Below are 112,466 nucleotides of genomic sequence, written 5' to 3' on the forward strand. Positions count from 1 at the left end.
CGCGTCGGCTTCGCCCTCGTGACGACTTCACCGACTGCCGCTGACCAGCTCGCCTCGAATACCTCCGGTCCTGTCCGCGTCCACCCCTCGCCGGCTCAGGCATGGTCCGAGGCGCACGTCCGGCCGGTCGCGCCCGGGCACGGGCGACGCCCGTGAGTGGCGGTGACGCTCCCGGGGGCCGCCCCCTGGACCGCGTGGTGGGAAGGGATGGTGTCGGACGCACGGCGCTCATCGTGATCGACATGCTCAACACCTACGAGCACGAGGACGCCGAGGTACTCGTGAAGTCCGTTCGCGAAGCCCTTCCGGGCGTCGGGGTACTGATCGAACGGGCGCGGGAAGCCAGTGCGCCGGTCGTGTACGTGAACGACAACTTCGGCCGCTGGCGTTCCCACCACGGCGAGATCCTCGAAGCCGCCCTGGCCGGCCGTTATGCCGACCTGGTGGAGCCGATCGCCCCGGACGAGGAATCCCTGTTCGTCGTCAAAGCGCGCCACTCGGTCTTCTTCGAAACGCCCCTGGCCTACCTGCTGGGCCAGCTGGATGTCCACAGGGTAGTGCTGTGCGGGCAGGTGACCGAGCAGTGCGTGCTGTATTCGGCCCTGGACGCCCACATCCGGCACCTCGACGTCGTCGTGGCCCTCGACGCGGTCGCCCACATCGATGCCGGTCTCGCCGACGCGGCCCTGCGCATGATGGAACGCAACATGTCGGCCGAGCTTCACCCGAGCGGCGAGATCACCTTCGAGGACGCACCATCAAACTGACGGCGGCGCGTTCCGCGCTGGCCGCGCCGAGCCGTCGGCTCGTTCGACGAGGGTGAGGGCGGCCGCGGCGGTTTTGAACTGTGGCTGTTTGGAGACGGGGTCCCAGGCGGTGGCGATCAGCTCGTTCGCGGCACGCCCCGCAGCACCCGGGGCTGGGGCGTTGCCGGCAGGGGTGTCCCAGTACCCGTAGTGGAAGGGGACGAACAGGACGCCGGGGCGGATGGCGCCGATGCGTAGGCGCCCGCGCAGTGCACCGCACCGCGTGGTGAGCTCCACGAGGTCGCCTTCTGCCAGTGCGAGGCGGGTCGCGTCGGCGGCCGCGATCTGAACCCACACGTCCGGGGCCGCGGCCGCGAGTTGGGGCACCCGGCCGGTCTTGGTGCGGGTGTGGAAGTGGTAGAGGGTGCGTCCGGTGGTCAGCTGGAAGGGGTGGCTCTCGTCCGGCCACTCCTTCGGCGGGACGTAGGGGGCGGGCCTGATGAGCGCCTTCCCGTCCGGGTTCGTCGACCGGTACCAGTCCTCGCCCAGCGGCTCGCCGGTCACCAGGTCCTTCCCGTACGTCTCGCACCGGTCCGGGTGCGCCCAGTCCACGCCGCCCCCATAGAGTCGGTCCGTGCCGTCGGGGGCGTGCTCGGTGCACGGCCACTGGATGCCGCTGGGGCCGCGGAGTTTCTCGTAGCTCAGGCCGGTGTAGTCGCAGGGCCGTCCGGCACTGCACCGCTTCCACGCCTCGAACGCCTCCTCCGGGTCGCTCCAGTGGACCAGGCGGCCGCCGTCCTTGTCCTCGAACCCCATGCGGGCCGCGTAGTCGAGGAAGATGTCCAGGTCCGGGCGGGCGTCGCCGGGTGGGTCCACGGCCCTTTCGGACAGGTGGACGGTGCGGTCGGCGTTGGTGAAGGTGCCCGTCTTCTCACCCCACGTCGCTGCGGGCAGCACCACGTCGGCGAACTGCGCCGTCTCGGTCAGGAACAGGTCCTGGACGACCGTGAACAGGCGCTCCTGGGCGAGGACGGAGCGGATCCGCGCCAGCTCGGGCAGGGACACGGCCGGGTTGGTGGCGCTGATCCACAGCATCCGTACCGAGCCCTCCTCCGCCAGCCGGAAGATCTCCATGGCGTGGGTGGGCGGTCCGTCATGGGGGATTTCTGACGGCTCCACGTTCCACACACGTGCGAGGTCGGCCACGTGTGCCTCGTTCTGCCAGTTCCGGAAGCCCGGCAGATCCCCGTCGGCGCCGCATTCGCGGGTGTTCTCGGCGGTGGGCTGGCCGTTCATCTGGAGCACGCCCGCCCCGGGACGGCCGAGCATGCCGCGGATCAGGTGGAGGTTGTTGACCTGGACGGCCGCGGCAGTCGCCTGGTTGGCCTGGTAGAACCCCTGCAGCACGGTCGACAGCAGGCGGTCGGCGGTGCCGAGCAGCTCGGCTGCCTCCTCGATCGCCGCCGCCGGCACATCGCACATGCCCGAGGCCCATCGCGCCGTGCACGGTTCGACCTGCTCGCGCAGGTTCTCGAAGCCGACCGTGTGCCCATCGATGAATCCGGGGTCGGTCCAGCCGTGCCGGATGACCTCGTGCAGCAGGGCGTTGAGCAGCGCCACGTTGGTGCCGAGTCGGGGCGCGAGGTGCACGGCTGACTGGCGCGCCACGGGGGTGAGTCGCGGGTCCACGCACAGCAGACGGGGCGGGTCGGGACCGCCCAGCCGGTCCAGGATCCGCATCCACTGCACGACTTGTGTCTCGGCGATGTTGTGCCCGAACAGGGCGATCGCATCCGCGTGGTCGATGTCCTCGTACGACCCGGGCTGGCCGTCGCTGCCGAAGGACTCCTTCAGCGCTTCCGCCGCCGTCGCCGTGCACAGGCGGGTGTTGCCGTCCAGATGCGGAGTGCCGATCCCGGCACGGGCGAGGACCGCGAGGGTGTAGTACTCCTCCAGGAAGAGCTGCCCGGACGTGTAGAACGCGACCGAGTCCGGCCCATGGGAACCGAGGAGCTCCCGCGTCCTGGCGACGATGCGCCCCATCGCCGTCGGCCAGTCGCTCTCCACGAGGCGTCCGCCCTCGCGGACCAGCGGCCGGGTCAAGCGGTCCGGGGAGCCGTTGGCCTGCCACGCGTAGAGGTCCTTCGGCTCAAGCCGGCCCCGGTTGACGCGGTCGCCGGCCCGGCCTCGAACCCCCACGATCCTGCCATCCCGGACGGCGATGTCCATGGCGTCACCATCGGAATGCAGGAGCGATGCCGACCGCACCCACACGTCGACCTCACCCTCGGCCACCCCCGTCGCCAGGCAGGAGTCGGTACGTACGGGCCACTGCCCGCCCCGGCCGTAGGGGGTGCGGGCCCCCCACGGATCGCCGATCCGATCGGCGGACGCGTCCACCGGATTCCGCCTCATGGCCGCTCCCCTGCACCGGGCGGCGCCTGCAGAGGGCGGCGGCGCCGCCGAACCCTCGATGAGCGGCGCCTACCCGGTGCGCGCCGCCTGACACGGCTCGCGCCGCAGGCGTGACACACGGCGGAGCGGGGCAGGTGCCGAAGGCGGGCAGGCTTGCCCGCACGAGTTGCCGGCCGGAAGGAGAACGGATCATGGCCGCGCCAACTTTGCCGCGCCACGTCACCACGACCGTCGTGCGGCCCCTCGGCACTCCCGTACCGCTGGGCTTTCTGGCTCTGGCGGGAGCTGCGTTCGTCACCGCGGGCCTCCAGCTCGGATGGGCGCTGCCACCTGAACAGCACGCCGCCGCCGTAATCATGATCGCGTTCGCCTTCCCGCTGCAGATCCTGGCGTCCATACTGGGCTTTCGTGCCAGGGACACCGCCTTCGGCACGGCCATGGCCGTCCTGGCCGGGAGCTGGCTCGTCCAGGGTGGCCTTCTGAGCGTCGGCCCCGTACCCGGTGCACGGCACGTCCTCGGCATGTTTCTGCTGGTCACCGCCGCGAGCCTACTCGTACCGATCGCCGCTGCAGGCACCGGCAAGCTCGCGGCCACGGCCGTCATCGGCTGCGCCGCGCTGCGGCTGTGCGCGGCCGGGATCCACGAGCTGACCGGGGCACGGGGATGGGAGAACACCGCCGGCGTCATCGGGCTCATCGTGACGGTGGCCGCCCTGTACGCGGCGGCGGCTTTCGCGTTGGAGGACGCCCGGCACCGGCCTGTCCTCCCCGTGGGACGCCGCGGCCCCCGCTACGACGCTGTCGGCGAAGGCATCGAGCCAGGAGAACGCCGAGAACTGTGAGCGGCACTGAACCCCATTGGGCGTACTGGTACGGCGCCAGCCGTTCGGCGGCGCGTGTGCGGAAGGCGATCGGCATGACCCCCGCCGGGGTTGCGGTGCTCGGCTCGCACGACGTGTCCGACGGGCTGACCGACAGGCGATGCGGAAAGGCGGCCACGGGCCGCCGGCCCGGCGGGGGCTTCGCCCCTGCCTCCAGGTGAGTGACCATTTCCCTCCCGGCGGCGTGTGCGGAGTCGGGGCGATGAGCACTGTGCGAGGGTGCTCGAGCTTCGGCCAGCACTCGCGGTCTCCAAGGGGTAGAGGCGTACGGGCGGCAGGCGATGGTGCGTATAACGGGCGGCACCCTGTTCCTGTCGCTGTTCACCGGAGGCTGGAAGGTCGTGGCCGCCGGCTGCACACCGCGGCCCGACCAGCCCTACGACTGCCTGATCAAGGGGGTATGAGGCATGCGGATCCTGTTCGTCGCCACCCTGGTGGTCATCCTGGGCGGGCTCGGCTACTTCATTACCATCGGGGTGCTCCAGCGATGACCGACAGCCGGCGAAACGCGCAGAGGGTTCTGGCGGGAGAACAGCCTGACCCTCGCCTTCGGCATCGCCTTCCTGGTGGTCCTCGTCTGCCAGGCCATCGCCGGGCACGCCGAGTTCAACGAACAGATGGCGGTCGACGGCCTCCAGCCGCTCAGCTTCGGCGAATACCTGACGTCATCCGACTTCGCCGTGGACGTCACCGAGAACTGGGAATCAGAGTTCCTGCAGTTCTTCCTCTACATCTTCGGCACCGTCTACCTCGTCCAGCGAGGCTCCCCGGAGTCCAAGAAGGTCCACAAAGCCGGTAACGAAAGCGAGCAGGAGCAGCGCATGGGCGACCACGCGCGCCCCGACTCGCCGCGCTGGGCGGGCACCAAGGACTGGCGCCAAACCCTCTACGCCCGCTCGGTGACGAACTCCATCGGGCGCTGCCCGGTCACCTCGACTCCGTTCATCGACATGATCACGGGCACGGGTGTGGTGATGAAGGCCTCCAGGCCGTCTTTGCGACACCGGTTGATCAACGCTGAGGCGATGAAACTGTCAAGCTCGTTGAACCCGTCGAAGGTGACCACGGCCACCTGCATCGCAACTCCCTGAGTATGACGTCCGGGCATCAAGCCTCTCGTATGCGCCAAGCCCGGGTCACGGGCCAATCGGCGGCTGGTGGCATACCTGCCACAGCTCTCACAGTCCAAGACCGCCAGCTGAACGCCCCGAGCTCAATCGTGCGCGTCCTCGTAAGTCCCGGACCACCCCAGCGGAACCCCCGGTTCATCCGTAGCCGCGGCGATCAAGTTTCTGCCTTCGGCACCAGGGTCCGCGCAGCGAGTTGTCCGGTATCCCTGACACGCCTGATGCATCGTCAGGTAGGTCAGCATCTGGTCAGCATCGTTCCCCGAATATTTTGAAGTGGCTGTCCGTTCGACGCCTGGGCGGCGGCGCCACAACTGCCTGGCCCGCACGGATGCCCAGGCAGGGAGCCTTCTCGGCAGCGGGAATCGATGTTCCTTTTAATCTTCGATCTAACGCGTGTCAGTGTAGGGTGAGACCGCCCCTGACCTGCAGAAAGCCGGCAGGGAGCCGTCTTCTAGGAGTTCAAAATGCTGCGCACCATGATCAAGTCCAAGATTCACCGGGCCACCGTCACCCAGGCCGACCTGCACTACGTCGGCTCCGTGACCATCGACGCCGATCTGCTGGACGCGGCCGATCTGCTGCCCGGGGAGCTGGTCCACATCGTGGACATCACCAACGGGGCCCGGCTGGAGACCTACGTCATCGAGGGCGAGCGCGGGTCCGGGGTCATCGGGATCAACGGGGCCGCGGCCCATCTGGTGCACCCCGGGGACCTGGTCATCCTCATCAGCTACGCACAGGTCGAGGACGCGCAGGCGCGGGCGCTGAAGCCCCGTGTCGTGCACGTGGACGGCGACAACCGGATCGTCGAGCTGGGCGCGGATCCCTCCGCCCCGGTGCCGGGTACGGATCAGGAGCGCAGCCCCCACGCGGTGGCTGTCTGACGGGAGTCGGGGACCATGCCGCAGAGCCAGAGCACACCGATCGAGTTCCAGGACGAGCGCAAGGCCGGACGGCTGCTCGCCGTGGAGGGCGAGGCGGTGGTCGGATACATCGCCTACTTCGTGCTCGCCGAGGCACCCCACGCCCTGGTGGCGGTGCACACCGTCGTCGAGCCGGCCCACGAGGGCCGGGGCATCGCCGGGGGGCTCGTGCGGACCTTCTACGGGATCGCCGCAGCCGAGGGCGTGCCCGTGGTGCCGCTCTGCCCCTACGCGGCCAGCTGGGCCGCCAAGCACCCCGACGAGGCGCCCGAGCCGGCCGCCGAGGTCGTGGCGGCGGCCAAGGCCCAGCTCGACGCGGACCGCGACCTCTGGTGACCCGGCCGGGCCTGGTCCTGCTGCACACCTCGCCCGTGCACGTCCCGGTCTTCGACGCGCTGCGCGACCGGCACCACCCGGGAGCCGTACTGCGGCACCTGGTGGCGCCGGAGCTGCTGGAACGGGCCCGCGCCGAAGGCCCCCGGGCGGTGGCTCCCGCCCTCCTGGCCCAGCTGACCGCGGCGGGGCCCGCGCCCGTGCTCGTCACCTGTTCGACCATCGGCACGACCGCGGAGTCGCTGGCTCCGCGGCTCGGCGCCCCCGTGCTGCGGGTGGACCGGCCGATGGCGGCCGCGGCGGTGCGCACGGGCCCGCGGATCGCCGTACTGGCCGCCCTGGAGTCCACGCTCGCCCCGACCGCCGAGCTGCTGGCCGAGGAGGCGGGCGAGCGGCGCGTGTCCGTCCGTACGCACCTGGTCGCCGGGGCCTGGGAACGCTTCGAGGCGGGGGACACGGCCGGGTACCTGACCCGCGTGGCCGCGGCCGCCGATGTCGTCACCGGCGCCGACGTCATCGTGCTCGCCCAGGCCTCCATGGCCGGGGCCGCCGCCCTGACCACGAGCCCGGTCCCGGTGCTGTCCAGCCCGGCCCCGGGCCTGGCCGCCGGACTGGCACTGCGTCGGGCGCCGCTGTAGGGGGCGTACCCGCCGCCATCGCGGGAAACTGAACACCATGGGACGAAACGTAGAGCAGACGCAGCCGCCGGTCCCGGGACCCGGCCCCTTCCCCGATCCGGAGCCCATGCCGCGGCCCGTGCCGCCCGTGCCCGGACCGGTGCCCGAGCCCGACCCGATCCCCCCGCCTCCGGGACCCGCGCCGATCCCCCAGCCCGGGCCCCTCAGCTAGGCCCTGTCCGTCTCGGGCGTCAGTCCGTGCGGACCTCCGTGCGGTCGCCGCTCCAGAGGGTGTGGAACGAGCCCTCGCGGTCGGTCCGCCGGTAGGTGTGCGCCCCGAAGAAGTCCCGCTGCCCCTGGGTGAGGGCCGCCGGCAGCCGTTCGGCGCGCAGGGCGTCGTAGTACGCGAGCGAGGCCGCGAACGCCGGGACCGGGATGCCCTGGCCGACGGCGGCCACGATCACCGCGCGCCAGTCGTCCTGCGCCGCGCCGATCTCGTCCGCGAAGCCCGGGTCCGCCAGCAGGCTCGGGAGCTCCGGCCGGGCGTCGTACGCCGCCCGGATCCGGTCGAGGAACGCGGCCCGGATGATGCAGCCGCCGCGCCACAGCGAGGCCATAGCGCCCAGGTCCACGCCCCAGCCGTACTCCTCGCTGCCCGCGCGGATCTGGTGGAAGCCCTGGGTGTACGAGACGATCTTCGACGCGTACAGCGCCTGCTCCACCTGCGCGGCGAAGGCCTCCGCCGCCTCCGGCGCGAGCGCGGCGGCGGTCGGGCCCGCGAGCCCGCGGGCGGCCGTCCGCAGGTCCGCGTGGCCGGAGACGGCGCGGGCGAAGACCGCCTCGGCGATCCCCGACACAGGCACCCCCAGGTCCAGGGCGATCTGCACGGTCCAGCGGCCGGTGCCCTTCTGCTCGGCGGCGTCGGCCACCACGTCGACGAACGGGCGGCCGGTCGCGGCGTCCGTGTGCGCGAGCACCTCCGCCGTGATCTCGATCAGGTACGAGTCCAGGCGTCCCCGGTTCCAGCCCCGGAAGGTCTCCGCGATCCGCGCGGGGGAGTAGCCCGCGACCTCGCGCAGCAGGTGGTAGGCCTCGGCGATGAGCTGCATGTCGGCGTACTCGATGCCGTTGTGCACCATCTTGACGAAGTGTCCGGCGCCGTCGGGGCCGACGTGCGACACGCACGGCGTACCGTCCTTGGCCTTCGCCGAGATCTTCTCCAGCATCGGACCGAGCGAGGCGTACGACTCGGCGGAGCCGCCCGGCATGATGCTCGGGCCGAGCAGCGCGCCCTCCTCGCCGCCCGAGATGCCCGCGCCCACGAAGTGGATGCCCTGCTCGCGCAGCTCCCTCTCGCGGCGCCGGGTGTCCTCGAAGTGGGCGTTGCCGCCGTCGATGATGACGTCGCCCTCCTCCAGGAGCGGGGCGAACTCGTGGATCACGGCGTCGGTCGGCTCCCCGGCCTTCACCATGATGACGATGCGGCGGGGGCGCTCCAGCGCGTCGACGAACTCCTTCGCCGACCCGGCGGCGACGAAGGTGCCCTCGTGCCCGAATTCCTCCACCAGGGCCGTGGTCTTGGCGGCGGTCCGGTTGTGTACGGCCACCGTGTATCCGTTGCGGGCGAAGTTCCTGGCGAGGTTGCTGCCCATGACGGCGAGCCCGGTGACGCCGATCTGGGCTGTGCTGGTGCTCATCGTTGCGCTCCTGCGTGCTTCGGTGTGCTTCCGTGTGCGGGACTGCCGACGCTACCGCCACCCGGCCGCCCGTGGATCTCCTGACGGACAACACACCGTCAAGTACGGCTGGCGAGCGCCCCGTTGCGCCCCTTGTCATGCCCTGTTCGCAACGTTAGGTTGTGCGGTTCCTGATGTCTTCGATGGGGGCTCCCATGGGTGTACGGGGCCGGCACCGCCGGTATCAGCCGAGCAGCATCAACCGGGCCTCGCTGGCCGTCACCGCCGGCGGCGCGGGGATGGCGCTCCCGCTCATCGGCGCCGGGGTCGCCCACGGCGCGACCGTGGACACCTGGGACAAGGTCGCCGCCTGCGAGTCCACCAACAACTGGCGCATCAACACCGGGAACGGCTACTACGGCGGCCTCCAGTTCAGCCAGAGCACCTGGCGGGCCTTCGGCGGCGCCGCCTACGCGCCGCGCGCCGACCTGGCCACCAAGGACCAGCAGATCGCGGTCGCGGAGAAGGTCCTGAAGGGCCAGGGACCGGGGGCATGGCCGCAGTGCGGCAAGAAGGCCGGCCTCACCCGCAGCGGCCCGGCGCCGGCCGTCGCCCCGCAGGCACCGTCGCAGCCCAGGGCGCAGTCCGCGGCGCAGCCCAAGGCCGTGGCGCCGTCCCAGGCGGTGAAGACGGCGGCCCCGGCCCAGGGCGCCACGCCCAGTCCGACGGGGACCTCCGTCCTGCCGAACCCGTACGTCGTCGCGCCCGGCGACTCGCTCTCCGCGATCGCCACCGAGCAGCACGTCGACGGCGGCTGGCAGGCGCTGTACGAGACCAACCGGGCCACCGTGGGCGCCAACCCGAACCTGATCTTCCCCGGCCAGCGGCTGACCCTGCGGATCACCGCCGGACCGGCCAAGCCGCCCGCGGAACCGTCGACGCCGCCGCCCGCCAGGCAGGACCCCGAGAAGCCGCCGCGGACCGCCGAGCCGGTGAAGCCCGTGGAACCGGCGGCCGAAAAGCCCGCCGAGAAGCCCGCGCCGCCGAAACCAGCCGAAAAACCAGCCGAAAAGCCGGCGGAGAAGCCCGCGCCGCAGCCCGCCTCAGCGCAGCAGAAGCCGGATGCGGGCGGTTTCTCCGCCCCCGTCGACGCCGGCCTCGGCACGGCGTACCGCGTCTCGGGCTCCCACTGGTCCAGCGGCTACCACACGGGCGTCGACTTCCCCGTGGCGACCGGCACCACCGTCAAGTCGGTCGGGCCCGGCCAGGTCGTCTCCGCCGGCTGGGCGGGTGCCTACGGCTACCAGGTCGTCATCAAGCACACCGACGGCCGGTACTCCCAGTACGCCCACCTCTCGGCCCTCGGCGTCAAGGCCGGCCAGCAGGTCTCCGGAGGCCAGCGGATCGGCCGCTCCGGCTCGACCGGCAACACCACCGGCCCGCACCTGCACTTCGAGATGCGCACGGGCCCCGGCTACGGCTCCGACATCGACCCGCTGAAGTACCTCCGGGGCCACGGGGTCCGCATCTGACCCCCGCACCTGCGGGGGCACGGCCGTGAGCAGGACCAGACCGGCCGCCGCCACGAGGGCGCTGGCCACCGCCGCGGCGGTGCCGGCGGCCCCGTAGCGGAAGCCCTCGTCGAACAGCGTGATGCCGACCGTCGCCGCGACCACCGGGTTGATCACCGTCACGGTGGCCAGCGGCGCGGTCAGCCCCGCGCCCCGGTAGGCCGCCTGCGAGAGCAGCAGCCCGGCGGCCGCCAGCACCGCGATCGCCACGAGGTCGGGCCACAGGCCGCCCAGCGCCCCGGGGGCGAAGTTCTCGGCCACCGACTTGGTGAACACGGAAGCCATGCCGAAGGCCGTACCGGCCGCCGCGGCCAGCAGCACGCTGTGCAGCACCGCCCGGTGCATCCGGTGCGCCGCCACGAACAGCACGGCCACCGCCGCCCCGGTCACGGTGATCAGCACGTTCCGCTCGCCGCCCGCCAGTGCCTGCTCCGCCCGCCCCTCCCCGCCGGTCAGCGCCAGCAGCCCGGCGAGGCCCACCGTGGCCAGCACCGCCCCGCGCCAGGCCGCCGCGCCCGCCCGGCGCCGTACGAACACGGCCGCCAGCGGCAGGGCGAAGACGATGGTGAGCGCGCCGAGCGGCTGCACCAGGCTCAGCGGTCCGTACGCGAGCGCGACCACGTGCAGCAGTGCACCGAGGCCGTTCAGCCCCACTGCCACCCACCACATGCCCCGCCGCAGCGGGGCGTACGGGCGGTCCGGCGTGCTCGCCGCGACCCGTTCCTGGACGATCGCACCGCCCGCGTACGCCAAGGCGGACACGAGACAGAGCAGGACCGCCAGCGCCAGTGCACTCATAAGGTCCACAATGCCCGACCCATCTGCGCTATTCCTCCGCCCACAGGTGGTCACCGGTCATACTCCCGGCGTAGTACGGGAGTACGCCAGCGTGGCCCTCGCAGCGGCGGGAACACGACCCCTACCGTGCCCGCGAGTCACCACGGCGGGCCCCTACGGTGACCGCCCGCTCGCGGTCCGTGAGGGTTGCGGGAGCGGGTTTGTCTCCGGGCGCGTGGGATCCGTACAGTTCCCCTTTTGAGGACTTCCGCAGCAGGCGGATGCGGACGAGTGATCAAGGAACGCAGCGGCCATGACGGTGACCGAAGAAAGCCGGCAGCAGGGGCAGGACTACGGGCCCGGCATCGACCCCGAGCGGCTGGCGCTCTGCCTCAGCGTGCTCGAAGAGCTGGACGAGATCGACGTCGACCACCCCGACGCCATCGCCGTCCGCCGCGCCACCGCCGGTGTCTACCGCACGGTCAAGCAGCGCCGCCGCCAGGAGCGCCGCGCCGCCAAGACGGCCAACGACAAGGCCGTCACCGAGGCCACCGCCACCGGATCCGCCGAGCGCATCGACGACGAGACCGAGGGCATCCTGCCCTCCTCGGTCACGGAGGCCGGCCGGATCGCCGGGATACTCCAGCGCCCGCGCTCCTGCTACGTCTGCAAGACGCGCTACGTCGAGGTCGACTACTTCTACCACCAGCTCTGCCCGGAGTGCGCCGCCGAGAACCGGGCCAGGCGGGAGGCCCGCGCCGACCTCGCCGGCAAGCGCGCGCTGCTCACCGGCGGCCGGGCCAAGATCGGCATGTACATCGCGCTGCGGCTGCTGCGCGACGGCGCCCACACCACGATCACCACCCGCTTCCCCAAGGACGCCATCCGCCGCTTCAAGGCGATGGAGGACTCGGCGGAGTGGATGCACCGCCTGGAGGTCGTCGGCCTCGACCTGCGCGACCCCGCCCAGGCCGTGGCCCTCGCCGACCAGGTGGCCGCGGCCGGTCCGCTCGACATCCTGATCAACAACGCGACGCAGACCGTGCGCCGCCTGCCCAGCGCCTACGCGGCACTGGTCGAGGGGGAGGCCGCCCCGCTGCCCGCCGGTGAGCTCCCCGCCCACCAGGTCATCGGCGCCTTCAACTCCGGCGCGGTCGACGGCCTGGCGGCCCTGCCCGTCGGGGTGAGCGGGCTCGAAGCGCAGAAGGTCGCCGACCTCGCCCTGGTCGCGGGCAACGCCAGCCTGGAGCGGCACCTCGCCGGCACCGCCATCGACGCGGGCGGCCTGCTGCCCGACGTCGTCGAGAGCAACACCTGGGTGCAGACCATCGACCAGATCTCCCCGGTCGAGCTGCTCGAGACCCAGCTGTGCAACTACACGTCGCCGTTCATCCTGATCAGCGCACTGCGGCCGGCCATGGCGGAGGCCGCCCGGAAGGCGTCCAGCGGGCGTGCGTACGTCGTCAACGTCTCGGCGATGGAGGGCGTCTTCAGCCGCGGCTACAAGGGCGCGGGGCACCCGAACACCAATGCCGCCAAGGCCGCGATGAACATGGTGACGCGGACCAGCGGCCAGGAGATGTTCCAGACCGACCGCATCCTGATGACCTCGGTCGACACCGGCTGGATCACCGACGAGCGCCCGCACTTCGACAAGCTGCGCCTCGCCGAGGAGGGCTTCCACGCCCCGCTCGACCTGGTCGACGGCGCGGCCCGGGTCTACGACCCGATCGTCCGCGGCGAGCTCGGCGAGGACCTGTTCGGCGTCTTCCTGAAGGACTACGCCCCCGCCAACTGGTGACCGCGGAGCCTCCCGCTCCTAAGGGAGGCCCCTGACGGACCTTCTCGACCCCCTCGGTGCACCGAGGGGGTCGAGTGCGTTCCGGGCGGGTCCGACCCGGCAGGCTCCGGCGGCGACCAGGTCCAGCAGCGGCCGCCAGTCCTCCAGCACGCCCGCGTCCAGGTCCGCCGCGGCGGCCGAGTCCCGGGCATGGCGCAGGGTGGCCACCGCCTCGGCATCCGGCCCGGGGCCGGGCCCGGGGCCGGGGCCGGGGCCGGGGCCGGGGCCGGAGCCGGATTCCAAAGCCGTGTCGTGGGGCGAGCCCGCCGCGCCGTCCCCGCCGAGGGCGCCCGAGAGCCGGACCAGCCGGGCCACCCGCCCGCCCAGCAGGGGGCGGATCGCCTCCGCCGCCACCCCGACGGTAACCGCTCCGTCACTCAGACGGAGCAGCCGCCCGATGTCGTGGAGCAGGCCCGCGAGCTGCAGTTCCTTGTCGAAGGGGTGCGAGCGGCGCAGCAGGGCCGCGGCCCGCAGACCCCGGTCGTCGGGGCTGCCGCGCAGGAGCTCCATCAGCTCCAGCACGCTTGTGACGTACGGCACTTGAGCTTCGGGCACCCCGGATTCCGCCACCGCCGACCCCCTCCGTCACACCCTGCTCGTCCGGGGTCGAGCAGATCACCCGCCACGTACCCGCAGTCCGACGACTTGCTGAACTAGGAGCGAAAGTAAGAGGGCGCAGCGGATTTTGCCTTCCGATCGAGCGGAGGTCCGCTCATATGTGTACTCTGGGGCATCAAGACGGCCCCCATCCGGGCCGCGCTCCACTAAGGCGCCACCGCGTCCGGAAACCCTTTATCCCTTGCCCGGCTCGCGGTCCGCTTGCCGGGTTGCGCGACACAAAGGAGTGCGCGGTGACTGAGAAGACCAAGCCCGAACCGACGGTCATGGAGCGGACGGTGACGCGGGCGAAGCCCCGTACCGACGAACTCGGCAGCCTCGAGGTCTGGGCCCGATCCGCCCCGATCCGGCTGGCCGGCTACGAGGACGACCTGGCGGAAGCACACATCCTGCCCGGTATCGACTAGCTCGTAGAGCGGTGCCAAGCGCCCCCTCGTGCCCACGCGCACCGGGGGCGCTGCCCTTTGCGGAAGGTTCCCGTCCCGCGTACGCCCTGAGCGTCATCGCCGAGGGCGATCATCACTTCCCCCGCCCCACCCTCCCCGGGCAGGCTGGCCGGCATGAAGCTGCTGATGCTGGGTGGTACCGAATTCGTCGGACGCGCGGTCACCGAGGACGCCCTCGACCGGGGCTGGCAGGTGACCGTCTTCCACCGCGGCCACCACGCGCCCCCGCCGGGCGCGGAGGCCCTGCACGGGGACCGCACCGCCCCCGGCGGCCTGGCCGCCCTCGCTTCCGGCGAGTGGGACCTGGTCGTCGACACCTGGGGCGGCGCCCCCACTGCGGTACGCGACAGCACCCGACTGCTGCGCGACCGGGCCGGACATTACGCGTACATCTCCAGCCGCTCGGTGTACGCCTACCCCGCCCCGGCCGGCCTCGCCGAGGACAGCCGCCTGGTCGGGGGTTCTCCGGACGCCGGGCCGACCGCCTACGCCGAGGACAAGCGGGGCGGCGAACTCGCCGTCCTGGACGCCTTCGCGGACCGCGCCCTGCTGGCGCGCGCCGGGCTGATCCTCGGCCCGTACGAGAACGTCGGCCGGCTGCCGTGGTGGCTGAACCGCACCGCCCGCGGCGGCCCGGTGCTCGCCCCGGGACCGCGGGAGCTCCCGATCCAGTACATCGACGTGCGCGACCTCGCGCACTGGACCCTGGACGCCGCCTCGGCGGGGCGCTCGGGCGCCTACAACCTGGTCTCCCCGTCCGGGCACGCCACGATGGGCGGACTCCTCGACGCCTGCGCCGCCACCACCGGGGGCGGCGCCGAACTGCGCTGGACCGACCCGGACCGGCTCCTGGAGGCGGGCGTGCAGCCCTGGACCGAGCTCCCGGTCTGGGTCCCCGAGGGCGAGGCCTACGACCACATGCACCGCGGGGACGTCTCCAAGGCGCTGGCCGCCGGCCTGAAGTGCCGACCGGTCGAGGAGACCGTGGCCGACACCTGGGCCTGGCTCCGCTCCCTCGGCGGGGTCGCCCCCCAGCGCCCCGACCGCCCCGCGCCGGGCATGTCCGCGGAGCGGGAGGGCGCGCTACTCGGGCTCTGACAGCCAGGCGTCCGCGAGGCGGGTCGGCGGGAGGTACTCGCGCACCAGCGTGCGGTGCCACCAGGCCCCCGTCTCGCGCCGCTCGCGCCAGGTGGTGAACCGGTAGCGGTAGAGCAGGGCCCGGACGTAGACGGGAGGCGCGTCCGGGAACGGGTTGTGGCGCAGTAGCCGCAGCGTGTCCCGGTCGCCCGCCAGCAGCCGCTCCACGAACGGCCCGAACCAGTCCCGCGCGTAGCCCGGGGAGATCGCCGCGAACCACATCAGCCAGTCCAGCCGCAGGTGGTACGGGGCGAACTGGCGCGGGATCCTGCGCAGTTCGGTGGGCTTTCCGCGGAAGCCGTACTCCCGCCAGGCGCCGCCGTCCTCGTGCGGCATCCGGTCCGCGGTGCCCTCGACGACCACCTCCATGCGGACCCGGCCGACCGAGCCGAAGGCCCCGTAGGTGTTGACCAGGTGCAGTGCGTCGAAGGAGCGGTTCATCACCTGCCGCCGCGAGATCATGTTGAGCACCGGGAGGCGGCTGAGGAACAGCACGAGGGCGGTCACCGCGCAGACCAGGACCACGAACCACACGGGAGCCCCCCGCGAGGCGGCGGCCGGCGGAGCGCCCGCGAGCCCCGTGAAGTCCACGGCCGACAGGGCCAGCGTGATCGTCAGCCAGTTCAGCCAGGCGAAGTTGCCGGACAGCACCAGCCACAGCTGCGTCGCGACGATGATCCCGGCGGCGTACGAGGCCACCGGCTGCGGGGTGAACAGCAGCACCGGGACGACCAGTTGGGTCACGTGGTTGGCCGCGCACTCCACCCGGTGCAGCGGCTTCGGCAGATGGTGGAAGAACCAGCTCAGCGGCCCGGCCATCGGCTGCGTCTCGTGGTGGTAGTAGAGGCAGGTCAGCTTGCGCCAGCAGGAGTCCCCGCGCATCTTGATCAGCCCGGCCCCGAACTCCACGCGGAAGAGCACCCAGCGCAGCAGCCACAGCACCAGCACGGGCGGCCCGGCCCGGGCGTTGCCGAGGAACACGGCGAGGAAGCCCACCTCCAGCAGCAGCGACTCCCAGCCGAAGGAATACCAGGTCTGCCCCACGTTCACGATGGAGAGGTAGAGCAGCCACAGCAGGGCCCACATCGCCATGGCGGCGCCCAGCGGAACCTCGTCCCCGGCCCCGGCGGCCAGTGCCGCGGCCAGTGCCGCGCCGGTCCAGGCGCAGCCGGCGAAGAAGCGGTCCGAGTAGTGCAGTTGGAACAGGCTCGGGGCGCGCCGGAAGGGCACGTACCGCACGTAGTGCGGCACGGGCAGCATGCCGTGCGCCCCTATCAGGGCCCGGAACTGCAGGGCGGCCCCGACGAAGGCGACGAGGTAGATCCCGGCCAGGGCCCGCTGGAAGACCAGCCGGGCGAGCCAGTATCCGGGCGCCGTGAACCAGTCCATCGCCTCCAGTATCGGACGGGTCAGGCGGCGGTGGCCAGCGTGCGCAGGCGGTGGCCCAGCCAGCGGGCGTAGCGCAGCTGGAGGAAGGGGACCACCGGGCCGGCGAGGCGGGTGTACCAGCTGTTCGGGCGGCTGAAGGCGGTCACGGTGAACCACACGGTGCCGTCGGGGTCCATGTCCACGATGAAGGATTCCTCCCCGCACTCGGGGTGGCCGGGCCGGGTCCCGTAGGCGAAGCCGATGCGGGTGGGTTCGTACGCCGTCCAGATCACCTCGCAGGGGGCGTCGATGCGCAGCGGCCCGAGGCCGATCCCGACGATGACGCGGCTGCCGGGCCGGACCGCTCCGGCATCGGCCCGTACCCGCATTCCGGAGGTCCGGTGCGCGTGGAAGGTGGTCACGGCGGTGCCGGCGGCCTCGAAGACGGCCCGGCCGTGCCCGAGGCGGGTGCGGTGGTCGAGGTGGTGGTATCCGACGGGCAGTGGCCGGTGGGCCGTCGCGCCCTTGTCGGGGTAGTTGACGGTGTCCCGGCCGGCGCTGATGAGGCGGGTCATGGCGAGGTCTCCAGTCGGTGGGTGGTCAGCGGGGGGCGGTCAGCGGTGGGGCGGCCACCGCTGGGTGGTCGGCGGGGGGAGAGTGGTCGACGGCGAGCCGGCGCCACGCCAGCACCGAGCAGAGGGCGAATCCGAGGGCGTTCCCGAGGCCGTGGGTCGCGGCCATCCAGGTCAGCGTGGGGTGCACGATCCCGGTGGCCTCGCCGGCCGCCCACCACAGGGCGAGCAGCATGGTGGCCACCAGCACGGCCGCCGAGGTCGCGAGCAGGGCCCGCGTGCCCCGGTCCCGGGCCGCGGGGCGGATCTCCCGCCAGGTCAGCAGGGCCACGGCCCACATCCCGCCGGTCAGCACCACCGCGCCCACCAGCTCCGCCCAGTCGTCGACGAAGTAGCCGAGGAGTACGAGCAGGGTGCCGGCCGGGACGCTGTACGCCGCCCAGCGCGAGAGCCCCGTCGCGGGCCGGTCCCGGACGGCCCGGCACACGAGCCCCGCGACCAGCGCGGCCGCGAACCCGGCGAAGTGGAAGTGCGGCACGGTGAGCGCCAGGATGTCGAGGTCGAAGCCGAAGAGCCGGTATCCGGCGCGCTCGGCGACCAGCGCGGTCCCGGCGATCGAGGGCGAGACCAGAGCGGTGGCCACGGCGATCCCGGACGGGTCCGGGAAGCGGCCCGGGGGGCGGCCCCGCAGCAGCCGGACCGGGGCCCGGGCCGCGAGCGCCAGGCAGGCCGCCGCGTAGAGTGCGGCGAGCGCCGTGGCGGGCAGCCCGCGCGGCAGCCACAGGCAGAGTGCGCCCGGGGCGGCGAGCAGCGGCCAGAGGCGGGCGGTCCGGCGGAGCCCGGCCGGGTCGATCAGGCGCAGGCCCGCGGGGACGACGTAGAGCATGCCCAGGGTGACGATCACGTTCACCAGTACCGACACCCTGGACTCCCCCCAACGCTGCGGCCGAACGCCTTGAACGCGTTCAACTCACGGTGATGACCTTACGACCTTCCTTGAACATGTTCAAGACGCCCTCCGGTTGCGGGTCTCGCGCTCATGCGGCAGACAGGAGGGAGCAATCGGGGCGAAAAGGGAGATAACGTGCACGCACCGTCAGTTCCGACACCTCGTCAGACGTCGGGCCGTCACCTACCGGCCGGCGCCGCCCTCTTGGCCCTCCTCGGGCTGTTCGCCGCGGGCTGCGGCGGCGAACAGCCGCCCAAGAGCGCCGCCGGACCCGAGAGCCAGGAGATCTACCTCCAGCCCGTGGCCTCGGCCGGCCCCGACCCCTTCACCGCCTCCTCGGCCACCGCCGAGTCCGCCCCCGTACAGCCCCCGCTGCCCAACCCGACCGGACAGGGCATCCGCACGATCAACGCGGCCACCCCCGGCCTGTACGGCGGCACCCAGCGGCTCGGGAGCTGCGACGTGGAACAGCAGGTCCGCTTCCTGACCACGGACAACGCCAAGGCCCGCGCCTTCGCCCAGGCCGCGGACATCGAACAGGCGAGCATCCCCGAGTTCCTGCGCGGCCTGACGCCCGTCGTGCTGCGCGCCGACACCCGGGTCACCAACCACGCCTTCCGCGACGGCCGGGCCGACGGCTTCCAGTCCGTCCTGCAGGCCGGCACCGCGGTCCTCGTCGACGAGCACGGCATGCCCCGGGTGCGCTGCGGCTGCGGAAACCCGCTGGCCTCCCCGCTCGCCGCCAAGGGTTCCCCGGTGCACAAGGGCGATCCGTGGAGCGGCTACCAGCCCAACCAGGTCGTCGTGGTCGAGCCCACCACCCAGGTGATCAACAACCTGGTGATCGTCAACATCGCCGACAACACCTGGATCGAACGCAAGCGGGGCGACGACGGGGCCCAGGACCGGCCGCCGCGCCTGCTGCCCCAGTACGACCCCGCCGACGGGATCCCGACGGGCCCCGTCACCCCGTCCGGGCCCGCCTCGACCCAGCCGTGCCGGAGCGAGCCGGCCGGAGCCGCGCCGGACTGCCAGCCGACCGGATCGGCCCCGCAGAGCCCGCAGAACCCGCAGGGCCGGAACCCGCAGGGCGAGAACCCGCCGCAGAGCCCCGGCGTCCCGCAGAACCCGGGTTCGCCGTCGGACGCCGTCCCCCGGCCGCAGCAGCCCCGCTCGGACGTTCCCTCGGACGTCCCCCCTTCCGACCTGCCGGGCGGCGACGTGCCCTCGGACCTGCCCTCGGACATTCCGTTCGACCTGACGCAGCCGGACCCGAACAATCCGGGTCTCGTGCCCGAGCCCGACGGCTCGATGCCGCAGCCGTTGGATCCGTACACCGACCCGTACACCGATCCGTACGCGGACCCGTACACCGATCCGTACGCGGACCCCTACACGAACCCGGACCTGCAGCCGCAGCCCTCGGACGGCAGCTCGGACGGGACCTCGGACGGGAGCCACTCGCTGGAGAGCGCCTGACCGGCCGGTGTGTCATGGTGGATCGGTGCCGACCACCGTATCGCTGCCGGACGACTGGCCCGCACACCCGGACCGGTCGCTCTGGCTGAACCGCATGGGCAGTTTCGACTGGGACCTCGTGACCGGTCTCATGCACATGGACGAAGCGGCCCTGGACGTCTTCGACACGACCCCCGACGAGTACGACGGCCGGCCCGAGTCGCTCTCCCCGCGCGTCCCGGCCACCGAGTCGACGCGCCTGGACGCCCTCGTCTCCTCCGCCCTCAAGAGCGAGGTGGACAGCTACGGCGCCTACTTCCGCATCCGCTGCCACGACGGGCGGCTGCGCTGGACGCACACCCAGGGCCGCGTCATGCGCGGCCCGGACGGGCGCCCGTACCGGATCATCGGCATCGTCCGCGACGCGACGGACGAGCTCAGCCACTCGGCGGAGCGCCTGGGCCTGGACGAGGAACGCCGTCGCCAGACGTCGGTGGTCGAGTCCACGACCGCCGCCCTCGCGCACGCCCGGACCGTCCGGGACGTCATCGACGTCATCGGCGACGCCCACGGCCTGGAGCGGCTCGGCTCCATGGGCATGGTGATGGGCCTCGTCGAGGCCGGGCGCATCCACCTCGTGGCCGAGGGCCCCCAGGACAGTTTCGTCCCCGGCACCCGCTACACCCGCGTCGACGAGCAGTACCCGATGAGCGAGGTCGTCCGCTCGCTCCAGCCGCGCTTCCTCGACTCCGCGGAGGAGTTCGCCGAGGGCTATCCCGACCTCTGGGCGAAGATCTCGTACATGCGGATCTCGGCGGCCGCCTACCTGCCGCTCATCGCCCAGGCCCGCCCCATCGGCGCGATCGGACTGCTCTACCAGGACAAGGACGGCTTCACCCAGGAGGAACGCAACCTGCTCGTCGCACTCGGCAGCAGCATCGCGCAGAGCCTCCAGCGGGCCATGCTGCTGGAGCAGGAGCACGACCTCGCCGAGGGCCTGCAGCAGGCCATGCTGCCGAGGCGGATCCCGTCGGTGCCCGGCGGGGAGATCGCCGTACGGTACCGCTCCGCCCGGATGGGCCGGGACATCGGCGGCGACTGGTACGACATCATCCCGCTGCCGGGCGGCCGGGTCGGCGCCGTCATCGGCGACGTGCAGGGCCACGACACGCACGCGGCCGCGGTCATGGGCCAGCTGCGGATCGTCCTGCGCGCCTACGCGGCCGAGGGGCACTCGCCCGGCACGGTCATGGCCCGGGCCTCCGTCTTCCTGCACGAGCTGGACACGGACCGCTTCGCCACCTGCACCTACGTGGAGGCAGACCTCTCCACCGGCGTCCTCCAGCTGGTACGGGCGGGCCACATCGACCCCCTGCTGCGCACCCGCGACGGGGACTGCCGCCGGCTCCCGGTGGAGGGCGGGATGCCGCTCGGCCTCTCGGCCGAATTCGGCCGGCTCGAGTACCCGGTGACCACGGTGGAACTGGACCCCGGCGAAACGCTCCTGCTGTGCACCGACGGCCTCGTGGAACAGCCCGGCGCCGACCTCGACGACGGCATCCGGCTGCTGGCCTCCCAGATCCGCAGCGGCCCGTCGGACCTGCAGTTCCTGGCGGACCGGCTCTGCGAGGTCGCCGACGACCGGGGCGGGAACGACGACATGGCGCTGCTCCTGCTGCGCCGCGAGGTGGCGGCCGCCCCCCAGGCCGGCAGCCGCCTGCAGCAGCACGTGGCACCCGGCGACCCCGAGGCCCTGGTGGCGGCCCGCCACATGATCGGGGCGGCCGTGCGGGCGTGGGGCGCGCGGGAGCGGTCCGACGAGATCGAGCTGGTCGCGGACGAGCTGATCGTGAACGCCCTCATGCACACCGACGGCCCGGCGATCGTCACCCTGCGGGTCCTGGCGGGCCACGAGCGCAGGCTGCGGGTGGAGGTCGAGGACCGCTCCAGCGCGCTGCCACGGCGGCGCGAGGCGGGGGAGGCGGGAGTCTCGGGACGCGGCCTGATGCTGGTGGACCGGCTGGCGGACGTCTGGGGCGTGGAACCGCGCGGCGGCGGCAAGTGCGTGTGGTGCGAGTTCGTGATGGGCTAGGTCCTGTCCGGGCGATCCTCGTGGATCGGGCCGGGGGGTCTGGTGCGGTGCATCGCAAGGCGGAGGAGCGCAGCTCGTACTTGGCCGTACTCGCGCGCTCCGACAACGCGGCGAGGTGCCTGCCTGGGGGCACCTCCCAGCGGTAGCTGGGGGAGGGTCGCGGGCCCGCGAAGTTTGCCCGGACAGGGCCTGGGCCGTCTCTTTAGACCTGGCGGGCGCCTCGGCGGTCCGGGCGGCGCCGGTGGGCGGGCGCGGCGGCAACGTGCGCCCGGGCGGGGAAAGTCCGTTGCGGGGCGCCGCCCGGTCCGTGAGGATCGACGGCGATGACTATCGCCATGGATGACGTCCGCCGGCTGCTCAAGGCAGGGGACCTGCCCGGAGCCGTCCGTTCGCTTCGCCCCCGCGCGGAGACCCTCCCCGTTGCCGAACTCGCCCAGGCCACCAGGGCCTTGGCCGAGAGCGCCGGCTTCGAGGACCTCGCCGAGGCCGCCCGGGCCGCCGCCGGGCGGGCCGACGAACCGCAGGCCCTCTACGACTTCGGCTACGCCTGCGTGGAGCGCGGCGTCGCCTTCCTCGCCCTCGCGCCCCTGCGCGAGGCGCTCCGGCTGCTCCCCGACTCGCGGCCGCTCCTCGCCGAGCTGGTCTCCGCCCTGGAGGACGAGCACCGGCACACCGAGGCCGCCGCGCTGCTCGCAGGTCGCGGCGACCGGCTGCCAGCCTGGCCCGAGACGTACCTGCTGGTCCACCACACCCTGCTCGCCGGGGACCTGGACGCCGCGGAGGGGCTGCTGCTCGGTCTCCCCGCCCCCGAGGACCCCCAGTGGTCGGGCGCGCGCAAGCGCCAGGCGCGCCAGGTGCTGCGCAGCGGCCAGTCCCGCAGGGCCCAGGAGACAGCGGGGCACCCGGACCCGCTCGGCCCGGCCGACCTGCGCGGCTGGCACTTCGGCCTCACCGGCGGGCTGCTCGGCACCCTCTCCCCGTACGGCTGGGACGCCGGGATGACGGGCCGGTACGCCTACCTCGGCGACAGCCCCGAACAGTGCCGCCGCGGCCTGGCCCGGCTCGCGCTCGCACTGGAGGCCGCCGAGCGCGCCCCCGCGAGCGTCTCGCTGCTGCCCGGCCGGTCCGACCGGATCCTCGGGCTCGCCGCCGCCCGGGTGCTCGGGCTGCCCGTCGTCCCGTACGAACCCGGCCGTGCCGACACCCTCGTCGTCGCCTACGACCTGAACGCGGCCGACCAGGAACTCGTCCGCACCCTGCGCGAGCGCGCCGACGGCCAGATCCTCCACGAGCACGCCACCTGCTGGACCGATCCGCCCGCGGTGAGCGCCGACTCCAGCGCGCTGCTCTGCCAGTACGTCGCCCCGCCGTGGCAGGACGACGACCGGCCCGAGGAGGAGATCGCCGACGAGATCGCGACGGCCGACCCGGCCCCGGACGGGGGCGACGGCGCGACCCCGGCCGACCCGGACGAGGCCTTCCGGGCGTTCGTGACGGCGGTCCGCACCGGCTGGCTCGCGGCGCCCCGCGACCGGGTCGCGTCACCGGGCCCCGTGCCCAGCTCGCGCTTCGCCTGAGGCGGCGGCAGGCTGGACCCATGCCGGAGCTGCCCGAGGTCGAGGCCCTGCGCGAGTACCTCGACGAGCACCTCACCGGGCGGGTGGTCGAGCGCGTCCTCCCGCTCGCCGTCAGCGTGCTCAAGACGTACGATCCGCCGCTGTCCGCCCTCGAGGGGCAGTCGGCCGGCGCCACCGCCCGCCACGGCAAGTTCCTGGCCCTGCGGATCGGCGGGCTCCACCTCGTCACCCACCTGGCCCGGGCCGGCTGGCTGCGCTGGCAGGACGCCCTGCCCGCGCAGCCGCCGCGCCCCGGCAAGGGGCCGCTCGCGCTGCGGGTCGTACTGGAGGGCGGCGGCGGCTTCGACCTCACCGAGGCCGGGACCCAGAAACGCCTCGCCGTGTACGTGGTCCACGACCCCCTGGAGGTCCCCGGCATCGCCCGGCTCGGCCCCGACCCGCTGGCCGAGGACTTCGACCGGGACGCCTTCGCCGCGCTGCTCGCCGGGGAACGCCGCCAGGTCAAGGGCGTGCTGCGCGACCAGGGCGTCATCGCCGGCATCGGCAACGCGTACAGCGACGAGATCCTGCACGCGGCGAAGGTCTCCCCCTTCAAACTGGCCGCCTCGTTCGACGACGATCAGGTGACCCACCTCTACGAGGCCGTGCGCACCACCCTGGGCGAGGCCGTCGCCCGTGCGCACGGAGTGGCCGCCGGTGCGCTCAAGGCCGAGAAGAAGAGCGGGCTGCGCGTGCACGGCCGGGACGGGGAGCCCTGCCCGGTGTGCGGGGACACCGTCCGCTCGGTGTCCTTCGCGGACTCCTCGCTGCAGTACTGCCCGACCTGCCAGACGGGCGGCAAGCCGCTGGCCGACCGGCGGCTGTCGCGGCTCCTCAAATAGCCGGGCGCTGCGTAGACTCCCGCGCCATGGCCGAGGAGCAACCGCAGCCGCCGCAGTCGCCGCCCCGGCGCGAGATCGTGACCGGGGTGCCCCGGGGCGCCCGCCGCCGGCCGCCCGCGCACGCCCCGGCCCGTTCGGAGATCTCCGAGCACACCACCCTCGGGGCCACCTACGTACGCGCGCTGATGCGCAGTCAGCTGCGTGCCGGCCTGGGGGCGGTGGCCGCGCTCGCGGCGCTGGTCGGGACGCTGCCGCTGGTGTTCGCGCTGCCGCGGGCGGCGTCGGGGCCGCTGGTGTGGGTGGTGCTCGGGCTGCTGGTGTATCCGGTGATGTGGCTCATCGCCCGGTGGTACGTCACCCGGGCGGAGCGCAACGAGGCCGATTTCACCGGCCTGGTGACCGATCCGGCCGAACGGTCCTCGTAGGGGCGTCAGAACAGGTGCATCGCCAAGTGGCCCAGCGGCAGTCCCAGCTGCCAGGCGGGGGTCCACACCCGCGCGTTCTCGTCCAGTCCCGGCGGGGTGTCGGCGTGGCCGTGCCGCCCGGGGTCGAGGTTGGTGGCGAAGAGCTCGGTGCGGTCCAGCCAGCGCCACGCCGCCCGGGCCAGCTCCAGGTCGGGATCCTCGCCGCGGCCGCGCTCCCTGGCCTCCTCGCCCAGCGCGAGGAACCGCGTGTGCACCCAGTCGCGCCAGGGGTGTCCGTACGCCGTCAGTGACATCCACTCGTCGAGCTGCGAGACCACGCGGATCCCGGAGAGCTCGCCGGCGGCGTCCGAGAGGTAGATCGTCAGGGCGAGCGTGTCGCGTCCGGCCCGGAACTCCAGGGTGCTGACCGGGATCAGCCGGCCCGTACGCAGCAGTTCGTCCGCGATGTACTCGGCGTAGAGCCAGGCCATGGGCACCGCGAGCCCGCCGTCACTGGTGCCGTTCGTACCCTCGGGCTGCACCGTTCCACCTTCTCCCACGCTTCGAGCATCCCGTCGTCGTCAGCACGAGCCTTCACCGAGCGGCTCGCCGGGCGGGGGATGTTTACGCAACTTGGACGCTCTGATGCCCAATTCCGTGCGTTTTTTGTCCGGTCCGCGCCCCTTCACGGCGCTCCCGGACCCATTGCCCGGATGTTCCCGCGTGCCGGAAGCTCAGGCTCCGAGGCCGTAGCCGTACCCCTGGAGACCCTTGCGCAGGGCGCGGAGGGCGTAGTGGGTACGGGACTTGACGGTACCCGCCGGGATGCCGAGCTCGACGGCGGCCTCCGCCACCGACCGGTCCCGGAAGTAGACCTGCATCAGCACCTCGCGGTGCTCCTGCCCCAGGGACCCCACGGCCCGCCGGACGTCGATCGCGGTGACCGAGCCGGCCACCGCGTCCTCGGGCGCCGGCGCCTGCTCCAGGCCCTCCGCGTCCACCTCCAGCGGGCGGGACAGCCGTGCCCGGCGGGCGTCGATGGCGAGCCGCCGGGCCACCGTGAACAGCCACGGCCGCATCGATTCGTGCCCGCTCGCCAGGGCCTCCGGGTGCTGCCAGACCCGTACGAGGGTCTCCTGTACGAGGTCCTCCGCGCGCTGGGCGTCGCCGGCGGTGAGGCCCAGCAGGAATCCGAACAGGGCCCGCCCGTGGTCGCGCTGGAGTTCGGCCAGCGCCTCGGGGTCCGTGTGCGGGAGGGCGGGGGAGAGCGGCACGAGGGGCTCCTTCCGAGGTGCGTGGGGGTCCGACAGGGGTCCGTACGGGGTCCGTGGCGGAGGCGTTGCGTTCACCCTGACCTGCGGGGAGCCGCCCGGGAACCGTCCCGCCCGGGCGATGCGCCCAAGCACCCGGGTCGTCCGCCGGGCGGGCGTGCGGGTCGGTGAACGGTCGAACGGCACGGCGAACGGCAGGAGGCGCCGCCGGTGTCCGCCGTTGGGGTGGGCCCGGTGCCCGCGTGCGGATCCGTTCCTTGACTTGCGGCGTCTACTTCTATGGATTGCAGGTGATCAGATATCAGATAGTCGTACTAATGAGAGCTGGGCAGATGACCAAGCGAACCCGGCCCCAGGCGGTCGCCCTCCTGTCGGCCCTCCTCCTGTCCGCGGCCGCCGCCGGCTGCTCGGGCACCGGCGACCCCGCACCCGCCCGCCTCGGCGAGAGCGCCGGACGGGCCCCCTCCAGCGCCGCCGGCGCCCCGGCCGGCAAGGGCTTCACCCTCGTCGCGAGCGGCGACGTGCTCCCGCACACCTCCGTCATCCAGCGCGCGGCGAACGACGCGGACGGCGACGGCTACGACTTCAGGCCGATGTTCTCCGGCGTCAAGTCCGTGGTCTCCGCGGCCGACCTGGCCCTCTGCCACATGGAGACCATCTACGGGGAGGAGGGCGGGCCGTTCTCCGGCTACCCCGCCTTCAAATCCCCGCCGGAGGTCGCCGACGGGCTCAAGGACGCCGGGTACGACGGCTGCTCGACCGCCTCGAACCACACCCTCGACGACGGGGCCGCGGGACTGCGCCGCACCCTGGACCGCTTCGACAAGGTCGGGCTGAAGCACGCCGGCTCGGCCCGTACGGCGGCCGAGGCAGCCACGGTGACCACGTACACGGCGGGCTCCGCCAAGGTCGCGCACCTCGCGTACACCTACGACACCAACGGCTACCCGCTGCCCGAGGGCCAGCCGTGGGCGGTCAACCTGATGAAGCAGGACAAGATCATCGCGGATGCGCGGGCCGCCCGGAAGGCGGGCGCCGACGTGGTGCTGGTGAGCGTGCACTGGGGCACGGAATGGCAGACCGAACCGGACGAGACCCAGCTCTCGCTCGGCAAGGCGCTGACCGCCTCGCAGACCGGCGGCCGGCCGGACATCGATCTTGTGCTCGGAACGCACGCCCATATCCCGCAGCCCTACGAGAAGGTCAACGGGACCTGGATCATCTACGGCATGGGCGACCAGGTCGCGGGCGAGATGTTCAACTACACGGGCGCCCGGGACATGCGGGGCAACTACGGCTCGATCGGCCGCTTCACCTTCGCCCCGCCGGCCGCCGAGGGGCAGCGCTGGCAGGTCACCAAGGCCGAGTTCGTGCCGCAGATGATGGACCTGTCCGCCGGCCGGGTCGTCAACCTCGCACGGCCCTCCGACCGCGAGGACCACGAGAGCGCCCGGGCGGACATCATCGAGGCCGTCCTCAGCCGCGGCGCCGCCAAGGACGGCCTCACCCTCGCCCAGTAGGGCCCGGGGCCCGGTCCTACGGGACGACGGTCACCGGCCAGCGGCCCGCCCTGACCAGCCGGATCGCCACCGAGCCCACGATGCGGTGGCCCGCCTGCTCGGAGGCCCCGACCACCACCGCGTCCGCCATCAGCTCCTCCGCCGCGCTCACCAGCCCGGCGTACGGGTCGCCGCGGAAGGTGTGGAACTGCCAGCGCACCTCGTAGATGCCCTTGAGCCGCTCCGCGGACTCGCGGATCTCGGCCACCAGCCCCTCCGCGATCTCCCCGGTGGTGTCGGCCACCGGCGCCCCCAGTGCGGCCCCGGCCGGCATCACCGGCTGGACGTACACCAGCGCCAGCAGCGCGTTCTGCCGCCGGGCCAGCCCCGCCGCGTAGGCCGCCGCCCGCAGCGAGGAGTCGGACCCGTCGACCCCGGCCAGGATCACCTTCGGTCCGTCGGTACCGCGTTCGAATCCCGTGTTCACGTGCTCCGTCACCCTGCCGAGGTTAGGCGATGCCCCGTTCCGCTCGGCGCGCGCACCCGCTCGGCCCTCCCTACAGTGCGAACCATGAGTGCCACCGTGGAGGAGACGCGCGGGACCCGGAACCGCTTCCTGAACCGGGTGCCCGACGGGTTCGGCGCGTTCTTCGGAGCGCTCGGCCTGCTGTGCGCGCTGCTCTCGCTCTCCCCGACGCTGCGGCGGCTCCTGCGGCACGTCGTGCGCTTCCTCGACCTGATCGTCGTCCCGGTCAGCGCGAACCTCGCCTATGCCGTGTTCCTCTTCCTCCTCGCCGCGGCCCTCGGCACCCGCAAGAAGGTCGCCTGGTGGATCGTCATCACCTATCTGGCCCTGCTGATGCTCGACGACGTACTGGACATGGCCGTCGGCGACTACTGGATCGGCGTCCCCTCCATGGCCATCGCCGTCGCCGCGACCGCCGTGCTGATCGCCGCCCGCGACGAGTTCTACGCCGCCTCCCGGCCCGGAGCCCTGTGGCACGCCCTGCTCGTGCTGGGCCTCGGCCTGCTCGCCGCCGTCCTCGTGGGCTGGGGGCTCGTCGCCCTCTTCCCCGGTACGCTGCCCCGCGGCCAGTGGCTGGACTGGGCCGCCAAGCAGGTCTTCGGCGGCCTCTTCTCGGCCCGCCAGTTCGACGGCAGCCCGCCCCGCCCGCTGTACTTCCTGCTCGGCCTCTTCGGCGCCCTCGCCCTGCTGAACGCGGCCGCCACCCTCTTCCGCTCCCAGCGCCTGACCGCCGCCCTGCACGGGGACGAGGAGCCCCGCATCCGCGCCCTCCTCGGCGCCTACGGGCGCAACGACTCGCTCGGCTACTTCGCCACCCGGCGCGACAAGGCCGTGGTCTTCGCCCCCAACGGCAAGGCCGCCGTCACCTACCGCGTCGAGGCCGGCGTCTGCCTCGCCAGCGGGGACCCGGTGGGCGACCCCGCCGCCTGGACCCCGGCCGTCGACGCCTGGCTGGCCGTGGCCCGCCGCCACGGCTGGCAGCCCGCCGTCATGGGCGCCTCCGAGGACGGCGCCACCGCCTACGCCCGCTCCGGACTCGGCGCCCTCCAGCTCGGCGACGAGGCCATCCTGCACGTCGCCCACTTCGACCTCGACGGCCGGGACATGCGCGTCACCCGCCAGGCCGTCAACCGGGTCAAGCGCACCGGCGCCACCACCCTCATCCGCCGTCACTCGGCCCTCTCCGAGGACGAGATGCAGATCATCGTCGACCGGGCCGACCACTGGCGGGACACCGAGACCGAACGCGGCTTCTCCATGGCCCTGGACCGGCTCGGCGACCGCGCCGACGGCGACTGCCTGCTGGTCGAGGCCTTCGACGCGCAGGGCGAACTGATCGCCCTGCTCTCCTTCGTCCCCTGGGGCAAGGACGGCATCTCCCTCGACCTCATGCGCCGCGACCGCGCCGCCCCGAACGGGGTCATGGAGTTCATGGTCGCCCAGCTGTGCGCCGCGGCCCCCGGCCTGGGCGTCCGGCGGATCTCCCTGAACTTCGCCGTCTTCCGCTCCGCCTTCGAGGAAGGCGGCCGGATCGGCGCCGGCCCCGTCCTCAAGCTGTGGCGCAAGCTGCTGCTCTTCTTCTCCCGCTGGTGGCAGCTGGAGGCGCTCTACCGCTCGAACGTCAAGTACGGCCCCGAGTGGTACCCGCGGTTCCTCTGCTACCAGGACGCCGGCTCGCTCGCCCGGGTCAGCCTCGCCTCCGGCATCGCCGAGGGCTTCGTCTCCGTACCCAGCCTGCGCACCCTGTGGGGCAACGGCCACCCCAAGGGACTCACCAACCCCGCCACCACCGAGGGGCTGCCCTCCATCGACTCCCTGGGCCTGGACGCCGTGGGGGAGGAGGGCGAGGGGCTCGCCCCCGCCGAGCGGCTGCCCGAGCAGGTCCGCGTCCGCCACGCCAAACTGGAACGCCTCCGGGCCGCCGGCATCGACCCCTACCCGGTGGGAATCCGCCCGCGCACCCACACCGTCGCCCAGCTGAAGGCCGCCCTCCCCGGCCTCGCGCCCGGCGCCCGGTCCGGCGAGCAGGCCACCCTCGCCGGGCGCGTGATGGTCGTACGCGACCTCGGCGGCGTGGTCTTCGCCGTCCTGCGCGACTGGTCCGGCGACGTGCAGCTGATGCTCACCCGCGACGAGTCGGGGAGCGAGGTGCTCGACTCCTTCACCTCCCAGGTCGATTTCGGCGACCAGGTCCTGGTCAGCGGCGAGGCCGGCGCCAGCAAGGCCGGCGAGCCCTCCCTCGTGGTCCGCTCCTGGCAGCTCACCGGCAAGTGCCTGCGCCCCCTGCCCGACAAGCGCAAGGGACTCGCCGACCCCGAGGCCCGGGTCCGGCGCCGCTACCTCGACCTCGTCGCCAGCCCGGAGGCGCGCGACGTCGTACGGGCCCGCTCCAGCGCCGTCCAGGCCCTGCGCCAGGGGCTGCTGGAGCGCGGCTACCTGGAGGTCGAGACCCCGATGCTCCAGCAGATCCACGGCGGCGCCAACGCCCGTCCCTTCCGCACCCACATCAACGCCTACGACCTCGACCTTTACCTGCGCATCGCGCCCGAGCTCTACCTCAAGCGGCTGTGCGTCGGCGGCATGGAGAAGGTCTTCGAGATGGGCCGCACCTTCCGCAACGAAGGCGTCTCCTACAAGCACAACCCCGAGTTCACGATGCTGGAGGCCTACCAGGCCTTCGCCGACTACGACGTGATGCTCGACCTCACGCGCGAACTGATCCAGGGCGCCGCCACCGCGGCCTTCGGCTCCCCGATCGCCCACAAGGCGGGACCGGACGGAAAGCTCGTCGTCCACGACATCTCCGGGCCCTGGCCGGTCAAGACCATGTACGGCGCCATCAGCGAGGCCCTCGGCGAGGAGGTCGACGCCGACACCGGGGAACCCGTACTGCGCAGGCTGTGCGACCGGGCCGGCGTGCCGCACGCCCCCGAGGACACCCGCGGCGACGTGGTCCTGGAGATGTACGAGCGGCTGGTGGAGGAGAAGACCGAACTGCCCACCTTCTACAAGGACTTCCCCACCGACGTCTCCCCGCTCACCCGCCAGCACCGCAAGGACCCGCGGCTCGCCGAGCGCTGGGACCTGGTCGCCTTCGGAACCGAACTGGGCACCGCGTACTCGGAGCTGACCGACCCCGTCGAGCAGCGGCGCCGGCTCACCGCCCAGTCCCTGCTCGCTGCGGGCGGCGACCCGGAGGCCATGGAGCTCGACAACGACTTCCTGGACGCACTGGAGTACGCGATGCCGCCGACCGGCGGCCTGGGCATCGGCGTGGACCGCCTGGTCATGTTCCTCACGGGCCTGACGATCCGCGAGACGCTCCCGTTCCCCCTGGTGCGGCGCGGCTGACCGGCCGCCCGGCTGGTCCGGGCGGGTGACCGGGACGGGGCGCGTCCGCGCCTCTCGACATCTGCGGCGATGTCGTTGATACGTAGTAAGAATGAAAAATGACGAGCCGACAGTAGGGCGGCGCGCGCTCCTGCGTACCGCCGTCTTCCTCGGAGTCGCGGCCGCCGCCGGACTGGTCTCCTCGGGCGGGGAGGGCGGAACGCCCGGTACGCCCGGTGCCGGCGGTGCGCCGGGCGCCGCCGGGCCGGGGCCGCATCCCGCGGCGGGAGCACCCGGGGCCGCCTTCCCCCAGGGACTGCCCGAGAAGGCCTACCGGCTGCGCCCCATGACCTCCGACGCGCCGGCCCGGGCCGCCGCCGTGAAGCCGGCCGTCCGGACCCGGCCCATCCTGGAGCTCCCGGCCGACGCGAGCACCGCGAGCTCCATGGTGCTCACCTTCGACGACGGCCCCGATCCCCGCTACACCCCGGGCATCCTCGACACCCTCGCCCGGTACGGCGTACGCGCCATGTTCTTCGTCTGCGGGGAGATGGCCGCGGAGAACCCGAACCTGCTGCGCCGGATGGTCGCCGAAGGGCACGTCATCGGCAACCACACCTGGACCCACCCGCTCATCCCGCAGCTCAGCCGGCCCGCCCTCGCCTCCGAGATCGGCCGCACGAGCGAGGTCGTACAGCAGACCGCCGGCGAGGCGCCGGTGTGGTTCCGGGCACCGTACGGGGCGTGGAACCGGGCCGCCTTCGAGATCGGGGCCGAGCTGGGCATGGAGCCGCTCGCCTGGACCGTGGACACCCTGGACTGGAAGGAGCCCGGGACGGGCACGATCATCTCCCGGGTCCTCGGCGGCGCGGGCCCCGGCGTGATCGTCCTGTCGCACGACGCGGGCGGCAACCGCTCGCAGAGCGTCCAGGCGATCTCCTCCTACCTGCCCCAACTGCTGGCGCGGGGCTACCGGATGACCCTTCCGACGCTGCCGCCGCGCTGAGCGGCCCGCTCCCCGGCGGGCGACCGCTCAGCGGGCCTCCACCATGCGGGCGAAGACGACCACGTTGCCGTCGTAGCCGCGGGCCTTCGAGTACCCGCCGCCGCACGTGATCACCCGGAGTTCCGCGTGCCCGGTGTCCCCGTACACCCGGGCTCCGGGGAAGGCCTCCTTGGAGAACACCTCCACGCCGTAGACCTCGAACACGGCCGTGCGCCCGTCGTACCGTTGTACCTCGATGCGGTTGCCGGGCTTGACCGAACCCAGGCCGTAGAAGACCGCCGGGCCCTGCGCGTTGTCCACGTGCCCCACGATCACCGCCGAGCCGCGCTGGCCCGGCGAGATGCCGTTGAGGTACCAGCCGGCGAGATTGCGGTCCTGCGGCGGCGGGGCGTCGATCCAGCCCTCCGCGTCCAGCCCGACCGTCATCACCGGCGCGTCCACGTTGATCGTGGGGATCCGGATGCGCTGCACCGACGAGTGCTCCAGCACCTCCATGCCCGCGGGCGCCACCGGCGGGTTCGCCGGCAGCTGGTCGGCCGTCACCGCCACGGCCGAGGCCGCGGTGGGCTGGGGCGGTCCGCCGTCGATGTCCACCCCGTTCCGCACCATGGCGAGGCCGGTGAGCATGACCAGGGCGAGCACGCCCCACGGTGAGCGTTTGCGTGACTGCCCGGTCTCGTCCTCGCCCATCGTTCTCCCTTCCCGACGCGGGGGTCCCGACCCGCGTTCCTGTCCCGCCCCTGTACGCCCTACCTCACGCACGCTAAGGGCGACCGGGCGGGACGGCGAGGGGGGAGGTGCGAACGGGTGGCCGCGGCCCCGGAGGGGGCCGGAAGGGGTGCGTCCATCCAGGTAATCGTCACATAAATGCCTGACGGGTCGTGACCTGCGGATCCGTCAGCTGCGCCGTCCGCGCTTCGGCGTGTCGCTCAACCGGGCGGCCCAAAGCCGGAAATGCGGAGCTTGCGGGGCGATCGGAGGGTTCGACGTGGGAGGCGTTCTCGTCGATCATCCGGGGCCGACGCTCCGGGGCGCTTCCCGCTGGAGGTTCCACCATGCGTGTCTTGCGCGCTCTTACCGTGACGGCGGCAGCCTGCGCCGCGATCGGACTCAGTGTCCCGTTCGCCTCCGCGAACCAGAACCCCGGTGGTGGTCAGGGCGGGAACGGCGGTCCCAGCAACATCTCGGTCAACCCGTACTCCGTGCACCAGGGATCCACGATGCAGGTGAGCGCGTCGGGCTGCGGACACGGCGGTACCGTCTCCTCGCACGGGAACTTTCCGCCGGCCAACCTGTCCGCCGGGTCGATCGGCTTCGCGAACGTCCGGATCTTCAACCACGCCTCGCCCGGCCACCACACGCTGTCGGTCCGGTGCAACGACAGCAGCCTGGTCGCCACGCACCGCTTCACGATCCTCGAAGGCAACCCCTCGCAGGGCGGCATCGGCGGGTCCTTCGGCCCGTCCGCCGCCGAGACCGCCATCGGCGCGGGCCTCGTCGGCGCCGCGGCGCTCGGCGCGGGGGCGCACGTGGTGCGCCGCCGCCGTCCGCTCCGCAGCGGGGCCTGACCGGACGCCCTTCCGGTCGGGTGTGTGCCCCGCCCGTGTTCCCCGCTGCCGCCGGTCACCCCAGCCCTCGCCCGGGCCAGGGGTGACCGGCGGCAGCGGGGAACACGGGCGGGTTCTTCAGTGGCCGCGGCCGGAGCCCCTGCGGCGCAGCGCGTACGCGGCACCGCCCACGGCGGTGAGGAAGAGGCCGGCGCCCGCGCCGAACTCCACCGGATCCATGCCGGCCACACTGCCGCCGAGGCCGCCGCGCACTCCGCGGGCGGAACCGGCGGCCGTGGCGTTCGTGGGGGTGGGGGTCCTCGGGGCGATGGCGGTGGCGGTCCGCGTGGAACTGGTGGTCGGCCGGGTCGTGCCGCCGGCGATGGTCAGGTCGGCCGAGCCGGTCTCCCCGTTGCAGGTGAAGGAGACGGAGTAGACGGCCCCGCGCCGGGCGTCCCGGTCCACGGTGACCCGCGCGGTCTGCCCGCGCGCGATGCTCACGGTGTCGAAGACACCGGAGGAGGCGGTGGAGTAGGCGGAGTTGCAGCCACTGACCGCGAGCACCGTCTGGCCGCCGGGGGCCACGGTGGAGGGGGTGATCGTGAAGCCGAAAGAGGTGACCTGGCGGGCCCCTGCCCCGGCCGGGGTCGCGGCGGACGCGCCGAGGGCGCCGAGCGCGAGTACGGCGCCCGTGGCGCCGGCGCTGAGCAGGACGATGGCGGAGCTGCGTATCGCACCCATGCTTGAGTCTCCGGATCCCCGAGGAGCAGCCGCGGAACGGTTTCCGCACGTGGGGGGTCGTGCGCCTCGATGTCCGCCACGCTAGGTCCGGGTGCGGTGGCCCGCGATCAGGAACGGGCGAATGGGGCATGGCCGTAGGCCGAACCGGGGACGGGAGGCCCGTCCCCGGTTTGCCGGGCCGGTTCGCCGGGCGGCCGTCAGCCGCCGAGGTCCAGGTGCGGGAACTGCGCGAGGAAGGGCTCTGCGGTGGCCGCGATGCCCCGCCCGAACGGCGCGTCGAAGTCCCAGATCAGGAACAGCAGGAAGGCGATGAGCGCACTGAACAGGCCGGCCAGCAGCAGCTCCCGGAACGACCGCCTGATCTGCAGCGTGAAGATCAGACCCACGGTCACCAGGGCGCCCGCGATCAGCCCGAACCACACCACCCCCGGCATGGTGGCCCCGGCGCTCTGGCCGCGCGCACTGCGGGCGTCGTCCGCCACCGCGACCTGGTCGACCAGCGGCTGGTACGCCTGCCCCTCGTGGTCGGTCCGCGGCTCGTAGTCGGTGACGTCCCGGCGGATACGTTCCAGCAGCTCCCCGCCGTGGTCCGTGAGGTCGCCGTGGTCGGCCATCTCCTTCCACTCGGTGTCCACCACGTACGTCACGTACGCGTCGACGTCGGACCGGATCTTCTTGCGCACCTCGGCCGGGTAGACCTCGGAGCGGACGCTGATCTCGTGCAGGGCCTGCGCCTCCTGGCGCACGTACTCCTGGGCGGCGCCGCGGCCCTCCCAGACACCGGCGATCGCCAGGCCCAGCACGATCGCGTAGATCACGCCGATCATCATCGTCATGTATTCGATGACGTCCGGGGTTTCGTTCGGATCGTCGTCCTCGCCGATCCTGCGGTGGTTGAAGAAGGCGATGGACAGCACCACGGCACAGGCCGCGGCCATCGCGAGGGACAGGACGAGCCATTCCGACAAGATGACTCCCGATCGGTTTCAGGTGGGGCGGGTCAACGCGGGCGCAGCGCGACGATCGCGAGCACCGCGGGAGCCGCGGTCAGCAGGGTGAAGGTCACCGGCGAGATGTGGTGTTCGGCCGGTTTGCGGGCCGGTGCGTGGTACGCCGGGCGGGCCACCGCCTTCGGCGGCGGCGGTGTCACCACGGGGGCGGGTGGGGGCGGTGCGGGCACCGTGACCGCGCGGGGCGGTGGGGGTGCCGGTTTCGGCGGGGGCGGCGGGGGCAGGACGGGCTTGGGTACGGGTTTGGGCGCCGGCTTGGGCGGCGGAGGCGGTGGCGTGGGCTTCGGGGGCGGGGCGGGCGTGGGCTTGGGGGGTGGTGGTGGAGGGGGCGGTGGTGGTGGTGGAGGCGGTGGGGGCGGCGGCGGAGGTGGCGGCGGCGGTGGCTTCGGCGGGCACGGTGGAGGAGGCGGTGGCGGCGGGCAAGGGGGACCGCCGTGATGGCCCCCGCCGTGGTCCCCGCCACGGCCCCTTCCGTGGCCGGAGCCGCGGTCGTCGCCGTGATGTCCGCCACCCGGGCCGCCTCCGCGGCCGCTGCCGCCGGCCACCGCGACCACCGCGGTGGCGGTCGCGCCGTCCCCGGAGCAGGTGGTCGCGTAGGCGCAGCTATCAGCCACGGCCGGCGTGGCGGACAAGGCCGCCCACAGCAGGACCGGGACCGCCAGCAGGCGCTGGGCACAGGCTCTGTTCACCCGGGGAGCATGGGCCCGCGCGCGCCCGCGCACGCGAGGCTCGGCCCCCGGTTCGCCTGAACGGGTGGAGCCTCGACCCGAGAGGTTTGAGCCAGTTCTGGGCCGGTCCTGCGGCGATCCCGATCACGCACCGGTCAATTCCCAAAAGGGATTTGTCGGTACCGGTCATTCGCCCCGCGGGGCGTGGCGGGCGCCTTTGGTGTGTGACGAAGAACGGATCGCCAATTTCCGCTTTTGCTCGCCCTGTTGGGCAATGATCAGTACATTCGGCTCGGACAGGAGTCCGACCTCGGACGGACCGCCGTAGGAACAACGCTTGGAGACCCCGATGGAGCGCCCGGCCTGGGCCCCGCCAGGCATCGACATATCGGTGCCGAGCGTGTCCCGCATCTACGATTACTACCTGGGCGGGTCCCACAATTTCGAGGTCGACCGCCAGGCGGCCCGCCGCGCCATGGAATTCATGCCGGGACTGCCCAAGATCATGCAGGCCAACCGGGCATTCATGCGCCGCGCCGTCCGGCACGCCCTCGCCGAGGGCGTCACGCAGTTCCTCGACATCGGCTCCGGCATCCCCACCTTCGGCAATGTCCACGAGGTGGCCCAGGCCGCCAGCCCCGAGGCGCGCGTGGTCTACGTCGACCACGACCCGGTGGCCGTCGCGCACAGCCGCGCCGTCCTCGGCGACGACGACCGCACCGACATCGTCGCCGCCGACCTGCGCAAGCCGAAGGAGATCCTGGCCGCCCCCGAGGTCGGCCGGCTGATCGACCTCGACCGCCCGGTCGCCCTGCTGCTCGTCGCCGTCCTGCACTTCCTGGAGGACGCGGACGACCCGTACGCCGCCGTGGCCGGACTGCGCGACGCGCTGGCCCCCGGCAGCCTGCTGATCCTCACCCACGCCTCGTACGAGGGGATCCCGCTCACGGAGGAGGTCGCGGGCGGCGTCGTCGACGTCTACCGGGACATCCGCAACCCGCTCGTCATGCGCACCGGCGAGCAGATCGGCCGGTTCTTCGACGGCTTCGAGCTGTTGGAGCCCGGACTGGTCTCCATGCCCGACTGGCGGCCGGACGGACCCGGCGGCGAGGCGGAGGACGAGACACCGGAAGACCCCTATGCCTTTTCGGGCTTCGGCGGAGTGGGACGCAAGGCGTGAGACTTCCGGCACAGACCGCGGGCGCACCGGACGCTGCCCTGGCGCCCGCCGTCACACCGGCCGCCGTGGCGGCCGCGGCACCGGCCGCCGGTTCCTCCGCGACGCCGCACGGCGGCATCGAGGACCGGATCGCCCGCTTCGCGACGATCTGGGGCCGGGCGATCTTCCCGGTCACGGCGACCTCGCTGACCCGCCCCGAGTTCGAGCGGCACCTGGTGCCGCTCACCCGGACGCTCACCGAGGCCCTGCACGCCCGGCCCTTCGACGCCGCCGTCGCCCACCGCGTGGGAGCCGAACTCGTCGCCGTGCACTGCACCGACCCCGAGGCCCTGGCCGGCACCCTCGGCGTGATCGAGTCGTACCTGGTGCTCTACTGCGGACCGGACGGACTCGAAGGCTCCGGCGTGGAGGCCACCGCGGAGTACCACGCGCGCTGCGCCCGGCTCCAGCACGCCATGGCCGCGGGATACGCCCGCGCCCTGCGCGAGCGCACCCTCCGGGAGCAGGAGGCCATCGCCCGCTCCGCGCTGACCGCCCGCACCGATGCCCAGCAGGCCCTGCACGCGAGCGAGGAGCGCTTCCGGGCCGTCTTCGAGGGCGCGGCCGTCGGCATCGGCATCGCCGACCTCGACGGGAACGTCCTGGAGGTCAACGACACGCTCCTGCAGATGTTCGGCGGGCTGGAGGGCCACGTCCGCAGCCGCAACGTCAGCGAGTGGGGCCACCCCGACGACACCCCCCACGTCTGGCGGATGTACGGGGAACTGGTGCGCGGCGAGCGCGAGAGCTACCGCGTGGAGAAGCCGTACTACCGGCACGACGGCACCGTCCTGTGGACCAACCTCACGGTGTCGCTGCTGCGCGACGCCGACGGGAAGCCGCAGTACCAGCTGGCGCTGATGGAGGACACCACCGAACGCCGGCTGCTGAACCTGCGCCTGCGCTACGAGGCCACCCACGACGCCCTCACCGGACTGCCCAACCGGACGCTGTTCTTCGAGCGGCTCGAAAAGGCCCTCAGCGGGGCCGGCGGCAGCCGCTACGGCCTGTGCTACCTGGACCTCGACGGCTTCAAGACGGTCAACGACAGCCTCGGGCACTCGGCGGGGGACCGGCTGCTGGTGGAGGTCGCCGACCGGCTCCAGAGCTGCGCGACCGGCCCCGGCGAGGTCGTCGCCCGGCTCGGCGGCGACGAGTTCGTCGCCCTGACCACCGGCCCGGACACCGAACAGAAGGTGACCGACCTCGCCGTCCGCATCCTCTCCGCCCTGTCCACGCCGATCCGGCTGGAGGGCCGGGAACTGACGGTCCGGGGCAGCATCGGGATCGTCGAGGGCCCGGCCAAGGAACGCACCCCGGCGGAGGTGCTGCGCAGCGCCGACATCACGATGTACCGGGCCAAGGCGGCCGGCGGCAACCGCTTCGAATTCGCCGACGCCGAGGCCGACGCCCGCGCGATCACCCGCCACGGCCTGACCAACGCCTTGCCGGCGGCGCTGGAACGCGGCGAGTTCTTCATCGAGTACCAGCCGCTGGTCCACATGCGCGACGGCAGCGTGCGCGGGGCCGAGGCCCTGGTGCGCTGGTCGCACCCGCAGTACGGGGTGCTCGGCCCGGACCGCTTCATCCCGCTCGCCGAACGCACCGGCCTGATCGTGCCGCTCGGCCGCTGGGTGCTGGAGGAGTCCGTCCGCCAGGCCCGGATCTGGCAGTGCCAGAACGGCGGCTCGGCCCTGCGGGTCAACGTCAACCTCTCGCCGACCCAGCTGCACCACCCGGGCCTCGTCGCCGACACCGTCGCGGTGCTGGAGAAGTCCGGGCTCCCCCCGGGCGCCCTGTGCCTGGAGGTCACCGAATCGGCCCTGATAGGAGCCGACGACGAACTCCTGGAGCCGCTGCGCCGGCTCGCCGCCCTGGGCGTGGACATCGCCCTCGACGACTTCGGCACCGGCTACTCGAACCTCGCCAATCTGCGGCGCCTGCCGGTCAGCGTCCTCAAGCTCGACCGCTCCTTCACCCAGGGGATGCAGCAGCAGCCCGCCAACCCGGTCGACGTAAAGATCGTGGAGGGGATCGTCGCCCTCGCCCACAGCCTCGACCTCGCCGTCACGGTCGAGGGCGTCGAGACCGGAGCCCAGGCCGCCCAGCTGCGCGCGCTCGGCTGCGACACCGCCCAGGGCTGGTACTACGCCCGCCCCGGAGCCCCCGACCGCATCCATGCCCTCTCCCTCTCGGACGCGGTGCCCACGCCTTCCTGACATCTCCTCCAAGGACCGCGGGGAGGGCCGGAAGCCCGGCCTCGGATTCCCGGCGCCGGGAGCCCGGGCCAAGGGCCGAGTGCCCAGGCCAAGGGCCGGGAGTCCGTGCCAAGGGGCAGAGTGCCCGCGCCAAGGGCCGGGAGTCCGGCCAGGGTTCGGGCGTCCGTGCCAAGGGCTGAGTGCCCGGGCCAAGCTTCGGGCGTCCGGCCAGGATTCGGGCATCCGGGCCAGGGGCCGGCCCGGGCCGCCTCAGGCTCCGGCGGGCGGCTCGCTCCGGTCCAGGCCGACCTCCGTCCCGCGGCCGGGGGTCCGGACGGCTTCCAGGACCCGCTCGTACCGCTCCGCCGTGTCGGCCAGGACGTCGGCGGCCACCGGCAGCCGCTCCGCCTCGTACGCGTCGAGCGCCTCCTCACCGCCGGACGTGGTGAGCGCGGCGGCCAGCGTCCGGCCGAGGGCGGCCGCGTCCTGGATACCGGTGTTCATGCCCAGGCCGCCGGCTATGGGCTGCACGTGCGCGGCATCCCCGGCGAGGAAGGCCCGGCCCTCCCGCATCCGCGTGGCCATCCGGAGGTTGACCCGCCAGGAGGAGAGCCAGGTGGGATCCGCGAGCCGGATCCCCGGCATGGCGGCGTGCCGGTCGAAGATCCGCTGGAAGCTCTCCAGCGAGGGGGGCAACAGTTCGCCGTGCTCGTCCTGCTCGGGCGAGGCCTGCAGCTGGAAGCTGTCCGTCCCCGGCATGGGGCAGAGCAGTATTCCGGTGCCGCCCGAGCTGAACCACTGGTGCCAGACGTCCCGGCTGAGCCCGGGTGCCCGGACGTCCCCGATGACCATCGCGGGCTCCTCCTGACCGCTCCCCTCGAAGGGGATGCCGAGCAGTTTGCGGGTGGTGCTGCGCCCGCCGTCGCACCCGGCGAGATAGCGGGCTCCGATCACGGTGCCGTCGGCCAGCTCCGCGCGCACCCCGGACTCGTCCTGGGTGATTCCGGCGAGCTCCGATCCGTACTCGACCCGCACCCCCAGCCCGGCCAGCCGCTCGCGCAGGGCCGCTTCGATCTGCCACTGCCCGATCAGCAGGCCGGCGGCGGTGGGGGTGTCGTTGATGTGTTCGCCGTCGAAGTACTTGCGCAGGACCACGCTCCTGCTGCCGGTGGCGGCGAGGGTGTCGAGCACGCCGAGCTCTCGGAAGACGTCGAGGCTGCCCGGCAGCAGTCCCTTGCCCCGGGACTCGTGGTGCGGTGCGGTGCGCCGGTCGATGACGCGGACGGCGAATCCGCGCAGTGCGAGGTCGCAGGCGAGCGTCAGTCCGGTGGGTCCGGATCCGGCGATCAGTACGTCGGTCATGGGATGTCCCTCTCCTCGTCGATGTCTCAAGGAAAGCGGCTTTCGCCAGAAAAAGCAACCCGGTTACAAAATTAACTCGGTCACGAATCCGTGCTACGCTGTGCGCATGGAGAACACGACGGGTCTGCGCGAGAACAAGAAGCTCCGTACGCGTCACCGACTGGCGGCGACGGCGCTTGAGCTCTTCCTGGAGCGGGGCTTCGACGCCGTGTCGGTGGCGGACGTCGCCGCCGCGGCCGAGGTCTCCAAGCCCACGCTCTTCCGGTACTTCCCGAGCAAGGAGGACCTGCTGCTCGACCGGTTCGCCGACCATCAGGACGAGGCGGCGCGCATCGTGCGCGAGCGGCCCCCGGGCCGGACACCGGTGGGCGCGGTGCACGCGCACTTCCTGTCGGCTTTGGCCGAGCGGGATCCGATCACCGGGCTGTGCGACCACCCGAATGTGATGGCCTTCCAGCAGTTGATCTACAGCACCGCCAGCCTCCAGAGCCGGCTGAGCCGCTACACCGACCGCGAGGTGGAGCTGCTGGCGGCCGCACTGGGGGCGGAGGAGGTCCCCCCGCTCGCCGCCCGCCTGGCGGCGATCCATCTGGTGGCGGTCCGTCACGAGCTGGGCCGGGTGAACTGGCGGCGGATCGAAGCCGGGCAGAGCGCCGACGAGGCCCACCCGGCTGCCGTGGCCGATGCCGACCAGGCCTTCGGGATGCTCGCCGAGGGCCTCGACAAGGCCCTGCCCATACCCCGGCCATAGCTGGAGCCGCGGTCCAGCCGCGGTCCAGCCGTCGTCCGGCCGCGGTCCAGCCGCGATCCAGCCGTGGACCGGGCGTCGTCCGGCCGCGGTCCAGCCGTGGCCTCGCCCCCCGCGCGGTCAGCCCACCAGCATCCGCTTCAGCTCGCGGGCCGCACGCGGGGGAGCGACGTCGGTGCGGTGGGCCAGGGCCACCGTGCGGCGCAGCGGGGACCCGGCCAGCGGGGTCGCCCGCAGACCGGGGGCGGCGCGGTCCACCACCATCGCCGGGACCACCGCGATGCCGAGCCCCGCCCGGACGAAGCCCAGGACCGCGTCCATCTCGCCGCCCTCCACGGTGAAGACCGGCTCGAAGCCCTCCGCGCGGCAGGCCGCCACCGTCAGCTCCCGCAGGTCGTAGCCGTGCCGGAACATCACCATCGGCTCGTCGCGCAGGCCCCGTACGGTCAGCTCGCCGCCCCCGCCCGGAGCCGGCCGCTCCGTCGACGAGACCACCACCAGGTCCTCCGTCAGCAGTTCCACCGTGGTCAGGGCCGGAGCCGAGGGCGGCAGCGGCAGCGCGATCAGGGCGAGGTCCAGGGCCCCGCGCGCGAGTTCCCGTACGAGGTCCAGCGAACCGCTCTCCTCGATCAGCAGCTCGATCCCCGGATGCGCGGCGTGGAAGGCGCGCAGCACGTCCGGCAGCAGGCCCGTGCACACGCTCGGGGTGGCGCCCAGCCGGACCCGCCCGCGCCGCAGCTGTGCCAGTTCCTGCACCTCCAGCCGCGCGGTGTCCGCGTCCGCCAGGATTCGCCGGGCCAGCGGCAGCAGCGTCTCGCCCGCGTCCGTGAGCGCGATGTTGCCCCGCGCCCGGCTGAAGAGCTCGGCCCCCAGTTCCCGTTCGAGCGCCTTGATCTGCTGGGAGAGCGAGGGCTGGGCCACGTGCACCCGCTCCGCGGCCCGGGTGAAGTGCCGGGTCTCGGCGACGGCCACGAAGTAGAGGAGCTGCTGGAACTGCATCGGCCCAGCGTAACGCGCCCAATAGGCAATCCCTATCGATTTGAGCTCCTTCATGTCTTGGACCTTTCGGGACCTCGGTCCCTACCGTCGAAGACATGGCTCTGGCAACGCGGACGGGTCGACGGCCGTCCACCACGCGCACACTCTGGGACTCCTCCGTCGGCAAGAAGTCCGTGATGGCCGTCTCCGGCCTGATCATGCTCGGCTACCTCGTCGTGCACATGCTCGGCAACCTCAAGATCTTCTTCGGGGCGGACGAGTTCAACGGCTACGCCCACTGGCTGCGCACCCTCGGCTCACCCTTCCTCCACCACGAGTGGGCCCTGTGGATCGTCCGCGTCGCGCTCCTCGCCGCGGTCGTCGCGCACGCCGTGTCCGCCTACCAGCTCAGCCGCCGCGACATCAAGGCCCGCCCGGTGAAGTACGCCCACAAGCGCCGCCGCGCGAGCTACGCGACCCGCACCATGCGCTGGGGCGGCATCATCCTCGGCCTCTTCATCGTCTGGCACCTGCTCGACCTCACCACGCTCACCGTGAATGAGCGCGCCTGGGCGGGCCACCCGTACGAGAACGTCCTCGCGACCTTCTCCACCTGGTACGGGAACACCATCTACATCGTGGCCATGGCCGCCCTCGGCCTGCACATCCGGCACGGATTCTGGAGCGCCGCCCAGACCCTCGGAGCCGGCAACGCCCGGCGCGACCGGACGCTGAAGTCCCTGGCCAACGCCCTGGCCCTCGTCCTCTTCGCGGGCTTCGTCTCCGTGCCCGTCGCCGTCATGACCGGAGTGGTGAGCTGACCATGAGCAACGACTACGCCCACTACACCGAAGGCGAGCCCGTCGCCGACACGAAGGCCCCCGAAGGCCCGATCGCCGACCGCTGGGACCGCCGCCGCTTCGAGGCCAAACTGGTCAACCCGGCCAACCGCCGCAAGCACACCGTCATCGTCGTCGGCACGGGCCTCGCAGGCGGCGCGGCCGGCGCCACCCTCGCCGAACAGGGCTACCACGTCGTCCAGTTCTGCTTCTCCGACTCCCCGCGCCGGGCCCACTCCATCGCCGCCCAGGGCGGCATCAACGCCGCCAAGAACTACCGCAACGACGGCGACTCGGTGCACCGCCTCTTCTACGACACCGTCAAGGGCGGCGACTTCCGCGCCCGCGAGTCCAACGTGCACCGCCTCGCCCAGATCTCCGTCGAGATCATCGACCAGTGCGTGGCGCAGGGCGTCCCCTTCGCCCGCGAGTACGGAGGCCTCCTCGACACCCGCTCCTTCGGCGGCGTCCAGGTGTCCCGCACCTTCTACGCCCGCGGCCAGACCGGCCAGCAGCTCCTCCTCGGCGCGTACCAGGCGCTCTCCCGGCAGATCGCCGCGGGCAACGTCGAGATGCACGCCCGCACCGAGATGCTCGACCTGATCGTCGTCGACGGCGTGGCCCGCGGCATCGTGGCCCGCGACCTGATCACCGGCGAGATCTCCACCCACTACGCGGACGCGGTGGTCCTGGCGAGCGGCGGCTACGGCAACGTCTTCTACCTCTCCACCAACGCCATGAACTCCAACGCGACCGCCGTCTGGCGGGCGCACCGCCGCGGCGCGTACTTCGCCAACCCCTGCTTCACCCAGATCCACCCCACCTGCATCCCGCGCACCGGCGACCACCAGTCCAAGCTCACCCTGATGAGCGAGTCCCTGCGCAACGACGGCCGCATCTGGGTCCCCAAGGCCCAGGGTGACACCCGCCCCGCCGCCCAGATCCCGGAGGCGGAGCGCGACTACTACCTGGAGCGGATCTACCCCTCCTTCGGCAACCTCGTGCCCCGCGACATCGCCTCCCGCGCCGCCAAGAACGTCTGCGACGAGGGCCGCGGCGTCGGCCCCGGCGGCCAGGGCGTCTACCTCGACTTCGCCGACGCCATCCGCCGCATGGGCCGCGACAAGGTGGCCGAGAAATACGGCAACCTCTTCGAGATGTACGAGCGGATCACCGCGGAGAACCCGTACGAGGTCCCCATGCGGATCTACCCCGCCGTGCACTACACGATGGGCGGTCTGTGGGTCGACTACGACCTCCAGACCACCGTCCCCGGCCTGTTCGCGATCGGCGAGGCCAACTTCTCCGACCACGGTGCCAACCGCCTCGGCGCCTCCGCCCTGATGCAGGGCCTCGGCGACGGCTACTTCGTACTCCCCTCCACCATCAGCGACTACCTGGCCCGCCACCCGCACCGGGAAGCCGTCGACGACGCCCACCCCGAGGCCGCGGCCGCCGTACGGGAGGTCCGCGACTGCCTCGCCAAGCTGCTCGCCGTGGACGGCGACCGCACCCCGGACTCCTTCCACCGCGAGATCGGCGAGCTCATGTGGGAGTACTGCGGCATGTCCCGCACCGAGGAAGGGCTGCGCAAGGCCCTCGCCCGGATCCCGGAGATCCGCGAGGAGTTCTGGCAGCGCATCAAGGTCCCCGGCAGCGGCGACGAGTTCAACCAGTCGCTGGAGAAGGCCAACCGCATCGTCGACTACCTCGAACTCGCCGAGCTGATGTGCCTCGACGCCCTCCACCGCGCCGAATCCTGCGGAGGCCACTTCCGCGAGGAGTCCCAGACCCCGGACGGCGAAGCGGCCCGCCGCGACGAGGAGTTCGGCTACGCCGCCGCCTGGGAGTACCAGGGCACCGGCGCCGCCCCCGTCCTGCACAAGGAAGACCTCGTCTTCGAGTACGTCCACCCCACCCAGCGGAGCTACGCATGAAGCTCACCCTGCGCGTCTGGCGCCAGCGCGGCGCCGACGCCCCCGGCCACATGGCCTCGTACGAGGTCGACGGCATCTCCGAGGACATGTCCTTCCTGGAGATGCTCGACACCCTCAACGAGGACCTCATCCTGCGCGGTGAGGACCCGGTCGCCTTCGACCACGACTGCCGCGAGGGCATCTGCGGCGCGTGCAGCCTCGTCATCAACGGCGACGCCCACGGCCCCGAGCGCACCACCACCTGCCAGCTGCACATGCGGTCCTTCACCGACGGCGACACCATCGACGTCGAGCCCTGGCGGGCCGCGGCCTTCCCGGTGGTCAAGGACCTCGTCGTCGACCGCGGCGCCTTCGACCGCATCATCCAGGCCGGCGGCTACATCACCGCCCCCACCGGCGCCGCCCCCGAGGCGCACGCCACCGCCGTGCCCAAGCCCGATGCAGACTTCGCCTTCGAGCACGCCGAGTGCATCGGCTGCGGCGCCTGCGTGGCGGCCTGCCCCAACGGCTCCGCGATGCTCTTCACCTCCGCCAAGGTCAACCACCTGAACGTGCTCCCGCAGGGCGCCCCGGAGCGGGAGACCCGGGTGCTGGACATGGTGGCCCGGATGGACGAGGAGGGCTTCGGCGGCTGCACCCTGACCGGGGAATGCGCCACGGCCTGCCCGAAGGGCATCCCGCTGCCGTCGATCGCCGCGATGAACAAGGAGTGGCTGCGGGCGGTGCGCAAGGGCCCCCGCTGACCTCTGACCGCTCAGGCGGGCGGTGCGGCGCAGGGGCCCCGTCCTCCGACGCACCGCCCGCCCACGCGGTCCAGGGCCCGCCCCGCGACCGCGTCACCAGCCCCCGTACGGGCACCCCCGCCCGGGCGCCGCCGTCGGACCGGGTCCCCGTCCCGGCCCGATCGGACGCCCGGTCCGCCGGCCGGGTGCCCGTACGGGCCGTACGCCGCCCCCGGCCCTGCGGGGCGGCGGGAGAAGCCCGGCCCGCGACGTCCGGCCCTGCGCCGATCGGCTGACCGGCGCGGCCCACCCCGCGCCGCGCCCCGGCGGCGCCCGGGCCATGGGGGACAGTGGCCCCATGCCAGAAGCCCCCGCCGGGTCCGGACCGCGCCGCCGAGCCGTACTGGCCGCCGCCCTCGCCCCGCTGACCGCGGCCGGCTGCTCCGGCGGGGAAGACCCCCGCACCCCCGCCCCCGGCCCGCAGGCCGGAGCCAAGGACGCCCTGATCATGGTGATCCGGCACGCGGAGAAGCCGTACGCCGGCGACTCCGGCTGGGACGAGGAGGGCGAGGACGATCCCGGCTCGCTGGCCGGCCGTGGCTGGCGCCGGGCCGAACAGCTCCCGCATCTGTTCCCGCCGGCCAAGGGCTCCTCACTGCCCCGCCCCGCCGCGGTCTTCGCGGCCGGTGGCAAGGACCGCGCCCCCGCACGGTGCAGGCAGACCGTGGCGGCGCTGGCCACCGCGCTGCGCACCCCCGTCCGCGGCGAGTTCGCCGTCGGCGCCGAACCGGCCCTCGTCCAGGCCGTGTTGGCCGCGCCCATGCCCGTACTCGTCTGCTGGGAACACACCGGCGTCCCCCGCCTGATCCGGGCCCTCGGCGCCCACCAGGTCCCCGGCACCCCCGCGACCTGGCCCGACCGGTACGACCTCGTCTGGATGTTCACCCGCCGCCGGGGCCAGTGGAGCTTCCGCGAACTGCCGCAGCACCTGCTGCCGGGGGACGCGTAGTCCCTGGGCCCCCGTTGGTCCGCGCGCGGTCTCCGTGGGGAGCATCTGCACCACGCTCAGCCGGTGTTGGGGTAGCGGCGGCGCCCACGGGAAGCATCACGGGTGTGCGCCGAACCCCTGCCGCCCTGGCCGTCCTCGCCGTCACCCTCACCGCCGCCGCCTTCTGCCCGCTCGTCGCGCCCGGACCGACCGCGGCCGCGGCCCCTGCCCCTGCCTCGGCTCCGGCCACCGAGACCCGCACCGCCGCCGCTGCCGCCGGCACGGTCCGGCTGACCAGCTACAACATCTGCGGAAACATGTGCTCCGGACCCCCGTACGACGCGGAGCGCCGGATCGCGGAAGTGACCGCCGAGGCCGACCCCGGAGGCTGGGGCGCCGACCAGCTCTTCCTCCAGGAGGTGTGCGAGCACCAGTACCGCGCGCTCCTCGACCGCCTCGGCCCGCTCGGCTACGGCGGGTTCTACTCCGCCACCCTGCCGGCCGGCAACGCGGCCATCTGTGCGGGCCACGCGTACGGGAACGCCGTCCTCGTCCGCGGCCCGGTCTCGGACACGGCCGACCTCGACCTGACGGTCGGCGGTGAACGCGAACCGATCACCGTGCCCTGCGCCCTGGCCTCCCTCGCGGACCGCCCCACCTGGTCCTGCTCGGTCCACCTCTACTGGGACGACGGCACCCTCGCCGTGCCCGAGGCCGACCGGCTGGCGGAACAGGCCCGCCGGTGGTTGGACGACGGATTCGCCGTCGTCCTCGGCGGGGACTTCAACCACTCCCCGCGCACCGCCACGCTGTCCCGCTTCTACCTGCCGGAACGAGGGGACGGCGCCCACGGGGACTTCACCGAGGCCGACGAGAGCGACGCGGAATTCTTCGACCCCGCCGTCTGCCCGCCCGCCACCACCTCCGCGTGCCGTTCGGGCGAGACGACCTTCGGCGCGAAGAAGCTCGACTACCTCTTCTTCAGCGCCCCGCACTTCGGGGCCGCGAGCGCCGATGCCCTGCCCCTCGACACGGCGGTATCGGACCACAACCGGCTGCGCGTCTCGGCCACCGCCAACTGACCGGTGCTCCTACCCGCCGAGCGCCCGCGCCAGGTACGCCGCCGTGCGGCCCCCGCCCGCCGCCGCCACCTGCGCCGGGGTGCCCTCCGCGACGACCCGGCCGCCCGCCGTGCCGCCGCCCGGACCCATGTCGATCACCCAGTCCGCGCCCGCCACCACCTCCATGTCGTGCTCCACGACCACCACCGAGTGCCCGGCGTCCACCAGCCCGTGCAACTGCCGCAGCAGCACCCGTACATCGGCCGGATGCAGCCCCGTCGTCGGCTCGTCCAACAGGTACAGCGTGTGGTCCCGGCGCAGCCGCTGCAGCTCCGTGGCCAGCTTGATCCGCTGTGCCTCGCCGCCCGACAGCTCGGTGGCCGGCTGCCCCAGCCGCAGGTAGCCCAGCCCGATGTCCTCGAGCGCGCGCAGGCTCCGCGCCGCCGCCGGGACCTCCGCGAAGAACCCGGCCGCGGACTCCACCGTCAGCGCGAGCACCTCCGCGATGTTCAGGCCCGCGTAGCGGACCTCCAGCGTCTCGGCGTTGTACCGCGCGCCGGCGCACTCGGGGCACGGGGCGTACGTACTCGGCAGGAACAGCAGCTCCACCGAGACGAAGCCCTCGCCCTGGCAGGTCTCGCACCGGCCGCCCGCCACGTTGAAGGAGAAGCGGCCCGCCTTCCAGCCGCGGGCCTTCGCTTCCGGCGCCGCCGTGAAGAGCCGCCGCACCACGTCGAACAGGCCCGTGTACGTGGCCAGGTTGGACCGGGGGGTCCGGCCGATCGGCTTCTGGTCCACCTCCACGAGCCGCCGTACGGGAAAGTCCGGCTCCGCGAGCCGCTCGCCGACCTCCCGGGCCAGCGCCTGCCCCACCAGCGTGGACTTCCCCGAACCCGACACCCCCGTCACGGCCGTGAACACCCCCAATGGGAAGCGCGCGTCCAGGTTCCGCAGGTTGTGCCGGTCCACCCCGGTCAGGCGCACCGCGCCGGTCTCGGTGCGCACCGGCCGGGGCGCACCCGCGGGCTCCCGCGCCGCGAACAGGTGCCGGGCCGTCGCCGACCCCGCCACACCCGCCAGGGCCGCCGGCGGCCCGCTGTGGAGGACCTGCCCGCCGTGCTCCCCGGCCAGCGGGCCCACGTCCACCAGCCAGTCCGCGTGCCGCACCACGTCCAGCTGGTGCTCCACGACGAAGACGGTGTTCCCGGCCTCCTTCAGCCGGTCCAGTACGCCGAGCAGTGCCTCGGTGTCGGCCGGGTGCAGCCCCGCCGACGGCTCGTCCAGCACGTACACCACCCCGAACAGCCCCGACCGCAGCTGCGTCGCCAGCCGCAGCCGCTGCAGCTCGCCCGCGGAGAGGCTCGGCGCGGTCCGGTCCAGGCTCAGATACCCCAGCCCCAGCTCGGTGACCGGCCCGATCCGGGAACGCAGGTCCTCGGCGAGCACGCGGGCGGGCTCCCCGTCCAGGGTGGCGGCGGCGAGTACGCCGTCCAGGTCGCTCAGCGGCATCCCGGCCAGGTCCGCGATGCCGTACCCCGCGAAGGTCACGGCCAGCGCCTCCGGGCGCAGCCGCCGCCCCTCGCACACCGGACACGGAGAATCGGCGAGGAACCTCTCGGCGCGCGCCCGCAGCGTGGCGCTCTTGCTGTCGGCGAAGGTCCGCATGACGTAGCGGTGGGCGCTCATGTACGTGCCCTGGTACGGCCGTTGGATCCGATCGGCCTCCCGCACCGGGTGCACGGTCACCACCGGCTGCTCCTCGGTGAACAGGATCCACTCGCGGTCCTTCGCGGGCAGCTCCCGCCACGGCCGGTCCACGTCGTGGCCGAGCGTCTCCAGGATGTCCCGCAGGTTCTTGCCCTGCCAGGCGCCGGGCCAGGCGGCGATGGCACCCTGACGGATCGACAGGTCCGGCTCGGGGACGAGGAGTTCCTCGCTGGTGCGGTGGATCCGGCCGAGCCCGTGGCACGAAGGGCAGGCCCCGGCGGCGGTGTTGGGCGAGAAGGCGTCCGAGTCGAGCCGCCCGGCACCCGGCGGATAGGTCCCGGCGCGCGAGTACAGCATGCGCAGGGAGTTGGAGAGCATGGTCACCGTGCCGACCGAGGAGCGCGACCCGGGGGAGGAGCGGCGCTGCTCCAGCGAGACGGCCGGCGGCAGCCCGGTGACGGAGTCCACCTTCGGGGCGCCGATCTGGTGGATGAGCCGGCGGGCGTACGGGGCCACCGACTCGAAATACCGGCGCTGGGCCTCGGCGTAGAGCGTGCCGAAGGCGAGCGAGCTCTTGCCGGACCCGGACACCCCGGTGAACACGGTCAGCGCGTCGCGCGGGATGTCCACGTCGACGCCGCGCAGATTGTGCTCCCGGGCGCCCCGGACCCGTACGAAGGGGTCGCGGGCGGCCTGGGGATCGGTGAACTGGTGCATTCACCCCAGTTTAGAGCCTCGCCGACCAGGCGCCGGCGTCAGCGCCGGCCGCCCGCGATGGCCCCGGCCACCACCGGATGCCTCAGGTAGTCGAGCACACTGTGCGGCCACAGGGGAGCAATGCTGATCTCCGGCCGTTCCTCCACCCCGTCGAAGACCCGGGCCAGCTCACCCCTCGGGACGGCCACGAAATCCCCGACGTCGGCGATGTCGACCCACTGCCGCACCCCCGGAGGCCTGGCACCCCGGCCCTCCAACGGACTGGGATCGAGACGGTGGAAGACCGCGTTCGGCAGCGCCAGCGGGGAGCCCAGGGTCAGCAGGAGCCGTACGTCGAGTTCGCCCGCCAGGTCGTGCAGGGCCTCGTAGGCGACCACGCTGCCCAGCGAATGCGCGACGACGACGTCCGGCCGGTGCCGGATCAGCGCGGCCCGCACCCGTTCGCGCACGGGCTCGCGCCCGCCGGCGAAGTACCGCGCCACCTCGGGGAAGAACAGCCTGACGCTCTTCTCCACCACCGCGGGGTTCTGCCGGGTCCGCTCGGCGACCTGCCCGCAGATCCACCGGAGCCAGCCCGTGGCCCGCCCCTGCGCCCCGCTGGGGTCGACACCCCAGACCCTCGCCCACTGCTCGACCAGCGCCAGCTCGGCGTCGGCCGGATCGCCACCCTGCTGCTCGCTGCGCAGCAGGTCGGCGTAGTAGGCCGTCTCCAGATCGAGCCCGGGGGCGGCGGGACCGATTGCGGTGAGCCAGTCAGCGCGCAGCCGGGCACTGCCGAGGTGGGGGGCGGTGTCGGCGGCCTTGTAGTTGCGGACGCCGTGGATGCCGAGGACGCGGGTCATGCGGGGGTCTCCTGTGCGTGCGTGCCGTCGCAGCCGTAGACGGCGACGGCTCCGTCGATGGTGACGAACAGCTTCTCGGGCCCGGCGAACCCGAAGTGGCCGGGCCGCCCGGGAAGCGGGATCCGCTGGACGAGACGCAGGTCGTGTGCGGCCCAGACCTTGATGACAGACGTATTCGAAGCGTGTTCCTCGACCATGAGCGCGAGCAGCTTGCTGTCCGCGGAGAAGGTGAGGGTGGATCCGGACACCACGGTCCCGCCGATCCGCACGGTCTCCGCAGGTGGGAGGGTCCCCGCACCCATGCGTAAGAGCCGGAGGAGGCCGGTGTAGGGGACGGCGGCCAATGTCTGACCGTCCGGGGAGAAGGTCAACTGGGCGATGCCCCTCATCGGCCCCGACGACGCGAGTTTGTGGCCGGTCGCCGGATCGCGCAGTTCCAGACAGGACGTGGTCCGATTGAGTATCGCGATCAGGTGACCGTCGGGCGAGCCGACGGCGCCGACGGAGTGGAATTGGGTCAGCCGGGGAACGGCCGAGCTCCGTGCGGGCGTCTGCCACAGACGTACCTGCCCAGTGGCGTTACCGCTGGCCAGCAACGAGGAATCTGAAGGGTGGAAGACCAGGGAGGTGGTGTATGCGCCTCCCGCGGTCCGATGGGTCACGGTCCGTCCCGACACCAAGTCGATCACTTCGAGGGAGTTCAGGGAGCCGACGGCCAGGACGGATCCGTCCGCCGAGAACGCCAGGCTGGCGCGGAACCCACTTCCGCCGCCTGCTGGGCCGATGAATTCGAGTGTATCGCCGGACCACAATTCGACGCCGACGTCGCTGAGCACGGCGAGCCGGCGGCCGTCAGCCGAGAAGGCGACTCCCCGTGAGCTGCCCGTGCTCAGGGAGGTCCGATGCCAGTCGGTGGTCCGCCAGACGGTCACGCCGCTCGTTCCGCTCGCGGCGAGCAGGAGCCCGTCAGGGCTGAAACACATCTTGGTGACGGACCCGGTGAACTCCAGGCGAGCCGTCTCGACCTGATGTTCGCCCGTTACGTCCCAGATGGAGACATCGAGGTCCGCGCTGCCGACCGCGAGGTGACGGCTGTCAGGAGAGAAGGCCAGGGCTCGGACCGCTCCGGTGAGACACGCCCACGGCTGCCCGACGAGCGCTCGCCGCTGGACGTCCCAAAGCTGAACATTCCTTGTCCAGCGCCTTGTTCCGAAGGCCAGCAGACGGCCATCGGGCGAGAAGGCGACATCGCTGGTGGAATCATGGCCGAGCAGAGGTCCGACGGACTGCCAGGTTGCCGTGTCCGTCACCTTGACGCCGCTGGCCGTGGCGGCCGCGAGGAGGCTCCCGTCCGGGGAGAAGGCCACACTGTGCACCATCGAGTTCCGATACTCGATGCAGCGGGCGCTGGAATCCACCTGGCCGCCCTCTGCCCAGAGCACAGTGTGGGCTTCCTCCGGCTGAAACGAGACCTCGCGAGCGATCTGAGTGAACTGCTTCTGGTATTCGGGCAGGTTCAGCCGGTGAGCGTCGAAGGCGAACACCGAAGCCCGGTCCGACGCGCCCCTCAGCTGCGAGTGCGAGGACCAGGAGGCGCTCAACAGCCGGACGTACTCCGTGGCCCGCTCCGACTGTGCCAGGTCCATCGCCCCGGGATCGTGTCGTGGATCGCAGCGGATGAGGAAATACGGATCGGTGAGGAGCGTCTCGGCGTACGCAGGGGAGTCGGCCCGGGTTACATGCCCGAGTGCATGCCGCAGCACGTACGGCTCCGCCAAATCCCAACGGTCGCCCGGTCGGCCCGCATCCGCGGTGAAGGGGCCGACGACCTCTGCCAGGAGCCTTCGCTCCAAATCGAGACTCTGGGCGGCGTCCACTGGGTCCGAGCTCACAGGATGATCGCGCAGGTAGTCCGCCAGCCCCTGATGGAAGATCCGGTAGAGAGCCACATCGCTCTCGGGGTCGACACCGGTACGCACGAACGGCGTGGCTTCCCGCAGCGTGGCGAGGAAGACCTTGTCGCTGGTGTCGTCGGCCCCCAAGGCCCTTAGGCACCGGCGCAGAGTCGTCCGCGGCATTCCGTCACCCTGCGACCTCGCGAGGACGGCGAGGACCGAGCGGAGCGAGCCGAATTCGTCCTTGCGGGCAGCGAGCACCGCCTCCATCAGGTGCGGCAGTTCCGCCGACGCCGCGAGAGTGTGCGCCCGGGCGGTGGCCTCGTCCTGTGGGGGGTTCTTCAGGGTCACCAGATAGTGGACGTACAGACCCGCGATGAGGAACGGCCCCCAGAGACCGTCCGATCGGAGCCGGCGGACGATGTTCTGCGCCCCCTGCTTCGCCAGGTAGTCGACGAAATCCGAGGGAGGACCGTAGGAATAAGGCTTGCTTGCCCTCAGCAGCCGCACGACGTAGTGGTGTACGTCGTCCTGGATCGCGGCTGGATCCGCTGTGTCCAGGTCGATCCGGTCCACGGCGATCCCCGAGGCCTCCGCAGTGTTTGACAGTTCGTCCGCCACCTCCCGTCGACCGCCCAGGAGGATCCTGCACAGCGCGTTCGGGTGCGTCTCGTCCAACTCATCGGGTGAAACGAGCCCGGACACGAGGCGCAGGACCGCCCGTGGGTCGGTGCTCTCATCCACGGCGTCGATCACGATGAGCCTATTCCTGCACTCCCGCTTGAGGGCCTCACGCAGCAGACCAGGGGTCCACTTGACGGATTCGGAGCCACTGCTGGCCTGCCTCGGGGCTTGGCCGACCGGGTCGTCCTGCTGGGCCAGGCCGAGCCCCGCCTGGTCCGCGATGGCCGTCATCACCTGCTGCGCCGAGCGCTGCCGTGCGTGGACGGCGACGACGTCCGGGACCTCCGGAAGGTCGGGCCCGGCGGGCTCCCACAGGGCCCGGACCGTGCGACGGAGGTGTGGATGGGCGGCGCACACGATGAGGCCCAACAGCCCCGACTTGCCCGCCCCGGCCGCGCCCGTGACGGTCAGCAGCGGACTGTCGCCAGCCAACCAGGCTCGGTAGTGATCCAGTTCGGCGGCCCGGCCCGAGAAGAAGCCCGTGCTGTGGTCCGTGGAGAAGAGGCCGCGGCCGGAGGCGCGGTCGATGAAGTAGAGGCCGTCGGTGATCTTCTCGCCTGCCGCGATCCGGTCGCCCAGATCCTCTCCGGGGACATAGCCCAGGGAGCGTCGCAGCAACTGGATCTGTTCCGGCGTGTTCTGCAGTGTCAGTGGGTTCGGAAGGAACGGCCACTCGCCGTCGCCCTGCTCCACGCTGAAGCCGAGGGACAGGCGCCGGGTGCTGGTGTCCGCCTTGATCTGGGCGATCAACTCCTTGACGAACCGTGTGAATCCGACCGTCTCGACGTCCGGAGCGAAGTCCCGGTACCGCAGCACGTCCAGCGCCGCGGTGATCCATCCGCTGAAGCGGCCCTGTTCCGTCGGTGAGCTGCTCACGGAAGCCCCGAGCGACCACACGCCCCGCCGGCCGTCGAGTTCGGAGACCGTCTGCCGGCCCGTCGCGGTGCCGGCCGAGCAGGTGTCGATGAGGAACACCACGCGGCGCTTCCCGCCCCCAGGCCGTTCGGCCTCCTGCTGTGCTTTCTCGATCCACCGGTCGACGTCGACGTCGCGGTCGTCGTGCGCGACGAAGGAAAGACGGCCGCTGCGGTCCGCCCGGCCGTGGCCGATCAGGTGGACGACCAGGATGTCGGCGGCGCCCGGTTCGTCGACGATCCATTTCCGCAGCAGGGCCTCGATCTCACCCTCAGGCCGGTCCAGCGAGGTTTCCCCCTCGGCGCCGAACTGCGCAAAGGCCGCCTGCACTTCCTTGACCCGCGAGCATACGAATCCGAGATCCTCCAGCTCGGAGCCTTCGTCGAAGCTTCCGACCCCGATCGACAGCACCATGAGGCCGGGTGCGCCGCGGCCATCCGTCGTCCTGCTCAACACGCCCCTCGCACAGATTGGTTGACCCCGCGCCACCACCGCGAACGGCACGGCTCACCGACGCTACCCGATCCCCGGGCCTCCCACCGCAGGGTCTCGGAGGCCCGTGATGCGGGCCAGGCGGGTGTACGAGTCCAGGAGTGCCGTGCGGTCGTACGTGGAGGTCGTGACCAGGAGTTCGTCCGCGGCGGTCAGGGCGGTGACCTCGGCGAGCTGCGCCGCGACCTGGTCCTCGGTGCCGTGGATGTGGCCGGCGAGGGCGCCCTCGTACAGTTCCCGTTCCTTCGGGGTCATCTCCAGGGCCTCGATCTCCTCCGCCGGGCGCAGCGGCGGGAAGCTGCCCCGGGTGCGGGAGTGCGCGAGGGACCAGGCCTCCGGGACCAGGATGCGGCGGGCCTCCTCCGCCGTGGCGGCGACCGCCACCGTTCCGGAGACGACCACGTACGGCTCCGCGGTGTGGGCGGAGGGGCGGAACCCCTCGCGGTACGCCGTCACGATCTCGGACACCCGGGCGCGGGACCGTAGATCGCCCACCACCAGCGGCAGCCCGGCCCGGGCGGCGATGCCGGCCCCCTCGCCGGTGGCCAGGACGTACGCCGGTATGCGCAGCCCTTCGGCGGGGCGGGCGTGCACCTCGGGGTGCGCCCGCTGGGTGCCGTCGAGCCAGCCCAGCAGCTCGGCCAGCTGCTCCTCGAAGCGGTCCGCGTCCCCGGTGTCCCGGCCCAGGGCGCGCCGGATCCCGTTGGTGAAGCCGACCGAGCGGCCGAGCCCCATGTCGATCCGGCCGGGGAAGAGCGACTCCAGCACCCCGAACTGCTCCGCGACCACCAGCGGCTGGTGGTTGGGCAGCATCACCCCGCCCGTGCCGACGCGGATCCGGTGCGTCGCGCCGGCGACGGCCGCGGCCAGCACGGCCGGCGCCGATCCGGCGACCCCGGGCACGCTGTGGTGCTCGGACACCCAGAAGCGGTGGTAGCCGAGCTCCTCGGCCGCTCGGGCCAGCTCCACGGTGTCGCGCAGGGCCTGCGGGGCCGGGTGGCCCTCGCGGGTGCGGGACCGGTCGAGTATCGAGAGTTTTCGGATCACACAGGTGTCAACGTCCGGGGGCCGACAGGATTCCCCCGGACGCGCAGTGTCCGCCGGCGTCCACCTACGCTGACCGGATGAGCGAGAAGAGCACCTCTCGGCCGCTGGCCGTCTTCGACATCGACAACACCCTGGCGGACACCGGCCATCGCCAGCACTTCCTGGAGCGGCGCCCCCGCGACTGGACCGGTTTCTTCGGCGCGGCCCCGGCCGATCCGCCGCTCGCGCGCGGGGTGGCGCTCGCGGTGGAGAGCGCGGCCGACTGCGAGGTGGTGTACCTGACCGGGCGCCCCGAGCGGTGCCGGGCCGACACGCTCGACTGGCTCGCCCGCCACGGGCTGCCCGAGGGGCGGCTGTGGATGCGCGGGAACCAGGACCGGCGGCCGGCCCGCACCACCAAGCTCGAGGTGCTGGGCCGGATCGCGCGCGGCCGGGAGGTGCGCATGCTCGTGGACGACGACGAACTCGTCTGCCAGGCGGCACGGGCCGCCGGTTTCCGGGTGGTGCGGGCCGACTGGGCGGCGGACGCGCCGGAGCTCGAATCCGCGCAGGAGGTCGAGGGCCGGACCTGATCCGACCGGGCCGCCGGCTCACGTACGGGAGGGGCGGGGCTCAGTCCTCGCCGTCGAGGCGGAAGCCGACCTTGAGGCCCACCTGGTAATGGGCGATCTCCCCGTTCTCGATGTGGCCGCGTACCTGGACCACCTCGAACCAGTCCAGGTTCCGCACGGTCTGGCCCGCCCTGGCGATCCCGTTGCGGATGGCCTGATCGATGCCCTCGTGGGAGGTGCCGACGATCTCGGTCACCCGGTACGTGTGATTGGACATGGGGTCTCCCGACAGTGGGTGGCTTTTGCCTGGTTCTACGGTGCCCCAGTAAGTCCGGCTCCGCGAACTTTGCGCGAACAATCCAGAGCGAAAGGCCCTTGACCGGCCTATTGGTCTATGCCAATTTCGAGCCATCTGAGATCGAGCCCCCAGAAGGTGACCCTCTTGAAGATGCGCTTCCCAGCCCTGTGCACCGCCCTCGCGGCCGCGATCGCCCTCACGGGCTGCAGCCAGTTGGCCGATTCGGCCTCAGGACCGCAGAAGGTGACGCTCTGGCTGATGAAGGGCAGCGCCTCGCAGGACTTCATCGACACGTTCACCTCGTCGTTCGAGCACGAACACCCCGGCGTCGACCTGGACGTCAGGATCCAGGAGTGGACGGGCATCGGCGACAAGGTGAACGCCGTGCTCGACGGCACGAGCAAGGAGCCCGCCGACGTCATCGAGGTCGGCAACACCCAGGTGGCCCAGTACATCGAGAAGGGCGGCCTCTCCGAGCTCACCCTCGAAGGCCTGCGCGAGTGGGGCAGCAAGGACTGGCTCAAGGGCCTCGCCGACCCGGGCAGCGTCAACGGCGCCCAGTACGGCGTCCCGTGGTACGCCGCCAACCGGGTGGTCATCTACCAGAAGGACCTCTTCGCGAACGCCGGGATCAAGACCCCGCCCAAGAACCGCCAGGAGTGGATCCAGGCCACCCAGAAGCTCGACAAGGGCGACCAGCAGGGCATCTACCTCGCGGGCCAGAACTGGTACGTCCTCGCCGGCTTCATCTGGGACGAGGGCGGCGAACTCGCCGTCGAGACCGGCGGCAAGTGGGTCGGCACCCTCGACGACGAGAAGGCCCTGGCCGGCATGGACTTCTACCGCCAGCTCCAGGCCCTCGGCGACGGCCCCAAGGACGCCGACGAGGAGACGCCCCCGCAGTCGCAGGTCTTCGCGCGCGGCCGGACAGCGCAGATCATCGCCCCGCCCGGCCAGGCGGCCGAGATCGAGGCGGCCAACCCCGCCCTGAAGGGCAAGCTGGGCTTCTTCCCGATCCCCGGCAAGACCTCCGACAAGGCGGGAGCAGTCTTCACCGGCGGCTCCGACCTGATCATCCCGGAGCGGACCGGGCAGCGGAAGCACGCCGTCGACGTGATCACGGCCCTGGTCAGCGAGAAGTGGCAGACCGAACTCGCCCGCACGATGAGCTACGTACCGAACAAGACCACCCTCGCGCACGTGGTCGAGGGCAACGAGGGCGCCGCCAACATGGCCCCCGGCGCCGCCCAGGGCCGGGCCACCCCCACCTCCGCCCGCTGGGCCGAGGTCGAGGCGAAGAACCCGATCAAGCCCTTCATGACGGCCGTCCTCACCGGCCGGGACCCCAAGCAGGCGGCCCGGGCGGCCTCCGAGGAGATCGGCAAGGTGCTCAGCTCCGACCGCTGAGCCGGGCCACCGGCGAGCCCACCCCGAGCCCACCCCGTGCCCACGCCGAATGCACCGCCACGTTCACGGCAGGGTCCACCGCCGCGTTCACCGCCAAGTTCAGCGTCCGCACATCCAAGGGCCGCTGAGCGGTCATGTCGAATCCAGCCGGTCACGGAAGAAGTAAAGGAGCCAGGCCACGCACCTGCCGGCCTGGCCCTCCGCGCCCGGATCAGGAGCCGCCATGACCATCGCACCCCTGTCCCCGTCCCCCCTGACGCCCCCCTCCCCCCTCACCGTCCCCACCGGTCCCGCCCCCCTCACGCCCACCGTGCCCCGGGGCGCCGCGCCGGCGGCCGGCCCCCACTACGCCGTACGCCTCGCCCGCGACGAGTCCGAGGTGCGCGCCGCCCAGCGCCTGCGCCACCAGGTCTTCGCCGGCGAGCTCGGCGCCCGCCTGGACGGGCCCGAGCCCGGCCTCGACTCCGACGCCTTCGACGCGTACTGCGACCACCTCCTCGTCATCGAGGAGGAGACCGAGCAGGTCGTCGGCACCTACCGGCTGCTGCCCCCGGAGCGCGCCGCCGTCGCCGGCCGCCTCTACTCCGAGGGCGAATTCGACCTCTCCGCCCTCGCCCCCATCCGCCCCGACCTGGTCGAGGTCGGCCGCTCCTGCGTCCACCCCGACCACCGCAACGGCGCCGTCATCGCCCTCATCTGGGCCGGCCTCGCCCACTACATGGACCGCACCGGGCACAACTGGCTCGCCGGGTGCTGCTCGATACCGCTCGCCGACGGCGGGGTCCTGGCCGCCGCCACCCGCGAGGCCGCCCTGACCCGCAGCCTCGCTCCCGAGGAGTACCGGGTCACCCCGCACCTCCCCTGGAACCCCGAGGGCATCACCTTCCCCGACCGCATGGAGCTGCCCCCGCTGCTGCGCGGCTACCTGCGCCTGGGCGCCTGGGTCTGCGGCGAACCCGCCCTCGACGCCGAGTTCGGCTGCGCCGACCTGTACGTGCTGCTCTCGCTGCGCCGCACCAACCCGCGCTACCTGAAGCACTTCCGCTCGCTCGTCCCGGGCGCATGAGCGTCTGGCTTCCCACCTCGCCCTGCACCCCCGAGGCCTGTGCGGGCCACGAGGGGAGCACGGCGAGCATCCCGCGGGCGGTGCTCCGGCTCACCGCCGCCGTCGCCCTGATCCTGCTGGGGATCCTGGGCGCCCCGCCGGTCCGGCTGCTGCCGGCCGGCCCCCGGCACACGGTCGTACGAGCCTGGTCGGCCGCCCTGGTACGGGCCTTCGGCATACGGATCACCGTGCACGGCAGCCCCGGCCCGGGAGGCGGCCGCCTCCTCGTCCCCAACCACATCTCCTGGCTCGACATCCCGCTCGTCGCCGCCGCCGTGCCCTGCCGGATGCTGGCCAAGAGCGACATCCTCGACTGGCCGGTCCTCGGCCGCCTCGCCGGGGGCGCCGGGACCCTGTTCATCGAGCGCGACAAGATCCGCGCCCTGCCCGCCACCGTCGAGACCGTCACCGGCGCGCTGCTGGCCGGCGACCGGGTCACCGTCTTCCCCGAGGGCTCCACGTGGTGCGGCCGCGCCCAGGGGACCTTCCGCCGGGCCGCCTTCCAGTCGGCACTGGACGCGCGGGTCCCCGTACAGCCCGTGCGGCTCGCCTACCTGCACTGCGACGGGACCCCGGCCGGGGCGCCCGCCTTCGTCGGGGACGACCCGCTGACCGCCTCGCTGTGGCGGATCGCCCGGGCCCGGGGCGTACGGGCCGAGGTCAGGCTGCTGCCGCGGATCCCGCCGGGCCGGTACGCGCACCGGCGGGACCTCGCGGCAGCAGCTCAGCAGGCCGTGCTCGGAGCCTCAGCCCCGACCCTGCTCCCCGGCATACCGGCTCAGCCGGTCGCGCCGTCGGCGACCGACAAGGACAGCGCGAACCGGCCCGCCGCGTCCGTCCACCACTGGGTCAGCTCCAGTCCCGCCGCCGCCAACTCCTTCCGTACGCCCTCCTGACGGAACTTCGCCGAGACCTCCGTCAGGATCTCCTCGCCCGCCGCGAACGGCACCACGAGATCCAGCGCCCGGATCTTCACCACCAGTTCCGCCCGGGCCCGCAGCCGCATCTCGATCCACTCCTGCTCCCTGTTCCACACCGCCACGTGCGCGAAGTCGGCGGTGTGGAAGTCCGCGTCCAGCTCCCGGTTGATGACCGCCAGCACGTTCTTGTTGAACTCGGCCGTCACCCCCCGCGCGTCGTCGTACGCCGACACCAGCACGGCCTCGTCCTTCACCAGGTCCGTGCCCATGAGCAGCGCGTCCCCGGGCGACAGCATCGCCCGTACGGACGCCAGGAACACCGCACGCTCCGGCGGCAGCAGGTTCCCGATCGTGCCGCCCAGGAACACCACCAGCCGGGGCCCGGGGGAGTCCGGCAGCTGCAGCGCACGCGTGAAGTCGGCCAGCAGCGCGTGCACCCGCAGCCCCGGATGCTCCGCGAGCAGCGTCTCGGCAGCCCCCCGCAAGGCGCTCTCGCTCACGTCCACCGGTACGTAGGTGTCCAGCGCGGGCATCGCCTCGATCAGGTGCCGGGTCTTCTCCGAGGAGCCCGAACCCAGCTCCACCAGGGTGCGGGCGCCGCTCTCGGAGGCGATCTCCCGGGCCCGCTCCAGCAGGATCTCCCGCTCCGCGCGGGTCGGGTAGTACTCGGGCAGCCGGGTGATCTCCTCGAAGAGCTCACTGCCCCGCGCGTCGTAGAACCACTTGGGCGGCAGCACCTTGGGGAGGTGGGTGAGCCCGTGCAGCACGTCCGTGCGCAGCGCGGTCTCCGCCGCGTGCTCGTCGAGGGTCCGGGTCAACTGGAAGTTGGTCACGGGGAGTTCTCCTTGAGCGGGGTCAGTTCGACCCGCGTGCGGGTGGCGGTCAGCAGGGTCCGGTCGGGCACTTCGCACCACCGGGGGTCGTCGTCGTACGGCTCGGAGGCCACCACGGTGCGCCCGGCGCCCGCGTCGGCCAGGTACCAGAGCGAATCCCCCCGTGCCGTGGCGGCGATCGCGGCACCGTCCGTCACCAGCAGGTTCAGCCGCGAGCCGGGGGCCGCCGTGGCCAGCTCCCGGACCGGCTCGGCGAGGGCCGTGCCCAGGTCGTCCCCGGCCCGCAGCCGGTGCAGGACGAGCGCCCAGACCAGCGCCGAATCCGTGCGCGCGGCCAGCCGGAGCAGGTACTCGGGCGGCAGCCCGGCCGCGAGCGGGGCCGCCGCGTCCGGCCAGCCCCGTATCGCGCCGTTGTGGCTGAACAGCCACGGCCCGTCCGAGAACGGCGCGGCCGCCGCCTCCCCGTCGGCCCCGGGCAGCGTGGCGTCCCGTACGGCGGCCAGCACGGCCCCGCTGCGCACCACCCGGGTGAGATCGGTGAAGGTCAGGTCGGACCAGATGGGCCCGGACCGCCGGTAGCGGGCGGGCACCGGGTCGCCCTCCGCGTACCAGCCGATGCCGAAGCCGTCGGCGTTGACCGTGCCGGAGCGTTGCCGGCGCGGCTCCCAGGACTGGCGGACCAGCGAGTGCTCCGGCTCGCTCAGCAGCCGTCGGAGCTCCACCTCCGGGCCCAGATAGGCGAGATGACGGCACATCAGACGTCCCTCGCGGTTCGGAAGCCGGAGAAGATCTGCCGTCGCACCGGAAGGTCCCAGTTGCGGAAGGTGCCCCGGCAGGCCACCGGGTCCACCGCGAAGGAACCGCCCCGCAGCACCTTGTGCTCCGGGCCGAAGAACACCTCCGAGTACTCCCGGTACGGGAAGGCCCGGAACCCGGGGTAGGGCAGGAAGTCGGAGGCGGTCCACTCCCACACGTCGCCGATCAGCTGGCGCACCCCGAGCGGGGAGGCCCCGGCCGGGTAGCTGCCCGCACGGGCCGGGCGCAGGTGGCGCTGGCCCAGATTGGCCAGGGCCGGGGTCGGGTCCGCGTCGCCCCACGGATAGCGGGCCGAGCGGCCGGTCCCCGGATCGAAGCGGGCCGCCTTCTCCCACTCCGTCTCCGTCGGCAGCCGCCGCCCCGCCCAGCGGGCGTAGGCGTCCGCCTCGTACCAGCTGACGTGCAGCACCGGCTCGTCCTCGGGCACCGGCTCGGTCACCCCGAACCGGCGGCGCAGCCACTGGCCCGCCTCCCGGTGCCAGAACAGCGGGGCCCCTATGGAGTGTTCGCGGATCTGCTGCCAGCCCGGCGCCGCCCACCAGCGGGGCTCGCGGTAACCGCCGTCCGCGATGAAGGCCAGGTAGGCGGCGTTGGTCACCGGCACCGTGTCGATCCAGAAGGGCGCGACGTCCCGGACGTGCGCGGGCCGCTCGTTGTCCAGCGACCACGGCTCGGCGGAAGTGCCCATGGTGAACGGGCCCCCGGGGACGAGGACTTCGGCGGCGAGCGGCGGATCGTACGGGGCGTCCGGATCCGGCGCGGTCAGCACGGGTGCGCCCGTCCGCAACTGGTGGGTGATCAGCATCGTTTCGTCGTGCTGCTGTTCGTGCTGGGCGATCATCCCGAAGGCGAAGCCGTCGTCGAGGAGCGCACTGCCCTCCAGCGGGGTGCGCTCCAGCAGGTCGAAGACCCGGCCGCGCACTTCGGACGCGTACCGGCGGGCCTCCTCGGGCCCGAGCAGCGGCAGTTTGGGCCGCTCGGCCCGGGGATGCTCGAAGGCGTCGTAGAGCGGGTTGATCTCGGGGCGCATGGACTCGCGGCCGGCGACGTTGCGCAGCAGCCAGAGTTCCTCCTGGTTCCCGATGTGCGCGAGGTCCCAGACGAGCGGGGACATCAGCGGCGAGTGCTGGGCGGTCAGGTCCGCGTCGCTCACGGCGTCGGTGAGCCCGGCCGTCCGCACGCGCGCGGCGGTCAGGGCGGCTGCCGCCCGCTCCCGCAGGTCTTCCCGGGACGGGTGGAACGTGGTCATCGTCGGGCCTCCTTCCCGGTGAGCAGGGGGGACGGGTCGTCGGACGGGCAGCGGCCGCGCAGCACGAAGCGCTCGTTGAACGCGCCGACCGTCTCCTGTACGTGCTCGCTCGCGCCGAGCCGGGGCAGCGCCTCGGCCGCGGCCAGGAAACAGGCCGTCGCGGCCGTCCGCAGCTCCGGATCGGCCAGGCCGTGCCGGGCGGCGGACCGCCACAGCGGATTGCGCGGCGAGGGCCGCGGGCCGTGCGCGTCGGACAGCGCCTTCGTCGCCCGGTACGCGGTCTCGGCCGCCTCCGGATCGTCGAACAGCGCGTGCACGACCGCCAGCGGGACGAGCCAGCCGTCGTCGCCGGGCTGCGCGTCGATCATCCGCAGCTCCATGTGGCCGCGCGGCCGCACCGGTGGGAACAGCGTGGTGAGGTGGTACTCCAGGTCCTCGGCGGTGGGCGCCCGCAGCGCGGGCCGGCCCGCGGGACCGGAGCGCTCCGGCCGCTCGGGGGCGCCGCCCGCGCGCAGCCAGTCGCGGAAGGTCGTGCCGCGCGGGATCTCCCACGCCTCGCCCTCGTACGAGCGGACGCACATCACCTCGGTGTCCAGCGCCTGCCGCGTCCACGCGGCCCGCGGCTCCGCGTCCAGCGGTGGCGCGAGGGCGCGCCGGCTGTCGATGTCGCCCCAGACGCCCTGACGGGCGCAGCGCCAGCCGGCGTACGGGCCGTCGTCCGCGGGGGAGTTGGCGAAGGCGGCCACGAGGACCGCGCCCAGCAGGTGGGCGAGGCGCCAGCGCCGGCCGTGACCGAGCACGCCCGGCTCCTCGTACCCGGCGTCCACGCAGACCTGCACGGAGGCGGAGGCGCACATCATCACGCGCCCGGCCGGGCCGGTGCGGTCGAAGTAGGCCTCCATCGCGTCGTAGCGCGGGCTGTTCAGCAGCCGGCGGTACGGGCGCCGCGGATCGCGGCCGAGGCCGCGCAGCACCAGCCCGCGGGCCAGGAGGGCGGCGCGCACGGCGGTGAGGTCGGCCTGCAGGCTGTCCACGCATCCGCTGAGGGAGGCGGCGGGGGCCGAGCTGAGTTCGAGCTGGCCGCCGGGTTCGACGGTCAGCCGCGAGTTCAGGGGCAGCGCGCGGGCGGCGGCGTGCGCGGCCCGCAGCCGCTCGGGGGGCAGGGGTAGTTCGGGCCGTTCGGCATCCAGGACCAGCCATTCGAGCTCGGCGCCGATGAGGCGGGGCGGGCCGGTCTTGAAACAGATGCCGTGGATCAGCTCCTCCGCCTGGGTCTCGCTGAGGGAGGCGTTGGGGGGTGTGGCGGGCGCGTGTGGGGGAGTGGGTGAGTCCTGGGTCATACCGGGTCCTCGTCTCCTGTCGTCGGCCGTGACATCACCCGTGCCTACCCCTCCCTGGGGCACAAATTCCTTTGCCGCCGGTGGCCGGGGTGCAGAGGATGGCGGCGTGAGCAGCAGATTGCGCGAGATCGCGCGGGAGAACGCGGAGATCCTGGCGGCCGGTGGCTACCGGACGCGGTCGGGACGGCAGGTCTCCCTGGCCGCCGCCCTGGCGGAGACCAAGGCAGGAACCAGGATATATGGACCAAACCGGGTCGTTCCAGGCGGAGGGGTCGTCCGAGGGAGCGAACCGACGGCCGTCGAGGTCACGGGTGAGAGCACCACGGTCGCGGCCCGCAGGCTCGCGACGGGCGGCCCGGCCGCCGCGGAGCGCCCGGACGCGGCCCCGGTGGCGGCCCTGAACTTCGCCTCGGCCCGCAATCCCGGGGGCGGATACGTCCGCGGGGCGAAGGCCCAGGAGGAGGCGCTGTGCCGCGCCTCGGCCCTGTACGAGACCTTGCTGGAGGCCCCGGAGTACTACGAGGTCCACCGCGCGGAGCGCAGCACCTTCTACACCGACCGGGTGATTCACTCGCCCGGGGTGCCCGTTTTCCGCGATGACCGGGGCGATCTCCTGGAGACCCCGTTCCGGGTCGGTTTCCTGACCTCTCCCGCCCCGAACGCGGGCACGATCCGGCGGCAGGAGCCGCAGCGGGTGGCCGAGATCCCGCGGGCGCTGGTCCGGCGGGCGGAGCTCGTACTGGAAGTGGCCGCGCTGCACGGCTACCGGCGGCTGGTGCTGGGGGCGTGGGGCTGCGGGGTGTTCCAGAACGACCCGGCGGAGGTGGCCGAGGCCTTCCGGGGGCTGCTGGCGGGCCGCTTCGCGGGAGTGTTCGAACGGGTGGTGTTCGGGGTGCTGGACCGCAAGCCCGAGACGCGGGAGGCGTTCGAGCGGGCCTTCGCGGGCTTCGGGGCCTGAGGGCGGGGGCGGGGCGGGACGGGGCCGGCGCGGGCTCGGCCGGGCCGGCGGCGGGGGCCCGTACGACGGCGGCCGTCCGGCCCGGCCGCCCCCGATGCGGAGCCCGCCCCCGATGTGGAGGCCGCCCCCGATGCGGAGGCCGCCCTATGCGGATCCCGTCTCTGCGCGGAGCCCGTGCCCATGCGGATCCCGTCTCTGCGCGGAGCCCGCGCCTACGCGGAGCCCGCGCCTACGCGGAGCCCGCGCCTACGCGGAGCCCGCGCCTACGCGGAGCCCGCGCCTACGCGGAGCCCGCGCCTACGCTGCGCCCGGCCCTGCGCTGCGCCCGGCCCTGTCCTACGTCCAGCCGTAGCGCTCGCGCAGCCGGTCGACGACCAGCCCGAAGCGTCCCCGGTCCAGCGCGCAGACCTCGCGCCGCATGCCCGACTCGTGCACCCGCAGGACCCGGTCGACGTCCACCCAGGACTCGCGGCCGGCGCCGTCCCACGGTCCGGTCCCGATCGGCACCCACTCCCGGTCGTGGTCGTGCCGCTTGCTGGAGAGCTGTACGGCGAGCAACGTCCGCCCGCCCGCCTCCCGCGCGACGACCAGCACCGGGCGGTCCTTCCCGCGGCCGTCGTTCTCCTCGTACGGGACCCAGGTCCACACGATCTCACCGGGATCGGGGTCCCCGTCGGGGTCGGGCGCGTACTCGGTGCGTACGGGGCCGATGGCGCGGGGGTCGGCCTCGGAGGTCGCGGTGTCCCCGTCGCGGCCGGGCTGGTCGGTGTAGCCGTTGCCGTGATGCGAAAGTGCCGTCATCCCGCCGAGGTTACCGGGCCCGGACCCGTGACCCGGGTGTGGCGGGTCGGGCGGTCAGGTCATGTCCGATTCCCGGTGCGAGCCCGTGCACAGCGCCCAGACGATGAAGAGGTTGACGACGACCAGGATCAGCGCCCACCAGGGGTAGTACGGGATCCAGAGGAAGTTGGCGATCGCGCCCAGTCCGGCGACCACGATGCCGAAGTAGCGCCCCCACAGGGCTCCGCCGAGGACGGCGCATCCGGCGACGACGAGGGCGATGCCCAGGATGAGGTGGATCCAGCCCCAGCCGGTCAGGCTGAACTCGAACACGTAGTGGCGCGTCACGACGAACAGGTCGTCGCTGGCGACGGCAGCGATCCCTTCGAGGAACGCCATCGCGCCTCCGAAGATCATCAACACGCCCGCCACGAGGGTGGTACCGGACGTGGGAGCGTGCCAGGGGCGCGGTTGCCCTTGGCCTGCCTGGGGCCTGCTGGCGTCACTGGCCATTTCGTTCTCCTAGGGTGCAGGGCCGGCGCAGTGGCCGGACCGGCGAGATCCCCCCATTCAGCCTGTCACGGAGGCTCACTGTCGGCACTCCGGCCCCCCGCGGCCCTCAGACGCCGGCCCGCACCGCATCCGGCCGCAGCGCCGCCCAGTCCTGCGCCGCCTCCACCTGCGCGGCCAGCGCCAGCAGCAGCGGCTCCGAGTCCGCCGGACCCAGCAACTGGGCGCCCATCGGCAGTCCGTCGCCCGTGAACCCCGCCGGGATGTTCACCCCCGGCCAGCCCAGGACGTTCCACGTCCAGGCGTACGGGCAGGCGGCTATCATCGCCCGGTCCGTGGCCATGGCACCGAGACCGGCCAGCGCTCCGATCCGCAGCGGCGGAGTGGCCGTCGTCGGGGTCAGCACCACGTCGAAACGGCCGAAGATCTCGCCGACCCGCCGCCCCAGCGCCGCCTCTGCCCGGCGGGAGACCCGCAGGGCCACCCCGCCCAGGATCCGGCCGGTCCGTACCGCCTCGTGCGTACGCGGGTCCAGCAGCGCCGGATCCGGCACGCGCGCCGCCCAGTCCCGTACGCCGCTGGTCGCGCGGGGTACGAAGGTCAGGCCGATCGGGCCGTACCGCGGGTCCTCCGGGACCACCTCGTGCCCCAGCGCCTCCAGCCGCCCGGCCAGCCGCTCCACCGCGGAACGCACCTGCGGGTCCAGGGACTTGGGCGTGGCGGTGAAGGGCATCCCGAAGGAGAGCGCGATCCGCAGCCGGCGCGGGGTGCGCCGGGCCGCCTCGACCGCCGAGATGCGGGCCGGATGGTGCAGGTCCTCGGGGTGCGGGCCGCTCGCGGCGTCCAGCAGGAGCGCCGCGTCGGCGACGGTACGGGCCAGTACGCCGTTGACCGTGAGCCCGTGGAAGGACTCCGGCTCGGGCCAGGTGGAGATGCGCCCGCGCTGCGGTTTCACGCCGACCAGGTGGGTCCAGGCGGCGGGGATCCGGACCGAACCGGCGCCGTCCGAGCCCAGCGCCGCCGGGACCAGGCCCGCGGCGACGGCCGCCGCCGAGCCGCCCGAGGAACCGCCTGGTGAGTAGGCCGGGTTCCACGGATTGCGGGTCGCGCCGAAGGCCTCGCCCTCGGTGAAGGGCCACTGCCCGAGCTCCGGCGTCTGGGTCTTGCCGACGATGACCGCACCGGCGGCGCGCAGCCTCCGTACCGCCTCGCTGTCGGCCGTCTTCGGGGCGAAGGGCCCGGCACAGCCGAAGGCGGTCGGCTCCCCGGTCAGGTCCATGTCGTCCTTGACCGCGAGCGGTACGCCCAGCAGGGGCAGCCGCTCGCCCGCGGCCAGCCGCCGGTCCGCCGCGTCCGCCTCGGCGAGCGCGGCGTCGGCGCGTACGGTCCGGAAGGCGTTCAGCTCCGGCTGCGCCGCCGCGATCCGGCGCAGCGCCTGCTCGGTCAACTGCCGCGCGGACACGCTGCCTTCGGCGAGCGCTGTGGCCATCTCGACCAGTCCGGCGGGCGCCGCGGCCCCGGCCGTCCGCGGGCCGCCCGCCACCGCGGCCGTGGCTGCCGCCCCGGCCGCCGCCGAAGCACCTGAAGAATCCGACATCGCGAACCACTCCCCCCGTTACCGTCCGGTAGGAAGACGGTAACGGGGACCCGCCGCGCGGGGCCAGGCGTAAAGCCGCGGCAGCCCTGCGGGCAGTACGACGTACGAGTCCTGCGGGTGGATCAGTTCATCTGGTAGCCGCCGAAGATGTCCACCACGAGGTCGATGTCGTCCCAGCCGCGGTTCCAGAAGTCGACGATGCCGTTGTTGCCCATGCCGGCCTGGACCAGGTTCGGGACGGTCTCCGCCCGCTTCCAGTTCAGGTTGGAGGAGTTGGGCGGGGTGGGCCAGGTGTCCAAGCCGGCCTTGTAGGCGTTCAGCGTGTTCGGGTCCGGGGCGACCGTGAGGTACCCCTCGCCCCGGGTGTTGGTGACCGTGGTGTTCAGCACGTAGGCCGTGTTCGAGGGCTGCTGGGTGGACAGCGGCATGTAGATGTAGCCCTGACCTTCCAGCGGACCCGACGACCACTTCGAGCTGTCGCGGGTGTCGAGCAGCCGCTCCGGGACGAAGGGCATGTAGGCGCCCCGGCTGCCGACGCGGTAGTAGCCGACGACGTCGACGATGACGTCGGTGCCGTTCCAGGCGCCGTTGCGGAAGTTGACCGAGCCGTCGGGGCCGATCGGCACGATCACCGAGTTGGCGACCGTCTGGCCGGCGCGGAAGTTCACGTTGGACGTGATCGGAACGGTGCCCCCGCTGGGGAACACGGTCAGGTGGCCGTCCTCGCGAGGGTTCGTGACGGTCACGTTCAGCGCGACCGCCGTGGCGTCGTCCGGGATGCCGTCCCTGCCGGCGAACTTGGTGCCGAAAGTGGTCTGTCCACGGACCTGGCCCTGGACGGTGCCGGTGCCGTTGCGGGTGTCGACGAAGCGTGACGGGTTCAGCGGGGTGTAGCCGCTGGACGTGGTCCGGGTGAAGTAGCCGGTGATGTCGGCGATCAGGTCGACCGACTCCCAGCCGCCGTTGTACAGGTCGACGTAGCCGTTCTTGGCGACCGGGACGATCACGAGGTTCGGGACGGTCTGTCCCTTGGCGAAGTTGACGTTCGACGTGATCGGACGCTCGCTGCCCTCGGGCCAGACCGTCACGTGGCCGCCGCTGGTGGTGTTGGTGGCGGTGACGTTGAGCACCACGGCCGTGACACCCGCGGGGATGTCGCCGTTGCCGGAGATCTTCACCCGGGTGGTGCCGTACGCGGGGACCTTGGCCTTCGGCCCGCCCGTGCCGTTACGGGTGTCCAGGAGCCGGGTGGGCGTGTACGGCGTGAAGTCGGAACCCGGAGTGACGACGGCGAGCGTGTTGGTGCCCCGCACACCCGAAGCGTCCTTCAGAGTGACCTTGATCGTGTAGGAGCCGATCTCCGAGTAGGAGTGGGCCACGGTCTGGTGGGTGGGACCGTCGGAGTCGAACACGTCGGTGCTGCCCTCGCCCCACTCGATGTAGGCCGAGATCTGGGCGTCCGGGTCGACGCTGACGGCGAGGTCCAGGCTGATGCCGCGGGCGCTGGTGCCCTTGGCGGTCAGGCCGACCGTGGGCTCCGTGGCGAGGGTCCCCTGCGCCTGGGCCTGGGCCTGGGCCTGTGCCTTGCCCTTGCCTGCGGGCCGGACCGTGCGCTCGGCGGGGCTCGTGAAGGTGCTGAAGTTCGACGCCGCGGCCTTGCCGAGGTCCACGTCCGGAGCGCTCACCCCGTGCGCGTCGGACTTGGCGGGGTCGTCGGCCTGGGCTATGCCGGGTACGAGACCTACACCCGCCGCGATGACGGCAGCGGAAACTACGAGTCGGCGATTGCGCACCGGCCCCCCATTTTCTGTTAATGCTTGAACAGGTTCGAAAGCTCGCCCAGAGTACACAGGCAGCGGCCGGTTGCTCACCGGATATCGGCGCCGGGCAGCACTCGACCGAGCGCCTTCCGGCGCGGCAGCGCGCCAGGTGCCGAATCCGGGCGACGCCCGGACGTCACCGGCTCGGACACCCGGCCATGACCGGGCTACTCACCCACAACCGAGTAGCTGCGCCCATACCGCGGCCACGGCGCCGGGCCTAGCGTGGACGCCATGAGCACCGACCAGCAGACCCTCACCGGCCACCTCGACCTTGCGGAGAGCGGCCGGCACACCGGCATGGCATCCCTCGTCCTGGGTGTCAGTGCGTTCCTGGCGCTCGGCACCCTGTCGGCCCTGCCGTACCTCGTCCTCCTTGCTCTGCCTCTCGGTATCGCGGCCGTCGCATCGGGCGTCCGCGCGCTCCGCCGCGGAGTGACCGCAACGTCCGGGCGGATCGCCTCGGTCACGGGGATCACGCTCGGCTCGCTGGGAGTCCTGGGCTGGGCGGCCCTGATGGTCCTCTGGTACTTGGTGGACCAGGCTGTGAGCGGATGACCGAACAGGCCGCGATGGCGGGTCACAGTGCATCGCGGGCGACTCGGGCAGTGGACTCCGACAGCTGATGGGTTTGGAGGGCAGCGCCGTCTCCTTCGTGCGCGACTTCGGCCCCGATGCAGGCCTGCCCGGTCTGCGAGCGGCGGGCGCCCCCCAGGAGTTCGTCTTCACCTTCCGCGGCTCCGCCAGGGTGCTGGGACGTGCTCCTGCGGGACGGCCCGCATGGGCTGGATCCCCGCCCTACGGGCAGAGCCGGCCGGGCGTCGGGTTGCAGTCGTCGCCCGGATCCACGGGGCCGCCCGGCCTGAAGTTGGACCACCAAAGGGGTGTGGAGCCGTAGTACACCACCAGGTTGCCGCCGTTCTGGACGGCCAGGTGCGCGCCCGCGTGATGGTCGGTGGCGCTGTTCCACAGCGGCCGCATCGCCGCGTCGTAGGAGACGAGGTTGCCGTCGGCCTGCATGTAGAAGGTGTTCCCGTAACCGTAGCTGCCGACGGCCGTCCAGATGGCGACGTTGTCGCGGTAGAGCACCACATGGCCGTCGTACTGCTGGATCAGCATGGTCCGGCGGTCGGGCGAATACCAGGCCTCGCCACGGTTGAGGCCGGCCGTGCCCCTGATGATGGTCTCGGTGTCGGCGTTCGGGGCGGCCGGGGCGGCCGGGGCGACAGCCGACGTGGCGGGCGCGGCCTGCGCCGCCGCGGCGCCGAGCCCGGCCGGGACCAGGGCGAGCACCGTGGCGGCGGCCAGTAAGACGGGGCGGATGCGTACTCGGTTCATGCGGACTCCGTGCGGTGTGATCCGGATGGACGCTCGCAGCCTTGCAGGGGAATCCTGCCCTCAGCAGGAGGAATCCGGCCGTAGGGCCGCCGCCCCTGCTGGGCCGTGGCGCCGACGATCACCGGCGTCTCCGGCGCCACGTCCGGGTCCGGGTCCGGGTGGCAGTGGCCCCCCCCGTTTCAGTCCCTGCGCAGTGGCAAGGTCCCCGGGTCCACCCGGCCGGGGTGCGCGGCGTCCTCGCTCATCGCGCAAGTCTCGCAGCTGCCTCTGACACCGGGCCACGGGGAGAAACCCGCTAGATCCACCCCTCCAGGGAGGTCATGAAACCGTCGAAGTCGTCGCGGTGGATGGTGTGTCCGGCCCCGGTGACCGAACGCACCTGGAAACCGCGGCTCTTGAGCAGCTCGGCCCGCTCCGGCGAGATCAACTGACTGGGATCGGCGAGCTGGACCAGCGACGGGACCGCCGGCGCCGCCGGCATCAGGTCGGCGCCGAGCAGCGGGGTGAGGCTCAGGGCCGTCTGCTCGTCCCACAGCGCCAGGGTCGCCAGCTCGATGTCGACGTCCACGTCCTCCCAGCGCGGACTCATCGCCCGGATCTCTTCCCTGGACGCCGACTTGAACCCGGCCAACAGCTCCGGGCCGAAGCCTTCGGCGGGGGCGGGCAGGTGCCAGCCGGGGTCGGAGTACACCGCCCGGCGCGGCTTCAGCCGGTCCACCGCGAGCGAGAGGGTCAGGCCGCCGAGGGAGTGGCCGATGGCGAGTTCGGCGCCGGCCGGGAGCGTCTCGACCAGGTCGTCCGCGTAGAGCTCCGGGCTGTACGGGCCGCGGCCGCTGGCCCCGTGGCCCCGCAGGTCCACGGCGATGACGCGGTAGCCGTGGTCGGCGAGGGCGGGGCCGACCCGGCGCCAGGTCCGGTGGTCGGCCATGATGCCGTGGATCAGGAGGGCGATGCGGTCGCCCTCGCCCCAGGTCTGGGTGTGCAGCTGCACGGTGGTGCCTTTCTCGAGGGTGTGAACTGCGCTCCGGGAGCGGCGAGTTCCGGTGGAAGGTGCGGACCGGTGGTGCGGACCTGTGGTGCGGGGTCGCGGTCAGCGCACGCTGCGGATCGGCTTCACCGCCAGCGCCCCCGCCACCGCCAGCACGGCCGCGACGACGAACAGCGCGGTGTACCCGCCGCTGAGCGAGACGATCACCGAGGCGATGAACGGCGCGACGATCTGCGGGCCGGCGTTGGCGATGTTGAGCACGCCCATGTCGCGGGCCGCGTCCTCGGCCTTGGGGAGCACCATCGTCACGAGCGCGGTGTCCACCGCCATGTAGCAGCCGAACGCCAGCCCGTTGACCAGGGAGAACGCCAGCATCGCGGTCCAGCTGGTCGACACGGCCGGGATGACGAGCGCGACGGCCGACAGCAGGGCGGAGGCGCCGACGAAGAGCTTGCGGCGGTCGAACCGGTCGGAGAGGTATCCGCCGAGGACCGTGGAGACGACCATCGCCACACTGGTCAGCGGCATCATCACCGCCACCGCGGCCTCCGGCTCCATGCCGTCGGGCAGCACGGTGTGGTCCTGGAGGATGTAGAGCTGGTAGCCGGTGACCGCGAAGTACCCGAGGACGAGCAGCGCCCGTCCGATGAACGCCCACCGGAAGTCGTGGTGGCGCAGCGCGCTCGCGAAGGCGGCGAGCTGGGCCTTGACGGGCAGCGGGGTGCGGGCCGGGAGGCGTTCCTCGCGGCTGCAGGCGGTGAAGAGGACCGCGGCCCCGGCCACGAGCGCGCCGAACACGAGGTATCCGGTGCGGTAGTCATCGGAGAAGGCGGCGCCGAGCAGCGCACCGACGGTGGAGCCGAAGGGCAGACCGAGGCCGACGGCCGCGGAGGCCTTGCCGCGGGCGCTCAGGGGCACCCGGTCGGGGACCACGGAGGTGATGGCAGCCTGGTAGACGTTCATGACGGCCTGGCCGAGGCACCAGGCGATCGTGATCAGCAGGATCGTGTCGGCGAAGCCGAGCAGGAACATCGCCGGGACGGCGGCGAGTCCGCCGCCGAGGATCCAGGGGTTGCGCCGTCCGCTGCGGTCGGACAGGGCGCCGGCGACGGGGTTGAAGACCGTGGCGAAGATCGCCGAGACCCCTGCGATCAGGCCGAAGTTCGCGACCTTGTTCGCCGGGTCGATGTCCTCGACCTGGAGCGCGAGCAGGACGCCGGCCACGCCGACGTAGAGCGCGTACATGGCGCTGTTGCCGACGAGCAGCAGGGGCAGCAGGCCGCGGCGTGCGGGGCCGGGCCCGGTGGACGCGTCGGTGGTGGCGGCGGTGGAACCGGTGCCGGGGGAGGAAAGGGCCACGGTGCCCTCCTGGGCGGTTGCGGGCGGTTGCGGGCGGTTGCGGGCGTCGGAAGGGAGGAGGAGGGAGGGGGAGGGGGGAGGGTGCGGGGTGGGGCCGCGTGCGGTGAGGGGTGGGCTGACGGGTGCGGTGAGGGGTGCGCGCCGCCCTGTCGCGACGGCGGGGGTGCGACGGAGCGCGACAGGGCGGCGGCACGGCGGGTCACGTGCCTGGGCACGTGCGGTGACACATCCGTCGTCACGTCCGTCGACGGGGATGTGTCGCCGTGGTTACACGTGTCAATGACTCGTGTAACCACTGTGTAGCATTCGTTTCAGGCCATTCGCTAGCCCCTGGGCGCAATCGGTCTGGAAAGATGCCACGGCAATGTCTCAGTCATCGAAATCGCCGAAGCCGCCGACCGCGGCCTCCGGATCGTCCACGCCGCCACCCCCCGTTCCGACCAGCGCCGACGTGGCCCGCCTCGCCGGGGTGTCGCGCGCGACGGTCTCGTACGTGCTGAACAACGCGGAAGCCGTACGCATCAGCGAGCCGACCCGCCGCAAGGTCCGCGAGGCCGCCGAGGAACTCGGATACGTCCCGCACGCGGCCGCCCGCAGCCTGCGCGCCGGGCACACCCGGATCGTGCTGCTGCCCACCCCGAACGTGCCGATCGGCCCGCTCTACAGCGCCTTCCTCAACGAACTCCAGTGGGCGCTGCGCCGGCTCGACTACACCGTGGTCCAGTACGGCAGCCTCGGCCTCAGCGGGGACGAGGCCGTGCGGGCGTGGGCGGAACTGCGTCCGGTGGCGGTGATATCCCTCGGCGAGATCACCCTCTCCGCGCACAACGTCGCCACCCTCAAGCGGGCCGGGGCTCGCGCGGTGATCACCCTGGGCCCGGTCGGCGTACCCGGGGCGCACGCCCTGGTGATGGACCAGCAGGAGGTGGGCGCCCGGGCCGCGGCCCATCTCGTCGAGCGGGGCCGGCGGCGGATCGGTGTGGTCGTCCCGGAGGAGGAGGGGCTGGAGCTGTTCTCCGCGCCCCGGCTGGCGGGCGCCCGCTCCGTGGCGGGTGCGGCGGGCGGGGAGGGTGCGGCGGGCGCCACGGCGGGTGCGGAGGGTGCGGCGGGCGCCACGGCGGGTGCGGAGGGCGTACGGGTCGAGCCCGTACCGATGGCGTACTCCGAGGAGTCGGCGGCGGCGCTCGCGGCCCGCTGGCGCGGGCTCGGGCTGGACGCGGTCTTCGCGTACAACGACGAGTACGCGATGCTGCTGATGCGGGCCTTCCAGGACGAGGGGCTGCGCATCCCCGAGGACGTCGCCGTCATCGGCGCGGACGACCTGCTCATCGGGCGGCTGCTGCGGCCCCGGCTGAGCACGGTGCGCCTCGAGATGCCGACGGGTGACCACCTGGCGTCGCTGGTGGACCAGGCGGTGCGTGAGCCGTCGGAGGCCACGGAGCGGCACGACCTGATGGCGGCCGAGGCCGTGCACCGCGAGTCGACCTGACGTCGCCCCGCGCGGGCGCCTGGGCCGCCGCCCCGGTCCGCCGCCCCGGTCCGCCGCCCCGATTGGGCACCTGGTCGGCTGCCCCGGCCCGGGGCCCTGATCGGGCGCCTCGTTCCGGCGCCCGGTTCCCGGGCCTCGTTCCGGCGCCCGGTTCCCGGGCCCCGTTCCCGCGCCCGGTTTCCGTGGCCCGTTCCACCGGCCCGTTCCGTCCGGCCGGGCCGACGGGTCGCCGGGGGCCGTTGACAGGCGGTGACGTGCGGACGGAGACTGCGGGCGCGCCCCACCGGGCGTGCCCGGCGGCGTGTCGCGATGCCCACACCGGCGTCGTGCCCACACCGGCATCGGTGCCCACACGGCGCCGGTGCGCCACCGCCCGTACGGATCCGCCCAGGAGAGACCCCATGAGCATCCGCACCGTCCGCGACGTCTACGTCGTCGACGCCGTCCGCACCCCGATCGGCAAGTTCGGCGGGGCCCTCGCCGGGGTCCGCCCGGACGACCTGGCCGCGCACGTGGTGCGCGCGCTGGTGGACCGTACGCCCGACCTCGATCCGGCCCGTATCGACGACGTCGTCTTCGGCGATGCCAACGGCGCGGGCGAGGACAACCGGGACGTGGCCCGGATGGCCGTCCTGCTGGCCGGCCTCCCGGTGAGCGTCCCCGGGGTCACCGTCAACCGGCTGTGCGGGTCCGGCCTCGAAGCCGTGATCCAGGCCGCCCGCGCCATCGCGCTGGGCGACGCCTCCGTGGCCATCGCGGGCGGCGTCGAGTCGATGAGCCGAGCCCCCTGGGTGCTCCAGAAGCCCGAACGGGCCTTCCCCGCCGGGCACCAGCAGATGTGGTCCACCACGCTCGGCTGGCGGATGACCAACCCGCGGATGCCCGCGGAGTGGACCGGTTCGCTCGGCGAGGGCGCCGAGCTCGTCGCCGACAAGTACGCCGTCACCCGCGAGGCGCAGGACGCCTTCGCCCTGGAGAGCCACCGCAAGGCCGCGGCCGCCTGGGCCGCCGGGCTGTACGACGGCGAGGTCGTGCCGTACGAGGGCGTGGACCTCGTACGGGACGAGTGCATCCGCGAGGGTTCCACCCCCGAGGCGCTGGCCCGGCTGAAGCCGGCCTTCCGGACGGACGGCCGGGGCACGGTCACGGCCGGCAACGCCTCCCCGCTCAACGACGGCGCCGCCGCCCTGCTGTTGACCGACGAGGCGGGCCTGGCCGCCACCGGCCGGGAGCCGCTCGCCCGGATCAGCGCCTCCGCCGTGACGGGGATCGAGCCCCAGCTCTTCGGGCTGGGCCCGGTGGACGCGGTGCAGCGGGCCCTCGGCAAGGCCGGCCGCGGGCTGTCCGACCTCACCGTCCTCGAACTCAACGAGGCTTTCGCGGCACAGGCGTTGGGCTGCCTGGCGGCCTGGCCGGAGCTGGACCCGGCCGTGGTCAATCCGCGCGGCGGCGCCATCGCGATCGGCCACCCGCTCGGTGCCTCGGGTGCCCGGCTGGCCGGTTCGGTCGCCCACCAGCTGGCGGCGGCGGGCTCCGGCACCGGCATCGCGGCGCTGTGCATCGGCGTCGGGCAGGGCATCGCGCTCGTCCTGGAGCGCTGAGCCCGCAGGGCACCGCCCTGGTGGTGCACCCGCCCCACCAGGGCGTCGACCATTTCCGGTCAGCGCCCGCCGCCAACTGCCCAATAACTGAACAGAAGTGGAGCCTCCCGTCTGGCACGATGACGCGTGCTGCCGCCCCCCCTCGCCCGGCACCCCGCCCATCCCCACCCGGAGGCCCCGCGCCATGCCGCTCCTCGACCCGACGCTCTGGCAGGACGGACCCACCCTCACCGGCGGCGCCGCCCCGGTCATCGAACCCGCCACCGGCCGCACCCTCGCCACCTTCGACCTCGCCGCGCCCGCCGACGTGGCGGAGGCCGCCGTACGGGCCCGGGCCGCGCAGCGCGACTGGGCGCGCACCACCCACCTGGAGCGGGCGGCCGTGCTCCGCCGCGCCGGGGACCTGTTCGCCGCCCATGCCGACGAGCTGCGGGAGTGGCTGGTCCGCGAATCGGGCTCGGTACCCGGCAAGGCCGGCTTCGAGCTGCACGTCGCCGCGCAGGAGTGCTACGAGGCCGCCGCGCTGGCCTCGCGTCCGGTCGGGCAGGTGCTGCCGAGCGAGGCGCCGCGGCTGTCCTTCACCCGGCGGGTCCCGGCCGGGGTGGTCGGGGTCGTGGCCCCGTTCAACGCACCGCTGATCCTGGCGATCCGCTCGGTCGCGCCGGCCCTGGCGCTCGGCAACGCGGTGCTGCTCAAGCCGGACCGGCGGACCGCCGTCTGCGGCGGCCTCGCCCTCGCCGCCGTGTTCGCCGCCGCCGGGCTGCCGGCCGGGCTGCTGCACGTCCTGCCCGGGGGCGCCGAGACCGGCGCCGCGGTGGTCGCCGACCCGCGGGTCCGGGTGGTGTCCTTCACCGGATCGACCGCGGCCGGCCGCGCCGTCGGAGAGCTGGCGGGCCGTCACCTCAAGCGCGCGCACCTGGAGTTGGGCGGCAACTCGGCCCTGCTCGTGCTCCGCGACGCCGATGTCGAGGCCGCCGTCGCCCAGGCCAGCTGGGGCACCTTCTTCCACCAGGGCCAGATCTGCATGACCGCCGGGCGTCACCTCGTACACGCCTCGCTCTACGACGAGTACGTCGAGCGGCTCGCCGCGCGCGCCGAGGAACTGGCCGTGGGGGACCCGTACCGCGAGCAGGTCCACCTGGGGCCGCTGATCGACCGCGCCCAGGTGGATCGCGTACACGCCCTCGTGGAGGCCAGCACCGAGGCCGGGGCCAAGCTCGTCGCCGGCGGCACCCACCGGGACCTCTTCTACCGGCCGACCGTACTGGCCGGCGCCGGCGAGGACACCCCCGCCTACACGGAGGAGGTCTTCGGCCCGGTGGCGCCCGTACGCTCCTTCGCGACGGAGGACGAGGCGGTGGCCCTCGCCTCGGCGGGCCCCTACGGCCTCTCCCTCGGGATCGTGACGCGGGACGCGGCGCGCGGGCTCGACCTGGCCGAGCGGATCCCCACCGGGATCGCGCACGTCAACGACCAGACGGTCAACGACGAGGCCGTCGCCCCGTTCGGCGGAGTCGGCGCTTCGGGCACCGGCGCCCGCTTCGGCGGCGAGGCCAACCTGGACGCCTTCACGGAACTGCGCTGGACCACGGCCCGCAGCACCCCGGCCGCCCACCCCTTCTAGGCAGTGTCTGACAAATGATCACGGGCTGGTTCGCGGAGCCAGAGGATCAGCGAGGCCAGGACGACGCCGGCGATGCCCCGACGCCGCAGCAGATGCCGGATCGCTCGGCTGGAGTAGGCCTTGTCGCCCAGGACTCGGGTCGGTTTCGTGCGTGGGCGGCCGGTGTCGGCTCGCGGAACGCGGATCCCGTCGAGGAGCTGACCGAATGCGGTGGCGTCGTTGACGTTGCCGGGCGTGAGCACGATGGACAGCGGCAGTCCCCGGCCGTCGACGGCGAGGTGGACCTTGGTGGTCAGCCCGCCTCGGGACCGGCCGAGGGCCTGGCGCGTCTGCGAGCCGACCGGATCTTCCAGTTCGTCCTCGTCCGCAGCCCTTTTTACGTGTGCCGGCGGCGTGCTGGTGAGCACGGTTGATCGTGGAGTCGACGGCGACGGTCCACTCCACCCGGCCCTCCGTGTCGTCGCGGACCTGCACATGCTCCAACAGCCTTGCCCACGTGCCGTCCGCCTCCCAGCGGGCTAACCGCTCATGGACGGTCTGCCACGGCCCATACCGCCCGGGCAGGTCACACCACGGAGCCCCGGTCCGCAACCGCCACGGCACACCATTGACCACCTGCCGGTGATCACGCCACGGCCGACCACGCCCATCCACCTGCGGCAACAAGGGCTCCATCCACTCCCACGCCGCCTCCGTCAACTCACCTCGACCTGCCACAAGATCAATTTTCAGACAGGCCTTAGTAGCATGGGCATGCCATCCCCCCGTGCCGTGTCCAGTCGACGGAAGACACCCATGCGCCTCCAGCGGATATCCGCCGCGACCGCGGCCCTCGCCGCGCTCACCACCCTCGCCACCGCCTGCGAGGACTCCCCCAAGCCGGGCCCGCCCGCCGCGAGCCCCTCCGCGAGCGCTCGGGGCGCCGCCCCCGACTCCCCCACGGCCGCCGGCGCCGGCGCCGCGCCCGCCACGCTGGCCGGGGCGCAGGCCCACGTACAGCAGTACACGTCCTGCGAGAACCTCAGCACCGACCCGAACGACAGCCGGGTGCCGCTGAGCGGGTTCATCGGCGCCGGGGACTGGGGCATCACGGAGCGCGGCGTCTGCACGGACAAGAAGGCGCGGGGCGAGATCGTCCTCTTCCTGACCCCGGACATGAAGGCCTTCCAGCAGGCCGCCAAGGACAACGCCGCGAAGCTGCTCGCCGAGGGCCGGGACGACACCGACCTCGCCAGCCGCACGGTCGTGGGCAAGACCTTCGCCCTGACCGCGTTCAAGACCGCCACCGCCGTGTCCCTGGTCGACCCGCCCAACTCCGACCTGCGCATCCTGAGCTGCAACCCCGACGTCTTCGTCCCGGAGGGGTTCAAGAAGGAGAAGGCCCTGGTCGAGGGCTGCTTCCTCACCGACTACGTCAACAGCCCCGACGGCCAGGGCAGCCCCCACCGCGGGGCGGTCCGTGACCCCTCCACCGAGGGAGCCGCGAAGCCGGGCCAGCCGTCCACCGGCAGCCTGGGCCTGCCGAGCGCCGGCAGCATCGCCGAGCTGAAGAAGCTCGTCAGCCCGCACACGGTCGACTGCACGAGCATGAAGGTCACCGACGAGCAGGTGCAGTCGATCGACTACATGCCGGTCGTCGACGGCCCCGCGAGCGCTTGGGGCGTCCAGCAGCGAGCGGTCTGCGGCCAGCTCGGCGGGGAGCAGCGCGCGCACAACCTGAACTGGCTGGACACCGTCTCCGACATGAAGACCCTCCAGACCAAGGCCAAGGCGGCGCAGCTGGCCGACCTGAAGGACGACGGGCGCCTCAAGGCCACTGCGAGCAAGCTGCTGGTCGGCACGAACATCGCAGTGGAGACCAACAACGCGAACGTCCGCCGCGGGCTGTACCAGCTCCAGTTCCTGTACCTGAACTGCGAGACCGGCTTCACCGCGCCGGCCGGTTACCGGTTGGAGAAGGCCCAGGTCGAGGGCTGCGTCCTGACCAACTACGAGCGCCCGAGCTGACACACGGCCGTCCGGGGCGTGCGCGGCGCGCCCTGGGGCAGGTCACGCCACGGAGCCCCGGTCCGCAACCGCCACGGCACACCATTGACCACCTGCCGGTGAATCACGTCACGGCCGACCACGCCCATCCACCTGCGGCAACAAGGGCTCTATCCACTCCCACGCCGCCTCCGTCAACTCACCTCGACCTGCCACAAGATCAATTATCAGACAGGCCTTTGGGGGGTGCCCCGGGGTGGGGCGGAATGCTCGGGGCCGGTCGTTCGTTCAAGGAGCAGTCGGCTCAATCAGGAGGTCTGGACACCGTGGCTACAGTCGAGCTCACCAAGGAAAACTTCGACCAGACGGTCAGCGAGAACCCGTTCGTGCTGATCGACTTCTGGGCGGGCTGGTGCCGGCCGTGCCTGCAGTTCGCGCCGGTCTACGAGCGGGCCTCGGAGGCCCATCCCGACCTGCTCTTCGCCAAGGTGGACACCGAGGCGCAGCAGGAGCTGGCGGGTGCCTTCCAGATCACCTCGATCCCGACCCTGATGATCGTCAGGGACCAGGTGGCCATCTTCGCCCAGCCCGGCGCCCTGCCGGAGGCGGCACTGACCGACCTCATCGGGCAGGCCCGCGCGCTGGACATGGAGGAGGTGCGCGCCAAGATCGCCGCGCAGCAGGGCGGCGCGCAGGCTCCCGGCGCCGAGGGCCCCGGCACGTCGGAGGCCTGAGGGAGCGGGGGACCGTCCGCGGCCCCGCCGGACGGTGGACGGCGGACGGCCCGCACATCCCACACATCCCGCACCGGGGGTCGGAAGCATCGCTTCCGGCCCCCGGTGGTGCGTGTGAGGCTCCTGTGGTGGCGCGCCCGGGCGGGTGTCCTCAAGGGCGGACCGTGAGGCCGTCCAGGGTCAGGTCGAGCAGGCGCTCGGCCTGCTGCCGGTGCTCGGCGCCCGCCGAGGTGAGGGCGATGCCCTCGAGCGCGGCGGCTACGTCGGTGGGCTTGATGTCGGTACGGATCGTCCCGGCGGCCACGCACGCGTCCATGAGCGAGGCGATGGCGGCCAGGATCATCTCCCGGCTCTGGCCGTAGGGGTTGGCTCCCGTCGAGGCGATGGCGCGCAGCGCGTCGATCATGCCGTATTTGGCGGTGACGTAGTCCAGGAAGAGGCGGGTCCACGCGCGCAGGGCCTCGACGGGCGGATGCTCCGCGAGCAGAGCGGGCACCGCGTCGCACAGGTGGGCCAGCTCGTTGCGGTAGACCGCCTCGACCAGGGCCTCCCGGGTGGGGAAGTTGCGGTACAGGGTCGCGCTGCCCACGCCCGCCTCCTTGGCGATGCGCTCCATCTGCGTGTCCAGCCCCTGCGCCTTGAACACGCGCACGGCGGCGGTGAGGATCTTCTCCCGGTTGCGCCGTGCGTCAGCCCGCAACGGTCGGCTCGGTCCGTCGGCCATCAGTGCTCGCCATCCCCTCTCGGGTGCCCTTCGGCTGCCCGGAAACTTGCCAAACGGGGACGTCCCCACTTAGCTTGAAATAAGTGGGGACAACCCCGTTTTCACTGTAGGTCACCGCAGTGACCGGCGCACACCCACGAAAGGGAGCTGATCATGTCGGGCATCGAGGGCAAGGTCATCGCGATCACGGGAGCCAGCAGCGGCATCGGCGAAGCCACCGCCACCCACCTCGCCGAAAGGGGCGCCCGGCTCGTGCTCGGCGCCCGCCGGGAAGACCGGCTGAACGCAGTTGTGGACGGCATCACGGACAAGGGCGGCACCGCCATCGGCGTCGTCGTCGACGTCACGCGCCGCGAGGACCTCCGGCGCCTGACGGACGCGGCCGTCGACCAGTTCGGCCGGCTCGACGTCCTCGTCTCCAACGCGGGGACGATGGCCGTCTCGCCCTTCGACGACCTGCGCCAGGACGACTGGGACGCCATGGTCTCCACCCACGTCACCGGCCTCCTCAACGGCATCGGGGCGGCGCTGCCCGTCTTCCGCCGGCAGCGCTCCGGCCACTTCGTCAACGTCGGCTCCACCGCCGCCTACGTCGTCAAGTCGCCCCAGGCCGTCTACGCGGCCACCAAGACGGCCGTCAAGGTGCTCACCGAGGGCCTGCGTCAGGAATCGGGCCCGGACCTGCGCGTGACCCTCGTCTCGCCCGGCTTCACCCACACCGAGGGCGTGGGCAAGGGGGCCGGCCCCGAGATCGCGGCCGCGATGATCCGGCAGCGCGACGAGATCGCCATGCCGCCCTCCGCCATCGCCTCCGCCATCGGCTACGCGATCGAGCAGCCCGAAGGCGTCGACGTCAGCGAGATCGTCGTCCGCCCCACAGCGCAGGCCTGACGCCTCCCCGCGAGCCGCCTCGCGGTCCTGGAGCCGCACCTCGGTGGGCCGTTGCCGCACCACGCCGAGGCCGCCCGGCATCTCGGGCATGTCCCGCGTACCACACGTACAGTGGCGGACCATGAGCCCCTGACCGGGATTCCTGTGGGTCCTGGCGGACCCTCTGGAACCCTTGGAAGGTGTCTATGTCGGAAGCCGTGGAGTACGACGTCGTGGTGCTCGGCGGGGGACCGGCCGGCGAGAACGTCGTCGACCGGACCCGCGCCGCCGGGCTGAGCACCGCTCTCGTGGAGAGCGAACTGGTGGGCGGCGAGTGCTCGTACTGGGCCTGCGTGCCCAGCAAGGCGCTGCTGCGCCCGGTGCTGGCCCGGGCCGACGCGCGCCGGGTGCCGGGGCTGGCGGACGCCGCCGAAGGCCCCCTGGACGCACCGGCGGTGCTCGCGCACCGCGACTACTGGACCGGTGACTGGAAGGACCAGGGCCAGATCGACTGGCTCGACTCCATCGGCGTCGAGCTCTACCGGGGCCACGGCCGCCTCTACGGGGTCCGCAAGGTCGCCGTCACCAGCCCCGAGGGCGAGCACCACGTGCTGTCGGCCCGGCACGCCGTGGTCGTCGCCACCGGCACCCGGGCCGTCGTCCCGGACCTGCCCGGCATCGCCGGCGCCCGCCCGTGGACCAGCCGCGAGGCGACCTCGGCGCAGGGCGTCCCCGGCCGGCTGCTGATCGTGGGCGGCTCGGTGGTGGCCGCCGAGATGGCCACGGCCTGGCAGGGCCTCGGATCGCAGGTCACCATGCTGGTGCGCGGCTCCGGGCTGCTGCCGCGCATGGAGGACTTCGCGGGGGAGCTGGTCGCCGACGCCCTGCGCGAGGCCGGGGCGGTGATCCGTACGGACGTGGCCGTCGAGGCGGTCGTACGGGACGGCTCGACCGGGCCCGTCCAGGTGGTGCTGGAGGGCGGCGAGACCCTGGAGGGCGACGAACTGCTGATGGCGACGGGCCGGGCGCCGCGGACGGACGACATCGGGCTGGAGACCGTGGGCCTGCCCGCCGGGAAGTGGATCGACGTCGACGACAGCTGCCGGGTGCCCGGCCACGACTGGCTGTACGCCGTCGGGGACGTCAACCACCGGGCGCTCCTCACCCATCAGGGCAAGTACCAGGGCCGGATCGCGGGCGCCGCGATCGCCGCCCGCGCGGCCGGCGCCCCGCTGGACACCGGCCCCTGGGGCGCGCACACGGCCGCCGCCGACACCCGCGCCCTCCCGCAGGCCGTCTTCACCGACCCGGAGGCCGCCGCGGTCGGCCTGACCCTGGCCGAGGCCGAACGGGCCGGCCACCGGGTGCGCGCCGTCGACTACGACCTGTCCAAGGTCTCCGGCGCCGGCCTGTACGCCGACGGCTACCGCGGCCGCGCCCGGATGGTCGTCGACCTCGACCGCGAGGTCCTCCTCGGAGCCACCTTCGTCGGCCCGGGCGCGGCCGAACTGGTGCACGCGGCCACCATCGCCGTCGCGGGGGAGGTTCCGATCGAGCGGCTGTGGCACGCGGTTCCGGCCTTCCCGACCATCAGCGAGATCTGGCTGCGGCTGCTGGAGACCTACCGGGGGTGAGGGGCCGGGGCGGCGCCCGAGAGTCGTGGCCCGTCCCTGGACCGGTCGCCGAAGCGGAAGTTGACGGGCCCTCAGGGAGGTGGGGGTGCGGGTGTGAGGGGGTTCAACCTTGATCGATATTAGGTTAGCCTTACCTCACTTCCTGCGCTTCGGCGCCGGAACCCTCTCCCGTACCCGAAAGGTGTCCCAGTGATGCGTGCTGCCTCCCTGCCCCGTACCGCCGCCCGCGCGGCCGTCGCCGCCTCCGCCGCCGTCGCGCTCGCCGTCGGCGCGGCCGGCTCCGCCTCGGCCGCCACCTCGACGCGTACGGTCGCCGACGGCGCGGCCACCTTCAACCTCAGCGTCACGGCGCCCTCCTCCGCCGCCGCGGCCGGTCAGAACGTCACGGTCACCGGCAGCGGCTTCAACACCGCCAAGGGCGTATACGTCGGCCTGTGCGCCGTCAACGGCGCACAGGGCGCGAACAAGCCCACCCCCTGTCTGGGCGGCTCCGACCAGTCCGGCACCACCGGCGCCTCGCACTGGATCAACAACACCTTCGGCGGGACCCTCGCCAACACCTCCAAGTACGGTCCGGGCGGTACCTTCAGCGTCACCATCCACGTCAAGGCCGACCTGGGCGGCGGCCAGATCTGCGGCGAAACGGTCCAGTGCGCCGTCGTCACGCGCGCCGACCACTTCAACTCCGCCAACCGCAAGTACGACGTCCACGTCCCGGTGACCTTCAACTAGCCGACCTCCGGGGCCGGTTCGAGCCCGAACCGGCCCCGGTTCGACCCGGCCCGAGTCCTGGTCCCCGGTCCGACCCGCCCCGGTCCGACCCGCCCCGACCCGACCCGACCCGTCGACGAGGAAGTCATGACACCCCGGCACCCCCTCACCCCCGGCCGCCGCACGGGCACCGCCTCCACCGTGCTCGCGCTCGTGCTCGCCTCGGCCGCCACCGGCGCCGGCCCCGCCTCGGCCGCCGGGGGTGAGGGGGCCGACGTACCGCAGGGCACCGTCGCGTACCGGCCGGTGGCGCAGTTCACCACGGCCGGCAAACCGCGCGACCTGCTGCTGCACCCCGACTCGAAGAAGCTGTACGTCGGTTCGGACGACCTGCCCGAAACCGCCGAGGCCAACGAGGCCGGCCTGCACGTCCTGGACCCCGCCGACGGCCGGCTGCGCAGCAGCGTCGGCCAGGCCCCGGGCCCCACCGGCACGCTCGGCCGACGGGCCGTGCGCCGGCTCGTCGCCCCGCTGCCCGGCGACGGCGCGGTCTTCGTCTATCCGCTGCGCGGCATCGGGACCGCCAAGGACGGCGACGCCGCGGCGGCGGGCGCGTGGGTGCCGGGTGCGGCCGTCACCGACGCGGCCCCCGGGCTCACCCCCTCGACGGTGCTGGTCGCGCAGGGCTCCGTACTGTCGGAGGTCGACATCGCCACCGCGGCCGTGAAGCGCTCGGTGACCCTGGAGGGCGGCGAGGAGTTCGCGGTCGACGCGGCGCGCGGCGCGGTCTGGTTCACCGACATCGGCAACCGCCGCATGTACCTCATCGACACCGCGACCTTCCAGGTCACCAAGACCGTCGACCTCCCGGCCGGAGAGGGGTTCGGCGGGTTCACGGAGGTGGACCCCGAGACCGGCGCGGTGTGGGTCGGGCTGGACACCTCCGTCGTCGTCCACGATGCGACGGGCAAGCGGCTGCGCACCATCGAGGGCGCCGACATGCCCCGCGCGGCGAGGTTCGACACCGCCACGCACGAGGCGTTCGTGGTGTGGCAGGACACGGGGGACACCGCCCAGCCCGGCAGCGACAACGACGGAACGCTCACCGTCCACCGCGCCGGTGACCTCCAGGAGGTCGCGAAACCCGTCGTACTCCCCGGAAACCACGGCCAGTTGGGCAGCGCGGCGTTGGCCGTCGAGCCCGGCGGCGCGGTCGTCTTCGTATCGGACCCGGCGGGGGCGAGGATCACCCGGCTGGAGCGGTCCACCTCCCCGAAGGTCACCCGGAGTCCGGCGGACCGGTCCGTCACCGCGGGCACGGAGGTCTCGCTGACCGCGCAGGCCGAGGGGACCCCGCGGCCCACTGTCGCCTGGCAGGTCAGTACGGACGCGGGCCGGACGTGGAGGGCCGTGCCCGGCGCGACCTCGCCGACCCACACCTTCACGGCGGCGGCTTCCGACAACGGCAGCCGCTACCGCGCGGAGTTCACCAACGACGTCGGCACCGCCCGCACCGAGGCGGCCACGCTCACCGTCACGGCCGCGGACACCACGACAGGTGGCGGCCCGTCCACCGGAGGGACGGGCGACGGCTCCGGCACGTCCGGGAGTACGGCGGCGGGCACGACCGGGGGCTCGGGCGGAGGGTCGGACAGCAGCACCGGCGGCAGCATCGGCGGCAGTGCCGGCGGAGGCTCGGCCGGTGGCTCGGGCGGCGGCGCAGGCGGCGGCTCGGGCGGCTCCGTGGGCGGTACGGTCGGCGGTACGGGCGCCGCCCCCACCGGCGGTGCGCTCGCGTCCACCGGAGCCACCGTGGCCTCCCTCGCCGCGGGCGCGCTCGCCCTCACGGCGGGCGGCTGGGTGCTGGTACGCCGCACCCGTCCGCGAACGAGCGCCTGAGTACCGCCGCGGGCCGCCCTGTTGAATGGGTGTCGAACTCATCTCTCGACCAGAGGCGAAGGAGACACCGCTCGTGATCGTGATCGCCCACCTCAGCGACATCCATCTCGACGGCGGCCCGCGGGCGGCCGACCGCACCCGCGCCGTCATGGAGTACCTCGACGGTCTGCCCCACGACCTGGACGCCGTGCTGGTGAGCGGGGACATAGCCGACCACGCCGCCCCGGCCGAGTACGAGGAGGCCGCCAAGCTGCTGCGCTCGCGGCACCCGCTGGTGGTCTGCCCCGGCAACCACGACGACCGGACCGCTTTCCGGCAGGGCCTGCTGGGTGAGCAGGGGCTGCCGGGTGAGCCGGCCCCGTCGTCGCCGGCGCCCGTCGACCAGGTGCTGCGCGGCCCCGGCTTCGTGCTCGCCGTGTGCGACTCCTCCGTTCCCGGCGCCGACCACGGTCTCCTGGAGGAGTCCACCCTGGCCTGGCTGGACGGCGTACTGACCGACACTCCGCGGGAGACCCCGGTCCTCGTCGCCTTCCACCACCCGCCCGTCCCGCTGCACACCCCGTACGTCGACGAGATCCGCCAGTTCGGGGAGGAGCGGCTCGCCGCCCTGGCCGAACGGCACCCGCACCTCACCGCGTTCCTGTGCGGGCACGCCCACACCGCGGCCGCCACCACCTTCGCGGGGCGTCCCGTGCTGGTGGCGCCGGGCGTGGTCTCCACCCTGCGGCTCCCGTGGGAACACCCCTCGGCCGCCTCCGAGCACGTCCACCTCGACGAACCGCCCGCCGTCGCCTTCCACTTGATCGGCGACGACGGGCGGCTGACGACCCACTACCGGGTGGTCGTGGACCGCCGGTAGCTGCGTCCGTCACGGGTCCGTGTCAGCAGGCCCGAGGTGATCAGATACCGCCGCAGCGCCGAGCAGTCCTCGTGCACGGTGCGCAGCGCCTCGTTCACCTCGGGCTCCGTGTACGAGCGGTCCACGGTGAAGAGGGTTTCCGCGAGGTGGACGAGCAGCTGCTCGCGCCGGGCGGCCCGGCGCGGGATCGCGAGGAGCCGTCCGCCCGAGAAGAGGTCGCCGACGTCCCTTCGCTCCTTGCGCGGGGCGCTCTGTCGCTGGTGTTCGGTGCTCTCAGACATGAGGACGAGCTTGACCGCTCGGCTCCTCGGCGGGCAACGGAATTTCCGGTTCGAAGGCCTTGAGGGAGTCCTCGCCGCCGGTCCACCGGACGTCGAGCTGTTGGCGGGTCAGGAGCCAGCCGTCCGGGCCGCGGCGGAAGTCCCATGCGTACGCGCCGCCCATGGAGTAGGTCGCGGAGGTCGTCCCGGGTGCCGTGACGGCGACGAACCACATGTAGCCGATGCCGCTCGCCCGGTCCCCCTCCACCTCGAAGTGCATGTTGAGGATGTGGTGTTGCATGCCCGGGTAGGGCGCTTCCGCCTCCTCCACCTTCGCCCGGATCGCCTCCTTCCCGCAGGTCTCGCCCCACGGCCCGAACTCCAGCACCGCGTCCTCGGCCCAGCAGTCGATCCAGGTCTGCCAGTCCTTGCGGTCCAGTGCCCGCCAGCCGCGGACCAGAAGGGTGCGCAGCGCCTCCTTGTCCTCCAGGTTCCGCAGTCTGCGGACCAGGCCGTCGTAGGCGGAGGCCGTGAGCGTCACCTCGGCGCCCTCCCTCCCGGCGGGGGTCACCGGGCGCTCGCGACCGGGCGGACGACGATCTCGTTCACGTCGACCTGCGGTGGCTGGGACAGGGCGTAGGCGATCGCGTCCGCGATGGCCGAAGCCGGCAGCGCCACGGCGCGGTAGGCCTTCATCGCCTCCTTCGCTTCCGGATCGGAGATGCTGTCCGCGAGTTCGGACTCGGTCACGCCGGGGGAGACGAGGGTGACCCGGATGTCCCCGGCGGACTCCTGCCGCAAGCCTTCGGAGATCGCGCGGACGGCGTACTTGGTGGCGCAGTAGACGGCGGCGGTGGGGGAGACCTCGTAGGCGCCGATGGAGGCGATGTTGACGAAGTGCCCGCCGCCCTGTGCGCGCATCACGGGCAGGGCGGCGGCGATCCCGTGCAGGACGCCCCGCACGTTCACGTCGATCATGCGGTCCCACTCGTCGGTCCTGAGCGCTGCCAGCGGCGAGAGGGGCATCACGCCCGCGTTGTTCACGAGGGCGTCGATCCGGCCGTACGCGTGGACCGCCGCGTCGACGAACGCGCGCATGTCCGCGGCGTCGGTGACGTCCAGGGTCCGGAAGGCGGCGGTGCCGCCCGCCGCGGTGATCTCTTCGACCAGTTGCTGCAGCCGGCCGGTACGGCGCGCGCCGAGCAGGACCCGGTGCCCGTCCGCCGCCAGACGGCGTGCCGTGGCCTCCCCGATGCCGCTGCTCGCACCGGTGACGGCGACGGTCCTCGTCCCGGTCATGGCGGTCTGCTTCATGTCTGTTCCTTCTTGTGGACGGCCTTCTTGTGGACGGCCTTGCGCGGACGGCCCTTTGTGGACGGCCCTCTTGCGGACGGCTTTCGGCCGTCTCGTCCTCCGGAGTCTGGGCGGCGGCGGAAGGAGGGACCAGGACGGGTCGTGCCTGGGTACGGTGCACCCAGGCACGGGGCGCGGGACCCGTCTAGCCTGGCGTGATGACAGGCAACGCCCTCGGGGACTTCCTTCGCGCGCACCGTGCACGGCTGCGGCCCGACGACGTGGGACTGGCCTCCTACGGTCCGCGCCGGGTGGCCGGGCTGCGGCGGGAGGAGGTCGCCGTCCTCGCCGGCATGAACTCCGACTACTACGCCCGCCTGGAACAGGGCCGCGAGCAGAGCCCCTCGCCTCAGATCCTCGAAGCGATCAGCGCCGCCCTGTGCATGGACCACGAGGCACGCGACCACCTGTTCCGGCTGGCGGGCACCCTGCCGGACGGGCAGCGGACCCGGCCCAGGGAGACGGTCAGCCCGGTGCTGCGCCAGTTGCTGGACGGGTACGCGAACACCCCGGCGTTCGTCCTCAACCCGGCGCTGGACCTGCTCGCGGCCAACAGCCTGGCCGACGCGCTCTTCTCGCCGTTCGAGGAGGCGGACAACCTCGCCCGCATGACGTTCCTCGACCCCGCGGGCCGGGTCTTCTACGCCCAGTGGCGCCGGGCGGCCGAGGCGGTCGTCGCCGCGCTGCGCCAGTCCACCGGCCTCGTACCGCACTACCCGCGCCTGCGGGAACTGGTGCGCCTGCTCACCGGGACGAGCGAGGAGTTCGCCGCGCTCTGGTCCGCGCACACCGTCTACGGGAAGACCCTCGACGCCAAGGCGCTGGTCCACCCGGACGTGGGGGCGCTGTCCCTCACCTACCAGTCCTTCGACGTACGGGGAGCACCCGGCCAGCAGGTGGTGATCTACCACGCCGAACCGGGGAGCCCCAGCTCCCACGCGCTCTCGCTGCTCGGCAGTCTGAACGCAACCGGCCCGTCCGGCGCCGGAGTTCACCGGGACGGACGGGCCGGGGCCTGAGCGGGCCTGAGTGGGCCTGAGCGGGCGTGAGCGGAGGGCGGTGCGGCGGGGTCAGGGCCCGACGGTGATCTGCTGCGCCGGATCGGTGGTGTCGGCTACCCGGTAGATCGCGTTGAAGGTGGACGAGGTCGCGCTGGTGGGGCAGCCGAACCCGCCGGTGACCTTGACCGGTACCGAGGCGTTGGTGAAGGTCAGCGTGGACGGGGCGCCGTTGGCCCAGCTGCCGCCGACGTTCGCGGGGGCCGTGGGGGCGGCGGTGACCGTACAGGAGGCGAGTCCGGTCGTCTTGACCACCAGACCGCCGACCGGCAGGCCCATGGTGGCGGTGATCGGGGAACCGTCCTGCATCGACACGGTCCAGGCACCGGAGGTCGTGACCGTGGGGGTCACGCCCGGCATGCTGGAGGTGCAGGAGCTGTACGTCGGCGCGGAGATCGGCGAGGACACCGGCCCGGCCGGGTTGCTGTTGCCGGGGGCGGCCGGCACCGTTCCGGTGGCGACGGAGACCGTACAAGTCACCGTCACGGAACCGGCTTTGAGGGTGGCCTTGCCGGTGAGGGTGGCCTGGAAGGCGTGACCGGCCGGGGTGACGGTGGTCGACCCGGCCGCGGGTAAGGGCGCGGCGGTGACCGGGACGGTGACCGCGCCGAGGGCGAGGGCTCCGGCGGCGGCCGTCCCGAGGGCGAGCGCGGTGCGCGAACGGCTCATGGCTGTGCTCCTTGGGGATCGTGGTGCGAGGTGGGGGGAGGGGGCGCGGCGGCCGCCGCGGCGCCCACGGCGGACTCCGCGTTCCCGGTACCTGACGTGGACTGCGCCGTGGAATCCGCCGCGGACTCCGGTTCCCCGGCGTGTTCCCCGGCGCGCGGGGCCGCGCGCGGGGCGGCGTACGGGGCGGCGTACGGCTGCCAGGCGAACATCAGGCCGCCGCCGAGGATGCCGAGCAGGGTGCCGATCAGGAAACCGCCCAGATTCGACAGGACCAGCGCGGCCGTGGCGATCAGGGTGGTGAGAACGCCCGCGAGCGTGCGCTGAGCGGGTGCGAACCAGGTGGTGAGGCCGAGCACGATCATCACGATGCCCATCAGGACGGACGGGATCCCCGCCACCCCCTGCTGGAGCATGATCTTAAGCGGCGCCAGCGGCAGGACGCAGATCCACGCCCCGGCAAGGATCGCGAGCAGCCCGCCCCAGAAGGGTCTGCTGCGCCGCCACCGTTGCCACCGCCGCCGTCGGCTCAGAAGCATTCCTTCTTGCCCTTGCTGATGTTCATGCTGAGCCCGGAGAGCTTGAAGGTACCGGCGTTGGTCGCCCACGCCGTCTGCTGGAGATCGGTGATGCGGACCGTGTCGGCCTGCTGGGCGAAGAGGTCCTGCATGCCCTGTGCTTCGGCCGGCCCCTTGTCGAGGGTCGAGGCGTCCCGCCCGATCTCGATGTTGCTGAAGACGGCGTCGCCGGCGAGTTGGGTCGCGTCGACGAACAGATTGCTCGCCTCCACCGGGGTCTTGCGGCCGGCGGTGAGGTTGAGCGAGATGTCACCGACCACCGGGAGCGTGGTGACCACGGACTGGCAGAGGTTGTGGAGCTTGGCCTCCCGGATGGCGGTGACCGCCACCGGGATGAGCTCCTCGCGGGCGTTGACGTCGACGCTTCCGTACTGGGCGAAGCCCTCGCCCTCCAGGCTGCTCGCCGAGACCTTGAACTGCTGGCCCGAGACGGCGAACGAGGCGGCCAGCGCGCCCTGCGCGAGGGCGATGCCGAGGCCGGCGGTCACGGCGACGGCGGGGACGGTCAGGGCGGCGAACCGCCGCCAGCGAACGCGGCCGGACTCACTGCGCCCATCGGATGAAGGGTCGGAAGGGTCGGAAGGGTCGGAAGGGTCGGATAAATGGGGGGAACCGGTCATGAGATCGTCCCTTATTTCGGCTGTGCACCGTTGTTACCGACGAGTTGAATGTAAGAGTGCCAATGGAGGTTGGCAAGGTTGTGCGAGCGCACCCTTTGAGCCGACTCCTACTGCTCCGTACGCAGCAGTTCGGCGACCTCCGCGTCCACCCGCCGCGCCATCGCCCGGGCGAACTCCGTGGCCACGACCTCCCCGGCCACCGGCCGCAGCGCCGCCACCGCCGCCGTGATGTGCTGGAGCTGCGTGGCCGAAAGCCGCTCCAGGCCCCCCGCCCCCTCCGCGCCGATCACATGGCGCCGGAACAGCCCGACGAACCGGTCCGCGACCGTCGCCGCCTGCGTCTGTACGAACTCCCCGACGTCCAGGATCTCCGCCAGCGGTACCCCCAGGCGCACCAGCGTCAGCGTCGCGTCCAGCAGCCGGCGGCTCGGGTGCGTGACCCGGTCCCCGTCCACCGTCACGTAACCCAGCTCCGCCGCCCGCCGGGTGTCCGCCGCGGTCGCCGTCGGGCCGAACACCTTCCGCAGCTCGGCCCGGGTCATCGTCACCGGCTCCTCCTGTACCCAGTCCCGGGTCATCTCCCGTTCCAGGCCCAGCAGTCGGGACAGGCCGCCGCCCTCTTCCCACGCCTGGAGCAGCTCCGCGATGCCGTTGACCGTGTAGCCGCGCCCCAGCAGATCGCTGATCAGGCGCAGCCGGGTCAGGTGGTCGTCGGAGTACCAGGCGATCCGGCCCTCCCGGCGCGGCGGCGGCAGCAGCCCGCGCTCCTGGTAGTAGCGCAGGTTGCGCACCTTGACGCCCGCCGCCCGGGCCACGTCCTCCCGGCGGTAGCGCCCGCCACCGCTCCCGTCCTCCACCTGGCTGCTGCTCACGGGCCAGAGTGTAGGAGCTACCGACAGGTCACATCGGCAGCTCACACGGGCAGGTCACGCGGGCCGCGGACGATCCTGCTTGACCGCCCGCAGGACCACGAACTTCGGCTCGCTCGCGACGACTTCGCTGTTGCCGAAGAGCCGGCGCAGATGGGTGTGGTAGCCCATGTGCCGGTTCGCGACGATCCACAGCTCGCCGCCGGGCCGCAGCACCTTGCGCGACTGCGCGAACATCCGCAGCGCCGTCGCGTCCGTGGTGGCCTGGTGGGAGTGGAAGGGCGGATTGCTCAGCACCAGGTCCACGGATGCGGGCGGCAGCATGGCCACCCCGTCACCGACGAAGAACTCCGCCGTCCGCCGGCCCTCGCGGACGTTCGCCCGGTACGTGGCCTGCGCCGAGGCGACCGCCTGGTACGACTCGTCGGTGAAGACGACCTCGGCGTCCGGGTCGTGGACCTGGACCGCCGCGCCGACGACGCCGTTGCCGCAGCCCAGGTCCACGACCCGGGCCCCGTCGGTGTTGGTCGGCAGGTTCTGCAGGAAGAAACGGGTGCCGACGTCGAGCCGGTCGGCGCAGAAGATCCCGGCGTGGTTGACCACGGTCAGGCCGGAGCCCGAGCCCGCGTCCTCGTCCACCGTGTACGTCAGCGGCCACGGCCCTGCGGTCGTGGGGCGGGTCGCCCCGGGGGTGCCCGGCGTACAGAAGATCAGCCGGGCCTTCTTCTCCGCGAGCGAGGTCTTCGTGGGGCCGAGGATCTTCTCGAAGAGCCGCAGGGTGGAGGTGTGGATCTCCTTGACCATGCCGGCGCCGACCACCACGGTGCCCGCGTGCACGTGCGGGGCCAGCCGGTACAGCTGGTCCTCCAGCAGCGCCAGGCTCTTGGGCACGCGCACCAGCAGGACGTCGATCTTCCCGGGCGGCGGGTCCTGCGTGGTCAGCAGGGTCACCGTGGCCTTGGCCGTCCCGATCCCGTTGCGGTCCAGGTTGGCCGCGGTGGCGGAGCGGGTGAGGGCGGAGTCGGTGATCTGCGTCGGGTGGTACGCGGCGAGCGCCGTCGTCAGCGTCCCCCAGCGGTCCCCGAGCACCGTGATCTGGCCGGCGGAGGCCAGATCCACCGGGCCGCGCTCCCCGGTACCGGAGTCGAGGTGGCGCAGCAGGTACTCGTCGGCGGCGTCCCAGGCACGGAGCCGGTCGCGCGGGTCCTCGGGGAAGCGGGTGAGCTCGTAGGAGCCGAAGGGTGTGGTGAGGCGGTTCATATGCGCCCCAGGCTATCCGAGCCGACCACCGCACCCCACACGCACGTGGCCGAACACCCGAACGGACCGCCCCCGGCGCGGGCGCGCGGGGCCCGCGTACGAGGGGGCGGCCCGCCCGCACGTGCGGGCGGGGCTGTGACCGAGCCCCGTGGTCGGCCGGTATGGCCAAGTGCCCGCTCATCGGATCGTCGCCCTGCGCGGTCGCAGGTCAGGCGGCTCCTGCCCGCCGACCGAGCGGTCCATCGCGGCGAACTGCCGGTGCCGCCGCGCCGCTGCTCCACGCGCGGTCGATCAGCGAAGCACCACAGCGCCGGGCACTTGGTCCTCGAAGATCTCGATCAGCCAGTCGAAGACCGTCGGACCCTCGCCGGCCCGCGCCGCAGCGAGCTGTTCGGCCACCACCGGGCGGTTGGCGGGGTGGCAGCGCCTCAGCCGGATCTCCAGCTGCCGGGCCGTCTCCGCATGTCCGAGGGCCTGCCGTGAGTCGGCGTGGTCGTGCCACTCCACCGCGAAGTCATCGTCCTCCGGTGTGCCGTATCCGCCCCGCAAGCAGTCGTTGAACGCGTCGAGATTCCTTCCGAAGTAGCCACCGGGGCCATTGATCGCCTCGCCCATCACCCGCCAGAAGTCCTCCAGCGTGTGAATCCGCTTCCCATCCAGTACGTAGATCATCGTCACGCCGCGAGGCTAAGGGGTGCCCGCTCGAGTGGAGCCCCCGAGGGGGCGGGACCTGAGCAGCGCAGCCGTCCGGTCGGGCCGGGAGGCCTCATGAGCGGAGGCCCGGACCGCCTCGTGCGGTTGTGCGCGGATCCGGCCGTCCGTACGAACCGGGCCCGGCCGACCCCGGCGCGAGGCGGGCGGCCGCACGCGCGGTCGGGGCGGGGCGGTCCCGTGCGCGCAGGCGGCTCCTCACGTACACGGAGTCGGGAGGCGCCTGCGCAGCGGGGCGGGCTTGTCCGCTACTCGGGGAAGTCGCCGGCCATCGCCGCGGCCACCCGCAGGTACGGGCGGGCCTCGGCGGCGCGGCCCTGGCGCTCCAGGGTGCGACCGAGCATCAGCTGCGCGTAGTCCTCCACCGGCCAGCGCTCCAGGATGGCGCGCAGCTCCTGCTCGGCGCGGGAGAGCTGGGCGGAGTGGTAGTAGGCGCGGGCCAGCAGCAGCCGCGGCGCCAACTGCTCGGGCACCTCGCCCGCCAGCCCGTCCAGGATGCGTGCGGCCGTCGCGTACTCCTTCGCGTCGAAGAAGAGCTGGGCGCGCGCCCAGCGCTCGGCCGCCGTTCCGTGCTCGAAGTACGTCCCCGGCGCGTCCATCGTGTCCCTTCCGCCGTTCGGGTGGTCCGTCCGGTGCCACCAACACGCCTGGGCGGTGGAACATTCCACCCGCCGGAGCCACCACCGCGGGGCTAGGTTGTCCGCATGAGCAATCTCGATCGCCAGCCCGCTCTCTCCGCCTGCGGCGGCCGCGGTTTCGTCGTGGCCGAGCCGGTGCGCGAGCTCCTCAGCCCGCGCACGGTCAAGCTCGGAGAGTCCACCGAGGTCCGCCGACTCCTGCCGAACCTGGGCCGCCGCATGGTGGGCGCCTGGTGCTTCGTCGACCACTACGGCCCGGACGACATCGCCGACGAACCCGGCATGCAGGTGGCGCCGCATCCCCACTCGGGCCTGCAGACCGTGAGCTGGCTCCACGAGGGCGAGGTGCTCCACCGCGACAGCGAGGGCAGCCTCGCCACGATCCGCCCGCGCGAGCTGGGCCTGATGACCTCGGGCCGCGGCATCAGTCACTCCGAGGAGAGCCCGCGCCCGCACGCCCGCTTCCTGCACGGCGCCCAGCTGTGGGTGGCCCTGCCGGACGCCCACCGCAACGTGGACCCGCACTTCCAGCACCACGCGGAACTCCCACACGTCACGGCCCCGGGCCTGACGGCGACGGTCATCCTGGGCACCCTGGACACGGCGACCTCGCCCGGCACGGCGTACAGCCCGATCGTGGGCGCGGACCTGACCCTCGCGGCGGGCACCGAGACCCGCCTCCCGCTCGACCCGGACTTCGAGTACGCGGTCCTGTCGATGTCGGGCGAAGCCCACGTCGACGACGTCCCGGTCCTCCCGGGCTCGATGCTCTACCTGGGCTGCGGCCGCACGGAACTCCCCCTGCGCGCAACCTCGGACGCCAGCCTGATGCTCCTGGGCGGCGAGCCGTTCGAGGAGGAGATCGTGATGTTCTGGAACTGGATCGGCCGCTCCAACGAGGAGATCGTACAAGCCCGCCAGGACTGGATGGAGGGCACCCGCTACGGCGAGGTCAAGGGCTACGACGGCCCTCCGATTCCGGCCCCTGAACTTCCCCCAACTCGCTTGAAGCCCAGGGGTAGAACGCGCTCAACAGTGCTGATGTCATCGAGGGTGCGGGCTGCACGTGGCGGCTCGCACCGTTCCGCTTCTGGGGGCCCGGCGGGAGCCGAAGCGATCTCGGCAGTGGCATTTTGATCTTGGCGTCGAGTCCCATGTGGATCAGGGTGTGGTCAGGTCTAGTCGAGCGAATGCTGACTCGCAGGCTTGCCCAGCCTGGTCCGTCAGCAGCGGGGGCCAACCGATGCGGATGTCCGCGCCCGGAGTGTCCGGCGCGGTGCGGCGCCGGCGGCGGGGTGCCGGGCCGCCACGGCTGACCGGGCCCGCGGTCGGCCGGACCGGCTCTGCGGAGCAGTGCGAACTCCGCCTGACTGCGCGAGGAAAGCACGGATGCGGTGCATCGGAGAGCCCAGGGCCCGCCCCTTCGAATTGAACGATTCGCCCTCACGCCACCAGCGCCAGATCTTGTCCTGCTGGACCGCCGAAAACCCGTAGTCACGCACGTGCACCTCCATGACGACATGATCATCTACGAGGTGGTGCATCGACCGTTTGAGCCCGCCACCGTTTTTGAGACCGGCGCAGACTCGGTAGAGCTTGAGATCGCAGGCCCGCGAGCGGCCGGTCGATCAGCGGGGCAGGATGCGCATTACTGCCTCGCGTTCGCCGCTGAGCCGCAGGCCTTGCTGTACTGCGGCGCTCAGATCGAGGTCGCCGAGCAGGGTGGCGGCCAGCAGGTGCGGCGGTCCGGTCAGTGACGCGGTGGGGTGGTCGACCCGGCCGGCGTGTGTGTGCACCGAGCCGTCCTTGACTTCGATGACCAGGTCTTCGTTGCCGTCGGCGTGCAGTTGCAGGGCGATTGCCGGCTGGTCGGGGCGGTGGTCGGTCAGTGCCCGGGCGGGCACGTCCAGCCAGTGGGTGCGGAAGGTGTCGTTGCCGCCCGGCTCGCGCAACAGCGGCACGCCCCACCGGCTCAGTTCCTGCAGCACCGGCTCGAGCGTGCGGCCACGCTCGGTGAGGGAGAACAGGGTGGTGGCCACCGGCGGCGGGGCGGCCTCGCGGTGGATCAGGCCGGCTTCCTCGAGTTCGCGGAGCCGGTCGACCAGCAGGTTGCTGGCGATCCCGGGCAGCCCGTTGCGCAGGTCGGTGTGCCGGCAGGGACCCAGGGCGAGCAGTTCGCGGACGATCAGCAGGGTCCATCGGTCGCCGACGGTGTCCAGTGCTTTCGCGATGCCGCAGTACTGCCCGTAGGTGCGCATGCCACCACCCTACCTCGTGGTGTTGAGATTCAAAACTTCCTTGTTGACTTTCTCAACAAGGCCGGTCTAGCGTCGCTGCCCATGACCCCCACCCTTTCCGTGCGTCGGCTGGCCTGGGCCGGCATCGAGATCCGTCTCGGCGACACCCGCCTGCTGATCGACCCGCTCGAGAACGTCGCTCCGCTGGCGCCGGTGATGGGGCCGCCGCACCGGCCGGTCGACCCGGTCGACACCCCGCCCGGCACCCACGCCCTCATCACCCACCTGCACCCCGACCACTACGACCACGACCTGATCGCCCGGATCGCGGCCACCGGCACGATCGGCTGCCACACCCCCAGCGCGGCCGGGCTGCGCGAGGCGGGCATCACCCCCGTCGCCCAGGACCTGGGCCGGTCACGGCGCATCGGAGAGCTGACCGTCACCCCGGTGACCTCGCTGGACTGGCGCGGCAACGACTGTGACCAGGTCGCCTGGGTCGTCGAAGGCGCCGGCCGGCGGGTCATCCACTGCGGCGACACCCAGTGGCACGGCAGCTGGTGGCAGATCGCCCGCGACCACGGCCCGTTCGACGTGGCGTTCGTCCCGGTCAACGGCGTCATCGCCCACTTCGAGGGCTACGCGGCCAACGTCCCGGCGACCATGACCCCCGAGCAGGGCGTCGAGGCCGCCGTCGCACTCGGCGCCGGCACCGTCTGCGCCATGCACTACGGCCTGTTCCACAACCCGCCGTTCTACACCGAACAACCCGACATCGAGCAGCGCTTCCAGCACGCCGCCGACGAGCGCGGCATCACCGCGGCCATCATCGCCGACGGCCAGCCCGTCCTCTGACCATCAGAAACAAGGAGCAACACATGAGGATCGTCCTGTTCGGTGCCAGCGGCAACATCGGCCGGCCCACCACCGAGGAACTACTGCGTCGCGGCCACACCGTCACCGCGGTCACCCGAGCCGGCCACATCGACGGACTGGGGCACAAGGCCCTGACCGTGACCACCGGTGACGTCACCGACCCCGCGGCGGTCGCCGGCCTCGCCGCCTCCCACGACGCCGTGCTCTCGGCCGTCGGGCCCCGGATCGGCCAGGAAAGCGACCGCGCCACGATCGTCGGTGCCGCCCGTGCGCTGATCGACGGACTCCGCCGAGCCGGCGTCACCCGCCTGGTCACCATCGGCGGTGCCGGTAGCCTACGCACGCCGACCGGCGCCCGGGTCATGGACGACCCGGACTTCCCCGCGCTGTGGAAGGCCAACGCCGAGGCCCAGTCCGAAGCGCTCGACCTCTACCGCGGCGTGCACGACCTCGACTGGACGTACGTGTCGCCCGCCGCAGTCATCGGAGCGGGCGAGCGGACCGGGGCCTACCGCAGCGCCGGGGACACCCTGCTCACCGACGACGACGGCACCAGCCGCATCTCGTACGCCGACTACGCGATCGCCTTGGCCGACACGATCGAGAGCGGCACCGCGATCCGCCGCCGCATCACCGTGGCGTACTGAGCCATGAGCAACGACGCCGCCGGCCGGCAAACCCGATTCATCGTCCTGCTCGCAGCGCTCGTGGCCCTGGGACCACTGTCCATCGACGGCTACCTGCCCGGACTGCCGGACCTCGCCGGCGACCTGCGCGCCAGCGCCGCGGCCACCCAGCTCACCATCACCGCCTGCCTGGCCGGGCTGGCCATCGGGCAGCTGATCGCCGGGCCGCTGAGCGACACCTACGGCCGGCGGCGTCCGTTGCTGGCGGGCCTCGCCCTCTACACGATCGCCAGCGCGCTCTGCGCGGTGGCGCCCGACGTCCGGACCTTCGTCGGCCTACGCCTGGTCCAGGGCATCGGCGGGGCGTTCGGCATCGTCATCGCCAACGCCATGGTCCGCGACCGCACCTCCGGAACCCGCACCGCACGTCTCTTCTCCGCACTGACCTTGATCACCGGCCTGGCGCCGGTGTTCGCGCCGGTCCTCGGCGGCCAGCTACTGCGCGTCACGGCCTGGCCGGGGATCTTCGTGGGCCTGGCCGTACTCGGCGCCGTGATGCTGGCGGCCTCCGCCGCAGGACTGCCGGAGACCCGGTCCTCCGCGTCACGCCAGCCGCTGCCGGCTGTCGTCGGGCAGCTGCTCGGCGACCGGGTCTTCACCGGGTACGTCCTGGCCAACGGCCTGGTCTTCGGGGCGATGTTCGCCTACATCTCCGGCTCGCCGTTCGTCCTGCAGGAAATCCACGGCCTGTCACCGCAGCAGTACAGCGCCGTGTTCGCCGTCAACGCCGCCGGACTCATTGCGGCCGCCCAGATCAGCGGCCGGCTGGTGGCCCGGGCCGGCGCCCGCGTGCTGCTGCTCGCCGGTCTGCTGGGCGCGACAGCCGGTGGCACCACGGTCCTGGGCGCGGTGCTGACACGGGCACCCCTGCCCGCGCTCCTGATCGGCCTGTTCGTCCTGGTCTCCAGCGTGGGCCTCGTCATGCCGAACGCCGCGGCCCAGGCCCTGGCCGACCACGGCGGACACGCCGGGTCGGCCGCCGCGCTGCTCGGCTTCAGCCAGTTCATGATCGGCGGGGCACTTGCCCCGCTGGCCGGCGCGGGTGGCGCCACCGACGCCTTGCCGATGGGAATCATCGTCGCCGTGCTGCCGGCGCTCGCTCTGCTCACACTCGGCGTCCTCACCCGGTCGATGCCCGGTGAGCGCACTCGCAGGCCGGCTAGCCAAGGACCTGCCGGGCACCGGCGACCGCGCCGGCACATCGATCGCAGACGCGGCAAGGTCCACTAGCGCTGAAGGGCCGGTGGCCCAACCGTCGCGAACCGCGCCTGCCTGGCACACCCTGTCGTACCGCACCCGGCGCCAGCCGTTCTCGTCGGGCGGGTAGACGACCAGCTTGGCGGACGGCAGCGTCAACGCCCGCGCCGGCCGGACGAACCTCGTCGCGTACAGCACCGCGAAGGCCGGGCTGCTGGGCCTGACCCGCTCTCTCGCCCGCGAACTGGGCCCGTACGGGGTCTGTGTCAACACGGTCGAGGCCGAGAACGCCGTCCCCGCCCAGCACCGCGCGCGTCCGGAGGACCAGATCACGCGACAGTGCGTCCCTCGCCGTGGACGGCCCGAAGACGTCGCGGCCCTGGTGGCGTTCCTCGTGGGCCCCTCCGCTTCGTTCATCACTGGCCAATCCGTCCGCGTCGACGGTGGTTGGCTGGTGCACTGAGACCGTCAACAAGTAAGGAGACAGACCGAAATGATCGAACGAGTCCGCGCCGTCCTCGTCACCGCTGACGACACGATGCTGGTCATCCGTCGCACCAAGCCCGGCATCCCGGTGTACTGGGTCCTGCCCGGTGGTGGTGTCGAACCCGGCGACGAGTCCCGGGAGGCCGCCCTTCACCGGGAGATCCACGAGGAGATCGCGGGGAAGGCCGACATCGTCCGGCTCCTCCACACGATCGAGTCCGACGAGGAGCGTCAGCTCTTCTACCTCGCCCGCATCGCCACCTGGTCCTTCGACGAACGCACCGGTCCCGAGTTCAGCGCCGAGGGCCGCGGCGAGTACGCGCTGGAGGAGATCCCGCTGACCGTGGAGGGGCTTGACGGCATCAACCTCAAGCCCGAGGAGATCGCCCACGTCCTCCGGGGCGCCATCGGCGCCGGCGCCCTTCGGGCAGAGGCTGCGCAGTAGCTGTCCGTCTTTGTGGATTTGCCGTCGGGACCAACGCCGAGGTGCGTCGGCCCCGACGGCGCCTACGGTGTGCTGCGGCTGCTGGTTGCCGTGAGCTGCTCGGATTGGGACGGGCGCGGTTGTCGGCTGCCTGGGGGCAGCATCCCGTACCCCGAGGATCTGGCCGCCCCCACCTGCTTCGTGGTCGACGACACCGCTCTCCATGTCCATCCCTGAGTCCCGCGAAGCGGCGGGTCCCGTACAGGCCTGTGTGCGCCTGCGCTCCTCCGGAGGCGCACACAGGCCGTGTCGTCAGGGCCGGGGGGTCAGGGGCAGTTGACCATCGTGTCGCCGGTGTCGCGGGTGCAGGAGTCGAACGCGGGTCCGCCGTCGAGGCTGTCGTTGGCGTTGACGCCGTCGGCGCCGACGAGGGTGTCAACGCCCTCCCCGCCGTTCAGGGTGTCGTTGCCGCCCTCGCCGGTCAGCGTGTCGTTGCCGGCGTCCCCGTTCAGCGTGTCGTTGCCCTCGTTCCCGTTGAGGGTGTCGTTCCCCGGCCCGCCGCTGATGGTGTCGTTGCCCCCCAGGCCGAAGATGGTGTCATTGCCGGGGCCACCGTTGATGGTGTCGTTGCCGGGGGTCGCTGCCGTGAGGCCGGTGGCTCCGGCCGGTTCGTCGCCGACGAGGCGGTCGGCGTGCGGGCCGCCGTTGAGCCGGTCCTTGCCACTGCCCCCGTACAAGGTGGCCGGGGCGTCGACGTTGGGGGAGACCGTGATGGTGTCGTCGCCGTCCTGGCCGCGGGCCTGCACGTCCGTGGGGAGCGGGCAGGCCACGGTGTCCTGGGCGCGGGGTGCGCAGGGGGCCGCGGCGCGTACCTCGGCAGCGGTGTCCGAGACGAGGACGATGTCGCCCTGGCGGCGGACGGTGATCTCGTTGTCCACGCCCTGACCGGCGGTGATGAGCAGGGTGCCTCCGGACATCTCGACCACCGTGGCGCCCGCGAGGTCGCGCGACGCGGAGGCGAGTGGCGACGCCGAGGCGCCGGTGCCGGCCGACGCGGCGCACAGAAGTGCTGCCGCGGTGAGTAAGGCGCAGATGTGTCGCACTGCCATGTTCGTGTGTCTCCCTCGTCGTCGGTACGCGTTCGTCACGGGCATTCGGTGACGCTGTCGCCCAGGTCGGCGCGGCAGGTGTCGCTCTCGTCGCCGCCACGCACGTAGTCGTTGCCGCCGACCTCGTCGACGGCGTCGAGGGTGTCCCGGCCCGGGCCGCCGTCGACGAAGTCGTTTCCGGTTCCCGCGATCACCTGGTCGTTGCCGTTGCCGCCGTTCACCACGTCGTTCCCGGCGCCCGCGTTGATGAGGTCGGAGCCGCCCCGGCCCTCGATCGAGTCGTTGCCGGGGCCGCCGAAGAGGCGGTCACGGCCGCTGGAGCCGGTGAGCGTGTCGTTGCCGCCTCCCCCCGAGAGGAAGTCGGCGCCCTCGTCGCCCTCCAGGGTGTCGTTGGCGCCGCCGCCGGAGAGGCTGTCGTCCCCCGCGCCGCCGACGAGGGTCACCCCCAAGCCCTCCAGGAACGACGTGACGTCGTCGGCCTGGTCACCGGCGTGGACGACGAGCTCGGTCAGGCTGCCGGCCGCCGGGCAGACGGCCTCGTGGGCGTCGGCCGCCCTGCACCCGCCCAGGGCGGTCACGGTGTCGCCGGTGTCCCTGACCCGGATGGTGTCGCCGGCCTGCCACACCGAGATGGTGTTGCTCAGTCCGACGGCGGCCGTCACCGTGACGGACGTGCCGGTCCTGGTCACCAGCGTGCCGTCCGCCGATGCTTCGGGCGTGTGCGCGCCGGGCGCCGCGGCCGCCGGGCCGGCGAGGGCCAGAGTGAGGCCGAGTACCGAGATCACGCATGCGAGGGCGCGGGGTAACGCCTTGTCCATGGTTTACCTCCTGGAGAGCGTTCGGGCAGATCGGAGATCGGATGGCCAGAGCGCCCACCAGGGCATGGGAACGACGTACGCAGGCGTCGACCACCCGAGAAGCAACCACGATTCAACGTGTGCGAACAAAATCAAACGTTGGATCGGGATGAGACTGGGGGGCCGAGGGATCGGTGTCAAGCAGTCCCCGATCCGTCCCCGCGCCCGTCCGAGTCCGCGACCTGCGTCGATCCGTCGAGAGCAGGGCTCATGAAGAACGGGCTTCGGCCAAATGTCGGCTCGATCGCGTGGGCATCAGCCGCGCGCGGCGGCGCCTGCCGCGCGGGCGGCCCTGCGTCCGCGGCGGAGCAGCCACCAGGCGGCCGACAGGAGGGCCAGGCATGCCGCGAAGAGCCACGGGACCTTCAGGAAGCCGTCGGTTCCCGAAGCGCGGACGTCGTCCGCGCTCGCCGTGACGGTGACCTGTCCCCAGCCCGCGAAGGGGGCTCCCGCCCAGGTCTCGGTGAGTCGGACCTTCTGCCCAGGCAGCAGCTCGGCCGGTACGTCGGCGAGCCGCCGTTCGCCGGGCCCTCCCACGACCACGCCGCCGACGCGCAGCGAGACCCTGGGGGCGAGCTTCACGTTTCCCGTGTTGTGCAGGGTGTACGAGGCGGTCGATTCGCGGGTGCCGGTCCACGGTATCTGCGGGCTCCGCGCCGTGAACCGTACGTCCTCCACGGCCAGGCCGGGCTGTCGCGGCCCCTCGACGCGCAGATAGATCCTGGCTCCGACACCGCGCCGGACGCCGAGGTGGGAGCCGTCGGCAGGCTGCACGCGGGTGTCGACCGCCACGAGGGCGCCCACGTGGTCGCCGGGCGGGGCGTCGCGGGGGACGGTGAGGGTGAGGCCGACCGTCACCGCCGAGCGGGCCGGCACCGTGACGGTGTCGTGCTCGGGCTTTCCCCAGGCCCCGACGTCCCGTTGGGCCTCCTCGATGCCGCGTACGGCCAGTCCGCCGTCGCGTTCCGTGTTGTGGGCGTCCGCGACGTAGAGGCGGAACGTCAGCTCCGCGGCGGTGGTGTTGGCGACGACCGCGCGGTCGGTGAGCGTCGTGCCGGGCCGGACGGGCAGCTCGAAGGCCGCCCGCGGCGTGATCGCGGAGTCCGCGGGTCGGACCGACCATTCGCCGTTGTCCGCCGCCCCGGCCGGTGTGGGGGAAAGGCTCGTCAGGAGGAGAAGGAGCAGGGTAACGAAGGCGGTGCGCATGGCTCGTCGGCTTTCCGGGCGTCGCGGGCCGGACGCGTGGCGTCCGGCCCGCGGGCGCCGTCAGAGGAGGGTGAGGGAGAGGATGCCGGTGTAGTCGCCGACGGGGGTGTACTTCGGGATGTCGAGGGACACGGTGGCGTCGGCGGTGAACTCTCCGCCCGTCACGTCACCCGCGGCGGCGGAGGCCAGGGTCGCGCCGCCCGTTCCGACGACGCCCGGGCTGCCCGCGGCGCACGTGCTGGGGCTGTCGCTCCGGGTGGAGCAGACGGGGGTCCACGTGAGCCGGTCGGCCCCGATCTTCCCGCGCGGTCCGGCGAAGTCGGTGACCTTGCCGGTGAGTGACCAGCCGGCCGTGCCGCCGCGGAAGTCCTTCACGGTGACGGTGCCCAGCGCTCCGGCAGAGGTGCCGCCGGTACCGAAGTCGACAGGGGGGAGCCGGACGGGGTCCGCGGTGGTGGCCATGGTCAGTACGCCGGCTCCGACCGTCGCGGTGAGCTGCCGTTCGGCCGTACCGGGGGCCGGCGGGTCGGTCGGGTCGGTCGGGTCGCTCGGGTCGGCCGGGCCGGCTGCGGCGGAGACCTTCCAGGCCTGACCGGGCGAGTCGTCGCAGGCGGACTGGACGATCCCGGCGCCGGCCGTCGTGGATCCGTCCCGGACGGCAAGGCACTTGCTGCTGTGCTTGGCGACGATGCGGACGTACCCGTCTGGGAGGGTCTCGAAGCGCCAGCGCTGGTTGTCCCCCCAGCCGCAGTCGTACTGCTTGACCTCGGCGCCGTCGGCGGTCGACTTGTCCGCGACGTCCAGGCACTTGCCGCTGTGCTGGGCGAGGACGCGCACGTAGCCGTTGCTGTTGTCGGTGAACCGCCACTGGCTGTTCAGGGTGCCGGCGGCGCAGGTCTCCTGGGTCACCGGCACCTGGTTGTCGGAGGAGCTGCCGGGCACGGCGGCGCAGGCGCCGCTCCCCTTGTTGGTGAGCGTCCGAGGGTCCCCTCCGGATCCGGATATCCGGCCCGTCGCGGTGTCGATCGAGACCTGGGGGTACCACGGAAGGGTCATGGTCGTGGCCGTGGGGAACGCCAGTGGGAGCCACACGTACGTGGAGTCGTTGACGTGCTTCGGGTCGGACCACACGCCCGCCCAGCGGTCTCCCATGTAGAGGAAGGAGGTGGTCTCGCTGCCTTCCACGGGCAGGACGAACGCCGTCTGGGAGTGGTGGCCGTCGTGGCTTCCGACGTCCTTCATGGGCGACCACGGCCCGGCCAGGCTGGTGGCGGTGGCGTACTTCTGCTGGTTGGGGTCCCAGTAGCTGGTTCCGGAGGTGAGCATGAAGTAGACGTCACCGCGCTTGAACAGGGCCGGTGACTCGCGGTGCCGGCCCGGCCAGGGGTTGGCCACCAGGTCCTTCACCTGCGTGTAGTCGTCGGTGAGTTCGTAGATGTGCAGGTCGGCGTTGTAGTTGGCCGAGGAGATCATGTAGGCCTTGCCGGCGGCCTTGTCCTCGTACACGGTGATGTCGCGGGACATGTGCTCGGCGCCGGAGGCGTCCTTCGGCCGGAAGGACCCCTTCCAGGTGTAGGGGCCGTCGATCGTGGAGGACACCGCCACGGCGGCGCGGGCCTCGGCGTAGGAGTCGTCCGCCTCCTTGTGCATCCACATGACGAACTGCCGGGTCTTCTCGTTGTAGAGGACCTTGGGCCGCTCGATCACGGCGGAACGTATCTCGGGGTCGGTCTCCTGCGTCAGGACGTGGCCGCGGGGCTCCCAGTTCTTCAGGTCCTTGGAGCGGTACGCCGAGACGTAGCGGAACTTGTTGTCGTCGCCGCGGTCCTCACCGAACCAGTAGTAGTAGTCGTCGACTTTGAGTACGCCGCCGCCGTGAGCCTGCACCCCTTGTCCCGCGGTGTCCGGGAACCGGGTGCCGGGTTCGGTGGTGACGGGCGCCGCCAGCGCCGTCGGCGCCCCACCCAGAACGGGGAGGAGCAGGCTCAGGCCGACGAGGACGGATCTCACTCTTCGCATGCAGATCCTTGATGTCACCGCGCGTGCGCCGGTACCCGGCACATGGGGAGTCCCGCTCCCCATGTGCACAGGAACCAACATTTCTGCGCGTGAACCAACAACTTTGAGCAGAGGCTGGCGCACGCATCATCTGAATGTCAACAGCTCGTAAACAAATTCGACATTCCGTGCATGACCCACGACCGCAGCGTCACCTCCGGGGTACGGCGCCCGTTCAGATCGAGGTCGCCAGCGGGACGGAGATCTGCTTCAGCCAGGCGCCCGCTGCGAAGTCCCGGGCCCTGATGACGACGCGGTCGCGGTGCACCTCCACCTGGAGGCCCTGGTTGAAGACGCCGGGGACCGTGCTCTCGCCCCCCTGGCCGTTGTCGGCGAAGCCGGTCTGCACGGCCCCCGTGTTGATCACCGAGAACCCGTCCAGGTTCGCCGTTCCGGGTACGACGCGCCGCACGTACCAGTCGGACAGCGCCAGGTCCCAGTGCGTGTGTCCGCTGAACAGGAACACGTCGCGGTGGCGGCCCAGCAGCCCCAGGAGTGCGTCCGCTTGGAGGTAGTCGGTGGCGTAGAGCTTGTTCCGTGTCCCCGAGACCGTGTTCGGCAGTGGGTGGTGCGCGATCACCATGACGGGCTTGCGGCGTGCGCTCCAATGGCGCAGGCGCTGCTCCAGCCACCGCAACTGCGCCTCGCTCAGCCATACTTCGTCCCAGAGCTTCGGGTCGTGGTAGTGCATGTACCGCTCGGTGCCGATGGTGAGGACGGGGATGCCGCCGAAGGTGGTCTCGGCGTACGCCGTGCCGCGCCCGGCGAACCGGTGGAAGCTGCGGAACAGGGAGTCCTCCGTGGTGCCGTTGGGCCAGGTCGCCAGGGAGAGCGTCTGCGGATCGGCGTACTTGGGTACGTAGAACTCGTGGTTGCCGATGGCCCACGCGACCTCGCGCGGGCGCGGGCCGCGTTCCAGTACCTGCCGTACCGCCGCGTATTCGAAGTCGTAGCCGCGCGGAGTGATGTCGCCGGCGACCGCGAGCCCCGAGCCGTGCGGGGCGGTGGCCCGGATGTCGCGCAGGGCGACGGCGAAGTCTCCCAGGTCGCCCTGGATGTCGCTGATGACGTTGAACGTGGAAAGCGGCGCGGTGGGGGCGTGGCCGGGCGGCTGTGCCGAGGCTGGCGAGGAGGTCGCGGTGCCGAGGGCGACGGCGCCGGCCGCCGCGGTGATCAGAGACCTGCGTTTCATGGTGTGCAGCCCTTCCGGTGGGGTGGGGCGCGATCGAGCGCCCCGTGGGCGAGACGGCACATGTTTACGCAACCAATGCGGCCGGCGCGTGAATGACGGGCAACGCTTCCCCCGACCCCGACCCCGACCCCGACCCCGGCGCCGCCGGCGACGGGCCGCTGGGTCCGCCACCGGCCGTGCGTGCCACGTCGTCGCGGCTACCCGCCCGACGGGCCCGCGCGGAAGGTCCAGGACTGGTTGCGGCCCGTGTTGGGCCGGTAGGTGCCGACCGGGGCGCCGTCGGCGGTGGAGGCGCCGGTGACGTCGAGAAGGGTGCCGGTCGCTTTGTTGACCAAGGTGTGGTGCCCGTCTCCGGAGGTGGACAGCATCCACTCCTGCTGCGCGGACGGTTCCGCAGGGAGCAGCGCGAGTTGCCCGTCGGCGACAGCGAGGGCCCGCCCGCTGCCCGCGTTCGTCACCCGGTACGAGGCCGTGCTGCTCCAGTCACCGGGCGCCGACCTGGTGAAGCTCCACTGCTGTGCGGTGTCGGACGGGTTCGGGGCGCGCTGGATCACGGCGCTGCCGGCCCCGGCCGGGGCGGCGGCGAGGGCCAGGCCGCTGTGGTCGTTGACGAGGAGCCGGGGACCGGCCGCGGGAGCCGCCCGCTCGGGGTCGACGCCGGACGCGCCCGGTACGACGAGGGTCGTGACCGAGCGGGGGGCGAGGTCACGGTGAGGCGCTTGCCGGTGACGGCGACGTCGGCCTCCCGGTGGACGTCGCGGGTCGCGTCCGTGGTGTAGCGCTGCACCGGTGCGGGGGAGACGTCCTGGAAGCCGGTGAGGTCCAGGGCGATCGTCCGGGCCGAATCCATCGGGTTGGTGTGCACCACGACCGCGCCCCGGCCGCCGGGACGCACCGCCGCCAGGGTGTGGTCGTCGTCCGTGCCGATGACGCGGGAACCCGGCCGGACGAACCGGCTGTACTGGGCCATCGCCCAGTACTTCTTGTTCTTGCGCAGCGGCTCCTTCGCGGCGTCGGCCGGGGTGAAGTCGGTTTGTATGAGGCCCCAGTTGGAGTCCTCGTGGGCCGGGGTCATGTTCTCGTAGTCCTCCACGGCCTGCCACAGCACCCAGGCGCGCGGTTCGAGTTGTGTGAGGTCGTCGGTGATGCGCTCGGCGAGGTCCAGGGCCGGGCTCATGTCGCTGAAGCTCTGCGGGACGGTCCCGCCGAGGTCCACCTCCGACATCCACAGGGACTTGTGCGCGCCCTTGGCGATGTCCCGTGCCCCACTGCGCCCGTTGGTCCCGTAGGTGTGGGTGTTGAGCCGTCCGACGGCGGAGCGGACCGTGCTGCCGTAACTGTCCCAGTCGGCACGGAACATGTCCGGGTCCGTCTCGTCCATCGCCGCGACCGGCGTGCGCAGTCCGCTGCGGTCCAGTTCGGCGCGCAGTGCCGTGATCATGCGGGCCTGGGAGTCGCGGTCCCAGTGAGAGCCTTCCTGCCGCCCGCCCGCGCGCCAGTAGGCGGTGCCCGGTTCGTTGACGGGCGACACGGAGGCGAAGGTGACGCCCGTGCTGTTCTGCACGCGCTGTAGGGCCCCGGCGAGGTAGGCGGCGAAGGGCTCGAACTGGTCCGGGCGGAGGTTGTCCTGCGTGGGGTCGACGGCGCCGGAGACGAGTCCGCTGCGGGTCATGAAATAGGGCGGTGAGTTCGAGAACGCCTCGAAGGTGTCGGCGCCCCGGGCTTTGGCGGCCTTGAGCCACCAGCGCTGGTTGCCGTCGGCGTACGGGTCCCAGTGTTCCGGGTGGTCCGGGTCCCACCCGCCGGGCGCCCCGGGCCCGGACCGACTCCAGTGGCCGGGTATCGCTGCCCCGGCGCGCATGTAGGGCGCGGTCTCCGGGCTGTCACCGCCGCCGATGTTGTAGCGGGCGATGGTGAGGCCGAGCCCCTCGGCGCCGTAGAGGGCGTCGGCGAGCCGGTTGCGCTGGGCGTCCGGCCAGCCGCCCGTGACGTTGGCGAACCAGGAGAGTGCGGTGCCCCATCCCTCGAACGGGGCCTGCTGGTAACCGGGATCGAGGCGGACGGGGACCGCAGCCGGCCGGTCGGCGGCAACTGCGGCCCCGGGTAACGCCGCTCCCTCGACGAGGAGTGCGGCGACGACGGCGAGCGAGGTCGCGAGGGCGGTGCGCACGCGGCGCCGGGCGGCGCATGGGGGCCTTCTTCTGGTACCGAGCACAGCTGGTCTCCTGTCGGGAGCGGATGTGTACGCGGGGGAGGGGCGCCCGGCCGTGCCGTGCCGCGCCGGTGCAGGTGGTGCGGTCGTGCGGCCGTTTCGGCGGTTCCGGGCATGGGGCGGGCGCGTGTGCCCTGCCGGGCGCAACGGGATGTTTACGTAAACATAAGGGAGTGGGGAGAGTGTCGGAGCGGCGCGCGGGCGTGTCAAGAGAACCGGCGAGTAGCGTGCGCGCCCGCCCTTTCGGCGCGCGGCGCTAACATCCGTACGGAGTGCACCACGCACTCGGCTCGGAGTAGGGGTTCGGAGGTCCGGTTCACATGCCGCGCGAGGTCGGAGCAAGATCACCGAGGTCCCGTCCGCTGCGCCAGTCACCCTCCATGGCCGACGTCGCCGCGATGGCGGGGGTCTCGTCGCAGACGGTCTCCCGCGTGGCCAACAACCGGGAGAACGTCGACGCGTCCACCCGTGAGCGGGTGCTGGCCGCGATGAAGATGCTCGGGTACCGCCCCAACACGGCCGCCCGGGCGCTGGTCACCGGACGGTTCGGCACGCTGGGCGTCATCAGCTTCGACATCAGCGCCTACGGCAACGCCAGGACCTTCGCCGCGATCTCCGACGCCGCCCGCGAGGCCGACCTGTTCGTGAACTTCATGGGAGCGCGGGCGCAGACCGGAGCCGCCGTGCGCCAGGCGTTCCAGCAGCTGATGGTCCAGTCGGTGGACGGCATCATCCTCATCGAGTCGCAGATCCTGGACACCCCCGAACTCCGGCTGCCGTCCACCGTTCCCGTGGTCTTCGCCGACGGGGACACCGGCCACCGCTACGCCAACGTCGACATCGACCAGGCCGAGGGCACCCGCAGTGTCGTGGCGCACCTGCTGGGTCTCGGCCACCGAACGGTCTGGCACGTCGCGGGGCCCCGCGACTCCTACGCGGCGCGCCGCCGGGCCGAGGCGTGGCACCGCTCGCTCAAGGACGCGGGCGCCGTCGTGCCACCGCTGCTCTACGGTGACTGGTCCGCGGCGTCCGGGTACCGCGCCGGACGCGAACTGGCCGGCCGCCCGGAAGTGACCGCGATCTTCGCCGCCAACGACCAGATGGCCCTCGGCGTCATGCGAGCCCTGCAGGAGGCGGGTCGGCGGGTGCCCCAGGACGTGAGCGTGACCGGTTTCGACGACGTCCCCGAGGCCGCGTTCTTCCCCGCCCCCCTCACCACGGTCCGGCAGGACTTCGACGCCGTGGGCCGGCGCTGCGTCGGACTGCTGCTCGACCAGATCGGCGGCGGGACGGGCGGCCCGCGCCAGGCATCGGTGGCGCCCGTCCTGGTGGTGCGCGAGAGTACGGCGGCCCCGGCCGGCTGAGCGGCCGGATTCCGGGGCACCCTCAGGACGTCCCGGCTTTCGCCGCCTTGGCGGCGCGGCGCCCCGCCGCCACGGTGCCGAAGGTCTCGCGGTCGTCCAGGAAGCCCTCGAGGGCGAAGGTGGCGGCTCCGAGGCTCACCGGGTTGTCCGGCACGGTGCTCAGCCGGAAGGTGAGCGCCTGGAGCGTCG

General features: G+C 72.6%; 101 protein-coding genes and 6 pseudogenes (1 of these 107 running past the window's edge). 52 read left to right on the forward strand and 55 right to left on the reverse strand.

The window, feature by feature from the left end:
* Positions 1-233: 233 nt before the first annotated feature.
* On the forward strand, positions 234-767 hold the full coding sequence (locus tag AB0D29_RS09510; RefSeq protein WP_362852961.1) for an isochorismatase family cysteine hydrolase: 534 nt from the start codon (positions 234-236) through the stop codon (positions 765-767).
* On the opposite strand, the gene AB0D29_RS09515 is transcribed toward AB0D29_RS09510, so the two are convergent.
* Entirely contained in the window at positions 759-3,146 is a 2,388-nt protein-coding gene (locus AB0D29_RS09515) for a molybdopterin-dependent oxidoreductase (protein WP_362853122.1), read from the reverse strand. The genes AB0D29_RS09510 and AB0D29_RS09515 overlap by 9 nt on opposite strands.
* Before the next feature lie 206 nt (positions 3,147-3,352).
* Here AB0D29_RS09515 and AB0D29_RS09520 point away from each other — a divergent pair, with 206 nt between their 5' ends.
* The 3 genes and pseudogenes from AB0D29_RS09520 to AB0D29_RS09530 form a co-directional block, all read left to right on the forward strand.
* The gene (locus AB0D29_RS09520; protein WP_362852962.1) at positions 3,353-4,003 is read left to right on the forward strand and encodes a hypothetical protein; all 651 of its coding nucleotides are present in this window, start codon (positions 3,353-3,355) and stop codon (positions 4,001-4,003) included.
* A 320-nt stretch (positions 4,004-4,323) separates the two neighbouring features.
* Entirely contained in the window at positions 4,324-4,446 is a 123-nt protein-coding gene (locus AB0D29_RS09525; RefSeq protein WP_362852963.1) for a hypothetical protein, read from the forward strand.
* A gap of 162 nt (positions 4,447-4,608) precedes the next feature.
* Positions 4,609-4,890, forward strand: a pseudogene (locus AB0D29_RS09530) (DUF6766 family protein); the annotation flags it as partial.
* Positions 4,891-4,937: 47 nt separating this feature from the next.
* On the opposite strand, the pseudogene AB0D29_RS09535 reads toward AB0D29_RS09530, so the two are convergent.
* Positions 4,938-5,120: pseudogene (locus AB0D29_RS09535) on the reverse strand (AraC family transcriptional regulator); the annotation flags it as partial.
* 516 nt (positions 5,121-5,636) lie between these two features.
* Here AB0D29_RS09535 and panD point away from each other — a divergent pair.
* From panD to AB0D29_RS09550, 3 genes are read left to right on the forward strand one after another with little or no spacing between them, the layout of a single operon-like run.
* The gene (panD, locus tag AB0D29_RS09540) at positions 5,637-6,056 is read left to right on the forward strand and encodes an aspartate 1-decarboxylase (protein WP_362852964.1); all 420 of its coding nucleotides are present in this window, start codon (positions 5,637-5,639) and stop codon (positions 6,054-6,056) included.
* Positions 6,057-6,071: 15 nt separating this feature from the next.
* Entirely contained in the window at positions 6,072-6,431 is a 360-nt protein-coding gene (locus tag AB0D29_RS09545) for a GNAT family N-acetyltransferase (protein WP_362852965.1), read from the forward strand.
* Entirely contained in the window at positions 6,428-7,066 is a 639-nt protein-coding gene (locus AB0D29_RS09550) for an aspartate/glutamate racemase family protein (protein ID WP_362852966.1), read from the forward strand. Before AB0D29_RS09545 ends, AB0D29_RS09550 begins: the two co-directional genes overlap by 4 nt.
* A 230-nt stretch (positions 7,067-7,296) precedes the next feature.
* On the opposite strand, the gene gndA is transcribed toward AB0D29_RS09550, so the two are convergent.
* On the reverse strand, positions 7,297-8,742 hold the full coding sequence (gndA, locus tag AB0D29_RS09555) for an NADP-dependent phosphogluconate dehydrogenase (protein WP_362852967.1): 1,446 nt from the start codon (positions 8,740-8,742) through the stop codon (positions 7,297-7,299).
* A 194-nt stretch (positions 8,743-8,936) separates the two neighbouring features.
* Between gndA and AB0D29_RS09560 the strand changes: the two genes are divergently transcribed.
* Positions 8,937-10,253, forward strand: coding sequence for a transglycosylase family protein (locus AB0D29_RS09560; protein WP_362852968.1), 1,317 nt, complete (start codon positions 8,937-8,939; stop codon positions 10,251-10,253).
* Positions 10,254-10,277: 24 nt separating this feature from the next.
* On the opposite strand, the pseudogene AB0D29_RS09565 reads toward AB0D29_RS09560, so the two are convergent.
* Positions 10,278-11,090, reverse strand: a pseudogene (locus tag AB0D29_RS09565) (DMT family transporter); the annotation flags it as partial.
* 292 nt (positions 11,091-11,382) lie between these two features.
* Between AB0D29_RS09565 and AB0D29_RS09570 the strand changes: the two are divergent.
* Positions 11,383-12,870 (forward strand): SDR family NAD(P)-dependent oxidoreductase, encoded by a 1,488-nt coding sequence (locus AB0D29_RS09570; protein ID WP_362852969.1) that lies wholly within the window; start codon positions 11,383-11,385, stop codon positions 12,868-12,870.
* An 18-nt stretch (positions 12,871-12,888) separates the two neighbouring features.
* Here the strand turns inward: AB0D29_RS09570 and AB0D29_RS09575 are convergent, their stop codons facing one another.
* Entirely contained in the window at positions 12,889-13,464 is a 576-nt protein-coding gene (locus AB0D29_RS09575) for a metal-dependent phosphohydrolase (RefSeq protein ID WP_362852970.1), read from the reverse strand.
* 296 nt (positions 13,465-13,760) lie between these two features.
* Here AB0D29_RS09575 and AB0D29_RS09580 point away from each other — a divergent pair, with 296 nt between their 5' ends.
* Positions 13,761-13,934 carry a hypothetical protein gene (locus AB0D29_RS09580; protein ID WP_351300292.1) on the forward strand — a complete coding sequence of 58 codons (174 nt, stop codon included), beginning with the start codon at positions 13,761-13,763 and terminating at the stop codon, positions 13,932-13,934.
* A 153-nt stretch (positions 13,935-14,087) separates the two neighbouring features.
* A complete protein-coding gene (locus tag AB0D29_RS09585; RefSeq protein ID WP_362852971.1) occupies positions 14,088-15,071 on the forward strand; it encodes an NAD-dependent epimerase/dehydratase family protein in 984 nt (327 codons plus the stop codon).
* Here the strand turns inward: AB0D29_RS09585 and AB0D29_RS09590 are convergent.
* Genes AB0D29_RS09590 through AB0D29_RS09600 form a run of 3 tightly spaced genes read right to left on the reverse strand, consistent with a single transcriptional unit; the run spans position 15,057 to position 17,972 of the window.
* Positions 15,057-16,499, reverse strand: coding sequence for a lipase maturation factor family protein (locus AB0D29_RS09590; RefSeq protein WP_362852972.1), 1,443 nt, complete (start codon positions 16,497-16,499; stop codon positions 15,057-15,059). The two genes, AB0D29_RS09585 and AB0D29_RS09590, sit on opposite strands and share 15 nt — an antisense overlap.
* Positions 16,500-16,519: 20 nt before the next feature.
* Positions 16,520-17,053: a DUF1990 domain-containing protein gene (locus AB0D29_RS09595; protein WP_362852973.1), complete on the reverse strand. Its 534-nt coding sequence runs from the start codon at positions 17,051-17,053 to the stop codon at positions 16,520-16,522.
* A gap of 25 nt (positions 17,054-17,078) precedes the next feature.
* A complete protein-coding gene (locus tag AB0D29_RS09600) occupies positions 17,079-17,972 on the reverse strand; it encodes a YndJ family protein (RefSeq protein ID WP_362852974.1) in 894 nt (297 codons plus the stop codon).
* A gap of 231 nt (positions 17,973-18,203) precedes the next feature.
* Between AB0D29_RS09600 and AB0D29_RS09605 the strand changes: the two genes are divergently transcribed.
* The 5 genes from AB0D29_RS09605 to AB0D29_RS09625 all read left to right on the forward strand — a co-directional run bounded on the left by AB0D29_RS09605 (position 18,204) and on the right by AB0D29_RS09625 (position 24,432).
* Positions 18,204-19,478, forward strand: a complete 1,275-nt coding sequence (locus tag AB0D29_RS09605; RefSeq protein ID WP_362852975.1) for a DUF6777 domain-containing protein — start codon at positions 18,204-18,206, stop codon at positions 19,476-19,478.
* Between the two features lie 7 nt (positions 19,479-19,485).
* A complete protein-coding gene (locus tag AB0D29_RS09610; protein WP_362852976.1) occupies positions 19,486-21,549 on the forward strand; it encodes a SpoIIE family protein phosphatase in 2,064 nt (687 codons plus the stop codon).
* 323 nt (positions 21,550-21,872) lie between these two features.
* Positions 21,873-23,126: a hypothetical protein gene (locus AB0D29_RS09615; protein WP_362852977.1), complete on the forward strand. Its 1,254-nt coding sequence runs from the start codon at positions 21,873-21,875 to the stop codon at positions 23,124-23,126.
* Between the two features lie 20 nt (positions 23,127-23,146).
* Positions 23,147-24,007 (forward strand): DNA-formamidopyrimidine glycosylase family protein, encoded by an 861-nt coding sequence (locus tag AB0D29_RS09620; protein WP_362852978.1) that lies wholly within the window; start codon positions 23,147-23,149, stop codon positions 24,005-24,007.
* A gap of 26 nt (positions 24,008-24,033) precedes the next feature.
* Positions 24,034-24,432: a hypothetical protein gene (locus AB0D29_RS09625; RefSeq protein ID WP_362852979.1), complete on the forward strand. Its 399-nt coding sequence runs from the start codon at positions 24,034-24,036 to the stop codon at positions 24,430-24,432.
* Between the two features lie 5 nt (positions 24,433-24,437).
* Here AB0D29_RS09625 and AB0D29_RS09630 read toward each other — a convergent pair whose 3' ends face one another.
* A complete protein-coding gene (locus AB0D29_RS09630; RefSeq protein ID WP_051837618.1) occupies positions 24,438-24,902 on the reverse strand; it encodes a hypothetical protein in 465 nt (154 codons plus the stop codon).
* Between the two features lie 243 nt (positions 24,903-25,145).
* The gene (locus AB0D29_RS09635) at positions 25,146-25,685 is read right to left on the reverse strand and encodes a sigma-70 family RNA polymerase sigma factor (RefSeq protein WP_362852980.1); all 540 of its coding nucleotides are present in this window, start codon (positions 25,683-25,685) and stop codon (positions 25,146-25,148) included.
* A gap of 329 nt (positions 25,686-26,014) precedes the next feature.
* Between AB0D29_RS09635 and AB0D29_RS09640 the strand changes: the two genes are divergently transcribed.
* Entirely contained in the window at positions 26,015-27,202 is a 1,188-nt protein-coding gene (locus tag AB0D29_RS09640; protein WP_362852981.1) for a CapA family protein, read from the forward strand.
* Between the two features lie 16 nt (positions 27,203-27,218).
* Here the strand turns inward: AB0D29_RS09640 and AB0D29_RS09645 are convergent, their stop codons facing one another.
* Positions 27,219-27,680: a universal stress protein gene (locus AB0D29_RS09645; protein WP_362852982.1), complete on the reverse strand. Its 462-nt coding sequence runs from the start codon at positions 27,678-27,680 to the stop codon at positions 27,219-27,221.
* Between the two features lie 72 nt (positions 27,681-27,752).
* Between AB0D29_RS09645 and lysX the strand changes: the two genes are divergently transcribed.
* Positions 27,753-31,058 carry a bifunctional lysylphosphatidylglycerol synthetase/lysine--tRNA ligase LysX gene (lysX, locus tag AB0D29_RS09650; RefSeq protein ID WP_362852983.1) on the forward strand — a complete coding sequence of 1,102 codons (3,306 nt, stop codon included), beginning with the start codon at positions 27,753-27,755 and terminating at the stop codon, positions 31,056-31,058.
* A gap of 91 nt (positions 31,059-31,149) precedes the next feature.
* Entirely contained in the window at positions 31,150-32,043 is an 894-nt protein-coding gene (locus tag AB0D29_RS09655) for a polysaccharide deacetylase family protein (RefSeq protein ID WP_362852984.1), read from the forward strand.
* A 27-nt stretch (positions 32,044-32,070) separates the two neighbouring features.
* Here the strand turns inward: AB0D29_RS09655 and AB0D29_RS09660 are convergent, their stop codons facing one another.
* Complete coding sequence (locus AB0D29_RS09660) at positions 32,071-32,733, reverse strand: class F sortase (RefSeq protein WP_362852985.1); 663 nt, start codon at positions 32,731-32,733, stop codon at positions 32,071-32,073.
* Positions 32,734-33,098: 365 nt separating this feature from the next.
* Here AB0D29_RS09660 and AB0D29_RS09665 point away from each other — a divergent pair, with 365 nt between their 5' ends.
* Complete coding sequence (locus tag AB0D29_RS09665) at positions 33,099-33,611, forward strand: hypothetical protein (protein WP_362852986.1); 513 nt, start codon at positions 33,099-33,101, stop codon at positions 33,609-33,611.
* A 117-nt stretch (positions 33,612-33,728) separates the two neighbouring features.
* On the opposite strand, the gene AB0D29_RS09670 is transcribed toward AB0D29_RS09665, so the two are convergent.
* From AB0D29_RS09670 to AB0D29_RS09680, 3 genes are all read right to left on the reverse strand, one after another.
* A complete protein-coding gene (locus AB0D29_RS09670; RefSeq protein WP_362852987.1) occupies positions 33,729-34,331 on the reverse strand; it encodes a hypothetical protein in 603 nt (200 codons plus the stop codon).
* A 197-nt stretch (positions 34,332-34,528) separates the two neighbouring features.
* On the reverse strand, positions 34,529-35,299 hold the full coding sequence (locus AB0D29_RS09675) for a hypothetical protein (protein WP_362852988.1): 771 nt from the start codon (positions 35,297-35,299) through the stop codon (positions 34,529-34,531).
* Positions 35,300-35,331: 32 nt separating this feature from the next.
* The gene (locus AB0D29_RS09680; RefSeq protein ID WP_351292931.1) at positions 35,332-35,484 is read right to left on the reverse strand and encodes a hypothetical protein; all 153 of its coding nucleotides are present in this window, start codon (positions 35,482-35,484) and stop codon (positions 35,332-35,334) included.
* An 874-nt stretch (positions 35,485-36,358) separates the two neighbouring features.
* Between AB0D29_RS09680 and AB0D29_RS09685 the strand changes: the two genes are divergently transcribed.
* Together AB0D29_RS09685 and AB0D29_RS09690 are read left to right on the forward strand one after the other, a co-directional pair.
* Positions 36,359-37,189 carry an SAM-dependent methyltransferase gene (locus AB0D29_RS09685; protein WP_362853123.1) on the forward strand — a complete coding sequence of 277 codons (831 nt, stop codon included), beginning with the start codon at positions 36,359-36,361 and terminating at the stop codon, positions 37,187-37,189.
* Between the two features lie 65 nt (positions 37,190-37,254).
* A complete protein-coding gene (locus AB0D29_RS09690) occupies positions 37,255-39,447 on the forward strand; it encodes an EAL domain-containing protein (RefSeq protein WP_362853124.1) in 2,193 nt (730 codons plus the stop codon).
* A 249-nt stretch (positions 39,448-39,696) separates the two neighbouring features.
* Here AB0D29_RS09690 and AB0D29_RS09695 read toward each other — a convergent pair whose 3' ends face one another.
* Positions 39,697-40,788 carry an FAD-dependent monooxygenase gene (locus tag AB0D29_RS09695; RefSeq protein WP_362852989.1) on the reverse strand — a complete coding sequence of 364 codons (1,092 nt, stop codon included), beginning with the start codon at positions 40,786-40,788 and terminating at the stop codon, positions 39,697-39,699.
* A gap of 106 nt (positions 40,789-40,894) precedes the next feature.
* Here AB0D29_RS09695 and AB0D29_RS09700 point away from each other — a divergent pair, with 106 nt between their 5' ends.
* On the forward strand, positions 40,895-41,539 hold the full coding sequence (locus tag AB0D29_RS09700) for a TetR family transcriptional regulator (protein ID WP_362852990.1): 645 nt from the start codon (positions 40,895-40,897) through the stop codon (positions 41,537-41,539).
* A gap of 117 nt (positions 41,540-41,656) precedes the next feature.
* On the opposite strand, the gene AB0D29_RS09705 is transcribed toward AB0D29_RS09700, so the two are convergent.
* A complete protein-coding gene (locus AB0D29_RS09705; protein WP_362852991.1) occupies positions 41,657-42,535 on the reverse strand; it encodes a LysR substrate-binding domain-containing protein in 879 nt (292 codons plus the stop codon).
* A 95-nt stretch (positions 42,536-42,630) separates the two neighbouring features.
* Between AB0D29_RS09705 and AB0D29_RS09710 the strand changes: the two genes are divergently transcribed.
* The 5 genes from AB0D29_RS09710 (at position 42,631) to AB0D29_RS09730 (ending at position 48,082) form a co-directional block, all read left to right on the forward strand.
* Entirely contained in the window at positions 42,631-43,335 is a 705-nt protein-coding gene (locus AB0D29_RS09710) for a succinate dehydrogenase (RefSeq protein ID WP_362852992.1), read from the forward strand.
* A gap of 2 nt (positions 43,336-43,337) precedes the next feature.
* Positions 43,338-45,290: a fumarate reductase/succinate dehydrogenase flavoprotein subunit gene (locus tag AB0D29_RS09715; RefSeq protein ID WP_362852993.1), complete on the forward strand. Its 1,953-nt coding sequence runs from the start codon at positions 43,338-43,340 to the stop codon at positions 45,288-45,290.
* Positions 45,287-46,033: a succinate dehydrogenase/fumarate reductase iron-sulfur subunit gene (locus AB0D29_RS09720; protein ID WP_351588495.1), complete on the forward strand. Its 747-nt coding sequence runs from the start codon at positions 45,287-45,289 to the stop codon at positions 46,031-46,033. Before AB0D29_RS09715 ends, AB0D29_RS09720 begins: the two co-directional genes overlap by 4 nt.
* Before the next feature lie 337 nt (positions 46,034-46,370).
* Complete coding sequence (locus AB0D29_RS09725) at positions 46,371-47,021, forward strand: hypothetical protein (protein WP_362852994.1); 651 nt, start codon at positions 46,371-46,373, stop codon at positions 47,019-47,021.
* 104 nt (positions 47,022-47,125) lie between these two features.
* Positions 47,126-48,082, forward strand: a complete 957-nt coding sequence (locus AB0D29_RS09730; protein ID WP_362852995.1) for an endonuclease/exonuclease/phosphatase family protein — start codon at positions 47,126-47,128, stop codon at positions 48,080-48,082.
* Between the two features lie 9 nt (positions 48,083-48,091).
* On the opposite strand, the gene AB0D29_RS09735 is transcribed toward AB0D29_RS09730, so the two are convergent.
* Genes AB0D29_RS09735 through AB0D29_RS09750 form a run of 4 tightly spaced genes read right to left on the reverse strand, consistent with a single transcriptional unit; the run spans position 48,092 to position 56,360 of the window.
* Positions 48,092-50,485 (reverse strand): excinuclease ABC subunit UvrA, encoded by a 2,394-nt coding sequence (locus AB0D29_RS09735; RefSeq protein WP_362852996.1) that lies wholly within the window; start codon positions 50,483-50,485, stop codon positions 48,092-48,094.
* Positions 50,486-50,523: 38 nt separating this feature from the next.
* Positions 50,524-51,327, reverse strand: a complete 804-nt coding sequence (locus AB0D29_RS09740) for a serine peptidase (RefSeq protein WP_362852997.1) — start codon at positions 51,325-51,327, stop codon at positions 50,524-50,526.
* On the reverse strand, positions 51,324-55,325 hold the full coding sequence (locus tag AB0D29_RS09745) for an AAA family ATPase (RefSeq protein ID WP_362852998.1): 4,002 nt from the start codon (positions 55,323-55,325) through the stop codon (positions 51,324-51,326). Before AB0D29_RS09745 ends, AB0D29_RS09740 begins: the two co-directional genes overlap by 4 nt.
* Positions 55,326-55,337: 12 nt before the next feature.
* The gene (locus tag AB0D29_RS09750; RefSeq protein ID WP_362852999.1) at positions 55,338-56,360 is read right to left on the reverse strand and encodes an MsnO8 family LLM class oxidoreductase; all 1,023 of its coding nucleotides are present in this window, start codon (positions 56,358-56,360) and stop codon (positions 55,338-55,340) included.
* A 77-nt stretch (positions 56,361-56,437) separates the two neighbouring features.
* On the opposite strand from AB0D29_RS09750, the gene AB0D29_RS09755 reads away from it, so the two are divergent.
* Entirely contained in the window at positions 56,438-56,932 is a 495-nt protein-coding gene (locus tag AB0D29_RS09755; protein ID WP_351292959.1) for a hypothetical protein, read from the forward strand.
* Between the two features lie 40 nt (positions 56,933-56,972).
* Here AB0D29_RS09755 and AB0D29_RS09760 read toward each other — a convergent pair whose 3' ends face one another.
* Positions 56,973-57,188, reverse strand: a complete 216-nt coding sequence (locus tag AB0D29_RS09760) for a dodecin (protein WP_030012846.1) — start codon at positions 57,186-57,188, stop codon at positions 56,973-56,975.
* A 171-nt stretch (positions 57,189-57,359) separates the two neighbouring features.
* On the opposite strand from AB0D29_RS09760, the gene AB0D29_RS09765 reads away from it, so the two are divergent.
* The 3 genes from AB0D29_RS09765 (at position 57,360) to AB0D29_RS09775 (ending at position 60,617) form a co-directional block, all read left to right on the forward strand.
* Positions 57,360-58,616, forward strand: coding sequence for an extracellular solute-binding protein (locus AB0D29_RS09765; protein WP_362853000.1), 1,257 nt, complete (start codon positions 57,360-57,362; stop codon positions 58,614-58,616).
* Between the two features lie 223 nt (positions 58,617-58,839).
* Entirely contained in the window at positions 58,840-59,682 is an 843-nt protein-coding gene (locus tag AB0D29_RS09770; RefSeq protein WP_362853001.1) for a GNAT family N-acyltransferase, read from the forward strand.
* Positions 59,679-60,617, forward strand: a complete 939-nt coding sequence (locus AB0D29_RS09775) for a lysophospholipid acyltransferase family protein (RefSeq protein WP_362853002.1) — start codon at positions 59,679-59,681, stop codon at positions 60,615-60,617. The genes AB0D29_RS09770 and AB0D29_RS09775 overlap by 4 nt, the downstream gene beginning before the upstream one ends.
* Here AB0D29_RS09775 and egtD read toward each other — a convergent pair.
* The 4 genes from egtD to egtA are packed head-to-tail and all read right to left on the reverse strand — an operon-like array spanning position 60,500 to position 64,879.
* Positions 60,500-61,474, reverse strand: coding sequence for an L-histidine N(alpha)-methyltransferase (egtD, locus tag AB0D29_RS09780; RefSeq protein ID WP_362853003.1), 975 nt, complete (start codon positions 61,472-61,474; stop codon positions 60,500-60,502). The two genes, AB0D29_RS09775 and egtD, sit on opposite strands and share 118 nt — an antisense overlap.
* Positions 61,471-62,229 (reverse strand): ergothioneine biosynthesis protein EgtC, encoded by a 759-nt coding sequence (egtC, locus tag AB0D29_RS09785; protein ID WP_362853004.1) that lies wholly within the window; start codon positions 62,227-62,229, stop codon positions 61,471-61,473. Before egtC ends, egtD begins: the two co-directional genes overlap by 4 nt.
* Complete coding sequence (egtB, locus tag AB0D29_RS09790) at positions 62,229-63,539, reverse strand: ergothioneine biosynthesis protein EgtB (protein WP_362853005.1); 1,311 nt, start codon at positions 63,537-63,539, stop codon at positions 62,229-62,231. The genes egtC and egtB overlap by 1 nt, the downstream gene beginning before the upstream one ends.
* On the reverse strand, positions 63,536-64,879 hold the full coding sequence (gene egtA / locus AB0D29_RS09795; RefSeq protein WP_362853006.1) for an ergothioneine biosynthesis glutamate--cysteine ligase EgtA: 1,344 nt from the start codon (positions 64,877-64,879) through the stop codon (positions 63,536-63,538). Before egtA ends, egtB begins: the two co-directional genes overlap by 4 nt.
* A 106-nt stretch (positions 64,880-64,985) precedes the next feature.
* On the opposite strand from egtA, the gene AB0D29_RS09800 reads away from it, so the two are divergent.
* Positions 64,986-65,837 carry a TIGR02452 family protein gene (locus AB0D29_RS09800; protein ID WP_362853007.1) on the forward strand — a complete coding sequence of 284 codons (852 nt, stop codon included), beginning with the start codon at positions 64,986-64,988 and terminating at the stop codon, positions 65,835-65,837.
* Between the two features lie 336 nt (positions 65,838-66,173).
* Here AB0D29_RS09800 and AB0D29_RS09805 read toward each other — a convergent pair whose 3' ends face one another.
* The 4 genes from AB0D29_RS09805 to AB0D29_RS09820 all read right to left on the reverse strand — a co-directional run bounded on the left by AB0D29_RS09805 (position 66,174) and on the right by AB0D29_RS09820 (position 70,517).
* Positions 66,174-66,638 (reverse strand): type II toxin-antitoxin system PemK/MazF family toxin, encoded by a 465-nt coding sequence (locus tag AB0D29_RS09805; RefSeq protein ID WP_362853008.1) that lies wholly within the window; start codon positions 66,636-66,638, stop codon positions 66,174-66,176.
* A gap of 54 nt (positions 66,639-66,692) precedes the next feature.
* Positions 66,693-67,130, reverse strand: coding sequence for a hypothetical protein (locus AB0D29_RS09810; protein ID WP_362853009.1), 438 nt, complete (start codon positions 67,128-67,130; stop codon positions 66,693-66,695).
* A 106-nt stretch (positions 67,131-67,236) separates the two neighbouring features.
* Entirely contained in the window at positions 67,237-68,724 is a 1,488-nt protein-coding gene (locus AB0D29_RS09815) for an amidase (RefSeq protein ID WP_362853010.1), read from the reverse strand.
* Between the two features lie 122 nt (positions 68,725-68,846).
* On the reverse strand, positions 68,847-70,517 hold the full coding sequence (locus AB0D29_RS09820) for a PKD domain-containing protein (RefSeq protein WP_362853011.1): 1,671 nt from the start codon (positions 70,515-70,517) through the stop codon (positions 68,847-68,849).
* A 261-nt stretch (positions 70,518-70,778) separates the two neighbouring features.
* On the opposite strand from AB0D29_RS09820, the gene AB0D29_RS09825 reads away from it, so the two are divergent.
* Entirely contained in the window at positions 70,779-71,102 is a 324-nt protein-coding gene (locus AB0D29_RS09825) for a hypothetical protein (protein ID WP_362853012.1), read from the forward strand.
* Between the two features lie 240 nt (positions 71,103-71,342).
* On the opposite strand, the gene AB0D29_RS09830 is transcribed toward AB0D29_RS09825, so the two are convergent.
* The 3 genes from AB0D29_RS09830 to AB0D29_RS09840 form a co-directional block, all read right to left on the reverse strand.
* Positions 71,343-71,882 carry a hypothetical protein gene (locus AB0D29_RS09830; protein ID WP_362853013.1) on the reverse strand — a complete coding sequence of 180 codons (540 nt, stop codon included), beginning with the start codon at positions 71,880-71,882 and terminating at the stop codon, positions 71,343-71,345.
* A 295-nt stretch (positions 71,883-72,177) separates the two neighbouring features.
* Positions 72,178-72,873, reverse strand: a complete 696-nt coding sequence (locus tag AB0D29_RS09835) for an alpha/beta hydrolase (RefSeq protein ID WP_362853014.1) — start codon at positions 72,871-72,873, stop codon at positions 72,178-72,180.
* A 99-nt stretch (positions 72,874-72,972) separates the two neighbouring features.
* A complete protein-coding gene (locus AB0D29_RS09840) occupies positions 72,973-74,229 on the reverse strand; it encodes an MFS transporter (RefSeq protein WP_362853015.1) in 1,257 nt (418 codons plus the stop codon).
* Positions 74,230-74,593: 364 nt separating this feature from the next.
* Here AB0D29_RS09840 and AB0D29_RS09845 point away from each other — a divergent pair, with 364 nt between their 5' ends.
* The 3 genes from AB0D29_RS09845 (at position 74,594) to AB0D29_RS09855 (ending at position 78,943) form a co-directional block, all read left to right on the forward strand.
* Positions 74,594-75,718 carry a LacI family DNA-binding transcriptional regulator gene (locus tag AB0D29_RS09845; RefSeq protein ID WP_362853016.1) on the forward strand — a complete coding sequence of 375 codons (1,125 nt, stop codon included), beginning with the start codon at positions 74,594-74,596 and terminating at the stop codon, positions 75,716-75,718.
* Between the two features lie 401 nt (positions 75,719-76,119).
* Positions 76,120-77,319, forward strand: a complete 1,200-nt coding sequence (locus AB0D29_RS09850) for a thiolase family protein (RefSeq protein ID WP_362853017.1) — start codon at positions 76,120-76,122, stop codon at positions 77,317-77,319.
* 184 nt (positions 77,320-77,503) lie between these two features.
* Positions 77,504-78,943: an aldehyde dehydrogenase family protein gene (locus AB0D29_RS09855; RefSeq protein WP_362853018.1), complete on the forward strand. Its 1,440-nt coding sequence runs from the start codon at positions 77,504-77,506 to the stop codon at positions 78,941-78,943.
* Here the strand turns inward: AB0D29_RS09855 and AB0D29_RS09860 are convergent.
* Positions 78,940-79,660: pseudogene (locus tag AB0D29_RS09860) on the reverse strand (IS5 family transposase). The gene AB0D29_RS09855 and the pseudogene AB0D29_RS09860 overlap by 4 nt on opposite strands.
* Before the next feature lie 78 nt (positions 79,661-79,738).
* Between AB0D29_RS09860 and AB0D29_RS09865 the strand changes: the two are divergent.
* Positions 79,739-80,950: a hypothetical protein gene (locus tag AB0D29_RS09865; protein ID WP_362853019.1), complete on the forward strand. Its 1,212-nt coding sequence runs from the start codon at positions 79,739-79,741 to the stop codon at positions 80,948-80,950.
* Positions 80,951-80,982: 32 nt separating this feature from the next.
* On the opposite strand, the pseudogene AB0D29_RS09870 reads toward AB0D29_RS09865, so the two are convergent.
* Positions 80,983-81,145, reverse strand: a pseudogene (locus tag AB0D29_RS09870) (transposase); the annotation flags it as partial.
* 110 nt (positions 81,146-81,255) lie between these two features.
* Between AB0D29_RS09870 and AB0D29_RS09875 the strand changes: the two are divergent.
* On the forward strand, positions 81,256-81,663 hold the full coding sequence (locus tag AB0D29_RS09875) for a thioredoxin family protein (protein WP_362853020.1): 408 nt from the start codon (positions 81,256-81,258) through the stop codon (positions 81,661-81,663).
* Positions 81,664-81,814: 151 nt separating this feature from the next.
* On the opposite strand, the gene AB0D29_RS09880 is transcribed toward AB0D29_RS09875, so the two are convergent.
* Positions 81,815-82,387 carry a helix-turn-helix domain-containing protein gene (locus tag AB0D29_RS09880; RefSeq protein ID WP_362853021.1) on the reverse strand — a complete coding sequence of 191 codons (573 nt, stop codon included), beginning with the start codon at positions 82,385-82,387 and terminating at the stop codon, positions 81,815-81,817.
* Between the two features lie 153 nt (positions 82,388-82,540).
* Between AB0D29_RS09880 and AB0D29_RS09885 the strand changes: the two genes are divergently transcribed.
* The 5 genes from AB0D29_RS09885 to AB0D29_RS09905 all read left to right on the forward strand — a co-directional run bounded on the left by AB0D29_RS09885 (position 82,541) and on the right by AB0D29_RS09905 (position 88,360).
* Positions 82,541-83,278 carry an SDR family oxidoreductase gene (locus AB0D29_RS09885; RefSeq protein WP_362853022.1) on the forward strand — a complete coding sequence of 246 codons (738 nt, stop codon included), beginning with the start codon at positions 82,541-82,543 and terminating at the stop codon, positions 83,276-83,278.
* Positions 83,279-83,463: 185 nt separating this feature from the next.
* Positions 83,464-84,891 carry an NAD(P)/FAD-dependent oxidoreductase gene (locus AB0D29_RS09890; RefSeq protein WP_362853125.1) on the forward strand — a complete coding sequence of 476 codons (1,428 nt, stop codon included), beginning with the start codon at positions 83,464-83,466 and terminating at the stop codon, positions 84,889-84,891.
* Positions 84,892-85,083: 192 nt separating this feature from the next.
* Positions 85,084-85,623, forward strand: coding sequence for a hypothetical protein (locus AB0D29_RS09895; protein WP_362853023.1), 540 nt, complete (start codon positions 85,084-85,086; stop codon positions 85,621-85,623).
* A gap of 126 nt (positions 85,624-85,749) precedes the next feature.
* Positions 85,750-87,501, forward strand: a complete 1,752-nt coding sequence (locus AB0D29_RS09900; protein ID WP_362853024.1) for a hypothetical protein — start codon at positions 85,750-85,752, stop codon at positions 87,499-87,501.
* A 73-nt stretch (positions 87,502-87,574) separates the two neighbouring features.
* Complete coding sequence (locus tag AB0D29_RS09905; protein WP_362853025.1) at positions 87,575-88,360, forward strand: metallophosphoesterase; 786 nt, start codon at positions 87,575-87,577, stop codon at positions 88,358-88,360.
* Here the strand turns inward: AB0D29_RS09905 and AB0D29_RS09910 are convergent.
* Genes AB0D29_RS09910 through AB0D29_RS09920 form a run of 3 tightly spaced genes read right to left on the reverse strand, consistent with a single transcriptional unit; the run spans position 88,333 to position 89,934 of the window.
* Complete coding sequence (locus AB0D29_RS09910; RefSeq protein WP_362853026.1) at positions 88,333-88,641, reverse strand: DUF2087 domain-containing protein; 309 nt, start codon at positions 88,639-88,641, stop codon at positions 88,333-88,335. The two genes, AB0D29_RS09905 and AB0D29_RS09910, sit on opposite strands and share 28 nt — an antisense overlap.
* Positions 88,634-89,161 carry a nuclear transport factor 2 family protein gene (locus AB0D29_RS09915; protein WP_362853027.1) on the reverse strand — a complete coding sequence of 176 codons (528 nt, stop codon included), beginning with the start codon at positions 89,159-89,161 and terminating at the stop codon, positions 88,634-88,636. The genes AB0D29_RS09910 and AB0D29_RS09915 overlap by 8 nt, the downstream gene beginning before the upstream one ends.
* Positions 89,162-89,187: 26 nt before the next feature.
* Positions 89,188-89,934 carry an SDR family oxidoreductase gene (locus AB0D29_RS09920; protein WP_362853028.1) on the reverse strand — a complete coding sequence of 249 codons (747 nt, stop codon included), beginning with the start codon at positions 89,932-89,934 and terminating at the stop codon, positions 89,188-89,190.
* Positions 89,935-90,131: 197 nt separating this feature from the next.
* Here AB0D29_RS09920 and AB0D29_RS09925 point away from each other — a divergent pair, with 197 nt between their 5' ends.
* Entirely contained in the window at positions 90,132-90,992 is an 861-nt protein-coding gene (locus AB0D29_RS09925; RefSeq protein WP_362853029.1) for a helix-turn-helix transcriptional regulator, read from the forward strand.
* 51 nt (positions 90,993-91,043) lie between these two features.
* Here the strand turns inward: AB0D29_RS09925 and AB0D29_RS09930 are convergent, their stop codons facing one another.
* From AB0D29_RS09930 to AB0D29_RS09960, 7 genes are all read right to left on the reverse strand, one after another.
* The gene (locus AB0D29_RS09930) at positions 91,044-91,700 is read right to left on the reverse strand and encodes a hypothetical protein (protein WP_362853030.1); all 657 of its coding nucleotides are present in this window, start codon (positions 91,698-91,700) and stop codon (positions 91,044-91,046) included.
* A complete protein-coding gene (locus AB0D29_RS09935; RefSeq protein ID WP_362853031.1) occupies positions 91,697-92,236 on the reverse strand; it encodes a DUF6114 domain-containing protein in 540 nt (179 codons plus the stop codon). Before AB0D29_RS09935 ends, AB0D29_RS09930 begins: the two co-directional genes overlap by 4 nt.
* Positions 92,227-92,784, reverse strand: a complete 558-nt coding sequence (locus tag AB0D29_RS09940) for a DUF6230 family protein (protein ID WP_362853126.1) — start codon at positions 92,782-92,784, stop codon at positions 92,227-92,229. Before AB0D29_RS09940 ends, AB0D29_RS09935 begins: the two co-directional genes overlap by 10 nt.
* 218 nt (positions 92,785-93,002) lie before the next feature.
* Positions 93,003-93,767 carry a MerR family transcriptional regulator gene (locus AB0D29_RS09945; RefSeq protein WP_362853032.1) on the reverse strand — a complete coding sequence of 255 codons (765 nt, stop codon included), beginning with the start codon at positions 93,765-93,767 and terminating at the stop codon, positions 93,003-93,005.
* A 54-nt stretch (positions 93,768-93,821) separates the two neighbouring features.
* Positions 93,822-95,024 (reverse strand): methyltransferase, encoded by a 1,203-nt coding sequence (locus AB0D29_RS09950; RefSeq protein ID WP_362853033.1) that lies wholly within the window; start codon positions 95,022-95,024, stop codon positions 93,822-93,824.
* A gap of 291 nt (positions 95,025-95,315) precedes the next feature.
* Positions 95,316-95,702: a barstar family protein gene (locus tag AB0D29_RS09955; RefSeq protein WP_362853034.1), complete on the reverse strand. Its 387-nt coding sequence runs from the start codon at positions 95,700-95,702 to the stop codon at positions 95,316-95,318.
* A gap of 281 nt (positions 95,703-95,983) precedes the next feature.
* Positions 95,984-96,334, reverse strand: a complete 351-nt coding sequence (locus tag AB0D29_RS09960; RefSeq protein ID WP_351588631.1) for a tetratricopeptide repeat protein — start codon at positions 96,332-96,334, stop codon at positions 95,984-95,986.
* A 105-nt stretch (positions 96,335-96,439) separates the two neighbouring features.
* Here AB0D29_RS09960 and AB0D29_RS09965 point away from each other — a divergent pair.
* A pseudogene (locus tag AB0D29_RS09965) lies at positions 96,440-97,402 on the forward strand (pirin family protein); the annotation flags it as partial.
* A gap of 599 nt (positions 97,403-98,001) precedes the next feature.
* On the opposite strand, the gene AB0D29_RS09970 reads toward AB0D29_RS09965, so the two are convergent.
* On the reverse strand, positions 98,002-98,631 hold the full coding sequence (locus tag AB0D29_RS09970) for a winged helix-turn-helix transcriptional regulator (RefSeq protein ID WP_030731326.1): 630 nt from the start codon (positions 98,629-98,631) through the stop codon (positions 98,002-98,004).
* A gap of 81 nt (positions 98,632-98,712) precedes the next feature.
* Here AB0D29_RS09970 and AB0D29_RS09975 point away from each other — a divergent pair, with 81 nt between their 5' ends.
* From AB0D29_RS09975 to AB0D29_RS09995, 5 genes are all read left to right on the forward strand, one after another.
* On the forward strand, positions 98,713-99,465 hold the full coding sequence (locus AB0D29_RS09975; RefSeq protein WP_362853035.1) for an MBL fold metallo-hydrolase: 753 nt from the start codon (positions 98,713-98,715) through the stop codon (positions 99,463-99,465).
* Between the two features lie 23 nt (positions 99,466-99,488).
* Positions 99,489-100,133 carry an NAD(P)H-binding protein gene (locus AB0D29_RS09980; protein WP_362853036.1) on the forward strand — a complete coding sequence of 215 codons (645 nt, stop codon included), beginning with the start codon at positions 99,489-99,491 and terminating at the stop codon, positions 100,131-100,133.
* Positions 100,134-100,136: 3 nt separating this feature from the next.
* A complete protein-coding gene (locus AB0D29_RS09985) occupies positions 100,137-101,402 on the forward strand; it encodes a multidrug effflux MFS transporter (RefSeq protein WP_362853037.1) in 1,266 nt (421 codons plus the stop codon).
* A gap of 106 nt (positions 101,403-101,508) precedes the next feature.
* Positions 101,509-101,832 (forward strand): SDR family oxidoreductase, encoded by a 324-nt coding sequence (locus AB0D29_RS09990; protein ID WP_362853038.1) that lies wholly within the window; start codon positions 101,509-101,511, stop codon positions 101,830-101,832.
* 30 nt (positions 101,833-101,862) lie between these two features.
* Positions 101,863-102,300, forward strand: a complete 438-nt coding sequence (locus AB0D29_RS09995; protein WP_362853039.1) for an NUDIX domain-containing protein — start codon at positions 101,863-101,865, stop codon at positions 102,298-102,300.
* Between the two features lie 305 nt (positions 102,301-102,605).
* Here AB0D29_RS09995 and AB0D29_RS10000 read toward each other — a convergent pair whose 3' ends face one another.
* The 7 genes from AB0D29_RS10000 to AB0D29_RS10030 form a co-directional block, all read right to left on the reverse strand.
* The gene (locus tag AB0D29_RS10000) at positions 102,606-103,388 is read right to left on the reverse strand and encodes a calcium-binding protein (RefSeq protein ID WP_362853040.1); all 783 of its coding nucleotides are present in this window, start codon (positions 103,386-103,388) and stop codon (positions 102,606-102,608) included.
* Between the two features lie 35 nt (positions 103,389-103,423).
* Positions 103,424-104,206, reverse strand: a complete 783-nt coding sequence (locus AB0D29_RS10005; protein WP_362853041.1) for a calcium-binding protein — start codon at positions 104,204-104,206, stop codon at positions 103,424-103,426.
* A gap of 294 nt (positions 104,207-104,500) precedes the next feature.
* Positions 104,501-105,451, reverse strand: coding sequence for a DUF916 domain-containing protein (locus tag AB0D29_RS10010; protein ID WP_362853042.1), 951 nt, complete (start codon positions 105,449-105,451; stop codon positions 104,501-104,503).
* A gap of 60 nt (positions 105,452-105,511) precedes the next feature.
* A complete protein-coding gene (locus AB0D29_RS10015) occupies positions 105,512-107,470 on the reverse strand; it encodes an RICIN domain-containing protein (RefSeq protein ID WP_362853043.1) in 1,959 nt (652 codons plus the stop codon).
* A gap of 214 nt (positions 107,471-107,684) precedes the next feature.
* Positions 107,685-108,701, reverse strand: a complete 1,017-nt coding sequence (locus AB0D29_RS10020) for a DUF4073 domain-containing protein (protein ID WP_362853044.1) — start codon at positions 108,699-108,701, stop codon at positions 107,685-107,687.
* 197 nt (positions 108,702-108,898) lie between these two features.
* Positions 108,899-109,255, reverse strand: a complete 357-nt coding sequence (locus AB0D29_RS10025) for an RICIN domain-containing protein (RefSeq protein WP_362853045.1) — start codon at positions 109,253-109,255, stop codon at positions 108,899-108,901.
* Positions 109,252-110,871 (reverse strand): glycoside hydrolase, encoded by a 1,620-nt coding sequence (locus AB0D29_RS10030; RefSeq protein WP_362853046.1) that lies wholly within the window; start codon positions 110,869-110,871, stop codon positions 109,252-109,254. The genes AB0D29_RS10025 and AB0D29_RS10030 overlap by 4 nt, the downstream gene beginning before the upstream one ends.
* Positions 110,872-111,293: 422 nt before the next feature.
* Between AB0D29_RS10030 and AB0D29_RS10035 the strand changes: the two genes are divergently transcribed.
* Entirely contained in the window at positions 111,294-112,277 is a 984-nt protein-coding gene (locus AB0D29_RS10035; RefSeq protein WP_362853047.1) for a LacI family DNA-binding transcriptional regulator, read from the forward strand.
* Between the two features lie 22 nt (positions 112,278-112,299).
* Here the strand turns inward: AB0D29_RS10035 and AB0D29_RS10040 are convergent, their stop codons facing one another.
* On the reverse strand, positions 112,300-112,466 hold the end of the coding sequence (locus tag AB0D29_RS10040; protein WP_362853048.1) for an ROK family protein. The gene runs 1,084 nt beyond the window's last position; the window shows 167 of its 1,251 coding nt (coding positions 1,085-1,251); the start codon falls outside the window, past its right edge; its stop codon occupies positions 112,300-112,302.

It is taken from the genome of Streptomyces sp. NPDC048424, assembly GCF_040651555.1.
Classification (GTDB): domain Bacteria; phylum Actinomycetota; class Actinomycetes; order Streptomycetales; family Streptomycetaceae; genus Streptomyces.

Bases quoted from the DNA above. Each gene is read 5' to 3' on its own strand.
- AB0D29_RS09520 (WP_362852962.1), top strand. From the start codon at position 3,353: ATGGCCGCGCCAACTTTGCCGCGCCACGTCACCACGACCGTCGTGCGG.
- AB0D29_RS09525 (WP_362852963.1), top strand. From the start codon at position 4,324: ATGGTGCGTATAACGGGCGGCACCCTGTTCCTGTCGCTGTTCACCGGA.
- panD (WP_362852964.1), top strand. From the start codon at position 5,637: ATGCTGCGCACCATGATCAAGTCCAAGATTCACCGGGCCACCGTCACC.
- AB0D29_RS09545 (WP_362852965.1), top strand. From the start codon at position 6,072: ATGCCGCAGAGCCAGAGCACACCGATCGAGTTCCAGGACGAGCGCAAG.
- gndA (WP_362852967.1), bottom strand. From the start codon at position 8,742: ATGAGCACCAGCACAGCCCAGATCGGCGTCACCGGGCTCGCCGTCATG.
- AB0D29_RS09560 (WP_362852968.1), top strand. From the start codon at position 8,937: ATGGGTGTACGGGGCCGGCACCGCCGGTATCAGCCGAGCAGCATCAAC.
- AB0D29_RS09570 (WP_362852969.1), top strand. From the start codon at position 11,383: ATGACGGTGACCGAAGAAAGCCGGCAGCAGGGGCAGGACTACGGGCCC.
- AB0D29_RS09585 (WP_362852971.1), top strand. From the start codon at position 14,088: ATGAAGCTGCTGATGCTGGGTGGTACCGAATTCGTCGGACGCGCGGTC.
- AB0D29_RS09590 (WP_362852972.1), bottom strand. From the start codon at position 16,499: ATGGACTGGTTCACGGCGCCCGGATACTGGCTCGCCCGGCTGGTCTTC.
- AB0D29_RS09595 (WP_362852973.1), bottom strand. From the start codon at position 17,053: ATGACCCGCCTCATCAGCGCCGGCCGGGACACCGTCAACTACCCCGAC.
- AB0D29_RS09615 (WP_362852977.1), top strand. From the start codon at position 21,873: ATGACTATCGCCATGGATGACGTCCGCCGGCTGCTCAAGGCAGGGGAC.
- AB0D29_RS09620 (WP_362852978.1), top strand. From the start codon at position 23,147: ATGCCGGAGCTGCCCGAGGTCGAGGCCCTGCGCGAGTACCTCGACGAG.
- AB0D29_RS09625 (WP_362852979.1), top strand. From the start codon at position 24,034: ATGGCCGAGGAGCAACCGCAGCCGCCGCAGTCGCCGCCCCGGCGCGAG.
- AB0D29_RS09630 (WP_051837618.1), bottom strand. From the start codon at position 24,902: ATGGCCTGGCTCTACGCCGAGTACATCGCGGACGAACTGCTGCGTACG.
- AB0D29_RS09640 (WP_362852981.1), top strand. From the start codon at position 26,015: ATGACCAAGCGAACCCGGCCCCAGGCGGTCGCCCTCCTGTCGGCCCTC.
- lysX (WP_362852983.1), top strand. From the start codon at position 27,753: ATGAGTGCCACCGTGGAGGAGACGCGCGGGACCCGGAACCGCTTCCTG.
- AB0D29_RS09655 (WP_362852984.1), top strand. From the start codon at position 31,150: ATGAAAAATGACGAGCCGACAGTAGGGCGGCGCGCGCTCCTGCGTACC.
- AB0D29_RS09660 (WP_362852985.1), bottom strand. From the start codon at position 32,733: ATGGGCGAGGACGAGACCGGGCAGTCACGCAAACGCTCACCGTGGGGC.
- AB0D29_RS09665 (WP_362852986.1), top strand. From the start codon at position 33,099: ATGCGTGTCTTGCGCGCTCTTACCGTGACGGCGGCAGCCTGCGCCGCG.
- AB0D29_RS09670 (WP_362852987.1), bottom strand. From the start codon at position 34,331: ATGGGTGCGATACGCAGCTCCGCCATCGTCCTGCTCAGCGCCGGCGCC.
- AB0D29_RS09685 (WP_362853123.1), top strand. From the start codon at position 36,359: ATGGAGCGCCCGGCCTGGGCCCCGCCAGGCATCGACATATCGGTGCCG.
- AB0D29_RS09695 (WP_362852989.1), bottom strand. From the start codon at position 40,788: ATGACCGACGTACTGATCGCCGGATCCGGACCCACCGGACTGACGCTC.
- AB0D29_RS09700 (WP_362852990.1), top strand. From the start codon at position 40,895: ATGGAGAACACGACGGGTCTGCGCGAGAACAAGAAGCTCCGTACGCGT.
- AB0D29_RS09705 (WP_362852991.1), bottom strand. From the start codon at position 42,535: ATGCAGTTCCAGCAGCTCCTCTACTTCGTGGCCGTCGCCGAGACCCGG.
- AB0D29_RS09710 (WP_362852992.1), top strand. From the start codon at position 42,631: ATGGCTCTGGCAACGCGGACGGGTCGACGGCCGTCCACCACGCGCACA.
- AB0D29_RS09715 (WP_362852993.1), top strand. From the start codon at position 43,338: ATGAGCAACGACTACGCCCACTACACCGAAGGCGAGCCCGTCGCCGAC.
- AB0D29_RS09720 (WP_351588495.1), top strand. From the start codon at position 45,287: ATGAAGCTCACCCTGCGCGTCTGGCGCCAGCGCGGCGCCGACGCCCCC.
- AB0D29_RS09725 (WP_362852994.1), top strand. From the start codon at position 46,371: ATGCCAGAAGCCCCCGCCGGGTCCGGACCGCGCCGCCGAGCCGTACTG.
- AB0D29_RS09735 (WP_362852996.1), bottom strand. From the start codon at position 50,485: ATGCACCAGTTCACCGATCCCCAGGCCGCCCGCGACCCCTTCGTACGG.
- AB0D29_RS09740 (WP_362852997.1), bottom strand. From the start codon at position 51,327: ATGACCCGCGTCCTCGGCATCCACGGCGTCCGCAACTACAAGGCCGCC.
- AB0D29_RS09755 (WP_351292959.1), top strand. From the start codon at position 56,438: ATGAGCGAGAAGAGCACCTCTCGGCCGCTGGCCGTCTTCGACATCGAC.
- AB0D29_RS09760 (WP_030012846.1), bottom strand. From the start codon at position 57,188: ATGTCCAATCACACGTACCGGGTGACCGAGATCGTCGGCACCTCCCAC.
- AB0D29_RS09765 (WP_362853000.1), top strand. From the start codon at position 57,360: ATGCGCTTCCCAGCCCTGTGCACCGCCCTCGCGGCCGCGATCGCCCTC.
- AB0D29_RS09770 (WP_362853001.1), top strand. From the start codon at position 58,840: ATGACCATCGCACCCCTGTCCCCGTCCCCCCTGACGCCCCCCTCCCCC.
- AB0D29_RS09775 (WP_362853002.1), top strand. From the start codon at position 59,679: ATGAGCGTCTGGCTTCCCACCTCGCCCTGCACCCCCGAGGCCTGTGCG.
- egtC (WP_362853004.1), bottom strand. From the start codon at position 62,229: ATGTGCCGTCATCTCGCCTATCTGGGCCCGGAGGTGGAGCTCCGACGG.
- egtB (WP_362853005.1), bottom strand. From the start codon at position 63,539: ATGACCACGTTCCACCCGTCCCGGGAAGACCTGCGGGAGCGGGCGGCA.
- egtA (WP_362853006.1), bottom strand. From the start codon at position 64,879: ATGACCCAGGACTCACCCACTCCCCCACACGCGCCCGCCACACCCCCC.
- AB0D29_RS09805 (WP_362853008.1), bottom strand. From the start codon at position 66,638: ATGACGGCACTTTCGCATCACGGCAACGGCTACACCGACCAGCCCGGC.
- AB0D29_RS09810 (WP_362853009.1), bottom strand. From the start codon at position 67,130: ATGGCCAGTGACGCCAGCAGGCCCCAGGCAGGCCAAGGGCAACCGCGC.
- AB0D29_RS09815 (WP_362853010.1), bottom strand. From the start codon at position 68,724: ATGTCGGATTCTTCAGGTGCTTCGGCGGCGGCCGGGGCGGCAGCCACG.
- AB0D29_RS09825 (WP_362853012.1), top strand. From the start codon at position 70,779: ATGAGCACCGACCAGCAGACCCTCACCGGCCACCTCGACCTTGCGGAG.
- AB0D29_RS09830 (WP_362853013.1), bottom strand. From the start codon at position 71,882: ATGAACCGAGTACGCATCCGCCCCGTCTTACTGGCCGCCGCCACGGTG.
- AB0D29_RS09845 (WP_362853016.1), top strand. From the start codon at position 74,594: ATGTCTCAGTCATCGAAATCGCCGAAGCCGCCGACCGCGGCCTCCGGA.
- AB0D29_RS09850 (WP_362853017.1), top strand. From the start codon at position 76,120: ATGAGCATCCGCACCGTCCGCGACGTCTACGTCGTCGACGCCGTCCGC.
- AB0D29_RS09855 (WP_362853018.1), top strand. From the start codon at position 77,504: ATGCCGCTCCTCGACCCGACGCTCTGGCAGGACGGACCCACCCTCACC.
- AB0D29_RS09865 (WP_362853019.1), top strand. From the start codon at position 79,739: ATGCGCCTCCAGCGGATATCCGCCGCGACCGCGGCCCTCGCCGCGCTC.
- AB0D29_RS09880 (WP_362853021.1), bottom strand. From the start codon at position 82,387: ATGGCCGACGGACCGAGCCGACCGTTGCGGGCTGACGCACGGCGCAAC.
- AB0D29_RS09885 (WP_362853022.1), top strand. From the start codon at position 82,541: ATGTCGGGCATCGAGGGCAAGGTCATCGCGATCACGGGAGCCAGCAGC.
- AB0D29_RS09890 (WP_362853125.1), top strand. From the start codon at position 83,464: ATGTCGGAAGCCGTGGAGTACGACGTCGTGGTGCTCGGCGGGGGACCG.
- AB0D29_RS09895 (WP_362853023.1), top strand. From the start codon at position 85,084: ATGCGTGCTGCCTCCCTGCCCCGTACCGCCGCCCGCGCGGCCGTCGCC.
- AB0D29_RS09900 (WP_362853024.1), top strand. From the start codon at position 85,750: ATGACACCCCGGCACCCCCTCACCCCCGGCCGCCGCACGGGCACCGCC.
- AB0D29_RS09910 (WP_362853026.1), bottom strand. From the start codon at position 88,641: ATGTCTGAGAGCACCGAACACCAGCGACAGAGCGCCCCGCGCAAGGAG.
- AB0D29_RS09920 (WP_362853028.1), bottom strand. From the start codon at position 89,934: ATGAAGCAGACCGCCATGACCGGGACGAGGACCGTCGCCGTCACCGGT.
- AB0D29_RS09925 (WP_362853029.1), top strand. From the start codon at position 90,132: ATGACAGGCAACGCCCTCGGGGACTTCCTTCGCGCGCACCGTGCACGG.
- AB0D29_RS09930 (WP_362853030.1), bottom strand. From the start codon at position 91,700: ATGAGCCGTTCGCGCACCGCGCTCGCCCTCGGGACGGCCGCCGCCGGA.
- AB0D29_RS09935 (WP_362853031.1), bottom strand. From the start codon at position 92,236: ATGCTTCTGAGCCGACGGCGGCGGTGGCAACGGTGGCGGCGCAGCAGA.
- AB0D29_RS09950 (WP_362853033.1), bottom strand. From the start codon at position 95,024: ATGAACCGCCTCACCACACCCTTCGGCTCCTACGAGCTCACCCGCTTC.
- AB0D29_RS09960 (WP_351588631.1), bottom strand. From the start codon at position 96,334: ATGGACGCGCCGGGGACGTACTTCGAGCACGGAACGGCGGCCGAGCGC.
- AB0D29_RS09970 (WP_030731326.1), bottom strand. From the start codon at position 98,631: ATGCGCACCTACGGGCAGTACTGCGGCATCGCGAAAGCACTGGACACC.
- AB0D29_RS09975 (WP_362853035.1), top strand. From the start codon at position 98,713: ATGACCCCCACCCTTTCCGTGCGTCGGCTGGCCTGGGCCGGCATCGAG.
- AB0D29_RS09980 (WP_362853036.1), top strand. From the start codon at position 99,489: ATGAGGATCGTCCTGTTCGGTGCCAGCGGCAACATCGGCCGGCCCACC.
- AB0D29_RS09985 (WP_362853037.1), top strand. From the start codon at position 100,137: ATGAGCAACGACGCCGCCGGCCGGCAAACCCGATTCATCGTCCTGCTC.
- AB0D29_RS09995 (WP_362853039.1), top strand. From the start codon at position 101,863: ATGATCGAACGAGTCCGCGCCGTCCTCGTCACCGCTGACGACACGATG.
- AB0D29_RS10000 (WP_362853040.1), bottom strand. From the start codon at position 103,388: ATGGCAGTGCGACACATCTGCGCCTTACTCACCGCGGCAGCACTTCTG.
- AB0D29_RS10005 (WP_362853041.1), bottom strand. From the start codon at position 104,206: ATGGACAAGGCGTTACCCCGCGCCCTCGCATGCGTGATCTCGGTACTC.
- AB0D29_RS10010 (WP_362853042.1), bottom strand. From the start codon at position 105,451: ATGCGCACCGCCTTCGTTACCCTGCTCCTTCTCCTCCTGACGAGCCTT.
- AB0D29_RS10015 (WP_362853043.1), bottom strand. From the start codon at position 107,470: ATGCGAAGAGTGAGATCCGTCCTCGTCGGCCTGAGCCTGCTCCTCCCC.
- AB0D29_RS10020 (WP_362853044.1), bottom strand. From the start codon at position 108,701: ATGAAACGCAGGTCTCTGATCACCGCGGCGGCCGGCGCCGTCGCCCTC.
- AB0D29_RS10035 (WP_362853047.1), top strand. From the start codon at position 111,294: ATGGCCGACGTCGCCGCGATGGCGGGGGTCTCGTCGCAGACGGTCTCC.